This window comes from Arminella tubonensis, assembly GCF_003240585.1.
In the GTDB taxonomy this organism is placed as follows: Bacteria; Pseudomonadota; Alphaproteobacteria; order Rhizobiales; family Rhizobiaceae; genus Rhizobium; species Rhizobium tubonense.
In genome coordinates, this window is the sequence record NZ_PCDP01000069.1 from 56,647 (window position 1) to 143,837 (window position 87,191).

Annotated in this window: 76 protein-coding genes and 2 pseudogenes (1 of these 78 running past the window's edge); 42 read left to right on the forward strand and 36 right to left on the reverse strand. The window is 59.6% G+C overall.

Annotated features, from left to right (window positions below; all coding sequences use genetic code 11):
* The 7 genes from CPY51_RS28830 to CPY51_RS28860 all read left to right on the forward strand — a co-directional run.
* On the forward strand, window positions 1-542 hold the final stretch of the coding sequence (locus tag CPY51_RS28830) for a mandelate racemase/muconate lactonizing enzyme family protein (RefSeq protein ID WP_111163660.1). It extends 571 nt beyond the left edge of the window; 542 of the gene's 1,113 nt are visible here — the last part of the coding sequence; its start codon lies beyond the left edge, outside the window; it ends in the stop codon at window positions 540-542.
* A gap of 11 nt (window positions 543-553) precedes the next feature.
* Window positions 554-883: an L-rhamnose mutarotase gene (locus CPY51_RS28835; RefSeq protein WP_111163661.1), complete on the forward strand. Its 330-nt coding sequence runs from the start codon at window positions 554-556 to the stop codon at window positions 881-883.
* A gap of 138 nt (window positions 884-1,021) precedes the next feature.
* A complete protein-coding gene (locus CPY51_RS28840; protein WP_111163663.1) occupies window positions 1,022-2,095 on the forward strand; it encodes a Gfo/Idh/MocA family protein in 1,074 nt (357 codons plus the stop codon).
* Window positions 2,096-2,098: 3 nt separating this feature from the next.
* The gene (locus CPY51_RS28845) at window positions 2,099-2,557 is read left to right on the forward strand and encodes a MaoC/PaaZ C-terminal domain-containing protein (protein ID WP_111163665.1); all 459 of its coding nucleotides are present in this window, start codon (window positions 2,099-2,101) and stop codon (window positions 2,555-2,557) included.
* Between the two features lie 10 nt (window positions 2,558-2,567).
* On the forward strand, window positions 2,568-3,698 hold the full coding sequence (locus tag CPY51_RS28850; RefSeq protein ID WP_111163667.1) for an extracellular solute-binding protein: 1,131 nt from the start codon (window positions 2,568-2,570) through the stop codon (window positions 3,696-3,698).
* A gap of 67 nt (window positions 3,699-3,765) precedes the next feature.
* Window positions 3,766-4,497, forward strand: coding sequence for an SDR family oxidoreductase (locus CPY51_RS28855; protein ID WP_111163669.1), 732 nt, complete (start codon window positions 3,766-3,768; stop codon window positions 4,495-4,497).
* Window positions 4,498-4,624: 127 nt separating this feature from the next.
* Window positions 4,625-5,305 carry a DUF1345 domain-containing protein gene (locus tag CPY51_RS28860; protein ID WP_111163671.1) on the forward strand — a complete coding sequence of 227 codons (681 nt, stop codon included), beginning with the start codon at window positions 4,625-4,627 and terminating at the stop codon, window positions 5,303-5,305.
* Between the two features lie 122 nt (window positions 5,306-5,427).
* Here the strand turns inward: CPY51_RS28860 and CPY51_RS28865 are convergent, their stop codons facing one another.
* The 7 genes from CPY51_RS28865 to CPY51_RS28895 all read right to left on the reverse strand — a co-directional run bounded on the left by CPY51_RS28865 (window position 5,428) and on the right by CPY51_RS28895 (window position 12,281).
* Window positions 5,428-5,601 carry a DUF1328 domain-containing protein gene (locus CPY51_RS28865; protein WP_111163802.1) on the reverse strand — a complete coding sequence of 58 codons (174 nt, stop codon included), beginning with the start codon at window positions 5,599-5,601 and terminating at the stop codon, window positions 5,428-5,430.
* A gap of 124 nt (window positions 5,602-5,725) precedes the next feature.
* Entirely contained in the window at window positions 5,726-7,153 is a 1,428-nt protein-coding gene (locus CPY51_RS28870) for a gamma-aminobutyraldehyde dehydrogenase (protein ID WP_111163673.1), read from the reverse strand.
* Between the two features lie 18 nt (window positions 7,154-7,171).
* Window positions 7,172-7,987 (reverse strand): ABC transporter permease, encoded by an 816-nt coding sequence (locus tag CPY51_RS28875; protein WP_111163675.1) that lies wholly within the window; start codon window positions 7,985-7,987, stop codon window positions 7,172-7,174.
* A complete protein-coding gene (locus CPY51_RS28880; protein ID WP_111163804.1) occupies window positions 7,977-8,945 on the reverse strand; it encodes an ABC transporter permease in 969 nt (322 codons plus the stop codon). Before CPY51_RS28880 ends, CPY51_RS28875 begins: the two co-directional genes overlap by 11 nt.
* On the reverse strand, window positions 8,945-9,934 hold the full coding sequence (locus CPY51_RS28885; RefSeq protein WP_111163677.1) for an ABC transporter ATP-binding protein: 990 nt from the start codon (window positions 9,932-9,934) through the stop codon (window positions 8,945-8,947). Before CPY51_RS28885 ends, CPY51_RS28880 begins: the two co-directional genes overlap by 1 nt.
* A 157-nt stretch (window positions 9,935-10,091) precedes the next feature.
* Window positions 10,092-11,252 carry an ABC transporter substrate-binding protein gene (locus CPY51_RS28890; protein WP_111163679.1) on the reverse strand — a complete coding sequence of 387 codons (1,161 nt, stop codon included), beginning with the start codon at window positions 11,250-11,252 and terminating at the stop codon, window positions 10,092-10,094.
* Window positions 11,253-11,372: 120 nt separating this feature from the next.
* A complete protein-coding gene (locus CPY51_RS28895; protein ID WP_111163681.1) occupies window positions 11,373-12,281 on the reverse strand; it encodes a LysR family transcriptional regulator in 909 nt (302 codons plus the stop codon).
* Between the two features lie 353 nt (window positions 12,282-12,634).
* Here CPY51_RS28895 and CPY51_RS28900 point away from each other — a divergent pair, with 353 nt between their 5' ends.
* Window positions 12,635-13,357 carry a hypothetical protein gene (locus tag CPY51_RS28900; protein WP_244598816.1) on the forward strand — a complete coding sequence of 241 codons (723 nt, stop codon included), beginning with the start codon at window positions 12,635-12,637 and terminating at the stop codon, window positions 13,355-13,357.
* A gap of 221 nt (window positions 13,358-13,578) precedes the next feature.
* Here CPY51_RS28900 and CPY51_RS28905 read toward each other — a convergent pair whose 3' ends face one another.
* The 5 genes from CPY51_RS28905 to CPY51_RS28925 all read right to left on the reverse strand — a co-directional run bounded on the left by CPY51_RS28905 (window position 13,579) and on the right by CPY51_RS28925 (window position 20,154).
* Window positions 13,579-14,640: a porin gene (locus CPY51_RS28905; RefSeq protein WP_111163683.1), complete on the reverse strand. Its 1,062-nt coding sequence runs from the start codon at window positions 14,638-14,640 to the stop codon at window positions 13,579-13,581.
* Window positions 14,641-15,300: 660 nt separating this feature from the next.
* Complete coding sequence (gene lysS / locus CPY51_RS28910; protein WP_111163684.1) at window positions 15,301-16,797, reverse strand: lysine--tRNA ligase; 1,497 nt, start codon at window positions 16,795-16,797, stop codon at window positions 15,301-15,303.
* 16 nt (window positions 16,798-16,813) lie between these two features.
* A complete protein-coding gene (gltX, locus tag CPY51_RS28915; protein WP_111163686.1) occupies window positions 16,814-18,271 on the reverse strand; it encodes a glutamate--tRNA ligase in 1,458 nt (485 codons plus the stop codon).
* Between the two features lie 292 nt (window positions 18,272-18,563).
* Window positions 18,564-19,316, reverse strand: coding sequence for a TerC family protein (locus CPY51_RS28920; RefSeq protein ID WP_111163688.1), 753 nt, complete (start codon window positions 19,314-19,316; stop codon window positions 18,564-18,566).
* Window positions 19,317-19,452: 136 nt separating this feature from the next.
* Window positions 19,453-20,154, reverse strand: a complete 702-nt coding sequence (locus tag CPY51_RS28925; RefSeq protein ID WP_420820758.1) for a TetR/AcrR family transcriptional regulator — start codon at window positions 20,152-20,154, stop codon at window positions 19,453-19,455.
* 140 nt (window positions 20,155-20,294) lie between these two features.
* Between CPY51_RS28925 and CPY51_RS28930 the strand changes: the two genes are divergently transcribed.
* The 5 genes from CPY51_RS28930 to xylA all read left to right on the forward strand — a co-directional run bounded on the left by CPY51_RS28930 (window position 20,295) and on the right by xylA (window position 27,293).
* A complete protein-coding gene (locus tag CPY51_RS28930; protein WP_111163690.1) occupies window positions 20,295-21,536 on the forward strand; it encodes an HlyD family secretion protein in 1,242 nt (413 codons plus the stop codon).
* 14 nt (window positions 21,537-21,550) lie between these two features.
* Window positions 21,551-23,155, forward strand: a complete 1,605-nt coding sequence (locus CPY51_RS28935; protein ID WP_111163692.1) for a DHA2 family efflux MFS transporter permease subunit — start codon at window positions 21,551-21,553, stop codon at window positions 23,153-23,155.
* 146 nt (window positions 23,156-23,301) lie between these two features.
* Window positions 23,302-24,327, forward strand: coding sequence for a LacI family DNA-binding transcriptional regulator (locus CPY51_RS28940; protein WP_111163694.1), 1,026 nt, complete (start codon window positions 23,302-23,304; stop codon window positions 24,325-24,327).
* A 27-nt stretch (window positions 24,328-24,354) separates the two neighbouring features.
* Complete coding sequence (gene xylB / locus CPY51_RS28945) at window positions 24,355-25,812, forward strand: xylulokinase (RefSeq protein ID WP_111163696.1); 1,458 nt, start codon at window positions 24,355-24,357, stop codon at window positions 25,810-25,812.
* Window positions 25,813-25,982: 170 nt separating this feature from the next.
* Window positions 25,983-27,293, forward strand: coding sequence for a xylose isomerase (xylA, locus tag CPY51_RS28950; protein WP_111163698.1), 1,311 nt, complete (start codon window positions 25,983-25,985; stop codon window positions 27,291-27,293).
* A gap of 49 nt (window positions 27,294-27,342) precedes the next feature.
* On the opposite strand, the gene CPY51_RS28955 is transcribed toward xylA, so the two are convergent.
* Both CPY51_RS28955 and CPY51_RS28960 read right to left on the reverse strand, forming a co-directional pair.
* Complete coding sequence (locus tag CPY51_RS28955) at window positions 27,343-27,633, reverse strand: addiction module antidote protein (protein ID WP_111163700.1); 291 nt, start codon at window positions 27,631-27,633, stop codon at window positions 27,343-27,345.
* Window positions 27,626-27,931: a type II toxin-antitoxin system RelE/ParE family toxin gene (locus CPY51_RS28960; RefSeq protein ID WP_111163702.1), complete on the reverse strand. Its 306-nt coding sequence runs from the start codon at window positions 27,929-27,931 to the stop codon at window positions 27,626-27,628. Before CPY51_RS28960 ends, CPY51_RS28955 begins: the two co-directional genes overlap by 8 nt.
* Window positions 27,932-28,197: 266 nt before the next feature.
* Between CPY51_RS28960 and CPY51_RS28965 the strand changes: the two genes are divergently transcribed.
* The 8 genes from CPY51_RS28965 (at window position 28,198) to CPY51_RS29005 (ending at window position 38,903) form a co-directional block, all read left to right on the forward strand.
* Window positions 28,198-29,727: a sugar ABC transporter ATP-binding protein gene (locus CPY51_RS28965; protein WP_111163808.1), complete on the forward strand. Its 1,530-nt coding sequence runs from the start codon at window positions 28,198-28,200 to the stop codon at window positions 29,725-29,727.
* Between the two features lie 10 nt (window positions 29,728-29,737).
* Window positions 29,738-30,742, forward strand: coding sequence for an ABC transporter permease (locus CPY51_RS28970; RefSeq protein WP_111163704.1), 1,005 nt, complete (start codon window positions 29,738-29,740; stop codon window positions 30,740-30,742).
* A 71-nt stretch (window positions 30,743-30,813) separates the two neighbouring features.
* Entirely contained in the window at window positions 30,814-31,761 is a 948-nt protein-coding gene (locus CPY51_RS28975; protein ID WP_111163706.1) for a substrate-binding domain-containing protein, read from the forward strand.
* 247 nt (window positions 31,762-32,008) lie between these two features.
* Window positions 32,009-33,061 (forward strand): sugar phosphate isomerase/epimerase family protein, encoded by a 1,053-nt coding sequence (locus tag CPY51_RS28980; RefSeq protein WP_111163708.1) that lies wholly within the window; start codon window positions 32,009-32,011, stop codon window positions 33,059-33,061.
* Window positions 33,062-33,271: 210 nt separating this feature from the next.
* Window positions 33,272-34,459, forward strand: a complete 1,188-nt coding sequence (locus tag CPY51_RS28990) for a Gfo/Idh/MocA family protein (RefSeq protein WP_111163710.1) — start codon at window positions 33,272-33,274, stop codon at window positions 34,457-34,459.
* Window positions 34,460-34,617: 158 nt separating this feature from the next.
* Window positions 34,618-35,988, forward strand: coding sequence for a GH1 family beta-glucosidase (locus CPY51_RS28995; RefSeq protein ID WP_111163811.1), 1,371 nt, complete (start codon window positions 34,618-34,620; stop codon window positions 35,986-35,988).
* A gap of 40 nt (window positions 35,989-36,028) precedes the next feature.
* Complete coding sequence (locus CPY51_RS29000) at window positions 36,029-36,574, forward strand: NADPH-dependent FMN reductase (RefSeq protein ID WP_111163711.1); 546 nt, start codon at window positions 36,029-36,031, stop codon at window positions 36,572-36,574.
* Window positions 36,575-36,758: 184 nt separating this feature from the next.
* Window positions 36,759-38,903 (forward strand): bifunctional diguanylate cyclase/phosphodiesterase, encoded by a 2,145-nt coding sequence (locus CPY51_RS29005; RefSeq protein ID WP_111163713.1) that lies wholly within the window; start codon window positions 36,759-36,761, stop codon window positions 38,901-38,903.
* Between the two features lie 4 nt (window positions 38,904-38,907).
* On the opposite strand, the gene trhO is transcribed toward CPY51_RS29005, so the two are convergent.
* The 3 genes from trhO to CPY51_RS29020 form a co-directional block, all read right to left on the reverse strand.
* Complete coding sequence (gene trhO / locus CPY51_RS29010) at window positions 38,908-39,852, reverse strand: oxygen-dependent tRNA uridine(34) hydroxylase TrhO (protein WP_111163715.1); 945 nt, start codon at window positions 39,850-39,852, stop codon at window positions 38,908-38,910.
* A 63-nt stretch (window positions 39,853-39,915) separates the two neighbouring features.
* On the reverse strand, window positions 39,916-40,824 hold the full coding sequence (locus CPY51_RS29015) for a CHAD domain-containing protein (RefSeq protein WP_111163717.1): 909 nt from the start codon (window positions 40,822-40,824) through the stop codon (window positions 39,916-39,918).
* A complete protein-coding gene (locus CPY51_RS29020) occupies window positions 40,814-41,287 on the reverse strand; it encodes a CYTH domain-containing protein (RefSeq protein ID WP_111163813.1) in 474 nt (157 codons plus the stop codon). The genes CPY51_RS29015 and CPY51_RS29020 overlap by 11 nt, the downstream gene beginning before the upstream one ends.
* Before the next feature lie 164 nt (window positions 41,288-41,451).
* Between CPY51_RS29020 and CPY51_RS29025 the strand changes: the two genes are divergently transcribed.
* From CPY51_RS29025 to CPY51_RS29045, 5 genes are all read left to right on the forward strand, one after another.
* The gene (locus tag CPY51_RS29025; RefSeq protein WP_111163719.1) at window positions 41,452-42,090 is read left to right on the forward strand and encodes a 2-dehydro-3-deoxy-phosphogluconate aldolase; all 639 of its coding nucleotides are present in this window, start codon (window positions 41,452-41,454) and stop codon (window positions 42,088-42,090) included.
* Window positions 42,091-42,220: 130 nt separating this feature from the next.
* Window positions 42,221-42,916 (forward strand): tellurite resistance TerB family protein, encoded by a 696-nt coding sequence (locus tag CPY51_RS29030; protein WP_111163721.1) that lies wholly within the window; start codon window positions 42,221-42,223, stop codon window positions 42,914-42,916.
* Window positions 42,917-42,994: 78 nt separating this feature from the next.
* Entirely contained in the window at window positions 42,995-43,687 is a 693-nt protein-coding gene (locus tag CPY51_RS29035; protein WP_111163723.1) for a GNAT family N-acetyltransferase, read from the forward strand.
* Window positions 43,684-43,899 (forward strand): hypothetical protein, encoded by a 216-nt coding sequence (locus tag CPY51_RS29040; RefSeq protein WP_111163725.1) that lies wholly within the window; start codon window positions 43,684-43,686, stop codon window positions 43,897-43,899. The genes CPY51_RS29035 and CPY51_RS29040 overlap by 4 nt, the downstream gene beginning before the upstream one ends.
* 256 nt (window positions 43,900-44,155) lie before the next feature.
* Window positions 44,156-44,731 carry an acyltransferase gene (locus CPY51_RS29045; protein WP_111163727.1) on the forward strand — a complete coding sequence of 192 codons (576 nt, stop codon included), beginning with the start codon at window positions 44,156-44,158 and terminating at the stop codon, window positions 44,729-44,731.
* 22 nt (window positions 44,732-44,753) lie between these two features.
* On the opposite strand, the gene CPY51_RS29050 is transcribed toward CPY51_RS29045, so the two are convergent.
* From CPY51_RS29050 to CPY51_RS29060, 3 genes are all read right to left on the reverse strand, one after another.
* Window positions 44,754-45,854, reverse strand: a complete 1,101-nt coding sequence (locus tag CPY51_RS29050; RefSeq protein WP_111163729.1) for a nickel/cobalt transporter — start codon at window positions 45,852-45,854, stop codon at window positions 44,754-44,756.
* Window positions 45,848-46,492, reverse strand: a complete 645-nt coding sequence (locus CPY51_RS29055; protein WP_111163731.1) for a DUF1007 family protein — start codon at window positions 46,490-46,492, stop codon at window positions 45,848-45,850. The genes CPY51_RS29050 and CPY51_RS29055 overlap by 7 nt, the downstream gene beginning before the upstream one ends.
* 88 nt (window positions 46,493-46,580) lie before the next feature.
* Window positions 46,581-47,474 carry a LysR family transcriptional regulator gene (locus CPY51_RS29060; RefSeq protein ID WP_111163733.1) on the reverse strand — a complete coding sequence of 298 codons (894 nt, stop codon included), beginning with the start codon at window positions 47,472-47,474 and terminating at the stop codon, window positions 46,581-46,583.
* Window positions 47,475-48,003: 529 nt separating this feature from the next.
* On the opposite strand from CPY51_RS29060, the gene odc2 reads away from it, so the two are divergent.
* Window positions 48,004-49,137 (forward strand): ornithine/lysine decarboxylase, encoded by a 1,134-nt coding sequence (gene odc2, locus CPY51_RS29065; RefSeq protein WP_111163735.1) that lies wholly within the window; start codon window positions 48,004-48,006, stop codon window positions 49,135-49,137.
* 88 nt (window positions 49,138-49,225) lie between these two features.
* The gene (locus CPY51_RS29070) at window positions 49,226-49,816 is read left to right on the forward strand and encodes a GNAT family N-acetyltransferase (RefSeq protein ID WP_111163736.1); all 591 of its coding nucleotides are present in this window, start codon (window positions 49,226-49,228) and stop codon (window positions 49,814-49,816) included.
* Between the two features lie 58 nt (window positions 49,817-49,874).
* Here the strand turns inward: CPY51_RS29070 and CPY51_RS29075 are convergent, their stop codons facing one another.
* From CPY51_RS29075 to CPY51_RS29085, 3 genes are all read right to left on the reverse strand, one after another.
* A complete protein-coding gene (locus CPY51_RS29075; RefSeq protein WP_111163738.1) occupies window positions 49,875-50,864 on the reverse strand; it encodes a WD40 repeat domain-containing protein in 990 nt (329 codons plus the stop codon).
* Window positions 50,864-51,958: a CobW family GTP-binding protein gene (locus CPY51_RS29080; RefSeq protein ID WP_111163740.1), complete on the reverse strand. Its 1,095-nt coding sequence runs from the start codon at window positions 51,956-51,958 to the stop codon at window positions 50,864-50,866. The genes CPY51_RS29075 and CPY51_RS29080 overlap by 1 nt, the downstream gene beginning before the upstream one ends.
* A 138-nt stretch (window positions 51,959-52,096) precedes the next feature.
* Entirely contained in the window at window positions 52,097-52,888 is a 792-nt protein-coding gene (locus tag CPY51_RS29085; RefSeq protein ID WP_111163742.1) for a creatininase family protein, read from the reverse strand.
* Window positions 52,889-52,973: 85 nt separating this feature from the next.
* Between CPY51_RS29085 and CPY51_RS29090 the strand changes: the two genes are divergently transcribed.
* The 3 genes from CPY51_RS29090 to CPY51_RS29100 all read left to right on the forward strand — a co-directional run bounded on the left by CPY51_RS29090 (window position 52,974) and on the right by CPY51_RS29100 (window position 55,633).
* Window positions 52,974-53,483, forward strand: a complete 510-nt coding sequence (locus tag CPY51_RS29090) for a MarR family winged helix-turn-helix transcriptional regulator (protein WP_111163744.1) — start codon at window positions 52,974-52,976, stop codon at window positions 53,481-53,483.
* Window positions 53,484-53,616: 133 nt separating this feature from the next.
* Window positions 53,617-54,639 carry a LacI family DNA-binding transcriptional regulator gene (locus CPY51_RS29095; RefSeq protein ID WP_111163746.1) on the forward strand — a complete coding sequence of 341 codons (1,023 nt, stop codon included), beginning with the start codon at window positions 53,617-53,619 and terminating at the stop codon, window positions 54,637-54,639.
* A gap of 25 nt (window positions 54,640-54,664) precedes the next feature.
* Window positions 54,665-55,633 carry a 2-hydroxyacid dehydrogenase gene (locus CPY51_RS29100; protein ID WP_111163748.1) on the forward strand — a complete coding sequence of 323 codons (969 nt, stop codon included), beginning with the start codon at window positions 54,665-54,667 and terminating at the stop codon, window positions 55,631-55,633.
* Here CPY51_RS29100 and CPY51_RS29105 read toward each other — a convergent pair.
* Window positions 55,622-56,410 carry a gamma-glutamyl-gamma-aminobutyrate hydrolase family protein gene (locus CPY51_RS29105; RefSeq protein WP_111163750.1) on the reverse strand — a complete coding sequence of 263 codons (789 nt, stop codon included), beginning with the start codon at window positions 56,408-56,410 and terminating at the stop codon, window positions 55,622-55,624. The two genes, CPY51_RS29100 and CPY51_RS29105, sit on opposite strands and share 12 nt — an antisense overlap.
* A 307-nt stretch (window positions 56,411-56,717) precedes the next feature.
* Between CPY51_RS29105 and CPY51_RS29110 the strand changes: the two genes are divergently transcribed.
* The 7 genes from CPY51_RS29110 to CPY51_RS29140 all read left to right on the forward strand — a co-directional run bounded on the left by CPY51_RS29110 (window position 56,718) and on the right by CPY51_RS29140 (window position 64,838).
* Window positions 56,718-57,827: a TRAP transporter substrate-binding protein gene (locus CPY51_RS29110; protein ID WP_111163752.1), complete on the forward strand. Its 1,110-nt coding sequence runs from the start codon at window positions 56,718-56,720 to the stop codon at window positions 57,825-57,827.
* 286 nt (window positions 57,828-58,113) lie between these two features.
* Window positions 58,114-60,417 (forward strand): putative bifunctional diguanylate cyclase/phosphodiesterase, encoded by a 2,304-nt coding sequence (locus tag CPY51_RS29115; RefSeq protein WP_111163754.1) that lies wholly within the window; start codon window positions 58,114-58,116, stop codon window positions 60,415-60,417.
* A gap of 185 nt (window positions 60,418-60,602) precedes the next feature.
* A complete protein-coding gene (locus CPY51_RS29120) occupies window positions 60,603-61,358 on the forward strand; it encodes an N-acyl amino acid synthase FeeM domain-containing protein (protein WP_111163756.1) in 756 nt (251 codons plus the stop codon).
* A 191-nt stretch (window positions 61,359-61,549) separates the two neighbouring features.
* Complete coding sequence (locus tag CPY51_RS29125) at window positions 61,550-61,774, forward strand: aa3-type cytochrome c oxidase subunit IV (protein WP_111163758.1); 225 nt, start codon at window positions 61,550-61,552, stop codon at window positions 61,772-61,774.
* Between the two features lie 97 nt (window positions 61,775-61,871).
* Window positions 61,872-63,035 carry a Re/Si-specific NAD(P)(+) transhydrogenase subunit alpha gene (locus CPY51_RS29130; RefSeq protein ID WP_111163760.1) on the forward strand — a complete coding sequence of 388 codons (1,164 nt, stop codon included), beginning with the start codon at window positions 61,872-61,874 and terminating at the stop codon, window positions 63,033-63,035.
* On the forward strand, window positions 63,035-63,433 hold the full coding sequence (locus CPY51_RS29135; protein WP_111163762.1) for a proton-translocating transhydrogenase family protein: 399 nt from the start codon (window positions 63,035-63,037) through the stop codon (window positions 63,431-63,433). Before CPY51_RS29130 ends, CPY51_RS29135 begins: the two co-directional genes overlap by 1 nt.
* Window positions 63,434-63,443: 10 nt before the next feature.
* Window positions 63,444-64,838 (forward strand): NAD(P)(+) transhydrogenase (Re/Si-specific) subunit beta, encoded by a 1,395-nt coding sequence (locus CPY51_RS29140; RefSeq protein WP_111163815.1) that lies wholly within the window; start codon window positions 63,444-63,446, stop codon window positions 64,836-64,838.
* A 128-nt stretch (window positions 64,839-64,966) separates the two neighbouring features.
* Here CPY51_RS29140 and CPY51_RS29145 read toward each other — a convergent pair.
* The 4 genes and pseudogenes from CPY51_RS29145 to rpsU all read right to left on the reverse strand — a co-directional run bounded on the left by CPY51_RS29145 (window position 64,967) and on the right by rpsU (window position 69,321).
* Window positions 64,967-66,666, reverse strand: a pseudogene (locus tag CPY51_RS29145) (sensor histidine kinase).
* 232 nt (window positions 66,667-66,898) lie between these two features.
* A complete protein-coding gene (locus CPY51_RS29150) occupies window positions 66,899-67,987 on the reverse strand; it encodes an NAD(P)/FAD-dependent oxidoreductase (protein ID WP_111163764.1) in 1,089 nt (362 codons plus the stop codon).
* Between the two features lie 115 nt (window positions 67,988-68,102).
* Entirely contained in the window at window positions 68,103-68,978 is an 876-nt protein-coding gene (locus CPY51_RS29155; protein ID WP_111163766.1) for a tetratricopeptide repeat protein, read from the reverse strand.
* 130 nt (window positions 68,979-69,108) lie between these two features.
* Entirely contained in the window at window positions 69,109-69,321 is a 213-nt protein-coding gene (gene rpsU, locus CPY51_RS29160; RefSeq protein ID WP_111163767.1) for a 30S ribosomal protein S21, read from the reverse strand.
* 301 nt (window positions 69,322-69,622) lie between these two features.
* Between rpsU and CPY51_RS29165 the strand changes: the two genes are divergently transcribed.
* The 4 genes from CPY51_RS29165 to CPY51_RS29180 are packed head-to-tail and all read left to right on the forward strand — an operon-like array spanning window position 69,623 to window position 74,777.
* Window positions 69,623-70,876 (forward strand): sarcosine oxidase subunit beta family protein, encoded by a 1,254-nt coding sequence (locus CPY51_RS29165; protein ID WP_111163769.1) that lies wholly within the window; start codon window positions 69,623-69,625, stop codon window positions 70,874-70,876.
* Between the two features lie 28 nt (window positions 70,877-70,904).
* Window positions 70,905-71,246: a sarcosine oxidase subunit delta gene (locus CPY51_RS29170; RefSeq protein ID WP_111163771.1), complete on the forward strand. Its 342-nt coding sequence runs from the start codon at window positions 70,905-70,907 to the stop codon at window positions 71,244-71,246.
* Window positions 71,243-74,236 carry a sarcosine oxidase subunit alpha gene (locus tag CPY51_RS29175; RefSeq protein ID WP_111163773.1) on the forward strand — a complete coding sequence of 998 codons (2,994 nt, stop codon included), beginning with the start codon at window positions 71,243-71,245 and terminating at the stop codon, window positions 74,234-74,236. The genes CPY51_RS29170 and CPY51_RS29175 overlap by 4 nt, the downstream gene beginning before the upstream one ends.
* Window positions 74,229-74,777 (forward strand): sarcosine oxidase subunit gamma, encoded by a 549-nt coding sequence (locus CPY51_RS29180; protein ID WP_111163775.1) that lies wholly within the window; start codon window positions 74,229-74,231, stop codon window positions 74,775-74,777. The genes CPY51_RS29175 and CPY51_RS29180 overlap by 8 nt, the downstream gene beginning before the upstream one ends.
* Before the next feature lie 16 nt (window positions 74,778-74,793).
* Here the strand turns inward: CPY51_RS29180 and CPY51_RS29185 are convergent, their stop codons facing one another.
* The 8 genes and pseudogenes from CPY51_RS29185 to CPY51_RS29225 form a co-directional block, all read right to left on the reverse strand.
* Window positions 74,794-75,279, reverse strand: coding sequence for a MaoC family dehydratase (locus CPY51_RS29185; protein ID WP_111163777.1), 486 nt, complete (start codon window positions 75,277-75,279; stop codon window positions 74,794-74,796).
* Window positions 75,280-75,365: 86 nt separating this feature from the next.
* Window positions 75,366-77,333, reverse strand: coding sequence for a glycogen debranching protein GlgX (gene glgX / locus CPY51_RS29190; RefSeq protein ID WP_111163779.1), 1,968 nt, complete (start codon window positions 77,331-77,333; stop codon window positions 75,366-75,368).
* Between the two features lie 10 nt (window positions 77,334-77,343).
* The gene (locus tag CPY51_RS29195; RefSeq protein ID WP_111163781.1) at window positions 77,344-78,972 is read right to left on the reverse strand and encodes an alpha-D-glucose phosphate-specific phosphoglucomutase; all 1,629 of its coding nucleotides are present in this window, start codon (window positions 78,970-78,972) and stop codon (window positions 77,344-77,346) included.
* Window positions 78,973-78,976: 4 nt separating this feature from the next.
* On the reverse strand, window positions 78,977-80,419 hold the full coding sequence (glgA, locus tag CPY51_RS29200; RefSeq protein WP_111163782.1) for a glycogen synthase GlgA: 1,443 nt from the start codon (window positions 80,417-80,419) through the stop codon (window positions 78,977-78,979).
* 3 nt (window positions 80,420-80,422) lie between these two features.
* Window positions 80,423-81,685 (reverse strand): glucose-1-phosphate adenylyltransferase, encoded by a 1,263-nt coding sequence (gene glgC / locus CPY51_RS29205; RefSeq protein ID WP_111163784.1) that lies wholly within the window; start codon window positions 81,683-81,685, stop codon window positions 80,423-80,425.
* Between the two features lie 19 nt (window positions 81,686-81,704).
* Window positions 81,705-83,912 (reverse strand): 1,4-alpha-glucan branching protein GlgB, encoded by a 2,208-nt coding sequence (gene glgB, locus CPY51_RS29210; RefSeq protein ID WP_111163786.1) that lies wholly within the window; start codon window positions 83,910-83,912, stop codon window positions 81,705-81,707.
* Window positions 83,909-86,371: a glycogen/starch/alpha-glucan phosphorylase gene (locus tag CPY51_RS29215; protein ID WP_111163788.1), complete on the reverse strand. Its 2,463-nt coding sequence runs from the start codon at window positions 86,369-86,371 to the stop codon at window positions 83,909-83,911. Before CPY51_RS29215 ends, glgB begins: the two co-directional genes overlap by 4 nt.
* A gap of 691 nt (window positions 86,372-87,062) precedes the next feature.
* Window positions 87,063-87,191 (reverse strand): annotated as a pseudogene (locus CPY51_RS29225) (IS630 family transposase); the annotation flags it as partial.

An 87,191-nucleotide genomic window follows, 5' to 3' on the forward strand; every position in this document is an offset into this window, starting at 1 on the left:
GCTTCGAGATCATGACCGACTGCAACCAGGGTTTCACCGTCGACGAGGCGATCCGCCGGGCTTCCCGGTTGAAGGAACTCGACCTCGCCTGGATCGAGGAACCGCTGCCCGCCGACGATCTCGACGGTCACATCCGCCTGACGCGCTCGACGCCGACACCGATCGCGGTTGGGGAATCGATGTATTCTATCCGGCATTTCCGCGAATATATGCAGAAGGGCGCCTGCTCGATCGTGCAGGTCGACGTCGCCCGCATCGGCGGCATCACGCCTTGGCTGAAGGTCGCGCATGCGGCGGAAGCATTCGATATTCCAGTCTGCCCGCATTTCCTGATGGAGCTGCATGTCAGCCTTGTCTGCGCCGTTCCGAATGGCAAATATGTCGAATATATCCCGCAGCTCGACGACCTGACGACCAAGGGAATGGAAATCCGAGACGGGCGAGCCTTGGCTCCGTCGGAACCGGGGATCGGCATCGCCTGGGACTGGGAAGCGGTGAAGGCGCGGTCCGTTGCCGAGTTCACGACTGAGTTCCACGGTTAAGGAGAGTTGCCATGCAACGAATGGGAATGGTGATCGGTCTCGAGCCCTCGAAGGTTACCGAGTACAAGGAGTTGCATGCGGCCGTATGGCCGGAAATCCTTGAGCTGATCTCGTCGTGCAACATCACCAATTATTCGATTTTTCTCAAGGAGCCGGAGAACCTTCTGTTCGGGTATTGGGAATATGTGGGCACCGACTTCGATGCCGACATGGCGAAGATGGCGGCAAGCCCGAAAAACCAGGAATGGTGGTCGGTCTGCATTCCCTGCCAGAAACCGTTCGAGACCCGGAAAGAGGGCGAGTGGTGGGCGATGATGGGGGAGGTCTTTCATCTTGACTAGGTGGCCGGGGTTCTACCTCCCCCTTGATGGGGGAGGTCGCGCGGAACGCGCGGGTGGGGGTGATCCTTGGGTGTCTGTGGCGGTCACCCCACCCCGGAGCTTCGCTCCGACCCTCCCCCTCAAGGGGAGGGTGGTGCTATGACCTTTGATCCCTCGACCCTCCGCCAATGGTGGGCCAAACCCGTTCAGCCGCGTCCAATCGTCATTTTCGGTGCCGGCAGTATCGTCGGCGACGCACATCTGCCGGCCTACAGGAAAGCCGGGTTCCCTGTGGCGGGACTGTTCGATCCGAACCGCGAAAAGGCCGAGGCACTGGCAAGCCAGTGGGGCATCCGCGCTTTTGCGACGCGGCAGCAGGCGCTGGCTGTCGAAGGCGCGATCTTCGATCTGGCGACGCCGCCTGCCGCACATGCGAGGCTGCTGAGCGTTATGCCGCGCGGGTCGTTTGCACTTATCCAGAAGCCGTTGGGCGGCGACCTCGTGCAGGCGACCGAGATATTGAAGGTCTGCCGCGAACGGGACATCCAGGCGGCGGTCAATTTCCAGCTCCGTTTCGCCCCGATGATGTTGGCGCTCTACGACGCGGTTAGGAGTGGCTATCTCGGCGAGATCGTCGACTTCGATGCCCTGCTGGCGCTGGCGACGCCATGGGGACTATGGCCCTTCCTCAAAGGGCTGCCGCGTATCGAGATCGCCATGCATTCGATCCACTATTTCGATTTCATTCGCGGGCTGCTCGGAAATCCCCTTGGCGTGCATGCGAAGACGATTGGCCATCCGAACCACGACGTGGCGCAGACCAGGACGGCGGCGATTCTCGATTACGGCGACAAGGTACGGTGCGTGCTGTCGGTGAACCATGACCATGATTTCGGTCGCAAGTTCCAGGCCTGCGAATTTCGTATCTGCGGGACCGAGGGTGCCGCCTATATCAAGCTCGGCGTCAATCTCGATTATCCCCGCGGCGAGCCGGACGAACTGTGGATCCGTCCCGCCGGTGGCGACCAATGGGTCGAGGTGAAGCTCGAGGGTGCGTGGTTTCCCGATGCCTTCGTCAATCGCATGGCCAATCTGCAGCGTTTTGCTTCGGGCGAAGACAAGGTGCTCCTCGGCTCCGTCGAGGACGCCTGGCAAACCATGGCACTCGTCGAGGCCGCCTATCAATCGAGTGCGCAGCCGGCAACGCCGATCGCCGCTCTTCCGAAAGCCTGAGGCATGTCAGAACAGACGATCTATTTCGAGGACTACGCGCTGAATGCGGTGCGGCTGACCAATGGCCGGACGATCACCGAGACCGATTTCGTCGTCCACGCTGGGCATACTGGCGATTTCTTTCCGCATCATATGGATGCGGAGTTTGCCAAGACGCTGCCGGGCGGCCAGCGCATTGCGCACGGGACGATGATTTTTGCAATCGGCGTCGGACTGACAGCATCGCTGATCAATCCGGTTGCCTTTTCCTACGGTTATGATCGGCTCCGGTTCATTCGCCCGGTTCATATCGGTGACACTATCCGGACGCGCGTGACCATCGCCGCCAAGGAAGACGATCCGAAGCGGCCCGGTTCCGGCCGTGTCGTGGAGCGTTGCGAAGTTCTCAACCAGCGCGACGAAGTGGTGCTGGCGGCGGACCATATCCTGCTCGTCGAACGCAAGTCGACCAAGGCGAATTGAGAGAAGACCGATGGTGAAGCTCAAAGGAATGACCTGGTCGCATCCGCGCGGCTACGACCCGATGGTGGCCTGCTCGGCGATCTGGCAGGAGAAGACAGGCGTCGAAATCGCCTGGGAAAAGCGTTCGTTGCAGGATTTCGAATCCTTCCCGGTCGATGAGCTTGCGGCCGCCTATGACCTGATTGTCATCGACCATCCGCATGTGGGACAGATTACTCGCGAGAATTGCCTGTTGCCGCTCGATAATCCGGAGTTCGGCTCCGAGTTGGCAGAGATTGCCGCCGGCACCGTCGGTCGGTCGTATCCGAGCTACAACTGGCAAGGCCGGCAGTGGGCTTTTCCGATCGATGCGGCGACACAGGTGCAGGCTTACCGCCCGGACCGAATAGGCGGCCCGGTCACCGACCTGGAGGAAATCGTTTCGCTTGCGGCTAGCGGCAAGGCGATCCTTCCGATGCGTCCGCCGCATTCGTTGATGACCTTCTATACGCTTTGCGCCCATCTCGGCTTTCCCTGCAATGTCGAGGGGCCGGAATTGATTGGCATAGCAGACGGGGCGGCGGTGCTGGATTGGATGGCGCGGTTGATCGGCCACATGGATGCCTCCTGCGACGCCATGGATCCGATCGCGGTGCTTGATCAGATGGGCGAGGTTGATTGCCGCTATCATGTCTCGCCGTTCATCTACGGCTATGTCAGCTATTCCGTTGCGGGCTTCCGCCCAGTGCGCGTCGCCTTCGCCGATATCCCCGTGATCGCGGGCGGCGCTCCTGATGGCTCAGCGCTCGGGGGAACGGGCATCGCCGTCTCTGCGAAGACGCGAGCACCGGATGAAGCAAAAGCATTCGCGAGGTGGATAGCCAGCGGCCCGGTTCAGGCCGGACCCTATGCCGGATCGAATGGCCAGCCGGGCCACTCCGACGCCTGGACCAGCCGCGACGTCAATGCTCGTACGCTCGACTTCTACCGCAGCACGCGCGCCACGCTGGAAGGTGCATTCGTGCGCCCACGGCATGACGGCTATATGGCATTCCAGCAGCGGGCCTCCGAACTGATTACCAGTGGACTACGCGAGGGCACTCGTCATACAACTCTGGTCGATCGGCTGAACCAGCTCTTTGCCGCTTCACTTCAAGCGTGATTGGCGCTTCTCGCCTGATGCGCGGTATTTCGTAACAAGACCCAGAGATAGAGATAGGGATTTAGACATGGGACACGGACTGGAAGGCAAGGCTGTCTTGATCACGGCCGCCGGACAAGGGATTGGCCGCGCGACGGCGGAACGCTTCATCTCGCTCGGCGCGCGCGTCATCGCCACCGACATCAATGAGGCGGCACTTTCCACGCTCGAGGGCGCTGAAACCCATGTCCTCAACGTGCTCGACAGCGACGGCGTCAAGGCCTTTGGCGAGAAGATCGGGGTCATCGACGTCCTCTTCAACTGCGCCGGCTTCGTCCACAACGGAACAATCCTCGACTGCGAAGAGAAGGATTGGGACTTCTCCTTCAACCTTAATGCCAAGGCGATGTACGTGACCTGCAGGACGTTCCTGCCGGGCATGCTGGCAAAGGGCAAGGGCTCGATCGTCAACATGTCGTCCGTTGCCTCCAGCGTGAAGGGCGTTCCCAACCGTTTTGCCTATTGTGCCTCAAAGGCTGCGGTCATCGGCCTCACAAAGTCGATCGCCGCCGATTTCGTTGCCAAGGGCATCCGTGCAAATGCGATTTGCCCGGGCACGGTCGACAGCCCGTCGCTGCATGACCGCCTCAGGGCGACCGGCGACTACGACAAGGCGATGAAGGATTTCATCGGGCGTCAGCCGATGGGCCGCATCGCCGATCCGAAGGAGGTTGCGGCGCTCGTCACATATCTCGCCGGCGACGAGGCGGGCTTCACGACCGGCCAGATCCACGTCATCGACGGCGGCTGGACGGCCTGAGGTCACCAAAGCGCCGCGTACTTCAAAAGGCCTCGACCGGTTCGGGGCCTTTCGTTTGGGCGGCTTCTTGCTCGGCGTACCGTGAAGCGTATATCAAGGTGCTAACCACTGAGATCGGAGCGTCGGCATGCAGCTGGATGAAAAGCAACCACCGGCGCGTTCCCCGGTGATCAGGCTGTTCTTAAAACATCAGAGCGTCATCCTTGCAGCGGTTGCCAGTTTCGCAGTCTTCATCCTGTTGACGCCGGGCCAGTTCACCGCCAGCAACTTTCTCACGAGCTGGAATTGTGGCGCCGTCCTCTATATCGGGCTTACCTGGTATCGGATGCTGAGGTCGAACGTCCACCTTATCCGCAAGCGCTCCGCCGACCTCGATTTCTCTGAATTCGTCGTGCTTTTCCTGGCGATCGCGGCAGCTCTAGCCAGCATCGGCGGGATCGCTCTCGAGCTCGGCGGCATCAAGGACGTCGCGCCGGAGGTTGCCGCTGCGCGTGCCGGGGTAGCTATCATCACCATCCTGATTTCCTGGGTATTCCTGCACACATTATTCACGACCCACTACGCGCACCGCTTTTATGCGGACCCCGGCGAGCGGCCGGCCCTTCGCTTCGCGGACAACATCGAAGAGCCTGATTATTGGGACTTTCTCTATTTTTCCTTCACGATCGGCGTCGCGGCCCAGACGGCTGACGTTGCGATCGCCACGCCGCTGATGCGGCGGCTGGCCTTGTTGCACAGCGTGCTGTCATTCCTCTTCAACACGACGATATTGGCGCTGGCGATCAATGTCGGCGCAAGCCTGCTTTGACGCGAACAGGTCTCGAGCGGAGAGGCCTGTAAACCATCCAGTGGCGGTTCAGTTCTCTTCTTCGTTCACCTTTAACTTTTAAAGGTTGGTTCACTTTTCGAATGCTGACGCCCTGACGCTCGTCAGAGGACGGCGTTGCCGGCCATCAGCGCGAGCACCAGGAAAATCAGGAAGATGATCAACGCGATGCCGAACAGCACGCGGGCAATTGTGGCTGTCGCGGCGGATACGCCGGAGAAGCCGAGGAAGCCGGCGATCAGTGAAATAACGAAAAATATAAGAGCCCATTTCAGCATAGCATTGTCCTCTGTGTCGCTCGAAACAGAGACGCGGGAACGGGCGAATTGTTCCACGGCTATCAACATTTAGAGGCTCGGGCCTCCCTTCGAGGAGGCCCGATTATTCGGTCGGACGCGTGGCTCAACCGTGATTGATCATCACGTGGCGCACGGCAGTGTAGTCCTCCAGCGCATAGACCGACATGTCCTTGCCATAGCCGGACTGCTTGAGGCCTCCATGCGGCATTTCGTTGACCAGCATGAAGTGAGTGTTGATCCAGGTGCAGCCATATTGCAGGCGTGCCGCGGTCTGCATGCCGCGGCTGATGTCCTTGGTCCAGACGGAGGATGCAAGGCCGTAGTCGCTGTCGTTCGCCCAGGTCACCGCGTCGTCGACGTCGGTGAAGCGGGTGACGGAGACGACCGGGCCGAAAACCTCGCGCCGTACGATCTCGTCGTCCTGCGTGGCTCCGGCAATCACCGTCGGGGCGAAGAAGAAGCCCTTGTCGCCCGAGGTCTTGCCGCCCGCAGTGATCTCCATGTGCTTATGCTCGGCAGCTCGGGCGACGAAACTCTCGACGCGGTCGCGCTGGCGCTTGGAGATCAGGGGTCCGATTTCGTTTTCGGTATCGTCGGCGAGGTTGTACTTGATGCTGGAAACGGCGGAGGACAGGTCGGCGACGAACCTGTCGTAGACCTTGGCGTCGGCATAGATGCGGCAGGCGGCGGTGCAGTCCTGGCCGGCGTTGTAATAGCCGAAGGTGCGGATGCCGGCGACGACAGCGTCGATGTCGGCGTCGTCGAAGATGATGACCGGCGCTTTGCCGCCGAGTTCAAGATGCGTACGCTTGACCGTCTTGGCTGCAGCCTGCAGCACCTTCTTGCCGGTCGCCACGTCGCCGGTGATCGACAGCATGCTGATCTTCGGATGATTGATAAGCGCGTTGCCGACGGTCTCGCCGCGGCCGAGAATGACGTTGACGACGCCTTCAGGCAGGATCTCCGCCAAGAGCTTTGCCATTTTCAGGGCTGAGAGGGGCGTCTGCTCGGACGGCTTGAAGACGACAGTGTTGCCGCCGGCAATGGCGGGAGCAAGTTTCCACGCCATCATCATCAGTGGGTAGTTCCAGGGCGCGATCGAGCCGATGATGCCGATCGGGTCGCGACGGATCATCGAAGTGTGGCCGGGCAGATATTCGCCGGCGACCGGTCCGTGCAGGTTGCGCACGGCGCCCGCGAAGAAGCGGTAGCAGTCGACGATCGCGGGGATTTCGTCGTTGAGCACGGCGTTGATCGGCTTGCCGCAGTTGAGCGCTTCGAGCGCCGCGAAAGCTTCCGCGTCTTTCTCGATCGCGTCGGCGATCTTCAGCAGGTAGGCCGAGCGCTGGCTCGGAGTCGTCTGCGCCCAGCTTTTGAAGGCCTTTTCGGCGGCGTCGACAGCGCTGTCGATCTGACCGAGCGAGGCCTCGGGCAGCTTCAGCACGGTTTCGCCGGTCTTCGGGTTGAGGATGTTCTCTTCGGTCTCCGTACCGGCCTCGAAGCGGGCGCCGATCAGCATTGCGGTGTCCATGACATTCTCCTCGTTGATTTATTTGCCGCCGCCGGCGATCTGGTCGCCGTCGCGGGTGAGATAGTAGGCTGCCAGGATCGGCAGGAAGGTGACGAGCACCACGACCATGGCGACGACGTTGGTGACGGGGCGCTGGCGCGGCCGGATCAGCTCCTCGAGCATCCAGATCGGCAAGGTCATCTGCTGGCCACCGGTGAAGGTGGTGACGATGACCTCGTCGAAGGACAGCGCGAAGGCGAGCATGCCGCCGGCCAGCAAGGCGGTGCCGATATTCGGCAGGATGACGTGCCGGAACGTCTGGAAGCCATCAGCCCCAAGATCCATCGAGGCCTCTATCAGCGAGCCGGAGGTTCGGCGGAAGCGGGCGACGGCGTTGTTGTAGACAACGACGACGCAGAAGGTGGCGTGGCCGAGCACGATGGTCCAGACCGAGAACGGGATGTCGAACAGGCTGAAGGCGGAGCGCAGCGCGATACCGGTGACGATGCCGGGAAGGGCGATCGGCAGGATCACCAGCAGCGAGATGCCCTCGCGGCCAAAGAACTTCGTCTGGCTGACGGCGGCAGCGCAAAGCGTGCCGAGCACCAGCGCGATCGCTGTCGCGATGACGGCGACCTGGACTGAGAGGGCCAGCGCGGTCCAGACGTCTGGCCGGTTCCAGGCAATGCCGAACCATTGCAGGGTCAGACCCGGCGGCGGCCACTGATAGCTCTTTTCCTCTGTCGTGAAGGCGTAGACGAAGATCAAGAGGATCGGCAGATGGAGGAAGAGCAGGCCGCAGGCAGCGCCGATCTTCAAGGGGAGCGGGGAGCGTTGGTTGCGATCAGAGCGCATCGAAAGCTCCCTGTCTCTTGGCGATCCAGAGGTAGATCGCCATGATGACGATCGGCACGACGGAGAAAGCGGCGGCAAGAGGGACGTTCCCTGCAGTTCCCTGCTGGGCGTAGACGGCCTGGCCGATGAAAAGCCGCGAGGAGCCGATGATCTGCGGGATGATGTAGTCGCCGAGGGTCAGCGAGAAGGTGAAGATCGAGCCGGCGACGATGCCGGGCAATGCCAGGGGCAGCAGGACGGTTCGGAAGGTCTGGCCCGGGGTAGCTCCGAGGTCGGACGATGCCTCGATCAGATTGCCGGGGACGCGCTCGAGCGCTGCCTGGGTCGGCAGGATCATGTAGGGCAGCCAGACATAGACGAAGACCAGGAAGGTGCCGATATAGCTGACCGAGAGCGAATTGCCGCCGATCACGGGCAGGCGCAGGATGCCATCAAGCAGCCAGCTGAGGCCGATCTTGGCGAAAATCCAGGTCAGGATGCCTTCCTTGGCGAGGATCAATTTCCAGGCGTAGACCTTGACGAGATAGCTGGACCAGAGAGGCAGCATCACTCCGAGATAAAACAGCGCCTTCCATTTTCCCTTGGCGTAGCGCGCGGCATAATAAGCGATCGGAAAAGCGACGAAGGCGGAGGCGATCGTCACCATGGCGGCCATGATGACCGTGCGGAGAATAATATCGAAATTCGACGGGTTCAGCAGCTGCGCATATGTCGACAGCGTGAATTCGTAGCTGATCAGGCCGGAGAAATCGTCGATCGAGAAAAAGCTCTGAAGCAGCAGCGTCAGCAGCGAGCCGATGTAGATGATCCCGAGCCAGAGAAGCGGCGGCGTCAGCATCAGGAAGAGCAGCAGCTTCGGCCGCCGCCAGAACAGGTCGGAGAGCCGTCCGAAGAGGCCGCCGCGTCCCGGTAGGATCGATGTGGCCGGCGCGGTGCCGATGGTTGCGAGAGCGGCCATCATGCGGCGTCATCCATGTAGTGCACGTCGGTCGGCAGCCACGAAAGCTTAACGGAGGTGCCGGTCTCGGGGATCGGCAGGCCGGCGGGAACAGTCACGTGCAGCCGCGTGCCATTGGCTTCCACGGCGAGACGCGTGGCGGCGCCGAGGAAATTCGTCGCCTGTACAGTTGCCGCAACGCCATCCTTGCCGGCGAGCCGGATCGCTTCCGGTCGCAGGCTCGCCCAGCGTCGCTCGCCGCCGAGCGACGACATGGTCTCGGGCGAAATGATGTTCGACGATCCGACGAAATCAGCGACGAAACGGGTTCTCGGCTGCTGGTAGATCTCCTGCGGAGTGCCTTCCTGCACGATGCCGCCGTTATTGAAGACGGCGACCCGATCGGCCATGGAAAGGGCTTCGCCCTGGTCGTGGGTGACGAAGATGAAGGTGATCCCCAGTGCCCGCTGCAGGCTTTTCAGCTCCTCCTGCATCTGCTCGCGCAGCTTGAGATCAAGCGCACCGAGCGGTTCGTCAAGCAGCAGAACTTTGGGCTTGTTGACAAGGGCTCTGGCGAGCGCCACGCGCTGTCGCTGGCCGCCGGAGAGCTGTCCAGGTTTGCGGGTGCCGTATCCCGGCAGCTTGACCAGCTCAAGCGCCTGCTCGGCTCCCCGCGTTCGCTCTGCCTTGCCGACCCCCTTGACCATCAGCCCGTAGGCAACGTTGTCGAGGATGTTCAGGTGCGGGAAGAGGGCATAGTCCTGGAAGACGGTATTGACGTTGCGCCTATAGGACGGAACGCCTTCGGCGGTCTCGCCGAAGATCTTGATGTGGCCGGATGTCGGCTGCTCGAAGCCGGCGATCAGGCGGAGGCAGGTTGTCTTGCCGGAGCCGGAAGGGCCGAGCATGGCGAAGAACTCGCCCGGCGCGATCTCCAGGTCGACGCCGTCGACGGCGCGGACCTGGCCGAAATGGCGGGACACCTTCTGGAAACGTACGGCGGCTGTCATGTGATGCTCCGGATCAACGGCTGGGTCAATCTCCCCCCTTGTGGGGGAGATGTCGGCAACGCCGACAGAGGGGGGTGAGCCACGAGCTCGGGGCCACCCCCCTCTGTCACTTCGTGACATCTCCCCCACAAGGGGGGAGATTAGCTCCGGGACCCGATCACCGCCCGCCGATCACGCCGATGTAGTCCGATACCCAGCGATGGTAAGGCACGCATTCGGTTTGGCTGGTGCACTTCGCCGTCGGGGTTTTCCAGAAGCTGATCTTGTCGAAGTGATCGTAGCCGTTGGTGGCGCAACCGGTGTCGGTCATCAGTTCATTGCCCTTGCAGGCAGCGGGAACGGAGGGCAGTGCGCCGAACCAGGCGGCGGCATCGCCCTGGACCTTGGACTGCAGCGAATGTTCCATCCACATGTAGGCGCAGTTCGGATGTTCGCTGTCGACGTGCAGCATTGTCGTGTCGGCCCAACCGGTCGCCCCCTCATCGGGGAAGGTCGAGGCGATCTTCTGCTTGTCGGCCTGCAACAGGTTGACCTGGAACGGCCACGAGCCGGATGCTACGACGCCCTCGTTCTTGAAGTCGTCGGTCTGGATCATCGCATCGTGCCAGTAACGGCTGACGAGCTTGCGCTGCCCGCGAAGCAGGTCGAGGGCTGCCTTGTACTGGTCCTCGTTCAGTTCATAAGGGTTCTTGATCCCGAGTTCCGGCTTGTGCGCCATCAGATAGAGGGCGGCATCGGCGATGTAGATGGGGCCGTCATAGGCCTGGACGCGACCCTTGTTGGACTTGCCGTCCGGGAGCGTCATTTCCTCGAAAACGACTTTCCAGCTTTTCGGCGCCTGGTCCTTGAAGGCATCGGTATTGTACATCAGGACATTCGGCCCCCAAAGGTAGGGTACGCCATAATGGACGCCGTTGACGGTATGCCAGGGAGCGTTCTTCAGCCGGTCGTCGAGCGTCTTCCAGCTCGGGATGAGATCGACGTTGATCGGCTGGACGCGCTTGCCGGCGACGAGGCGGAGCGATGCGTCTCCCGATGCGGTGACGAGGTCGAAGCCGCCTTCGTTCATCAGCGCGACCATTTCGTCCGAGGTCGCTGCAGTCTTGACCGAGACCTTGCAGCCGGTTTCCTTTTCGAAGCCGGTGACCCAGTCATAGGCCTTGTCGCTCTCGCCCCGCTCGATGTAGCCGGCCCAGGCGACGATGCTGACGGCACCTTCACCCTTGCCCAGCGTCTTCAGCGGTTCGGCGGCAACGACTTGAGTGGCGAAGCTTAGCGCTGCCAGCGCAGCCGTGCATGAGTTCAGCAGATGCTTCATCGCAGTCTCCCGGTTTGGGCCACTTTTGTGGCGTTCTGTTCCCGGAAAGAAGATTGACGCGATTTCGCCGCATTCGCAAATTCATTTATCAGAACGACGTTATCGGAATTTCCGATAACGTCAACGCTGGCGGCCGGACCGCATGGTTTCGGCGATGCCGACGAAATCGCGGGCGGCCTGCGGCAGGTTGGAGCCTTTGCGCCAGACCATGCCGACCTGAACGACCGGCAGCGAACCCGATACGTCGCGGCTTTCGATGCGGTCGCCTTCGAGCGACCATGGGCGATACACCAGATCCGGTAGCAGCGCGACGCCGGCTCCGGTGGCGACGAGGCTGCGGACCGCTTCTACCGACCGGGTTCGAAATGCGACATGCGGCCTGGCGCCAAGCGCGCTCAGCAGCTTGCCGGTATTCTCCTCGATCTCGTCGATCGTCAGCATGATCAGCGGTTCGCGGGTGATGTCGGCAACGCTGATGATATCGGCCGAGACAAGCGGATGGCCGAGCGGCAACCAGAGGCGATAGGGTGAGGTCTCGAGGATTTCCGCCTGCAGCGCCATGCGGTCGCGCAAGTTGGAGATGACCATAACGGCGACATCGAGCTCGCCTCCGACCAGCAGATGCTCCAGATATCCGCCGTTGTCCTCTATGGCGGTCACTTCGACGCCCGGGCAGGCGCGGCGGTAGCGGGCCAACAGGTCCGACAGGACATAGCCGGCGACCAGCGATGTGACGCCGATATTGAGCGTGCCGCCCGGCTCATTCGTTTGCCCGGAAAAGCTGGTTCGGGCGTCTGAGACGGTTGACAGGATCTTGGTCGCGTGGCGGAGAAACTGATGGCCGTTGTGGGTGATGGAGAGGCCGCGCGGATGGCGATCGAAGAGTTCGACGCCGAGGTCGTTCTCCAGTTCCTTCAAGGCCTCGGTGACCGACGACTGCGAGATCGACAGGTTCTGTGCCGCACGGGTTACCGAGCCCTGTTCCGCCACGGCGACGAAATATTGAAGCTGTCTCAGCGTGAATGCCATGGCCGGTTAGACCATGCCGGCAAGGCGGATGGCAAGCGTCAGGAACCGCCCAAGCAGCGTTGCCGAAGCTGAAGATTCCGAAGCAAAAGAAAGGTGTTGAATTCACCGCGGATCTTTTGCGCTCAAAAAAACATAGCCGGCGATAGAGTAAGGCGCAATTCAACGCCATTGCCATGCGGAAGTCTGCAAAATCAATGCTGTAGTCCAACGGAAACAGTTGGACCTTTTTTGGTAGCTGAAGCATTTCTGCGCCCGGTGGCACCTCCCCTTTAAGTATTCTGAAACAGGATGTCTTTAGCGTCGAGGTTGATTAAGGTTGTAGTGTTGGAGTGCTTTATGGCGGAGCAGTTGGCTTGAAGGCCCTACTGCACATTTTCCGGCTCTCCCGGAAGCTTGTACTGATTGTCGGCGGAGTGGCCTTGTTGATGGGCTCCTCCGGCGCATTCGCACTTTATATCGGCAGTGACAGGCTGCTTGGGCCATCGTCCTCGTCCACCAACGGTCTGGTCTGCACTGACGTCAACCTGGTGACAATTCGCAAGCAGAACCGCGTCTGGATCCGCAAATATATAACCACAGACACCACCGATGGCCTGACGCGGGTCAAAACGGCGCTGCGGGTAGCGAGAGCGGTGTACGAGGCCCAGAAGCCGGATCTTGTCCAGGTCGTCGTGCTCGACAAGCACGGCCCGACGTTGCGCTCGGATATCCGTGGTCGGGCATTGGGCGCCGACGTCGTCTATGTGCCGGACCCGACGAAGGTCGAGGATGGGGCGGTCGATGCGCCATACACCGCGCGGTACTATGACGGCACCGCCAGTGATGAGGGTCTGTTTTACGGCGAACGGGTCGAGATGCCACTCAAGGACATCGACGGCGTGATCGCTTCGCTCAAGGATCACAGCGACTGCGAGAACCCCGTCGCCGCCGATGCGACGAAAAGCGAAGACGGCGCGAAGGGCAAGAAGAAAGTCGAAAAAGCAGATTCCGGGGAAAAGATTGATCACGGCACGACCGGTAGCATAGCGCTGCCGGCGAACGGCGAAACAAATCTGCCGGCAACGGTCGCGAACTAAAGCGCATCGCGTCAAAACGCGGCCAGGCGACCCCTCAAGTCTTTGTCCTATGCATGTCGTCGTCCCAAAACCGCTATGCGCTTTTGGGCGGCTTGCATTTGTCCGATCCGATTGCTTCCCAACAACTTGAAAACAAAAGAAAGGCCCGGTGGGAATACCGGGCCTTTCCGCTCTCTGATCGGAGGTCAAGCCAAATCAGATAGTCTCGTTATGAGATTGTATTAGAAGCTGCGCTGGAAGCGAAGGATACCAGCCCACTGATCTTCGTTGATCGAATCCCAGTTGGTGTAGGAAACTTCTGGCTCGACGAGCAGGTCCTTGACCGGATGGAACTGAAGGTTCGCAGTAGCAGCGAAGATCTTCGAGTCGGTGTAAGCGAGCTGACCAGCAACCTTGAACTTGTCGTTGATCGGAGCGCTGACGCCACCCCAAACTGCCCAATCACCCCAGCCGATACCGGAAGCGTCGCCGCCACCGTTTGCGCCGGCGTACTTGTTCAGCTTGTCGCCGTCCGTGTTCCAGCCGCCCATCAAGAATGCGCTGAAGCCGCCGAAGTCAGCGTCTACACGAGCCTTGATAGCACCTTCTTCGACGATCGAGTCGTAACCGCCAACAACCTTGAAGGACCAAGCGCCGGCCTTGTAGCCGAGACCGAGGACGCCATCAGGAGCATAATGGTCGGAGCTGTCTTCGCCGTTCGAACCAGTTGCACCAGTACCAGAATTGGTGTCTTCGATCGAGATCACAGCCGTGAAGCCGTTGCCGGCATCATAGTTGTAGGTCAGCTGGTTGAGTTCGTACGGGCCGTCATAGACCACGTCGTCGTTGATGACGTCGCCGGCATAACCGGTGAAGACGTTGAACTGCGAGTCTTCCTTACCAACGGTGAAGCCACCGAGGCTGATGCTTGCATGCAGAAGGTTGGTGCCGGTGGAACCACCTTCCTGCCAATCCCAACGGATTTCAGTGTTGGTCTTCAGGGCGCCGTATTCGCTATCAGTTGCAGTCTGCAACTGCAGTTCAGCGCGGGTATGCCAAAGCGTGCCGCGAACGTCGTTCGGGTTGTAGGCGTTGTACCATTCACCTTCAGTACGAACCTTGCCGCCGATCTTCAGGCAGGTTTCCGTGCCTGGGATGTAGAAGTAGCCTTTGCCGTATGCATCGCAGATGCGAACGTATTCGAGTGGTTCCGGCTCGGCGGCAACGATAGCGTCAGCCGCGTGAGCGCCGGATACTGTTGCCAGGGCAGCAGCGGAGCCGAGAAGTAGGCTCTTAATGTTCATTGTATCTCCATTCGATTTGAACTTGTGTGATTATCGAGCCGACAAGGCCCGCCCGACAGTCAGTCCGTTTCCCCAATGCGAAGCTTCAAGCTTCATTCCATCAACCTGCATTTGCGATCACTAATTTGCAAGCGCCTAAAGCACCGGCTTTCACAAAACTGTGATATATGTTGCTGAAATAACGCACAGTAAGGCATGCTTAGGAAGTTCAAATTAGTAAGCTTTGCTTCCAATATAATCGATACTAAGGTTTACTTATGAAATAATTATCGGGAAGTATCGCGCATAATATTCAAATAGTCGTCGACTACTTATGAAAATAACCTCAAGAAACGAAATTTATTCCGCGTAATACGATCGTATAAAGTGAATTTGTACTAAAGAATACATAGTAACGCTAAAAATACGGATTTCTCTCCTCATAAGGCCCCATTTTCAGGTGCAGGCAATCAAGGGATGAATCATAATATTAATCGCGTTTAGCATGTAATTTTTTTCGGATGGAACCATTGCCGATTTATCGGAGGCAGCTACGCAGGCTATCTAGCAGTCCACACCTGGGGAATGCCGGAATTGCCTCCAGGTCGCCGGCGAAAAGCAAAAAGGCCCATCGCGTCGATGGGCCCTTTCGTTCAGATGAGTCGCGTGAGGTTGATCTTGTCAGTCCGCCTTGTTGCGGCGGGCCGGGAACAGGATGATATCGCGGATCGACGGAGCGTTCGTGAGAAGCATGATCAGGCGATCGACGCCGATGCCGAGACCGCCGGCGGGCGGCATGCCCTGATCGATGGCGTCGAGAAATTCGTCGTCCAGCTGTTTGGCGGTTTCGCCGCGTGCATGGGCTTGTTCCAGCTGCTCGACCATGCGCTTGCGCTGTTCTTCCGGGTCGTTGAGTTCCGAGAAAGCGTTGCCGAGTTCCCACGCGTTACAATAGGTTTCGAAGCGTTCGACAAGACGCGGCTCGCCGGGCACTTCCTTGGCGAAGGGTGAGATGTCCTTTGGAAAATGCGTGACGTGCGACGGCTGGATGAGCGTGCCTTCGACCTTCTCCTCGAAGATGTGTGCAAGGCACTCGCCCCAGGTCGAATCCTTCTCGACTTCGAAACCGGCGGCCTTGGCCGCGGCGCGGGCTTCTTCGTCGGTCTTCATTGCCAGGAAGTCGATGCCGGTGGCTTCCTTGACGGCATCCGGCATCGGCACGCGCTTGAACGGGCCCTTGAAGGATATCTGTTTGTCGCCGAAGGCAAATTCGGTGGTGCCGTGAATGGTCATGGCCAGCTCGCTGAACATCCGTTCGACGAGGTCCATGATGTCCTCGTAGTCAGCGTAAGCCCAGTAGCACTCCATCATCGTAAATTCGGGGTTATGCCGGGTGGAGACGCCTTCATTGCGGAAGTTGCGGTTAATCTCGAAGACCTTGTCCGTCAGGCCGGAGACCAGCGTACGCTTGAGAAACAGCTCGGGCGCGATGCGCAGGTACATGTCGAGCTTCAACGTGTTGTGGTGGGTCTTGAACGGCTCGGCGGTGGCGCCGCCATAGACCGAGTGCAGCATCGGCGTTTCGACTTCCATGAAGCCGTCGTTTTCCATGAATCGGCGAATGCCGGAGACGATCCTACTGCGCTGCTGGAAACGGAGCTTCGATTCCTCGTTGGTCATGATATCGAGGTGGCGCTTGCGGTAGCGCTGCTCGATGTCCGAAAGGCCATGCCACTTTTCGGGCATCGGAAGAAGCGACTTCGTCAGCATTGTGATTTCGCGAGCGTTGATCGTCAGCTCGCCACGCTTGGTGCGGCGGACGATGCCGGTAACGCCGATGATGTCGCCGATGTCGATCATCGGCAGGAGCGCACGCGCTTCCTCCGGTGTGGTGTCCTTGTGGCTGAAGATCTGGATCTTGCCGCCTGCATCACGGATGTCCATGAACATGCCGGAGTTGCGGGAAGAGTAGACGCGGCCGGCAACCGTCACGAGGTCGGTGGTTTCGGTATCAAGCTCGAGGCCGGCATATTTCTCGGCGAGCTCGGCATTGGTGATCGTCCGGTGGAAATGCGCCGGGTAGACATCGCCGATCTGCTCGCGGAGCATTTTCAGCTTCTGGGCGCGGACTTCTGTCACGTCGGAGGAGAGGGCCGTGGTTTCTGTCTTTTCGGTCATTGTTCTTGCGTCCGGTTCAGTTCTTCGGGCCGACGAGCGTTGCTACGGTCTGGGCGGCAAGTTTCAGTCGCTGGCGGACAACGGCGCGGCCGAGGATCGCCATACTGTCAAACAGCGGCAGCGAGCGCGATGAACCCGACACAGCAACGAACAGCGGCGCGACGACAACTTTCAGCTTCTTGCCCATGCGGTCGGCAATGGCGCGAAGCTCGGCTTCGACCGATTCGACATTCCATTCTAGAATCTTTTCGAGATCGGGCTGGACGGTGTTGAGGATTTCCAGCAGCTCTTCCGGTGTCGACTTGATCTTCGCGAAGGCCGCGGGATCGAGATGGAGGTCCGACTTCAACAGGAAGCCCATCAGATCAGGCAGTTCGCCGAGCTTGGAGATCCGCGACTGGGACAGCTTCAGTCCTTCGCGAAGGCGATCGTTTTCCAAGGCCCACTGAAGGACGCGGTGCTGGAAGTCCTCTTCCGAGAGCTTCTCGCGCAGCCAGCGGCCGTTGACCCAATCGAGCTTCTGGATATCGAAGATCGCTCCGGCCTTGGACAGGTTTTCAGGGTCGAACTGGGTGGCCAGCTCGTCGATGGTCAGAATCTCCTCGCCTTCGGCAATCTGTATAAAGAAAAGGCCAAGGAAATTCATCAGCGCTTCCGGCAGGTAGCCCAGCGCCGAGTAATAGGAGATCGAGGTCGGGTTCTTGCGCTTGGACAGCTTTGACTTATCGGCGTTACGCATCAGGGACAGATGCATGAACACCGGTGGTTCGAGGCCGAGATACTGGTAGATGAGGATATGCTTCGGCACCGACGCCAACCACTCTTCGCCGCGCGCGACGTGGGTAATCTTCATCAGGTGGTCGTCGACGACGTTTGCCATGTGATAGGTCGGCATGCCATCGGCCTTGAGTAGCACCTGCATGTCGACCGCATCCCACGGAATTTCGACGGGGCCGTAGACACCGTCGACAAACTTGCACGAGCCTTCAGTCGGGATCTTCATTCTGACGACGTTCGGTTCGCCCGATGCGATGCGCGTTGTAACTTCCTCGGCGGAAAGGTTGAGACAGTGGCCGTCGTATTTCGGCTGCTTGCCGGCAGCGCGCTGGGCTGCGCGCATTTCTTCCAGCCGCTCGGGCGTGCAGAAGCAATGAAAGCCGTGGCCGTTGGCAACGATCTTGTCGACGAAAGGCTTGTAGAGATCCTTGCGGTCGCTCTGCCGATAGGGGCCGTAGGGGCCGCCGACATCGGGACCTTCCGACCATTTCAGGCCGCACCACTTCAGCGCATCCAGGACCTTCTGCTCGAATTCGGGTGTCGAGCGGGTCGCGTCGGTGTCTTCGATGCGCAGGATGAATTCGCCGCCGTGTTTCTTGGCAAACAAATAGTTGAACAGCGCGACATAGGCTGTGCCGACATGGGGCTCGCCGGTCGGGGAGGGTGCGATGCGGACGCGAACGCCTGATGTGGTCATGATATCTGTCCGTGATTACGTGCGGGAGATCCTTGACGGGGCACAAGGCCAAGCCGCAGGGATCGGAGCTCCTTGGATCGGCAAATCAACTGGAAATGCCACCGTCGGCGCTGCATATCCGGCAATCTTCCGTTTGGCTGGCCTTAGGCCATATTCAACCGGGAACGTCAAGGAAAACCGCGAAACGCCACCTCCCACTTGATGGGGGAGGTCGCGCGGAACGTGCGGGTGGGGGTGACTGTTGGATGTCGCAAGGATCACCCCACCCCGGCACGCCGTGCCGACCCCCTCATCAAGGGGAGGGTGAAGTCTTGCCTCTTGTCCGCCTGTTGCGGGCGACCATGTTGAGAAATTCGACGAGGGCCGAGAAGGCCATGGCGGCGTAGACGTAGCCCTTCGGAACGTGGAAGCCCATGCCGTCGGCGATCAGCGTCGTGCCGATCATCAAGAGGAAGGCCAGTGCCAGCATGACAATCGTCGGGTTCTTCTCGATGAAATTGGCAAGCGGCGTGGCGGCGACCAGCATGACAGTAACGGCTGCGATGACAGCGACGAACATGATCGGCAGGTGCGGCGTCATGCCGACAGCGGTGATGATGCTGTCGACGGAGAAGACGAGGTCGAGCAGCAGGATCTGGCCGATCGCGGCCGCAAAGCCTGTCGTGGTGGATTTGGCGATGAAGTCGCCATCCTGATCGGCGGGGTCGACATGGTGATGAATTTCCTTGGTCGCTTTCCAGACCAGGAACAGTCCGCCGGCGATAAGGATAATGTCCTTCCAGGAAAACCCTTGGCCGAACAGCTCGAAAAGCGGCTCGGTCAGCTGGACGATCCAGGCGATGGTGCCGAGGAGGGCGAGCCGCATGACCAGTGCCAGGCCGATGCCAACTTTCCGCGCCTTTTCACGATTTTCAGGCGGAAGCTTGTTGGTAAGGATCGAGATGAAAATGAGATTGTCGATGCCGAGCACGACCTCCATCACCACCAGAGTGACCAGCGCCACCCAGGCGCCGGGATCCTGTACCAGCGACAGAATATCCTGCATCAATTATATCCCCACCTGAACACCCGGCTGAATGCCGACCGCCAATGTAGGGGCTGAAATCTGCGGGACAAGCGTGTCGCTTGTGATTTTTCCATTTTTGAGAGAGATCACCATCCTTGAGTGGATCAGGGGCGTCTCAAGCGAGCTTTTTCTGCTTTGCCCCATAGGCTGCCATGAAGACCCTGATGGCGCCGCGGATGGTATAGTCTATGTCTTCCCGGGGGGGTGCGACCTCCATGTCGCCAAACAGCCGAAGCTTGAAGAAGCTGCTGCTCGACAGGTCGAGGAAGTGACGCGCCGCCATGTCGAGATCGTCGATCTCCAGATTGCCGGCTACCACCTCGCGTGCCAGGAAATCCTTAAGGACGGTGCGCACATTCTCCGGGCCGGAAAAGAACCGGCGACAGAGCGAGGGCATCCGGTCGCGAACGCCGATGACGGTGCGCATGGCCGCGATCACCTTCTCATCGGTCAAATGGGTGACGAAGACCATGCCGAACTGATAGAGGCTGTCTTGGAGATTGTCGTGTTCGGCAAGTGCGGTGCGGATCATCGCGACAAACCGGTCGCGCTGGTCTTCCATCATCGCCGTGAACAAGTCTTCCTTATTGGCAAAATATACGTAGAGCGTGCCCTTGGAAACGCCGGCCTCGCGCGTTACGTCATTCATGCTTGCGGCGTCGAAGCCCATTTTCATGAAAACATATCGGGCGCCGTCGAGGATTTGCTGTCGCTTTGCCGGGTCTTCACCCGCAGCCCATCGCCCGCCCGCGGAAGGCTGATTGTCTTCCACTACGCTCACAAGTTTCTCTGCTGCCATCTTACTCAGGGTCGTCATCACTTTTTTCGAATAATCTTTAACCAAATCGAACCGATTGGTTCGCTATGACTTGATATGAAGTGAAAAACGATTTATGTCAACTGAACCGAACCGTTCGGTTCGACTATTTTTACCGCAAACGTCTTGGTGCTAGCTCTATGTCGTCCATTCAGAAGAACAATGTCGCACGCATTGTCAACGAGCCTGCCGATGCTGAAAATGCAGGGCCGGATGCCGTTGCATCGGTCGACGCGCCAGCTGCGGATGCCCGTAGCAACCCAGCGCCCGCCGTTTCGGCGCCGGCGCCCGGTGCCGTGCCCGCCGCTGCTCCCAAGGATGAAAAGAAGCGTCGTAGTTTGGTGTTCCCTGTCATCATGGGGCTCGCGCTGATCGGCGGCGGTTGGTACGGATATAATTGGTGGACCAACGGCCGCTTCATGGTGTCCACGGACGACGCATATATCGGCGGCGACATTGCAATCATGCAGCCGAAAGTGACCGGCTATGTCGCAAAGGTGAACGTTGTTGCCAATCAGCTGGTCAAGGCCGGCGATGTTCTCGCCACGCTCGATGATGGCGACTACCAGAACGCGCTTGCGCAGGCTCAGGCGCAGATCGTCACCGAGCAGCTCTCCCTGCAGCGTATCGACGCGCAGATCGACGGGGCCAAGGCCAGCCTCGCGCAGGCGCAGGCACAGAAGGTCGCATTGGAAGCCACGGTTCGTGGGGCGCAGATCAACCAGACCCGCGCCAGCCAATTGCAGTCCAAGGCGGTGGGTACCGCTGCCAACGTCGACAGCGCCAACATCGCGCTTGACCAGGCAAATGCCAATCTCGTCGGCGGCGATGCCAACATCAAGGCGGCCGAGGCCAACATCTCCCTCATAGAGGCGCAGCGCAAGGAAGCCGAAGGCTCGGTGCGCACGCTTGAGATCGCGAGAGACAAGGCCGCGCGCGACCTCAGCTTCACGATCCTGAAGGCTCCATTTGACGGTGTCATCGGCAACCGCTCGATCCAGGAAGGCGATCTGGTTTCTCCCGGCCAGCGGCTTATGGCGCTCGTTCCGGTGCGGCAGCTCTACATCGACGCGAACTTCAAGGAGACGCAGATCCAGCATCTGGTTCCCGGCTCGAAGGTCAACGTCCACGTGGACGCCTATGGCGACAATCCGATTGTTGGGACGGTGGAATCGATCGCGCCGGCCTCGGGCTCGGTGTTCTCGTTGCTGCCGCCGGAAAACGCGACGGGCAACTTTACCAAGGTGATCCAGCGCGTCCCGGTTCGCATCGCGCTTCCACAGGATGCGCTCGACAGCGGACGCCTGCGCGCCGGCCTCAGCGTCGTCGTCGATGTTGATACCCGCACCGCGCCGACGAACAGCGCGTCCGCGAGCAAGTAGGTTCGGAGAACCCCATGGCGTCCGCCACTGTTGCTGCCCCTGCAGGATCGGTATCAGGTCCGGCCGCCCCGGCGTCCGAGCATATGGATCCGCGCAAGCTTATCGCGTTCTTCGCGATGGTGCTCGGCATGTTCATGTCGATCCTCGACATCCAGGTCGTTTCCGCGTCATTGGCGGAAATCCAGGCCGGTCTCAGTGCCGGTTCGGACGAGATCCCGTGGGTCCAGACGGCCTATCTGATAGCGGAAGTCATCATGATCCCGCTGTCCGGAACGCTGGCGCGGATTATCTCCACGCGCTATCTTTTTGCTATTTCGGCGTTCGGTTTCACCGTTGCCAGCGGGCTCTGCGCCACGGCGACGAATATCGACCAGATGATCGTCTATCGCGCCATCCAGGGCTTCATCGGCGGCGGTATGATTCCGTCGGTCTTTGCGGCTGCGTTTACGATCTTCCCGCCATCGAAGCGTAACATCGTATCGCCGATCATCGGCCTTATCGCCACGCTGGCGCCGACCATCGGCCCGACGGTCGGCGGCTATCTCAGCCATGCTTTCTCGTGGCACTGGCTGTTCCTCGTCAATATCATCCCCGGTATCATCGTCACGATCGTCACCTGGAACTTCATCGATTTCGACAAGCCCGAGCTGTCGCTGATGAAGCGGTTCGACTGGTGGGGTCTGCTGGCGATGGCAGTGTTTCTTGGTGCGCTTGAATACGTGCTCGAAGAGGGCAACACCAACGATTGGTTCAACGACAATCGGATCGTCTTTGCGGCAGTCGCGTCGGCGATCGGTGCGATCGTATTCTTCTATCGAGCCTTCACGGTGGAGTTTCCGATCGTCGATCTCAAGGCGTTTGCCAACAGGAATTTCTCGTTTGGCTCGGTGTTCTCGTTCGTCATGGGCATCGGCCTTTATGGTCTCACCTATATCTACCCGGTCTATCTCGGTCGCATTCGCGGTTACGATTCGCTGATGATCGGCGAGACGATGTTCGTGTCCGGTCTTGCGATGTTCTTCACGGCACCGCTCGCGGGTTTTCTGTCCGGCAAGCTCGACCTCAGGCTGCTGATGGCCATCGGTTTCGTCTGCTTTGCCAGCGGCACCTGGATCATGACTGAAATCACGGCCGACTGGGACTTCTGGGAATTGTTGATTCCGCAGATCCTTCGCGGTGTCGGGCTGATGCTCTGCATGGTGCCGATCAACAATATCGCCCTTGGAACCATGCCGCCGGCGCGCATGCGCGGAGCGTCCGGCCTTTTCAACCTGACGCGAAACCTTGGTGGTGCCGTGGGCCTCGCGATCATCAACACGGTTCTCACCAATCGCCAGGACCTTCACTACATGCGAATGCGTGAAAGCGTGCATTGGGGAAATCCGCTGGCGGTCGATCAGCTGAATAGCATGGCCGGCAACTATACTTCCCACGGGATGGATGGCTCGACGGTCGCGGTCCGAGCCCTTGTCAACATGACCGAGAAACAAGCCATGGTCATGTCATTTAGCGACGTGTTCCTGATGCTGACCATCCTCTTCCTGGCGATGATCTTCGGCGTCATGATGATCAGCAAGCCAAAGCCGCCTCCAGCGAGCGCCGGCGGTGGCGGGCACTAATATCTCAGCTATTGCGTCTGCAAGGGGCTTCTCGAAACCGAGGAGCCCTTTTGCTTTTTGACCATGGCCGGTCTTAAAACGGTGTTGTGAAGAATTTTTGATTTACGTACGTCAGAATGTGGACTAATGGTCTCTCAGGAGGAGTGATGAGGCCTACCGTTCACGATATCGCCGCTGTGGCGGGCGTTAGTCTTGCGACCGTCGACCGGGTGCTGAACCAGCGTCCGGGCGTGCGCGGCGTCACACGTCAGCGCGTCGAGGAGGCGATCCGGGAGATAGGCTATGTCCGCGACGTCGCTGCAGCCAATCTCGCCAAGGGCCGCCTCTATCCGCTGGTCTTCATCCTGCCGGCGAGCGACAATTCTTTCATGCATGGCCTTCATGCCGAGGTGCGACAAGCGATCGGCCGGGCAAGTTCGGAACGCACGGATATCCGAATCATAGAGGTTCCGGCCTTCGTGCCCGCCGCTCTCGTTGCGGCTCTCGATTCTCTTGCCGTCGGCGCGACTGCGGGCGTAGCGCTTGTCGCGATCGACGCGCCGGAGGTGCGCAGCGCCGTGGATCGTCTCGTTGCGGCCGGCGTCCCCGTCGTGACGCTGGTCTCGGATCTCACCGGGACGTCGCGGCATCACTATGCCGGCGTCGACAATATTGCGGCCGGGCGAACGGCCGCGCGGTTGCTCGGGCGTTTTCTGGGCGGGCTGGAGGGTGACGTCTTGACGCTGGCCGGCTCGATGCTGGTGCGGGACCACCGCGAACGACTCGAGGGCTTTTCAGCACTGATGGCGGAGGAGTTTCCGCGACTGTCGCTATTGCCGGTTCTCGAAGGGCGCGACGATCCGGAAACGGCGAACAGGCTGATCTCGGACGCGCTTTCCAACAATGGCCGCATCATCGGCATATACAGTCTCGGCGCCGGCAATCGCGGGCTGATCAAGGCGTTGAAGGAGCGAGGGGCGCAGCGCGAGCTGACCGTCGTCGCGCATGAACTGACGGAGCATACCCGCGCGGCACTAAAGGACGGTGTCATCGACGCCGTTCTCAACCAGGATGCGGGGCATGAAGTGCGTAGCGCCATCCGGGTATTGAAAGCCCATGCGGATGGGCTCGGCCTGATCGCCGCGCAGGAGCGCATCCGCCTCGATATTTTCTTGAAGGACAATCTGCCCTGAGCGGCAGGACAAAGGGAGTAACACCATATGTATCTGGGTCTTGATCTCGGAACGTCCGGCGTCAAAGCCATGTTGATCGACGGTGATCAGAAGATCGTCGGTTCGGCCAACGGCGCGCTTGATGTCTCGCGTCCGCATCCCGGCTGGTCCGAGCAGGATCCTGCGCATTGGATCCGCGCGACGGAAGAGGCGATTGCCGGCCTGAAGGCATCGCATCCGAAGGAGCTGGCTGCCGTGCGTGGTATCGGCCTGTCCGGGCAGATGCATGGTGCGACGCTGCTCGACGCCGATGATAAAGTGCTGCGCCCCTGCATCCTCTGGAACGACACGCGCAGCTATGTCGAAGCAGCGGCGCTCGATTCCGATCCTCGTTTTCGGGCGCTCACCGGCAATATCGTCTTCCCCGGCTTTACCGCGCCGAAGCTTGCCTGGGTCGCCAAGCATGAGCCTGAGATATTCGGCAAGGTTCGCTGGGTGCTGCTGCCGAAGGACTATCTGCGCCTCTGGCTCACCGGCGAGCACATATCCGAAATGTCGGATTCCGCCGGCACGTCCTGGCTCGACACCGGCAAACGCAAATGGTCGTCGGAACTGCTTGCAGCGACCAAGCTCGATGAACGACAGATGCCGACGCTGGTCGAAGGCACCGAAGTTGCCGGCAAGCTGCGCGGCGAATTGGCCTCCAGGTGGGGGATCGCAGGCGACGCGGTTGTCGCCGGCGGGGCAGGGGACAACGCGGCCTCCGCCTGCGGCATGGGAACGGTCAGCCATGGTGCGGCCTTCGTTTCACTGGGCACGTCGGGTGTGCTTTTTGCCGCCAACGGCGCTTATCTGCCGAAGCCGGAAAGTGCTGTGCATGCATTCTGCCATGCGCTGCCTAACACCTGGCACCAGATGGGTGTCATCCTGTCCGCAACCGATGCGCTTAACTGGCATTCCGAAGTCACCGGAAAGTCGCCGTCGGAACTGACGGGCGAGCTTGGCGAGGCTTTGAAGGCGCCGTCGAGCGTTACTTTCCTTCCTTACCTGTCCGGCGAGCGTACGCCTTACAACGATGCGGCCATTCGCGGGGCCTTCATCGGCCTTGGCCATGAAAGCAGCCGTGCCGTGCTGACGCAGGCGGTGCTCGAAGGGGTCAGCTTCGCCATCCGCGACAATCTCGAAGCACTGCGTTCGGCTGGAACCGACATCGCCCGCGTCACGGCTATCGGCGGCGGATCGCGTTCGCGCTACTGGCTGGAGTCGATCGCAACGGCACTTGGCGTTCCGGTCGATTTGCCGGCTGATGGTGATTTCGGTGCTGCTTTCGGCGCTGCGCGTCTCGGGCTGATCGCTGCCACGGGTGCCGATCCGGTTGCGGTCTGCACGCCACCGGCGACGGCGGGGACTATCGAACCGGATGCGGCGCTAACGTCGGCTTATGACGGCGCTTACCAGCGCTATCGTGCGCTTTATCCGGCGATCAAGCCGTTGTCGACTTATTGACCGGGGCGCCCCTCATCCGGCCTGTCGGCCACCTTCTCCCCGTTAAGACGGGGAGAAGGACAAGCGGCAGATGCGGTCGTCCCCTCTCCCCGCCTGCGGGGAGAGGGCTAGGGTGAGGGGCATGCGCCATAACACGAACTAACCCAAACACATCCCAAGGAGGAAATGACATGAGCACCGGATTTTTTGGCGACATACAGAAGGTGAAATACGAGGGGCCGGATAGCACCAATCCGCTGGCCTTTCGCCACTACAACAAGGACGAGGTCGTTGCCGGCAAGCGGATGGAAGACCATCTGCGTTTTGCCGTTGCCTATTGGCACACGTTCACATGGCCGGGCGGTGATCCCTTCGGCGGGCAAACCTTCCTGCGTCCATGGTTCAACGACACGATGGAAGCAGCCAAGCTCAAGGCAGACGTCGCTTTCGAGTTTTTCACGCTGCTTGGTTCGCCCTATTATTGCTTCCATGACGCCGACGTGCGGCCCGAAGGCAAGAATTTTGCCGAGAACACCAGGAACCTGAACGAGATCGTCGACTACTTCGCCAAGAAGCAGTCCGACACCGGCGTCAAGCTGCTTTGGGGAACGGCGAACCTTTTCTCCAACCGCCGCTTCATGAGCGGTGCAGCGACCAATCCGGATCCTGATGTCTTCGCCTTCTCTGCCGCGACCGTGAAGACCTGCATGGACGCGACCATGAAGCTCGGCGGTGAGAACTACGTTCTCTGGGGCGGACGCGAAGGCTACGAGACGCTGCTCAACACCGACCTGAAGCGCGAGCTTGACCAGATGGGCCGCTTCCTCAACCTGGTCGTCGAATACAAACACAAGATCGGCTACAAGGGCACGATCCTGATCGAGCCGAAGCCGCAGGAGCCAACCAAGCACCAGTACGACTACGATGTCGCGACGGTCTACGGCTTCTTGAAGAAGAATGGCCTCGAGAATGAGGTGAAGGTCAATATCGAGCAGGGCCACGCGATCCTCGCCGGGCACTCCTTCGAGCATGAACTGGCGCTCGCCAATGCGCTCGGGATCTTCGGCTCGATCGACATGAACCGCAACGACTACCAGTCCGGCTGGGATACCGACCAGTTCCCGAACAACGTGCCGGAAATGTCGCTGGCCTACTACCAGGTTCTCGCCGGCGGCGGCTTCAAGTCCGGAGGCACCAACTTCGACAGCAAGCTGCGTCGCCAGTCGCTCGACCCGGAAGACCTGTTGATCGGCCACATCGGCGGTATGGATTGCTGCGCCCGCGGCCTCAAGGCGGCGGTCAAGATGATCGAGGACAAGGCACTCTCGAAGCCGCTGGCGGATCGTTACGCTGGATGGGATTCTGCTGAATCACAGAAGCTTCTCCGCGGCGAATACTCGCTCGACGACATCGCCAAGTGGGTAGAGACCAAGGACATCAACCCGCAGCCGAAGTCCGGCAAGCAGGAGCTGCTGGAAAACATCGTCAACCGCTACGTCTGATGACAAAGGCCTTCTCTCTGCCATGGCGGGGGGAAGGCTCTTTTATCTGTTACGCGGTATGCGCTTTCGCTGTCAGTTCGACGCCGAGTGCCTTCATTACCGCAATCGTTGTTTTAAGTGTTGGATTTCCGCTTTCACTGAACGAGCGATATAGCTGTTCACGGGACAGTCCGGTTTCATTGGCGATCTGTGTCATGCCCTTGGCGCGGGCAACGACCCCAAGCGCATGGGCGATGTAGCTTACGTCTTCGGTTTCAAATGCTTCAGCCATGAACGTTGCTACCGCCGCATCTGATTTCAGATCTTCCGCCGGATCATAGGTTGTAAGCCTTTCAGTCATTTTCCCTGCTCCATTCGCTTAAAATGCGCTTGGCTAATTTGATGTCCCTGACCTGCGTGCTTTTATCGCCGCCGCAAAGTAGCATTATCAGCGTTGCGCCTTGCTGGACGAAGTAGACACGATAGCTTGGGCCATAGTGGATTCGAAGCTCCCGGATCCCATCTCCAACTGCCTCTGCGTCCCCAGAATGTCCAAAGGCGAGCCTATCGAGACGTGATGCGATAATTGCTTTCGCGCGCTCATCTTTGAGACGGCTTCTCCATTTGCGAAACGTCTCAGTTTGCTTAAGCTCAAGCATAAGCCGGAAAGTAGTTTTTAAATTACAGGCTGTCAAGCTATGAACGGTAGCCTCTCAACCAACTGTTTGTAATCGATAAAAAACAGGCCGCAACTGCTTTACGTACCTCATAAATTACGCTAGCCTAATTGTCGGAGGAGTAATGGGGTGGATTCAACGGTTCATAAGGACGCTGGCCTGAGCCCGGCTGCCCTGAATTGGGCGGTACGCGTTGGATTTGTCGATGGCGGCGTATTTCCCGATATGCCGGGCCAAAGACAATGAGCATGCCCGTTTCCTCCGATGCCTCTCATGTTGCGACGCCACTTCTACAGGCGGTCGGCCTCTCCAAATCCTTTGGCATCGTCGAAGTGTTGAGAGATATCAATCTCGCCGTCAATCCCGGCGAAGTTCACGCCATTATCGGCGAGAACGGCGCCGGAAAATCGACCCTGATGCGGTTGCTGGCCGGCCATTTGCAGCCGACGCGCGGCGAAATTCGGATCGACGGAGATGCTGTCGTCCTGCATGGTCCTGTCGATGCGGAGCAGCGCGGCATCGTCTTGGTGCATCAGGAAATCCTGCTGGCGCCGGACCTGACGGTCGCACAGAATCTCTATCTCGGCCGTGAACTGCACAAGGGAATGATCGTCGACGATCGCGCCATGAACGAAGGTGCACGTCGAGCGATACGGGATCTTGGTGCCGATATCGATCCCAACATGGTCGTCAGGCGTCTTTCGATCGCGCAGCGGCAACTTGTGCAGATCGCGCGTGTGCTTCTCGTCCCGCACCGGGTCGTGATCTTCGATGAGCCGACCGCTTCGCTGACGCCAACCGAAACCGGTGCGTTGCTCAAGGTCATCAACGATATCCGCGCTCGGGGCGCGGCCGTCCTCTATATTTCCCATCGTCTGCCCGAGGTGAAGGAGATCGCCGACAGGGTGACGATCCTGCGCGACGGGCGGCTCGTCGCCACGCATCCGGCAAGCGATCTCGAAGCCGGCGACATGGCGCGGCTGATGGTCGGCCGCGACGTTGCCAAGCTTTATCCGGACCGCCACTCGGCGACAGTTCGCGAGGCGGTTCTGGAGGTCGAGGATTTCTCGGTTCCCGGATACGCACAGCATGCCTCTTTCCAGCTGCGAAAGGGCGAGATTCTCGGATTTGCTGGCTTGGTCGGGGCCGGGCGCACCGAGCTGATGGAGGGTGTGGTCGGACTTCGGACGGCTCGGGGCACCATCCGGCTCAACGGCAAGCCTGCGCATTTTCCGGATGTTCACGGCAGTTTGAAAGCCGGGATCGTCTATCTCAGCGAAGACCGCAAGGGCAAGGGCCTGCTGCTGACCAAGGATCTCCGCGTCAACCTGACGCTTGCCTCGCTCGGCAAGTTCGTCCGTTGGCTGCAGATCGACCGCGCGAAAGAGCGCGACGCGCTCGACGGCGCCATCAGGGAATTCGACATTCGCACCGGTCGCAAGGATTTGCTGGCCGGCCAGCTCTCAGGCGGAAACCAGCAGAAATTGCTGCTGGCCAAGATGATGATGCTCAATCCGGAGATCGTCATCATCGACGAGCCGACGCGCGGCATCGACATCGGTACCAAGGAACAGATCTACAAGTTCATCGCGTCACTCGCAGAGGAGGGGCGGTCCGTCATCGTCGTCTCGTCGGAAATGCCTGAACTGATCGGCATCTGCGACCGCATCCTGGTCATGCGAAGCGGGCATATTGTCGGCGAGCTGGCCGGCGAGCACATGACCGAGAACGAAATCGTTGTCCTGGCGACCGGTGTCAAAACCGGGGAGGCCGCATAGCGGAGTATCAATGACCAACCTCGCAGTAGACACTACTAAAGCGCAGAGATCCTGGAAGGACATAGACCTCAGGGCTGTGGCGCCGTTCGTGGCGCTGGCGCTGCTTCTGGTGCTTGGATCCTTTGCCAACCCCAATTTTCTCAGCATCGACAACTTGCTGAACGTCATCACCCGCAGCGCCTTCATCGCCATCATCGCGATCGGCGCGACTTTCGTCATTTCGGCAGGTGGGCTCGATCTGTCGGTGGGGGCGATGGTCGCTTTCGTCGCCAGCCTGATGATCATGTTCATCAACAGCGGCGCTATCGCCGATCCGGCCATGATGCTCGTTGCCGCGATGGTCCTGGCGGTCGCCATCGGTGCCACCTGCGGCCTTGCCAACGGATTGATCACCACGGTCGGCCGGATCGAACCGTTCATCGCAACCCTCGGTACGATGGGCATCTTTCGCGGGCTGACGACCTGGCTGTCGCAGGGCGGGGCGATCACCTTGCGCGATCCCAATATCATGAAGCTCTATCGGCCGGCCTATTTCGGCTCGGTGCTTGGCGCGCCGGTGCCGATCATCGTGATTTTCGCGATGGCCGCTATCGGCGCCTTCATTCTCTATCGCACCCGCTACGGCCGGCACGTGGTTGCCGTCGGGTCGAACGAGGACGTGGCGCGCTATTCCGGCATCTCGGTCAACCGGGTGCGAACGGCAACCTATGTCATCCAGGGGCTCTGCGTCGCCGTGGCGGTGCTGCTCTACGTGCCGCGACTCGGCTCGACGTCGGCAACGACAGGCATTCTCTGGGAACTGCAGGCGATCACCGCCGTTGTCGTCGGTGGCACTGCGCTGCGCGGCGGTGTCGGGCGCGTATGGGGCACGATCTGCGGAGCTTTCATCCTTGAGATCGTCGGCAACATCATGCTGCTGTCGAACTTCGTCAGCGAATATCTGATCGGCGCCATCCAAGGGGCGATCATCATCATCGCGATGCTCGTACAGCGCTCGCTGGTGCGGAAAACGTGAATTGGCCGGGTTGAAAGGGTCGCCCGGTCCCTGACCGAAAAGGCCCTGAATATCTCTGGGAGGAGAAAATCATGCGTAAAGCAATGTTGGGTCTGGCCTTTGCCGCGGCGGTTTTCGCCGGGGCAGTCCATGCCGAAGACAAGAAGGTGACGATCGGCGTGTCCATTCCCGCCGCCGACCATGGCTGGACCTCGGGCGTGGTGTTCCATGCCAACCGCGTGGCCAAGCTGCTGATGGCGCAACATCCGGGTCTCAACGTCATCGTCAAGACGTCTCCCGATGCGGCAAGCCAGGCGAATGCGGTACAGGATCTCGAGACTCAAGGGATCGACGCGCTGGTCATCCTGCCTTCGGATCCGGATCCGCTGGTCAACGCCATCAAAGAAGTCAAGGACAAGGGCAAGTTCGTCGCGATCGTCGACCGTGCGCCTAGCACCAACGACAGCACGATCCGCGATCTCTATGTTGCCGGCAACAACCCGGCGCTTGGCCAGACGGCCGGCGAATACATCAAGGCCAACACGCCGGATGCGCAAGTCGTCGTCATTCGCGGCCTGCCGATCCCGATCGACCAGCAGCGCCAGGATGGTTTTGACAAGGGCATCGCCGGCTCGAACGTCAAGGTTCTCGATCGCCAGTTCGGCAACTGGAACCGCGACGACGCCTTCAAGGTCATGCAGGACTATCTGACGAAGTATCCGAAGATCGATGTTGTCTGGTGCCAGGACGATGACATGGCCGTCGGCGTGCTGCAGGCGATCGATCAGGCGAAGCGCACCGATATCAAGTATGTCATCGCCGGCGCCGGCTCGAAGGACATGGTCAAGAAGGTCATGGACGGCGACAAGCTGATCCCGGTCGACGTGCTTTATCCGCCGGCAATGGTTGGAACCGCACTGGAACTGACGGCTGCCAATTTCTACGGCCAGGTTCCTGTCCGCGGCACCTACCTCGTCGATGCGACGCTGGTGACCAAGGACAATGCAAAGGATTTCTACTTCCCGGATTCACCGTTCTGATCACGCGATTTCGATGCGCCCATCCACAAGGGGTGGGCGCATTTTCCTGTTATTCCGTTGAAGCATCCGGCGAGGTGGACGCATGTTCTTGCGGTCGTTCGGACCGCGTGCTTAGGTCGCCGCCGGGTTGACTTTCGGCGTCTGCGCTAAATCTATCTCAATGGCACAAAGGTGCCTTGCCCTCGCAAAATTGCGTGTTAAAACATACCATAAACGTTTACGGTCGACGTTCAGGGAGGAATTCGACATGAAGACCATCAAAGGCCCAGCTTTGTTTCTTGGGCAGTTCGCTGGTGATGCGGCGCCATTCAATTCCTGGGATGCCATCACCAAATGGGCCGCGGACACGGGCTATCTGGGCGTGCAGGTGCCGACATGGGCGAGCCAGCTGATCGACCTCAAGAAGGCCGCCACTTCCAAGGACTATTGCGACGAATTTGCCGGCAAGGCGCGCGAGAACGGCGTCGAAGTCACCGAGCTTTCGACCCATCTTCAGGGCCAGCTGGTCGCCGTGCATCCGGCCTATGACGAGGCCTTTGATGGGTTCGCGGCGCCGGAAGTGCGTGGCAATCCGAAGGCACGGCAGGAATGGGCCGTCGAGCAGGTGAAGATGGCGCTTACGGCCTCGAAGCATCTAGGCATCAAGGCGCATGCGACTTTCTCCGGCGCGCTTGCCTGGCCGTTCATGTATCCTTGGCCCCAGCGCCCGGCTGGTCTCGTCGAGACCGCCTTCGAGGAGCTCGCACGTCGCTGGAAGCCGATCCTCGATCATGCGGACGCCCAGGGCGTGGACGTCTGCTACGAAATTCATCCGGGCGAGGACCTCCACGACGGCATCACCTTCGAAATGTTTCTGGAGCGCGTCGGCAATCATCCGCGCGCCAACATGCTCTACGATCCTTCGCACTACATCCTGCAGTGCCTCGACTATCTCGACAATATCGACATCTACAAAGACCGTATCAAGATGTTCCACGTCAAGGATGCCGAGTTCAATCCGACCGGGCGCCAGGGCGTCTATGGCGGTTACCAGGGCTGGGTGGAACGGGCCGGTCGCTTCCGCTCGCTCGGAGACGGCCAGGTCGATTTCGGCGCCGTCTTTTCGAAGATGACGGCCAATAATTTCGACGGCTGGGCCGTGGTCGAATGGGAATGTGCGCTTAAGCATCCGGAAGACGGCGCGCGCGAAGGCGCCGAGTTCGTCAAGGCGCATATTATTCGCGTCACGGAGAAAGCCTTCGACGATTTTGCCGGGAGTGGAACGGATCAGGCGGCTAATAAGAGGATGTTGGGGCTTTAGGGCTGTTCCGAAGTCGTGGCGGCACCCCCCTCTGTCGGCGACGCCGACATCTCCCCCACAAGGGGGGAGATTGACCGCAACGTCTCTGCGCCCCTGACCGCTGCGGAATGCGCGTGGGAAAGAACAATCTCCCCCCTTGTGGGGGAGATGTCACGGAGTGACAGAGGGGGGTTACCCTCCGCAAGAAATTCAAATTTCCAGGAGAAACAAATGGCTATCGAAGGTTCATCGGAAGAAGCGCGCGAGCCGCGTATTCGTCTTGGCATGGTCGGCGGTGGGGCGGGTGCTTTCATCGGCGCGGTGCACCGGATTGCGGCCCGGATTGACGACCAGTTCGATCTCGTCGCCGGCGCGCTTTCGGCCTCGCCAGAGAAAGCTCAGGCGTCCGGCCGCGATCTCGGCCTAGACCCGTCGCGCACCTATTCCAGCTATCGCGAGATGGCGATCCGCGAGGCGAAGCTGAAGAACGGCATCGAGGCGGTTTCGATCGTCACGCCGAACCATGTTCACTACGATGCGGCCAAGGAGTTTCTCAGGCGCGGCATCCATGTCATCTGCGACAAGCCGCTGACATCGAACCTCGCCGATGCCAAGAAGCTGAAGAAGATCGCCGACGAGAGCGGCGCGCTATTCGTATTGACCCACAATTACACCGGCTATCCCATGGTCCGTCAGGCACGCGAAATGGTGGCGAACGGCGAGCTCGGCGACATCCGGATCGTCCAGGCGGAATATCCGCAGGATTGGCTGACGGAGGCGATCGAGCAATCGGGCCAGAAGCAGGCCGCGTGGCGCACGGACCCGGCTCAATCAGGCGTCGGCGGCTCGACCGGCGATATCGGTACCCATGCCTATAATCTTGCTGCCTTCATCACCGGGCTGGAGCTGGATAGCCTGGCTGCCGACCTCGACAGCTTCGTCGAAGGACGGCGCCTGGACGACAATGCTCACGTCATGTTGCGCTTCAAGGCAAAGGGCGCCGAGAAGCCGGCCAAGGGCATGCTCTGGTGCAGCCAGGTCGCCCCGGGCCACGAGAACGGCCTGATGGTTCGCGTCTATGGCACCAAGGGCGGCCTCGAGTGGACGCAGAAGGACCCGAACTATCTCTGGTACACGCCGTTCGGCGAGCAGAAGCGTCTGATCACCCGCAACGGTGCCGGATCCGGTCCTGCGGCCGCCCGTGTGTCCCGTGTGCCATCGGGCCATCCGGAAGGCTATCTCGAAGCATTCGCAACGATCTATGCCGAGGCTGCCCGCGCCATCAACGCGGTCAAGAAGGGCAAGGCGGTCGATCCGGCCGTCGTCTACCCAACCGTTGACGACGGGGTGAAGGGTGTCGCCTTCGTCGAGGCCTGTGTTGCCTCCTCGAAGCGCAATGGTGCCTGGATCAAGCTCTAGGGAATATCGAGACAGCGGCTGGTTCTCCGGCCGCTGTTTGCTCGTTTTTCGGCTGTAACGTTGCAGTCTTGTTATTTCGGGGCTGTACAAGGCTATTTGGCCTGGTCTAAACCGCTTCAGCGATTGGCGGCAGGTTTGGGAGAAACAAATTGTCCAAGATTGATCCGAAGAAATTTGCCGAACGCTTTCCGGGCGATTTCACGTTTGGCGTGGCGACCGCCGCCTTCCAGATCGAAGGCGCGACAAAGGCCGACGGTCGTAAGCCATCCATCTGGGATGCCTTTTCGAACATGCCGGGGCGCGTCTACCATCGCGACAACGGCGACGTGGCGTGCGACCACTACAACAGGTTGGATCAGGACCTCGATCTCATCAAGGAGATGGGTGTCGACGCCTATCGTTTCTCGATCGCCTGGCCGCGGATCATTCCCGAAGGAACAGGCCCGATCAACGAGGCAGGCCTCGATTTCTACGACCGCCTGATCGATGGCTGCAAGGCGCGGGGCATCAAGACCTTCGCGACGCTCTATCATTGGGACCTGCCTCTGGCGCTGATGGGCGAGGGCGGATGGACCGCACGCTCGACTGCCTATGCCTACCAGCGCTATACCAAGACAGTGATGGCCCGCCTCGGCGACCGTCTGGATTCGGTTGCGACCTTCAATGAGCCCTGGTGCATCGTCTGGCTCAGCCACCTTTACGGTATCCACGCGCCGGGCGAACGCAATATGGAAGCGGCTCTTGCCGCCATGCATCATATCAACCTGGCGCACGGCCTTGGCGTCGAAGCGATCAGGGCGGAAGCGCCGAAGGTGCCGGTTGGCCTGGTTTTGAATGCTGCCTCGATCATTCCGGGGTCAGAAAGCGATGCCGACAAGGGAGCTGTCGAGCGGGCGCACCAGTTCCACAACGGTGCCTTTTTTGATCCGGTCTTCAAGGGTGCGTATCCGAAGGAGTTCCTCGAGGCGCTCGGGGATCGCATGCCGACCGTCGAGGAAGGCGATCTCAAGCTGATCAATCAGAAACTCGACTGGTGGGGGCTGAACTACTACAAGCCCGATCGCGTGTTCGACGATGCGACGAAGGCTGGCGACTTTCCGTGGACGACCGAAGCGCCGCCGATCAGCGACAAAAAAACCGACATCGGCTGGGAGATCTATGCGCCGGGCCTGAAGCTGCTCGTCGAGGACCTCAACAGGCGCTATGATCTGCCGGAATGCTACATTACCGAGAATGGTGCCGCCTATAACATGGGCGTGGTCAACGGCGAGGTCGATGACCAGCCGCGGCTCGACTATTACATCGAGCATCTCGGTGTCGCTGCCGATCTGATCAAGGACGGTTATCCGATGCGCGGCTATTTTGCCTGGAGCCTGATGGATAATTTCGAATGGGCTGAAGGTTACCGCATGCGTTTCGGTCTCGTTCATGTCGATTACGAGACGCAGGTACGAACCGTCAAGAAGAGCGGTAAGTGGTACAGCGAGCTGGCCAGGCTGTTTCCGAAGGGAAATCACAAGACGGTGTGAGACGGTAGTCCGAATCGTCGTTTCGCTGTAATTCAGGCGGATGATCGAAAAGCAGTCGAGATTCTACGCACTCTGCGGCAGCCAGCGACGGGCTTCCACGAATCGGGCGTTGCTCGAGGCTCTCAGTGCGGCAGCTCCGGACTATATCGCAATCGAAATATGCGAGTTGATCGGCGACCTGCCGATCTTCAATCCTGACCGCGAGGGCGAATTCACGCCTGAGATCGTCGAGGCGTTCGCAGCCAAGATCCGCGCCGCAGACGGGCTGATTGTCGCCTGTCCCGAATATGCGCACGGAATTCCGGGCGGCCTCAAGAACGCACTCGACTGGCTCGTTTCCCGCGACGAGGTGCCGTTCAAGCCTGTTATGATCGCCCATTCGTCCCATCGGGGTCAGCTGGTGTTGTCACAGCTTAGGGATATCCTGACGACCATGTCGCTGCTGATTGTGGAGGACGCGTTCCTGCAATTGGCCTTGGTCGGCAAATCCCAAGAGGCGCAGCGTGCGCTTTTAGCCGAGGCAAAGTCGGAGGGGCTGCTGGACGCAAGCCTTCGAGAGTTTGTCGAATTCATCGCTCGCCTTTAGGTCGCGGCTGCCAGCACCACCTCGAATGTTGAACGATGCAGCGCGTGCTGTCGATATTGCGACGCACCCTTAACCGTTTTTGAAGAATAGACGGGCACACTCCGGCCATTAGAGGGTGAGTATATTGTTGAAATTTTTCAAATTACTAAAGGGTAATACATCGCCCGGCGGGCACTCCATTGTAATGGCCGTTCTGTTTTCTTTTGCCCTTGTAGTAACAATCGTTACGATCATGGTGCTGACAGCGGTCGGCCGAGTCGCGGATTATTCCAATCGTCTTGACGACGCCAGGTCCAGCGAAACCATCTCAGGGGCACTGAAGACACTACAATCACAGCTTGTGGCCACACTTGATGATTATACCGCATGGGACGATGCCGCGCTGCATGTCTACACCCCGGATGGGCAAAGCTGGGTGATCAGAAATTATGGCGAAGCGTCGGCCAACAGTTTGCTGTACGACATGTCGGTCGTGGTCGACGAGGACGGGAACACGATCATGGCCTATCACAACGGCAAGCCTTTCAACGGCACGATCGATGAATTCTTCGGACCGCCGTTGAAGACGCTGGTCGATCAGATCAAAGGAATGAGCGCGACAGGTAAGCCCGAGATCGGCGGCTTCATACGTACGCAGGTCGGGCTGGCGGTGGTCGGCGTTTCGCTTGTGCGCGAAAAATCCGGTGCACTTCCCGTCCCGAACAGCCAGCGGCGTTATCTTATCTTGTCCCGCCCGCTCGATGCAGCAAAAATACAGCGCCTCGGAGAGACCTACGTCATCGCTGGTCTTCGCCTTGTCCCTCCCAGTTTCAACGCAGCATATTCCGTGCTTCTCACGGATCCACTCGGATCGTCGATCGGACGGATGGTCTGGACGTCGCGAGCACCGGGTGACCTCAGCTATGCGCAAGCGCAGCCGTTGGTCATCAAGGCGCTGGGCCTTGTCGGGATGTTCTTCGTTGTCTTGCTGATCATCGGCTCGCTCGCCGGTCGTCGTCTTCGGGCGGGTGAGGCAGCGTCGCGGGACGCCGCGTTGCGCGATCGATTGAGCGGGCTGCTCAATCGGGAGGGCATGCGACTTGGCTTCGAGCAGTTGGTCGAGACCGCCCGGGCCGAGGGCAGCAACGTGCTGTTTCTCTATCTCGACCTGGATGGGTTCAAGGAGGTCAACGATTCCTACGGGCATGGGACGGGCGATCAGCTGATCCGGGCTGTCGCGGCCGGTCTGACGGTGCTGGCTCCTGACGAGGCGGTCCTTGCGCGTCTCGGCGGAGATGAATTTGCCATCGCTTTCGCTGCGACTGAGCTCAATCACGGTCCGGCACTCAGTCTCGCCGAGCGGGTGCTCGATTTCCTCGCTGAGCCGCTGCAGATCGGGCAGCGCGTTATCGTCATTGGGGCCAGTATCGGTATAGCCTCTTCGCCGGAAGGTCGTGTCTGCCACGAGGAGGTGGTACGGCGCGCCGATCTTGCCATGTACAAGGCGAAGGAATCGGGTCGAGCCTGCATGGCTTGCTACGACACTGCATTGGATATCGATCGTGAGGAGCGAAACGCGCTTGAGCTTGATTTGCGTGATGCCATCGAAGACGAAAGGCTAACCGTCGTCTACCAGCCTCTCGTCGACGCGGATACACATGAGATGCTCGGGGTGGAGGCTCTGGTGCGTTGGGACCGCCCGGGGCATGGCCCTGTTTCTCCGGAAGTCTTTATTCCGGTGGCGGAAACCAGCGGTCTCATCGAAGCGCTTGGCTTGTTCGTCCTGCGTCGAGCCTGCGAAGCGACAATGGGCTGGCCAGGCCTCAGAGTGTCGGTAAACGTCTCGCCAGGTCAGTTCCGCAATCCGGCCTTCGCGGACTATGTCCGCAACGTGCTGAAGGAGACAGGGATCGCTGCGGAACGAGTGACGCTCGAAATTACCGAAGGTTACATCATCCAAAATCCGCAGCGGACGCTCAAGTCCATCGAACGGTTGAAGGCGCTCGGCGTCAAGATCGCGCTCGACGATTTTGGATCGGGCTTCTCGTCGATCGGCTATCTAAGGCAGTTTGGCTTCGATCGCATCAAGATCGACAAATCGTTGACCATGGGCGTGCTCGAAGGCAACAGCGCCAGAGACATGCTGCAGGCGACGGTCGCCCTGGCACGATCGCTCGATATACCGGTGACTGCAGAGGGCATAGAGACGGAGGGGCAGGGGATCGCCGTGCGGCTCTTCGGCTGCCGCCAGCTACAAGGCTATTTCTTTGGCAGGCCCATGGCGGATGTCGAGATCGGCAGGCGGCTTGCGGCGCAAAGAGCGAGCGAGGACGATCAGGTCGCTGCCTGAATCTTCAGCCGCCGATGTGCTCGTGACCACGCTTCCTTGCTAGTGCGATCTGGCGTTGACGCTCACGGTAGCGCTCGCGATCTTCCTCGGTTCGGCTGCTGTAGCAATTGCTGCAGGAGACGCCCGCCTCATAGAACGACGACACGACCTCCTCTGCGGTGATCGGCGTCCGGCAGGCATGGCATAATTTGTGCGAGCCTTCCTTCAATCCATGTTCGACGGAGACCCGCTCGTCGAAGACGAAGCAGGCGCCTTCCCAAAGGCTTTCTTCGGCCGGGATGTCTTCCAGATATTTCAGGATGCCACCTTTGAGGTGGTAGACTTCGTCGAAGCCCTGTTCCTTCATGTAGGCAGTTGCCTTTTCGCAGCGAATGCCGCCGGTGCAGTACATCGCGATCTTCGGCTTGTCGTGCAGGCTGCCGTTGTTTTTCACCCATTCCGGAAACTCGCGGAAGGTCTTCGTCTTCGGGTCGAGCGCCCCGCGGAAGACCCCGATTGCGGTTTCGTAGTCGTTGCGGGTGTCGATGACGATGGTGTCGGGGTCGGAGATCAGCGCGTTCCAGTCCTTCGGCGCCACGTAGGTGCCGACGATATGGGTCGGGTCGATATTCTCAACGCCCATGGTGACGATCTCTTTCTTGAGCTTCACCTTCATGCGCACGAAGGGCATCTTCGACGCGCGGCTTTCCTTGTGCTCCAGGGTCGCAAATTCAGGCTGGGCGCGGAGGAAAGCCAGGACGGCGCCGATGGCGGCATCCGTACCGGCGATCGTGCCATTGATGCCCTCGCGAGCAAGAAGAAGCGTTCCCTTGACGCCATTCTGGTCGCACATCGCCTGCAGCGGCTCGCGGAATGCTTCGAACTGGGAAAACGCGACGAAATGATAGAGCGCGGCAACAAGGAATGTGCCGTCAGCTTTCGGATGCTGGGTGAAGAGGTCGTCTGTCATGCGCCGGAAATACAGGGTCGGAGGCCGTCAGGCAATCATGATTTGCGTTTGGGGCCAAGCTGGTTATCGGCCTGCCTGTCGCCATAGATGTTCTATCATCTTCGCTTCGCGGTCGGGATCGTCTGAAAACACATGGGCGGCTTTTTCGAGCGAGACGCTCCGGGCGGATTGCTGCCGGGAGATAATGGCTTCCAGCAGCCGTGCCTGGTCGTCGCTTTGCGTGAAGAGATCGGTCTCCTGATTGACGACTTCGGAAAGGGCCGCGAGGTCGTGGTAGCGGCCGAGAACGTCCACCAGCGCCTTGGCTTCCATCTCTTTGGCGTACATGGCGGCAGGCCAGAGATCGCGCAACAATGCGTGATACATCCAATAGTTCTGGCTCTGTTTGCGCAATTCGTGGAACTGGTCGGTGTGGGCTTCCGTTCGACATCCCGTCAGCGCCTCTGCGGCCCTCCGGCAGGTCTTCCTCCAGCTCTTTTTCAGCAGGCTGGCGACGTCGTGCTTGTTGTTCTTGAACGAGACATCGTCGAGCGCGGTCATTGCATTTCGGCAAATTTCGATTGCCTCGGCGGTCCTTGTCTCGATGTCGGTTTCGCCGCGCACCAGCCAATCGCGTCGCGCGATCAACGTGTCGGCTATTCGCGACAGCGCCGCCGCTTCATCTTCCGACGTCGCGGTCTCATGCAGGTATTTGCCGATCTCGACGAGGGCGGTCGCCTCGCGAAAGACGGCGAGCGATTTCGCGGCGTCCCGAAGGCGTTGATTTTCATGCTCGTAAAATTCCGGCAGATGTCTGACTGCCAGCCTGTAAAGCCCTCGGGTTCGCTTCAGATGTTTCCGGGCGGCGTGAATGCCGTCGTGCAGGCCGTCCGGTCGTTCCCGCAGAACTGCCATGGCCTTCTCAAGTTGCCCACCAGCGGCCGCACGGACTTCGTCGTCGAACGGCTTACTCGGCCGAATTCTATAGCCCATTGTACTCCTGCTCGAATTGCAGAGCGAGCGCCTGATTAGAATAGCGGTACTGGCCGGTCACCTCGTCACCTACCCAGTCGGGGAGTTCGGGATTATCGCTCTCATCACCCATTTCGACCTCGGCGATGACCAGACCCTCATGGGCACCCTCGAAAACGTCGACCTCCCACACAAAGCCCTTGAAAGGCACGTTGTGACGCGTTTTCCTGATCACCAGGCCGATCGCGGTCCCGATCAGTTCTTCTGCGTCCGCAACGGGGATCGCATATTCGAACTCGTCCCGGGTCATGGTGCGGCCGATCTTGACGGTGAGCGTCGCGATGTGGCCGTTCTCCAGTCTTACCCGCACCGAGCGATCCTCCATCGAGGAAATATAGGCTTGCCGGAGCGACCGCGTGTTGGAAACGAAATTTCGCCAACCGTCGCTTCGAACCAAGAATTTCCGCTCGATCTCTTTCGCCATATGCCCGACATGCTCCGTCCGCATTGTGCCGCATCGACGCTAGCGGAAGTTTGAGGCATTTCCTACCCACGGCGTGTCATTGCCTGCTTTTGTCTCGACAAGAAGATCGGGGAGGGCTATTCGAAACCTCGGATTTTCAATCGTTTTAAGGGAGCACGCCACACATGGGCGAGAAAACCGAAAAGCTTCTTTCCATCCTGAAACTGCAGCCCGTCGTTCCGGTCCTGATCGTGGAAGATGCCAAATCCGCAGTGCCGCTGGCGCGCGCGCTGGTTGCCGGCGGATTGAGGGCCATCGAGATAACGCTCCGGACCGCCGGCGCGCTTGATGCCATTCGTGCGGTGGCCGAAGAGGTCGAAGGTGCCGAAGTCGGGGCAGGTACGATCCTCAACGTTGCGCATTGGGAGGCGGCGGTCGAGGCCGGGTCGAAGTTCATCGTCAGCCCCGGCACGACTCAAGAGCTTCTCGACGTTGCACGCCAGTCGGATGTGCCGTTCCTTCCGGGGGCTGCGACCGCCAGCGAAGTCATGGCGCTACGCGAAGAGGGCTACAAGATCCTGAAGTTCTTTCCGGCCGAGCAGGCCGGTGGCGCCGCCTATCTGAAATCGCTGTCGTCTCCGCTTGCCGGCACGCTGTTCTGCCCGACCGGCGGCATCTCGTTGAAGAACGCGCATGACTACCTGTCACTGCCGAATGTGATCTGCATCGGCGGATCCTGGGTGGCGCCGAAGGAACTTGTCGCCGCTGGCGATTGGGCTGGCATCACCAAGCTCGCGGCCGAGGCGTTTGCCCTGACCGCCTGACGACAAATCAGGTTTTTCGATCGTCGATAAGGCGCCTCGCTCGTGGGGCGCCTTTTCTGTTTCAAGGGATTTGCAATTCGCGGTTTCATTCCTATCTCCCTTTCACCATCATGAAGACGGAGACGACGCTATGATCGATGCCAGAAAACTTCTCGACCAATTCCTCGGTTCGCAGGTGCCGGGAGTGCAGGGGACCGTCAAGGACAGAGCCACTGAAGTGATCAATCTCGCTCGGGACAATCCAATGGCCACGAGCGCAATCACCGGGCTGCTTCTTGCAACTGGAACCGGCCGGAAGATAACTGGAAATGTCCTGTCGCTCGGAGGTCTTGCCGCTATCGCCGGGCTTGGCTACCAGGCCTACAAGAATTATCAGGCCGGACAGGCGCCCGAGCCTCAACCGCAGAGCCAGCCGCAATTTCTGCCGCCGCCCGCAGATTCGGGATTCAGCACGGCACCGGCGGTTGCCAGCAACGACTTTGCCCTTGCCCTTGTCCGCGCCATGATCGCGGCGGCGCGGGCCGACGGACATATCGACGACGTGGAGCGCCAGCGCATTCTCGGCAAGTTCCAGGAAGCGGGAATTAGCGGCGAAGCCGAGGCATTTCTGCAGAGGGAGCTTGCCAATCCCGTCGATCTCGACGGCCTCGTTGCGTCGGCAAAGACGGAGGAGCAGCGGGTCCAGCTCTACACCGCGTCCCACCTTGCCATCGACCCGGGGACGCGCGCCGAGCGCGGTTACCTCGACCTGCTCGCAGGAAGGCTTGGCCTTGCCGATGCGCTGGTCGACCACATAGAGGCGACAGTTTCAACAGCGAGGGTCTGATTGTCTCGGTGACAGCCTGGCCGGTTGCCTTTCCCGGGCGGCTGGCCTAAGCCATCTCCTGCTATCGAGGAGGGCTTTATGCGCGATCTGTCGAATTTCAAAGGCTGCCCGGCCCCGAAGCCAGTGACGCTGAAGGGTCGCTTTGTTACCGTCGAGCCATATGAGCGCGACAGGCACATGCAGGCCTTGTGGGACGGTCTCGGAGGTATGGGCATCAACCCGCTGCTCAAATATTTTGCATCAGACGATTTCGCAGGCATCGAGGATTTCGACAACTGGCTCAATGGCCTCAAGTCCATCGGCTGGGTCACGCATGTCTTTCGCGACAATGCTTCGGGCAAGGTCGTCGGCATGGCGAACTATATGCGCGCCGACCCGGCGAACGGCGTCGTCGAAATCGGCGGCGTGGCACATGGCCCCGATATGGCCCGCTCGCCGCTCTCGACCGAAGTCCACTATCTGATGGCGAAACACGTGTTCGAGGACCTCGGATACCGTCGCTACGAGTGGAAGTGCAACAACGAGAACAAGGCCAGCAAGACGACCGCCGAACGCTACGGCTTCACGTTCGAAGGTATCTTCCGCCAGCACATGCTGTCGAAGCACCAGAACCGGGACACTGCCTGGTACTCGATGATCGACGGCGAATGGCCGCTCATCAACGCTGCCTTCGAGGCTTGGCTCGCACCTGCCAATTTCGATCAAAAAGGCAACCAACTGCGCCGCCTTCAGGACATCCGTGCCGACCTTGCAAAGGAGCAGGCGTCTTGACGCCCAAGAAATCTGACAGCCGGTCGTCGGCAATCGCCGCGGCAGTCATCCTGCTGGCCGCGGGCGTGGTGATCTATTTCATGCCAATGATCATCATATATCTGAGTGCGTTTTCGCCCTTCCTCGCGACCGCCGTCGGCGCCGGTCTGGTGCTTTCGTTCTTCTTGGTCTTTTGGTTGCGGGCGCGTTACCAGCGGCGCAATGGGCTGTAAATCAGCGAAGACGGACCGATCTGTCACGTCAGTTTGACATATTCAGTGCATAAGAAGGCGAAGGCACGCGGCAACGAACATCCGTGGCGGATTGGCAAACGTTGAATGGGCTTCCTATCTATAGCTCCAGGCAATTGGAGGCGGGTCAGCACATCGGCGACACCGCTGGCGAATTGACATTGTTCAGACGTGGAGCGGCTTCTTGGATCGGCAAGCGGCACGCTCTCGACGCCTGCGGCCGAAAGAATTTGGTTTCATGACGAATTTCAGTCCGCTCTATCGCCTGAAGGCTCTTCTGTCGCGGGGAGCCCTGAGGTTTGGGCGCAGGCCCAAGATTTATTATTTGACCCGGTTCCGCTGGGGGACGGGCTCGATCTCGATCGGTGACAAGCTGTCGTTGCAATCCGGTGTGGTCATCGATGCGCAAAGCGGCCGGATAGAGATCGGCGATCATGTGTCCCTGAACGATCACGCCGTCCTTCTGGGGCACGGCGGCATCACCATCGGAAACGACGTCAGGATTGCTGCCAACGTCGTCGTTGCCTCGTTCGATCATAACTTCGACGATGTTTCCACACCGATCAGACTTCAGGGCGTGACGGGGAAGCCTATCGTCATTGAAGAGGATGTCTGGATCGGTGCCGGCGCCAAGATTCTCGGGGGGTCGCATATCGGCAAGGGCTGCGTCATCGGAGCAAACGCTGTCGTGAAGGGGCCGACCATACCGTTCGGCATCTATGTGGGAAACCCCGCCTACCTTCTCAAAATGCGCGGTGAAGCCTCGCGACCGAGATCCAGCTTTCCATTCGATATGAAGGCAATGCGAGGCTGAAAAGCCGGCTGCCGGCGCCATGTCAGGCCTGCAACGAGGCTCCGAGCAGGAGGACGCCAGTGCAGATGACAAACAGCGCGCCGAGGATCTCTATAGAGTTGCCGACCCAGGCGGCGGTCGCCGAGCCTTTTCCAGCCAGGCGCATGGCGGCACCCTTCATGGTGACTGCCAGTATCGCAAGCAGCGAAACAGTCAGCGCAGTGCCGACCGACATGGCGATGACAGAGAGTACGCCGCCTAAAAGAAGTCCGTTCAGCATCGAGAACGTCATCACCAGCAGCGCGCCCGAGCAGGGGCGGAGCCCGACCGCAACGATTGCCGACCAAGCCTCGCGGACACTGAAGTTTTCGGCGGCAAGCAGCGCGGGGTCAGGCAGATGCGAGCGGCCGCAATCCTCGCAAACCATGCCGTTTTTCAGGTCATAGCTCGGCGCGTCGCAATTGTACTGATTCGAAGAGGCGTTCAGTCGAGAGGTTCGACCCCGGGATGAATCTCCTGGCGTCTCATCGAACAGCGCCATGCTGATCGGTCCCGCTGATGTTGCAAACCGGACGCGCTGGCGCCTCGGCATTTCACGGATCATTGCGCGGATCTTGCGAAACAGCAGCCAGCCGCCGAAGAGGATGACCATGATGAAGCTGACGATCTCCATCGTATTGGTGGCCTGCGTCATCGTTATGCCGCTGCCGCGCAGCACGAAATAAGCTGCCGCGACGACCAGGACGGCAACAAGGCCCTGGATGAACGCCGATATAAAGGAGATGACGATGCCGCGCTTCAATTCGATTTCATTGGCGACCATGTAGGACGAGATGACGGCCTTGCCGTGGCCAGGCCCCGCCGCATGGAAGATGCCATAGGCGAACGACAGGCCCACCAGGGTCCAGAGTTGCCTTGGATCCTGCCGCATAGCCTCGATCGACTTGGTCAGAGCCCGGTAGAATGCCTGCTGCTCATAATTCACGTAGAGAAAGATCGGCGCGAGCGGGCCGCCGATCGGCTGGAAGCTCGGCTCCGCCGTGCCGATGCCGAGTGGCGATCCGGTGGCGTGTGCCATGCAGGCGACGGCCAGGAAAGCAAAAGCAGCTACAGGCAGAAGTGCCAGATGACGATCTTTCAGCATTGTGAATCAATCCGCGTTGCGAAGAGCTTCGACATGGTCGTTCCGGTTGGGTCGTTGAAGAAGGCAGACGTCAGCGAAGCCTTGTTCTCGGCGATGACTTCGTCGGCATCAGGGCGAACCACCTGGTTCTTGCAGGTTTTGAAGGCATCGCCCATCGTCACCATGTCGGCATCGGTCGGAAAATCAATCGAGGTATAGAGCGTGGGGTCGTAAATCCCGAAAGACAACTTGTTGCCTTTCATCGGCATCGGCTCCGACGGCGTCACGGCAAAGAACATCAGGAGCTGACCGTCCTTGTAGTCGACGTTGATGACGTCGGGCTTGTTCACCTTGATGGTTTTGCCGTTGAGCGTCATGTTGACGTAGTAATCATAGTCGACCAGCGAATCGCGGACCGTCTTGCCGACTTCCTTCAGCTCGTCGGAATCAAGCTTCAGGTTGGTGTTCTTGTCGAAGTCCATCAGCACCGAAGATGAGAAGACCTCGTCGAAGCGCCAGATGTTGTGCAATTCCTGAACGTTGCCATCCGCCCCCGCAACGACTTCCAGCCGTGCTTCCACGAAGATATGCGGATGTGCGAATGCTGCTACGGGCGAAAGGCAGAGCAGGCCGGCCAGGATGACGGTGAATTTATTCATGGGCCCTGTCTGAATCGCCGTAATTCTCTTGTCTTGCTTCTGGGTAAAAATTGAGACGGAATTGGGACTTCTGGCGTGGCCGATTGCCTCATCCGTTCTTGCGGAACCAGTTGTGCAGGTAATCGACAAAGATGCGGACCTTTGCCGGCAGGTAGCGGCGGTGCGGATATACGGCATAGATGCCGCGGTCGGTGGGCACATAATCGTTGAACAGCGTCAGCAGTTCGCCACTCTCGATGCTCTTGCGGGCAATGAAGTCGGGAACGACGGCGACGCCGATACCGGAGAGCGCACCGCGCAGCGTCGCGTGTGGGCTGTTGACCTCCATCGGGCCGTTCATCGCGACATTGAACGTCGTGCCGTCGGGATTATAGAATTTGATGCTGTTCTGCGACCGGTTGTTGGTGTCGACGATGAACGGAACACGCGCGAGGTCAGTCGGATGATCGAGCGGCTGGTGGTTGTCGATAAATTCCTGCGTTGCGCAGATATGTACTCGGAAATCCGAGATCTTGCGGGCGATCATGCCGCTATCCTCGAGCTTGGTGACCCGCACGGCGACATCGAAGCCTTCCTCGATCAGGTCCACGAACCGATCCTCCGCGGCGATCTCCAGCGAGAGGTTTGGATTTTCCTTGGCGAAATCGATCAGCGACTGCCCGACATCGGCATCAACAAAGGTTCGCGGGACCGAGATGCGTAAGCGCCCCTTGAGCTGCTGATTGTTCTCGCGCACCAGGTCGGCGAGATTGTCGATTTCCTTTAGGATATCAGAGGCAGTTCGGAAATATGTGTGGCCGGCCTCGGTCATCGAGAACTGTCGCGTCGTGCGGTTGAGAAGCAGGGCGCCGAGCTCATCCTCCAGTTCCCGGACGTATTTCGACAGCAGCGCCTTCGAACGGCCGGTCTTGCGTGCCGCGGCGGAAAAGCCCTCCGCTTCCACGACGTCGATGAAAGCGCGTATGCGTGTCAGCGTATCCATGGCGAACCCTCCCGCAGTCGTTCCCATATATTGAACGAAACGCGCCTGATTGTTCAATAATTTTTTTAGGACCGAGGGCAAGAAATTTCTTGATTATGACGACGAATATTCTTATCTCCCTCTCAGCCCAAAGTCGCACGTGCCCGTGGGTGTCCGCCGATCCTCGATGTGGTGAGGAAATCGGTAAGGTACCTGGAATTAACCCCTCCAGTCGCTATTCCGGCCATCCGGGAAATGCGAGGACATCTGAAGCAACGACGGTGCGGGCCTTTTTGTTCTCTCCCGGCTTTCCATCAGCCGGGGTTACTGAAGAGGCACACCATCATTGCCGGAAGTGCGGTTGGGAATTTCCCTCCAATCCATGGCAGACAAAGCCGAACTTATGCCGACTATTGGCGTTGGTTCACGAATTGCGCGTCGAGCGTTTGCTAGGGATCCGGGGTCTCCACCGGCTGGTTCCTGAGCGGATTCTCGTATGCCCTTTGTCCTCCGGCCTTGCCGGAGCTCTGGAATGTAAGAGGGAATACACATGACCACCCAGCGCATCCGCGACTTCCTCGCAACCCGACGTCCTGACGGTCCCTGCCTTGTGGTCGACCTCGACGTTGTCCGCGACAATTTTCATGCTTTCCGCCACGCAATGCCGGACAGCGCCATCTACTATGCCGTCAAGGCGAACCCGGCTCCTGAAGTGCTGAAGCTTTTGGCTGGTCTCGGTTCCAATTTCGATTGCGCGTCCGTCGCGGAAGTCGAAATGGCGCTCGATGCCGGCGCGACGCCTGCTCGCATTTCTTTCGGCAACACGATCAAGAAAGAACGCGATGTCGCTCGTGCGCATGCACTTGGGATCAGCCTCTATGCGGTGGACAGCCATGAAGAAGTCGAGAAGATTTCCCGTGCAGCTCCCGGCGCTCGCGTATTCTGCCGTGTCCTGACGGATGGCGAAGGCGCTGAATGGCCGCTGTCTCGCAAGTTCGGCTGCGTGCCGCAGATGGCCGTCGACGTTCTCGTCTATGCGCATCAGCTCGGTCTCGAGTCCTACGGCGTGTCGTTCCACGTCGGCTCGCAGATGACCAAGGTCGATGCATGGGATGCAGCTCTTGCTGATGCCAAGCGCGTGTTCGTCTCGCTTGCCAAGCAGGGCATCCACCTGAAGATGGTCAACATGGGCGGTGGTTTCCCGACCAAGTACCTTCGTGACGTTCCGTCCGCCGAAGCCTATGGCAAGTCGATCAACCAGAGCCTGCGCGCCCATTTCGGCAATCAGATTCCGCTGACGATCATCGAGCCTGGCCGCGGCATGGTCGGCAATGCCGGCGTGATCAAGACGGAAGTGGTCCTGATCTCGAAGAAGTCGGACAATGACACGGCTCGCTGGGTCTTCCTCGACATCGGCAAGTTCGGCGGTCTCGCTGAAACGATGGACGAGGCTATCCGTTACCCGATCCGCACGGAGCGCGACGGTGACGAGATGGAGCCTTGCATCATTGCCGGCCCGACCTGCGATTCAGCCGATGTGCTTTACGAAAAGAACCTCTATCCGCTGCCGGTGTCTCTCACCATTGGCGATGAGGTCCTGATCGAAGGCACTGGGGCGTACACGACCACCTATTGCGCGGTCGCGTTCAATGGCTTCGAGCCACTGAAGGCCTACGTCATCTAAAGGGTTTGCTCCGGCTCACCAGCCGGAGCAGCCAATTCACAATTCCTTCTAGCACCGCTCATCACGGTATTGGGTACGGGAGGCCAAAATGGCCGCTGTTCTTGATTCTGTACGCGCATTCTTTGCGCCGTCCACATTCACTATCGACCTCGAAAATGCCGGCGACGTCGTTGCCCGGGAAAACCTGCTCGACCGCGCCATGGGCGCAGGCCGCACCAAGAAGTCATCGGAAAAGCTTCGGCGCGGTCGTGTTCCGGCCGAAGGACTGGCGCTTGTCGCCCGCGATCGCAGCGGCCATGTCATCGGTACGGTTCGTCTCTGGAACATCGAGGCTGGTGTCGATCGCGAGACCCATCCGGTCGACGCTCTGTTGCTCGGACCGCTTGCCGTCGATCCGGCCCATGAGGGCAAGGGTATCGGCTCCGCACTGATGCGCGCTGCCATCATGGAAGCAAAGAAGCTCGGCCACGGCGCAATCCTGCTTGTCGGCGACGCGTCCTATTACGAGCGCTTTGGCTTCTTTGCCGAGAAGGCTCGTCACCTTGTCATGCCCGGTCCGTTCGAACGTCGCCGGTTCCTTGCGCTTGAGCTCAAGGATGGCTGGCTCGAGGGGGCGGTCGGCCTGCTTGTTGCCAGCGGTCGCCAATTGACACGGCCTCCGGTTCGCCGCGCCGCCTAAGGGCGCGGTCGCATCCGCGGCCCCGCCTTTCGGTGACGGCCGCGGCTCTGTATTGGTTTTACGCCGAGATGTCGACCACACCGCAATCGCCGGCTTCCGATGCGAAGGCCATCAGCTTGCCAGATTTGCTCCAGCTCATCGAGGTGATTGCGCCCTTGCCGGGCCTGCGAAGCAAGGCCTCCTTGTTGTCGCTGATGCGGACAGCAAGGATCATTCCGTCGATAAAGCCGATGGCGAGGATGTCTTCGAGCGGGTGAAAGCGGACGCAGGTCGCCATGATGTTGGCGCGGGTACCGAGTTCCAAGGGCGCTTTGCCCATCGGGCCGTCCTTGCCCTGAAAGGGCCAGACGATGGCAGCAGGAGCGCCCGAAGAGGCTAGCCATTTTCCCTTGGCCGACCATGAAAGCGACTTCACCTTCGCGGGATAGCCGGTCATGCGCATATGGCGCGCTTCCGCGCCTGATTTGACGTCCATCTTCCAGCCGTGGAGGGCGTTTTCCTGCATCGTCGTGACGACGAACTGGCCATCGGGCGAAAAGACGACGCCCGTGTGCGCGCCCTTCCATTCGAGGATCGTGGGCTGGGCGGTCATGCCGACCCAGTGCAACGAAACGCCGTTGTAGCGGGCGACCGCAACGCGCAGGCCCTTCGGAGCGAAGGCGATGCCCTCGACCGTACGTTCCTCGGTAAATTCCTTTGTGGTGCCGTCGGCCAGACGGACGAACGTGCTCTTGCCATAGGCGTAGGCAATCGCCTCCTGCGGACCGGCTGCCAGTTGTGTGATCCACTTGCGGGGCGCGTGAGCAAGTTCGGTGACTTCGCCGCTAGCCGATATGCGCTGAACCTTTCCATCTTCGCCGCCGGCGACAAGGCTGTCGCTGTAGGGATCGCGGATGACCGTCAGCAGGCCCTGTCCGGCTTCGGAGACCTTCTCGCCACCTTCCAGCCGATGGACGGCGCCGGCGGCGCTGACGAAGAACGGGGTATCCCTCAAAAATTCGACGGCCAGAACGTGGCCGTCGATATCAAGCGGCGCGACTGTCGGCATCAGGCAGCGGCCTCGCAGGCCTTGAAGCTCTTTTCCAGCTTTTCGCGGTCGAGCTCGCGGCCGATGAAGACGAGACGGCTCTCATGCTTCTCGGCCTCTTTCCATGCGCGCTGGTGGTCACCTTCGATGATCATGTGCACGCCCTGGACGACATAGCGCTCCGGGTCGTCCTTGAATGCGATGATACCCTTCAGGCGGAGGATATTGGGACCGTCCGTCTGGGTGATCTTCTGGATCCACGGGAAGAATCGATCCGCGATCATCTCGCCGCCACGCAGCGACACGGACTGGACTGTGACGTCATGAATGGCGGATGGGCCATGATTGTGATGCGAATGATCGTGATCATGGTGGTGATGGTCGTGATCGTGGTCATGATGGTGATGATCATGGTCGTGATCGCAATCGGGACCGCAGCCGTGATCGTCGTGGCCGTTCTCCAGAAAATGCGGATCGTTTTCCAGCGCGCGTTCGAGGTTGAAGGCGCCCTGGTTCAGTACGTGGGCAAGGTCGACGCCCGAGCGGGTCGCCTTGTAGACCCGGGCGGCCGGGTTGATGGCGTGGACGACGTCCTCGACGCGTGCAAGTTCTTCCGGCGTGACGAGGTCGGTCTTGTTGATGATGACGACATCGGCAAATGCGATCTGGTCTTCGGCTTCGCGGCTGTCCTTCAAGCGCAGCGGGAGGTGCTTGGCGTCGACAAGAGCGACGACCGCATCGAGCTCGGTCTTGGCACGAACATCGTCATCCATGAAAAACGTCTGCGCTACGGGAACCGGGTCGGCCAGCCCCGTGGTTTCGACGATGATGCCGTCGAAGCGGCCGGGACGGCGCATCAATCCTTCGACGACGCGGATCAGGTCGCCGCGCACCGTGCAGCAGACACAGCCGTTGTTCATTTCGTAGATTTCTTCGTCCGACTCGACGATCAGGTCGTTGTCAATGCCGATCTCACCAAACTCGTTGACGATGACCGCATATTTCTTGCCATGGTTTTCAGAGAGGATGCGGTTCAGAAGCGTCGTCTTGCCGGCGCCGAGATAGCCGGTCAGCACGGTCACGGGAATGGGCTTGATTGCAGCGGCTTCGGTCATGGGGAACCTCGAGATATGGATTGTTGCCCTGGAGGGGCCGGAAGTCATTCGGTCTCCATATAAGGGTTCGATTTCGGCAGTTCAAAGGGTTTTTATGTTATAAGATCACATTAGGTTTTGAGGCGCGCATTGGTGTTTTCACTGCAGCGTCCCGACATCAAACCCGTCGACATCCAGCAGAAGCTCGATCAGGCCCTTCACCGCATGCGCTATCAGTCTTTCGCCTTTTTCCGCTGATGCGGCCGAGGCGTTTCCGGCGACGCCGTCAGGGTTGAGGTCGGACATCTTCCAGCCGAAGGCGTGGGGGCCGTAGGCGCGGAGGTGGTGGAACCTTCTGGCGTAGTCGGATTGCCGGGAGGGGAAATCGGCTGCCCTCGCCATGTCGACCTTGTCGGGATGAAGTGCAAGCATCACCGATGTCTCCATATCTCCGCCATGGATATCGATCGCCTTGTTTTCAGGCGTTATCACGCCGCCCGGGACGCCGAAGCGGGTCCAGCTGGTCGCGACTGCAAGCATGTCGAAGCGGATGCGGGCTTCAGTAGCGACGATGGTCATCAGCGGTGAATTGCCGCCATGGGCGTTCAGCATCACGAATTTGCGGATGCCTTGCCGATGCAAATCCTCGGCAATCCCCAGCCACCGATGCGCGGCGTCCTCGAACGAGAGGCTTTTCGTGCCGGCGACGTCGATATGCTCCACGGAGTAACCGACGGGCTCGACCGGCAGGAATGTCGCCGGTAACTCCTTTGGCAACTGCTGCCTAAGCCGCTCGATGATGCCGGCGACGATGAGCGTGTCGGTCTCGAAGGGTAAATGCGGGCCGTGCTGCTCGTGGGCGCCGAGCGGCAGCACTGCGATCCAGTTGGAGCGGTCCTGCGGCTGCAAATGTGGATCATTGTCTTCGTAATGAAACGAAGGTTGTGCCATCTGGAGTGGGCCTCTTGTTTATGTCAACGTACTGCGCAATGTCATAGCGCGGTGATGCGGCCGCCGAAAGACCAATGGAAACAAGATGGGCAAGAAGAACAAAGACGGCAAGAAGTCTAAGTCGGGTAAGAAGAAGGATCACGGCGAATATTCGCTTGCCGATCTCTCGCCGGCCCTGACCCAGGCGGCGCGCTCGATGCGAACCGCACTCTCCCGCAACCTGACCGAAAGCGGGTTGTATGCCGGCCAGGACGGCGTCATCCTCGCGCTTGCCAATGAAGATGGTTTGCCAGCGGGCGCACTTGCGCAAAAGCTCGGCGTCAAGGCGCCGACCATGACCCGTACGATCGGCCGCATGGAAGCGCAGGGCTTTGTCGAGCGCCGGGCGGATGCCGAGGATGCGCGCCTGACGAAGGTCTATCTCACAGAGACGGGACGCAACAGCGTCGCGCAGATCGAAGCCTCGGCTGCCGCCTGCGACGCACTCGCCACCAAAGGCTTTTCCGACAAGGATATCCGCTCGCTCGTCAAGCTGCTCAGGGCAATCGACGGCAACCTGCTGGGGGTGGAATTGACCGAAGAAGACGAAAGCTGAGATTTCAAATTCGTGTCGGTTTCAAAATTTGTATTTGCACCATCTAAAAATTTTAATTAAACATTTTAAATCCCGGATCGCTGGGGGATACCGGGCCGATAATATCGGCTGAGTTGCACGAAAGGGGGAGCGCGTGGCTCAAAAGATTAAGCTTTCGACCATAGCGGAAACGCTTGGCATTTCAACGGCTACCGTATCGCTTGCCTTACGCGACAGTCCGTTGGTCGCAACGACCACCCGGGACCGCATCAAGGATCAGGCAAGGGCGCTCGGCTATATCTACAATCGCCGTGCCGCGAGCCTCAGAACATCACGATCCGGCATCATCGGCGTCGTGGTGCACGACATCATGAACCCTTTCTACGGCGAGATCCTGAAGGCGATCGAAACCGAACTCGATCGCAGCCGGCACACCTTCATCCTTTCCAATCACTATGATTCGGTCAACAAGCAGCGGAACTTTCTGGAGACCTTGCTGCAGCTTGGGGCCGATGGGGTCATCATGTCGCCGGCGATCGGCACTCCGTCGGAGGATATGCTGCTGACCGAGGAGAACGGCATGCCGGCCATCCTCGTGGCGCGCTCGATGGACGTGGTTGATTTCCCGACCTATCGCGGAGACGACAGCTACGGCATTTCTCTGGCGACCAACCATCTGATCAGTCTCGGCCACCGGTCGATAGCGATGATCGGCGGGACCGACCAGACGTCGACGGGGCGTGACCGCTATCAGGGCTACGTCAACGCGCTTCGCAAGGCCGAAATCGAAGTCGACCCGGATCTCCGTATTCCCGGGCCGCGCTCCAAGCAGGGCGGCTTCGAGGCGGCAGTGCATTTCCTGTCGTTGCCGCAGAAGCCGACCGCTGCAGTCTGCTGGAACGACCTTGTCGCCATCGGCCTGATGAACGGTATCGCCCGGGCCGGCCTCGTTCCGGGTAAGGATATCTCGGTCACCGGCTATGACGATCTCGAGGAAGCGTCGATTGCCACGCCCGCGTTGACCACCGTGTGGAACGGCCAGGCGGAGGTCGGGAGACTTGCGGCGCGCGCGCTGTTGGATAGACTTGCCGGAAGCCACGAGCCAGACGGCATCCATCTCATCAAACCGGAGATGCGGATACGCCAGTCGACGGAGCCCTATCGGCCGCGGCAATAGGCAAGCAGTCATACAAGGAACGATCATGCCACAATCCCGCATTGCAATCCTCGTCCCGGGGAAGATCCACCCGCGTGTTATCGAGAGGCTCGGCGAGCGTTTCGATATTGTCGCGGCTGAACGGGCCGACAGCCCTTCGATCGATACGGAAACGGCGAAGCGCATACGCGGTGTCGCGTCTGCCGGAGGGTTCAATGCTGCATGGATCGACGCCTTGCCCAATCTCGAGGTGATTGCCAATTTCGGGGTGGGTTATGACGGGATCGCCGTTGCCCATGCGGCGTCCAAGGGCATCGTCGTCACCAATACGCCCGACGTGCTCAACGACGAGGTTGCGGATACTGCGATCGGTCTGCTGTTGAACACGTTGCGGCAGATGCCGCGAGCCGAAAACTGGTTGCGAGCCGGCAATTGGAAATCAGGCCAGTCGTTTCCGCTTTCACCTTTCTCGATGAAGGGGCGGCATGTCGGGCTATTCGGTCTCGGTCGTATCGGGCATGAAATTGCCAAGCGGCTGGAGCCATTCAAGGTCAAGATCAGCTATCATACGCGGTCGCATCACGAGGGCGTTGCCTATGACTATTTTTCGACCTTGAAGCAGATGGCTGCGGCGGTCGATACCATCATCGCCATCGTGCCGAAAACCGCCGAGACGCATAAGGTAATCGACGCCGAAGTTCTGGGGCTGCTCGGGCCAAACGGCGTGCTGATCAATGTCGGGCGCGGCTGGTCGGTCGACGAGGATGCGCTGATCGCAGCGTTGCGCGACGGCAAGCTCGGGGCGGCGGGCCTCGACGTCTTCTACGACGAGCCGATTGTGCCGGCAGAACTGCTTTCGCTGCCGAATGCAACGCTGTTGCCGCATATTGCCTCGGCCTCCGTGCCGACCCGCAACGCTATGGCTGATCTCGTTGCCGAGAACATTATCCAATGGTTCGAGACGGGCGTGCCCGCAACGCCGGTGCCCGAAACCCCGCCGAAATCAAAGGGCTGATTGCTTCAGCGGCGCCCGTGTCGCCGCTGCCTTGCCTGCCGCGTAATCACGGACGGCATCGCCAAAAGCCTCGAACAGCCTCCGTGACGGCAGGTCGGTCTCCGCCCAATATTCCGGGTGCCACTGCACGCCGACGGCGAAGGCCTTTGCGTCGATGACGGAGACCGCCTCGATGGTTCCGTCCTCGGCCGTTGCTTCGACCTGCAGGCGCGGCGCAGTCGTGGCGATTGCCTGGCGATGAAGCGAGTTCACCTGTACCTCGCCAGGCCCGATATATCGGGCAATACAGGAACCTTCCTTCACGAAGACGCTCTGGCGAATCACATACATCGCATCGCGCTCCGGCGTTGTCGGCTTACGATGGTCCCAGATGCCGGGCTGTTCCTGGATTTCGCTAGCAAGCGAACCGCCCAGCGCGACGTTCAGCTCCTGTATGCCGCGGCAGATCGCCAGCAGCGGGATAGCGCGGTCGATGGCGCGGCGGATCAGGGGCAGGGACGTCGCGTCGCGCGCCGGGTCGAACGGGCCGTCCGCCTCGGTTGCTTCCTTTCCGTAGAGCGACGGGTGCACGTTGCTGGCAGAGCCTGAAACAAGCACACCGTCAACACGGTCGAGGATTGCATCGAGATCATAGGCGTCGCCCATGGCGGGAACGATCATCACCATCAGGCCGGCGACGTTGGAGGCTGCCTGGATATATTGCTGTTGTGCCGCGTGCCACGTCGCCCCGTCCAGGACGCGAATGTCGGCAGGTATGGCGATGATTGGCTTCGTCATCGAAAGCTCCGGTAAAAATGCCCGATTTCCTTGTTTGTTGAGAGCGCAGAACATGACTGAAGTCAACGGTTCTGCACGCAGGGAACGGTTAAATCAATGGAATTTCGCCAACTTGATAGCGCGCAAAAGTAGTGTCCTCGACGTTCAGATCACTCCTGCGATACGCTCTTTGACGACGCCGACGCGGCAAAAAGATTAGTGAATGCAAGACTTGAAAGAGGATGTGCGACATGATTAGCTCCAGCCGCTGCTGCAAGATCGGGACAGCCGATATTTTCCTCAGTGCTATCTATCCGGGAGGCTTTTGATGGATCGCCGTTCGTTCATCAGAAAGGCGGGCGCGATCGGTGCCGGTGCTGCAGCATCCTCGACACTGGCGGCGCCTGCGATCGCGCAGGAAAATCCGAAGATTACCTGGCGGATGACGTCGTCCTTCCCGAAGACCCTGGATACGATCTATGGCGGCGCCGATGACATCGCGAGCCATGTCTCGAGCGCGACTGGCGGCAATTTCACCATCCAGACCTTTGAGGCCGGCGAAATCATACCGGGACTTCAGGCAGCCGATGCGGTCAGTGCGGGTACGGTCGAGGCGGCGCATACCTGCTCTTACTATTTCTGGAACAAGGACCCGACCTACGCAATCGGAACGACTATCCCTTTCGGTTTGAATGCCCGGCTGTCGAACGCCTGGTTCTATCAAGGCGATGGTAATACGCTGATGAACGAATTCTATGCCACCCAGGGTCTCTATGGTCTCCCTGCAGGGAATACCGGCGTGCAGATGGGTGGATGGTTCCGCAAGGAAATCAATACGCTCGATGATCTGAAGGGGCTGAAGATGCGCATTTCCGGCTTGGCCGGCAGCGTTATCGCCAAGATCGGCGTAGTGCCGCAGCAGGACATTGCCACCGCCGATCTCTATTCCGCGCTTGACAAGGGCGTGATCGACGCCTGCGAATGGGTGGGGCCGTACGATGATCTTAAACTGGGATTCCAGAAGGTTGCCAAGTTCTACTATTATCCAGGCTGGTGGGAAGGCGGCACGGTCATTCACGCCTTTTTCAATCTCGACAAGTGGAACGGCCTGCCGAAGAATTACCAGGCAGCCCTGACCGACGCCTGCGCCTTTGCCAATACCAACATGCTGGCAAAATACGACGTCAAGAACCCGCAGGCCCTGAAGGAGATCGTTGCCGATGGGGCGACCTTGCGTCCGTTCAGCCAGGAGATCATGGAAGCCTGCTTTCAAGCGGCGACCGGGATTTATGCCGATATTTCCAAATCGAACGCATCCTTCAAGAAGATCTACGACAATCAGGTAGCGTACAAAAAGGACGCATATTTGTGGATGCAGCTTTCGGAATACACGTTCGACACGTTCATGATGATACAACAGCGGGCCGGAAAACTTTGATGTGAGTGATCGGTCGCGGAGCACGTCGGCCTCGACCAAGGCCAGCTTCGCGCCAATCCGTCGCCAGTAGCTATGTTGTTTATTTTTTCTTATGCAATTTTCGATAGAAATACTATTCTGAAGTAGAGTAATTTTGACAATCATGCACGACAAAGATGCAAAATATCACTCATATTGCCATAAAATACGCCTAAAATTTAGAAAAATTGACCAAATCCGTCTAAATCGGGCAATCAATTTTTAAATGGTTTTGATTACAGTGCCAGCCGCACCAGGGGGACTCTGTATGAAGCCTCAAAGCCCGAACGTCGTTCCGACAGATGTTTATCTGTCGTTCGTAAGTTCGCTCTTTGGAAATAGAAAGACGCTGTTTACGGGCATGATCGTTCAGATCTTGACCTACGTTGCCGTTTATTCGAAATCCGGTGCCCATTTCTATATCTACCTGTCAGCCGTCTTCGTGATCGTCTGCGGCTACCGCATCTATTGGTTTCAGCGTTTCGACGCGGCCGACAAGGAGGCGATGAGCCGCGAAGATATCGCGCGCTGGGAACGTCGCTACCTGTACGGCGGCGTCTCGACGACAACCCTTCTTGGCATTGGCAGCGGTTTTGCGGTGCTCGTCCTCCAGGATTTCTTCGCGGAGATCGCCTGTGTCGCCGTGACGCTTGCCTCGATGGTTTCGGTCGTGGGCCGAAACTACGGGTCGCCAAAGGCTGTCAACCTTCAGACGATTTCGGCGTCGCTGCCCATCAGTCTCGGATTCCTGCTGCTCCGGGACCCCTACATGGTCCTGTTGTCGTTCACGCTCATCCCGTTCGTTCTGACGACCCGTTCGATGGCAAACGGCGTTCGTGAATTTCTTTACAAGAACGTGATCGCGTCGCGTGAAATATCGCTGATTGCAGATCGCTTCGACACCGCCCTGAACAACATGACGCATGGCCTGTTCATGCTGGACGGCAACAATCGCATCCTGGTGGTCAACCGCAAAGCCTGCGAACTCCTGCATCTGACCAATCAGGATCAATTGAAGGATTGTGAACTCGACGTCGTGCTGCGATACGGCGTCCGTAATGCGTTTATTGATGGCTCACTGCCAAGCCTGATCCAACGGCAGCTTGCTCAGCTCGTCGATGGCTCGCTTTCGCGCACGCTCATCCAGTTCAACGAGGATCTTTTCCTGGAGTTTTCGGCCAACCGACGTCCGGATGGGCTCGTGGTTCTGATCTTCGAGGATGTGACATCGCGCATTCGCGCCGAGCGCAAGATATTGCACATGGTGCGCTTCGATCCCCTGACCGGACTACCCAACAGGGAATATTTCGTCGATCTGGTGAAGGAAAATCTTGCCGCGCGCCGCCTGCCCGGCACGATCGCCATCATGGTCATCGACGTCGACGACTTCAAGCATGTCAACGACACCAAGGGCCACATTTCGGGTGACCGGATGCTGGTGAAGATCGCTGCGCGCCTCAAGGAGCAGGCGGGCGGCACCGCGCTCGTCGCACGATTGATGGGCGATCAGTTTGTTCTGTTTTTCCCGAACGACGACAATGCGCCGGATCTCGATACGCGCATCCGTTCGCTTCATGGCGCAATCGCGGGCAACTACGAGGTCGACGGCAACACGTTCCGCATTTCCGTCAGCGGCGGTTATGTGACCATCGAAAGTCAGGAATTCCGGCCGGAGGAATGGCAGATCAAAGCCGACCTGGCATTGTTCGAGACGAAATCACGCTTCAAGGGCGGTTGCTCCGCCTTTGAAGAGGAGATGGACGCCCGCTACATAGAGCGACAGAAGCTTAAGGATGATTTGCGCGAGGCGATAGAAAACGGCGGCCTGCACGCCGCGTATCAGCCGATGTTCAAGCCTGACGGTAGCCGGATCGAGTGCTGCGAAGCTTTGTCGCGCTGGGTGCATCCGGAGAAAGGCTCCGTGCCGCCGACCGTCTTCGTGCAGATTGCAGAGGAAATGGGCATCGTTTCGGGCATCACCAAGTTCATGCTCGACCAGGCGTGCAAAGACTGCGCCACATGGCCAGAGCCGATTTCCGTTTCGGTCAATCTCTCCGTGCAGGACCTTCGCAGCAATGATGTCGTCGCTATGGTGATGGATGCTCTCAAGACGTCCGGCCTGGCGCCGTCACGGTTGCATCTTGAGGTGACGGAAAGCTGCCTGATGGACGAGCTTGCCACCGTCCGCGCCATTCTGACGGAATTGAGGGCGAAAGGCATCACCATCGCCATCGACGATTTCGGTACCGGCTTCTCAAGCCTCAGCTATCTCGACAGCCTGCCGATCGACATCGTCAAGATTGACCGGTCTTTCGTTCGCAACATTACCGAGGACGCGCGGCGCCTGAAACTGTTGCGCGGCACGGTCAATCTCTCGCGCGAACTTGGCCTTCAGATCGTTGTCGAAGGCGTCGAGACGCAGGATCAATTGACCCTGATCAACAAGTATCAATGTGCCGACTTCGTGCAGGGATACGTATTTTCGACCCCTGTTCCCACAGAGCGCATCATTGCCATGGTTGAAAGCCTTGCCAAGAAGCAGGTCGTTCGCCGTCGCAAGAAGGTCGCCTAAGCTCTCCCGTCGCTAATCTCCGAAATTGAGATATTTTGAGCTATCGCAGGCTGCTCATTGATTTCGTGAGCAAATCGCGCACTGCGTTAACCTTAATGAAAGGCTTTCTCGTCAAAATTTATTCAAATGTTGCGCGTTGGTTAACCCTGAAGCATTAATTATTCGTTAACCTTCAGGATGTGAACATGGTGCCTTCAGACGTCGGACAAAATAGTTTTTCAAAGAAGTTGTTAGAAGTTCTCGACCATGTGGAGTATCGCCGCGTCGAGACCCATGAGGACATGGAGGAGGTCGCGCGGATCAGGTATCGGGCGTACAAGCTCGCCAACATCCTGACCTTGAGCGGCGCCAAATTAATCGATGATGTCGATTTTGACGATCACGCCTATGTCTTCGGCGTCTATTATGACGAGCGCCTGATCAGTACGGTCCGCATCCATCACGTTACGCCCGATCACCGGGTCAGCACGACGCGGGAAATGTATGCTACCGAGATCGACAAGTTTCTTGACGCAGGCATGACGCTGATCGATCCGGTCCGGTTTGCGGCGGATCCCGACATTATCGGTGAAATGCCGGCTCTTCCCTACCTGACACTCAGAATTGCCTCGATGGCAGCCGACTATTTCGACGCTGATCGCGTGCTGCAGTTGGTCAGCCCGCAGCATGCGCCATTCTACCGACGCGTTTTTTATGCTGACACGGTGGTGCCTTCGCAGAAGAATGTCGGCAAGTACAATATCGAACTGACGCTGATGGCAACTCGAACACGGGACGTGCGCGTCGGCCTCTACAAGCGGTTTCCATTTTTTGTGTCGGAACCTTATGAACGACGGATGATGTTCCAGCGTTCGCCCGACATGGGCGTGACGCCGCTGACCGTCCTGCCGACGGCCCGGCTTGCGACGATCGGGCGCCTTGCGACACAGCAGGCAAGCTGAGGAACGTGACCATCGGATGGCGCCGCTGCGGCATTGTCGTGCATTGCATTTTCCCCCACATTGTGTAAGGCCTCGATAGAGGGGAATGCTGCTGGTGCACCGACTGCGCCGGGCATTCCAGGGGTTTCGAGGCTAGGCTCCCATCGATCGGTTCATGCTGGTCTCGGAGCCATATCAGGGGAGACTATTGAATGGCTGAACATCACACCGGACCTGCGGAAACGGGTGCTCCGATGGATTATCGCGAGCACGAAAAGACCTACGACATGTTCGTCGCCGGAGCCAAATATGGGTCCGCGCTGATTGCTGTTCTTCTGATTGCGATGGCGGCCGGTTTTTTCGGCCATGCCGGCCTGCTCGGCGGCATTCTCATTTTTATCATTCTCGCGGTTGTCGGCATCTTTCTGGTGCGCTGATCGGCCATTAGCCGGTCGTTTTCCGACGTCTCTGAAATTTTCGGCCGTTGCAGGATCTCATCTTGCAGCGGCTTCGCTTGACACTGGGGAGGTGTAGTTGGGCAATCTTGTCTTTGTCGCGAAGGAGATCGCGGCAGATGAAACACGGGTAGCGGCTTCCGTCGAGACGGTAAAGAAGCTGATTTCCCTTGGCTTCGATGTCGTGGTCGAGGCCGGCGCTGGCGCTCTGTCGCGCATTCCGGATGCCGACTACAACGCAATCGGTGCGCATATCGGTTCCTTCGCGGACGCGGCCAAGGCCGATGTCGTGCTGAAAGTGCGCCGACCGGCGTCCGCCGAGATCGCTGGCTATCAGCATGGCGCCATCGTCATCGCAATCATGGATCCGCACGGCAACGAGGACGCGCTTGCAGAAATGGCGCGGGCAGGGCTCACGAGCTTTGCCATGGAACTGATGCCGCGCATCACGCGTGCGCAGTCGATGGACGTGTTGTCGTCGCAGGCGAACCTTGCCGGCTATCAGGCGGTGGTAGAGGCGGCTGCAACCTACGACCGGGCGATGCCGATGATGATGACGGCGGCAGGCACGGTGCCGGCTGCAAAGGTCTTCGTCATGGGTGCAGGCGTTGCCGGACTGCAGGCGATTGCGACTGCCCGGCGTCTCGGTGCGGTCGTATCGGCCACCGACGTTCGCCCCGCCTCCAAGGAGCAGGTGGCATCGCTTGGTGCCAAGTTCATTGCCGTCGAGGACGAGGAATTCAAGGCGGCCGAGACATCAGCCGGTTATGCCAAGGAAATGTCCAAGGAGTATCAGGCAAAACAGGCAGCCCTGGTCGCGGATCATATTTCCAAGCAGGACATCGTCATCACCACGGCCTTGATCCCCGGTCGTCCTGCCCCACGTCTCGTCAGCCGCGCGATGCTGGCGTCGATGAAGCCAGGTGCAGTGGCCGTGGATCTGGCAGTCGAGCGCGGCGGCAATATCGAAGGCTCTACCTCAGGCGGAATAGCCGAGGTCGAGGGTGTTCGAGTCATCGGGTTTGCCAACATGGCGGGCCGGATCAGCGCCAGCGCTTCGCTTCTCTATGCCAAGAACCTCGTCAATTTCCTCGAGACCATGGTCAACAAGGATACCAAGACGCTCGGCCTCAATCTCGATGACGAATTGATCAGGGCGACAATGCTCACCCATAGCGGTGTTGTCGTTCATCCGAATTTCAGCGATCCCGATCAGGCGATCGTCAAGAAGGGAGAAGTCTGATGGCCAGCCAAGCAATGGACCAGGCTTTGCAGCAGTTGGACAATGCGGTTACCGCAGTGATGACCGCCGCCGCGCAGGCCCCGGATGCCGTCAGCGCCGTATCGGGCGCGGCGATCGATCCTTTCGTGTTTCAGCTGGCGATCTTCGTGCTGTCGATCTTCGTCGGATACTACGTTGTCTGGTCGGTGACGCCGGCGCTGCATACACCGTTGATGGCCGTGACCAATGCCATTTCGTCCGTCATCGTCGTCGGTGCCCTGCTTGCCGTCGGCATTTCCACCAGCGGCCTTGCGACCGGTTTCGGCTTCGTGGCGCTGGTTCTCGTTTCCGTCAACATCTTCGGCGGCTTCCTCGTCACGCAAAGGATGCTGGCGATGTACAAGAAAAAAGAGAAGTGAGGCCGGCATGCTGAGCAATATCGCGGCCTTCCTCTATCTGGTTTCCGGTGTCCTCTTCGTGCTGGCGCTGCGCGGCCTGTCGCACCCGGCGAGCAGCCGCAAGGGCAATCTCTACGGCATGGTCGGCATGGCAATCGCCATCGTGACGACGCTGGTGTTGGCGACGCCGTCTTTCGGCGGTCTGGTGCTGATTATCCTCGGTCTTGCCATCGGCGGCGGGGCCGGCGCCTATATCGCCCGTGTCATCCCGATGACCTCAATGCCGCAGCTCGTTGCCGCATTCCATTCGCTGGTCGGTCTCGCGGCTGTCCTGGTTGCCGCCGCCGCGCTCTACACGCCCTCGTCCTTCGGCATCGGGGCCATCGGCTTCATCCGTCACGAGGCACTTGTCGAGATGGCGATCGGCGTCGCAATCGGCGCACTGACCTTTACAGGGTCGATCATTGCCTTCCTGAAACTCGACGGCCGGATGTCCGGCAAACCGATCATGCTGCCATACCGCCACGCGATCAACGGTGCGCTGCTGGCTCTTATCATCTTCTTCGTCATCGGCCTTGCCGTCACCGAAAGTCATTTCGACTTCTGGGCAATCGTGGCGCTGGCCTTGGCACTTGGCGTGCTGCTGATCGTCCCGATCGGCGGGGCGGACATGCCGGTCGTGGTGTCTATGCTGAATTCCTATTCCGGCTGGGCTGCAGCCGGTATCGGCTTCACGCTTGGCAATCTCGCACTCATCATCACAGGCGCGCTCGTCGGCTCGTCCGGTGCGATTCTCTCCTACATCATGTGCAAAGGCATGAACCGCTCCTTCGTCTCGGTCATTCTCGGCGGGTTCGGCGGGGAGGCGACAAGCGGTGCCGTTGACGATATCGACCGGTCCGTCAAGCTGGGTTCGGCAGAAGACGCCGCCTACCTGATGGCAAACGCATCGAAGGTCATCATCGTGCCCGGCTATGGCATGGCGGTGGCGCAGGCACAGCATGCGCTGCGCGAGATGGGTGACAGGCTGAAGGCTCACGGGGTCGAGGTCAAATACGCCATACATCCGGTGGCCGGCCGCATGCCGGGCCACATGAACGTGCTGCTGGCGGAGGCTAATGTTCCCTACGACGACGTGTTCGAACTCGAGGACATCAATTCGGAGTTTGCGCAGGCCGACGTTGCCTATGTCATCGGTGCCAACGATGTGACCAATCCGGCTGCGCGCGACGACAAGACCTCACCGATCTACGGCATGCCGATCCTCGACGTCGACCGCGCCAAGACCTGCCTTTTCGTCAAGCGCTCGCTTGGCTCCGGCTATGCCGGCATCGACAACACGTTGTTCTACAAGGATGGGACGATGATGTTGCTCGGCGACGCCAAGAAGATGACCGAGGACATCGTCAAGGCGCTCAACGATTGAGCTCATTTCAAAGGATGCCCGTCAGCCCGGCGGGCATTTCCTTGGGCGCATCGCACAATGCCGTGACTGCCCAACTGGCTGCGACGCGTTGCGATACTGGAAATGCGCTGCAAGCCGCCCGACCCTTGCTAATTCGTCGGCGATGAGCGGGAGAAAAGCTCAGAATCTGATTTCTGCTTTCGTTCCAATGCTTTGCGCGGTGCCGTCAGGGTCCAGCGTAGACCCCCCGGCAGGAAATCTACCTGCACCAAGCCGCCGAATGCCGCTGCTGCATGGGTCTTGATGACGGTCGTGCCGAAGCCGGTGCGCGAGGGGGCCTTGACCGGCGGGCCGTTCGTTTCCGTCCAGGTCAACGTTATCATGCGGCCGTCGTCCTCGGCCGCGTCGGTCCATGCAAAGATCACCTTGCCGTCCGGAACGGAGAGCGCTCCATATTTCATCGAATTGGTTGCCAACTCGTGCAGCGCGAGCCCCAGGTTCTGCACCGCCTCAGGCGTCAACAGAAAGTCCTCGCCGTTGACTTCCAATTGCTGCGGGTTCTGCAGGAAGTTGGCAAGGTGGGTGTCGATGACCCGGTGCAGAAATACCCCTGACCATTGCTCGCTCGCCAGCACCTCGATCGAACGTGCAAGGCCTTCCAGCCGACCGGCGATTGCCTTCTGGAAATCATCGATGCTATCAGCCCGCTTGGCGAGCTGGCGGGTCATCGCCTGGGCAAGCGCCAGCAGGTTCTTGGTGCGGTGGACCAATTCATGCATGACGAAATGAAGCCGGTCTTCGGTCTGGCTGCGGTCGAAGGACGCGTTTGAGAGAGCGATAGCGACCTGGTTGGCCTCGATGACGCTGGTCTCTATCGGCGACACGATTTCGCCTCGACCCATGCGGTCCGCCATTTCAGCGATGTCCTTTATCGTAACGCGCACGCGGCGACTGACGACATAGACGAGGACCAAGGCAATCGCCAGCAACGCAATGCCGCCGTAGAACAGGAACCGCCAGGTCGTCACGAAGGAGACGTGGGTTGAGGCGATAGGGCCCCAGACGACGACCTTCCAGGACCATCCAGGAATTTGGGCGTATCCAAAGAGTTCGCTTGGACGCACACTGTCGTCTTCGAAGACCCCGCGCGACGCGGTAGCGTCGGACGAATCCTCTCATTGAACAAGGTACCTGTGTTGAGGTTCGCCGCGCCGCCCGTCGATACGACATGCCCGGAGCTATCAAGAACCGCGGCCGACCATTCAGGCGGAAGCCCGTCCGCCGAAACCAGACGGGAAAGGTCCCCTGCGTTCTGCGTAATGATCAAGGCTGCGCCTGCGGATGATCCATCGAGCGGCTTGATGACGTTGAAGACGGCCTCGCCGCTCGTCGCTCCGATGAAAACATCCGATACCTCGATTTTCTTCGCATCGAGGGCGCGCTGGAGTACTTGTTGGTCCGATAGCCTATTCAGCGCGCTGCCAAAAGGTGTTCGCGTATTGAGGAGTTGCTGACCTTCAGCGTCGACCAGGGTCACGAACAGCGACTGGGATGCAAGGGCGCCGTGCGTGCGGTCATGAAATGCCGCAAGATCGTTTTTTTCCAGTTCCGGCGAGGTGGATAGCAGGCGCAACGTCGTTGCCATATCCTGCAGTTGCCGGTCAACACTGCCGGCAAGCGCCAGGGCATCCTGGATCGCGTCCTTTTCCAGGCCATGCCGTTCATTGTTTTCAAGCTGCACTAGCAGAAGTGCTACGAAGGCAAGGATGGGCAATGCGATCGCCAAGACGATCGCAAACAGATAGACGCCAATCGAGGCTTTGGGAAAAACTCGAAATCTTGTTTTCATTAGCGGAATCAGCCGTCCAGCCTGACACTGCCGGTACGCGGGTTGTCACGAAGATCGGTAACCGCATTCATGTCGAGCGCCTCGCGCATTAAACAAAAATATGCTCTCGTAGATTGCATTTTATAACTAGCAAAGCGGCAAGGCAACATCCGCGTGAAAGGAATTTTCACATGGAGATATTTCGGCAGCTATCCGTGCCTTTCCGGTCTTACGTGTTCCAGATGTGCGACATCTAGCCGAAACGCGCCAGTCGGAAGGGTGCCAAGGAGGGGTCGTCTATGCCGTCGACGATCTCGGCAGACGCCAACAAGCCAATAAGCGGAGCGAGCGTCACGCCGGAATGCGTGACGGCGAGGTAGAGGCCCGGTGCGCTGTCAACTCGGCCGATGATCGGGAAGCCATCCTTGGGTGTCGGGCGATAGCCGATCGTGAAAAAGTCGAGTTCGAGATCGCCGGCGTCGCGCAGCATTGCTTTCACCTTTGCGAACAATTCCTCGGCCGCGCGCTGCGGATTGTTTCCCGGGTCGGTGCCACCAAAATCGGAGCCGGCGATGATCCGCCCCTCGGCGGTTTGTCTCATATGGAGTTCTGGTGCGAGAACAAGGCCGTTGAGCAACGGGCGACAGGGCCTGGAATGGACGATCAGTCCTGGAGGCGCCTCGACGGGGATGTCGACACCTGCGGAAGCAGCCAAGGCCATGGTGCCGGCACCGGCGGCAAGTACGACCCGGTCGGCAGTCAAGATGCCACTGTCTGTTTCAACGCCGACGACATTGCCGTTCTTGATGGCTAGGCGGAGTATTTCGACGTCGGACAAAAACGCTGCACCGTGGCGAAAAGCGTCAGCCAGCAGAATATTGGCAGCGGTAGCCGGTTCCACTGCTCCTTCCTCGGCAATGTGAAGAGCAGAAGGCGGCTGCTCGGCGAGACCGGGTTCGATGGCATGAATTTCTGTCGGTCCGACGCGCTTTATTCCGTAGCCCCATGCGCCGTGCTCGGCCGCGTAGCTTTCAAGTTCATCCTGCGGCAAATCCCAGCAAAGACCTCCGCACCATCGTAGCGGCAACGACGGCAAGTCCTCTGCCAGACGTTTCCACTCCGCCATCGCGCGGCGGCGGAAGTGGAAATAGAATTCCGGATTTCCCCAGCTCGCATTGATCCAGGCAAAGGAATTCGGCGTCGCTGTGCCGCCGGGTTTGGTCGCGACGACCGTTACCGACACGCCTCTTCGGGCAAGATTCCAGGCGATCGAAGCGCCAATGATGCCGGCGCCGACGACAATGATGTGTTGGGGGGAGGAGCTGTTTTCAGAGGATGGCATGCTGCTTTCCAATTCCGCTTGGCAAGGTCAGGAAAAGCTGGAGAACAGGCCACAGGTGTTGAAGCCCGGCAGATGATTTGCCGCCCGTCTTATGATCGCCGGGCGGCGTTGTCGCTTAGCTGCCGGTATGGACGCGTGCCAGGCCATCCTTGGCCGGCTGATACCGGGGGTCGAGATTGATTGCATGCTGATAGGAGCGCGCTGCCTTTGCCTTGTCCCCGCGACGCTCGTAGACGAGCGCCTGGTTGGCCCAGGATTCGGCGACCTTGTTGTCCAGATCGATCGCATGATTGAAATCGGCAAAGGCGTTATCGTCGTCATTGCGAGCGATATAGGACGTGCCGCGGCCGTTGTAAGGCTCCGGCGAATTTGGCGCGAGCGAGATCGCCTTGCTGAAATCGTCGATCGCCTTATCCTGCTGGTTGCGCTTCTGATAGATCAGGCCCCGGCCGTGATAGGCGCGGCCGTCGGTCGTCCCCAGTTCGATCGCCTTGGAGAAGTCCTTGAAAGCGTCGTCGTCGCGACCTGCGAGGCGATAGATATTGCCGCGGCCGATATAGGCTACGTCATAGCTCGGGTTGATCTGAAGAGAGGCATTGTAGTCGGCCACTGCCTCGGCCTGCTTGCCCATGTTTCGGTAAACCAGCGCGCGGTTGGCGTAGGCCTGGTAGAATTTCGGGTTGAGCTGGATGGCCTGATTGAAGTCTGCCAGCGAACGGCTGAATTCGCCTGCACGGCCATAGGCTGAACCGCGGACGTTGTAGCCCTCTGGATCCTGGGGATTGGCATTGATGACGGAGGTCAAGGACGCGATGTTCTGCTGCGAGCCCTGCGCCTTGTCGATACGAATGACCGTATCGGTGGAGGAGGTCTGGCAACCGGCGAGGCCGATCGCGGCGAGCAGGGCCAAAACCGGCAATGCGGATCGGCTTGTCTTCAGAGCAGCAGATGATTTCAAAGTGCGGGACGCCTTTAACGTAGTGAATGCCATTATCGGGTTCGCTTTCCCCATGCGTCATATCAGGATTTCCTGATATCTCTGGTCAGAGGCAAATCAAAAAAGGCGGCGCGAACCATTCGCCCCGCCAGAAATGCATCTGAAAACGTCGAAATAACGACGATTAACGTGCAACCGCGCCTTCGCGCTGGGCCTGCTTGCGAGCCAGCTTGCGAACACGACGAACAGCCTCGGCCTTTTCGCGGGCGCGCTTCTCCGAAGGTTTTTCGTAGTAGTCGCGCATCTTCATTTCGCGGAAAATTCCTTCGCGCTGCATCTTCTTCTTGAGCGCGCGTAGGGCTTGATCGACATTGTTATCGCGGACGAGTACCTGCACGAAAACCCCGCTCCTTTGGCTTTTGAGTTGCTTACCATCGAAAATTCGGCGATTTCCGGGGCAAAGAAATATCGTTCGCTCGGCGCAGGGCCTCGCGATTGGTAGTGCGAAATATCAGATCAGGTTGTAGAAGTCCATATGGGGCGTCGTATTCCGTCCACAAATTTCCGCCAGACATGACTTTCTGGCCCGTGTCGATAGCGGGGCTTGAATGCGTCGCAAAAGAACCGTTGTGTCGGTTTTCGATTTGCGATCTGTATGGCCGATCGGAAGAGCTCTTCTTTCAAGGAGTTGAGAGCGAATGCGCAAATACTCGGTTTTTGCCGTGGCAAGAGAGGCATTACGTGGCCACAAGGGCTGGGACGCCCAGTGGACCTCGCCGGAGCCGCGCAAGGAGTATGATGTCATCATCATCGGTGCCGGCGGCCATGGCCTGGGCGCGGCTTACTATCTCGCCAAAGAGCACGGCATCACCAATGTCGCGGTCATCGAGAAGGGCTGGCTCGGCGGCGGTAACACCGGCCGCAACACGACCATCATCCGCTCGAACTATCTCTACGAAGAGAGCATGCACATCTATGAGCACTCGTTGAAGCTCTGGGAGAACCTGTCGCAGGAGCTCAATTACAATGTGATGTATTCGCCGCGCGGCGTGATGATGCTGTCGCACAGCACGCACGACCAGCAGTCGTTCAAGCGTCACATCCATGCAAATCGTCTCTATGGCATCGACAATGAATGGATGACACCGGAGCAGGCAAAGGCCTATTGCCCGCCGCTGGATATTTCCAAGACAGCTCGCTACCCGATCAACGGCGCCGCCCTGCAGCGTCGAGGCGGTACTGCCCGTCATGACGCGGTTGCCTGGGGCTATGCCCGTGCGGCGTCCGATCGCGGTGTCCACATCATCCAGAATTGCGAAGTCACCGGCATCCGCCGGGGACCGGACGGTCGGGTTACCGGCGTCGATACCTCACGCGGCTTCATCGGCGCCAAGAAGATCGGCGTTTCGGCCGCCGGCCATACGACGACCGTGATGAAGATGGCCGACGTTCGCGTGCCGCTGCAATCGAGCCCTTTGCAGGCGCTTGTCTCCGAGCCCTTGAAGCCGATCTTCCCCTGCGTGGTCATGTCGAACACCGTTCACGCCTATATCTCGCAGTCCGACAAGGGCGAGCTGGTCATCGGCGCCGGTACTGACCAGTACAATTCCTACTCGCAGACCGGCGGTCTGCAGATTATAACCCATACGCTCGATGCGATCTGCGAGCTTTTCCCGATGTTCCGACGGGTGAAGATGATGCGATCCTGGGGCGGGATCGTCGACAATACGCCGGATCGTTCGGCGATCCAGTCGAAGACGCCGGTTCCGGGGCTGTATGTCAATTGCGGCTGGGGCACGGGCGGTTTCAAGGCGACGCCGGGGTCGGCAAATCTTTTCGCTCACCTAATCGCACGCGACGAGCCGCACAAGTTCAGTGCCGGCCTGACGCTCGACCGATTCCGCAGCGGACGTCTCATCGACGAAGCTGCCGCTGCTGCTGTCGCGCACTGACCAGGCCTTCCATGACAAGGGAATATCCATGCTGCTGATCTACTGCCCATACTGTCAGGAAGAGCGTTCCGAGCTCGAATTCCGCAATGCCGGCGACGCGCATATCGCTCGGCCGGAAAACATCGCGGCGATTTCGGACGAGGAATTCGAGAGCTATTTCTTCATGCGCGAAAACCCGAAGGGGCTGATCTTCGAGCGCTGGCGCCACATGCATGGCTGCGGCCGCTTCTTCAATGCGGCGCGCGATACCGTCAGCGACAAGTTCCTGACGACTTACATGGCAGGCGAACCGAAGCCGGATCTCGATGCAACGCCTGCGACGAGCGCCACCGTCGAGACCTATGAAGCGACGGAAGGAGAGGCCCGATGAGCGGTGCAAATCGTATCGCAGGTGCCGGTCGCCTGACGCCTGCCAGGACCGCGCGCTTCACCTTCGACGGAAAGAGCTACACGGCGCTAGAAGGCGACAGCGTCGCCTCGGCGCTGCTGGCCAACGGCGTGCATCTGGTCGGCCGCTCGTTCAAATATCACCGGCCGCGCGGTATTCTTTCGGCCGGCGCCGAGGAGCCGAATGCGTTGCTCGACATTTCGCGGGATGCGGCCCGCAAGCAGCCGAACGTGCGCGCCAGCGTCCAGGAGGTCTTCGACGGGATGATCGCCCAGTCGCAGAACCGCTGGCCGTCGCTCGCTTTCGATATCGGCGGCATCAACAATCTGTTCTCGTCGTTCTTTGCTGCCGGCTTCTACTACAAGACCTTCATGTGGCCGAAGGCTGCCTGGAAGCACATCTATGAGCCGCTCATTCGGCGGGCCGCCGGCCTCGGCGTTGCGCCGACGGAAGAGGATCCGGACCACTATGCCGGCCGTTTCGCCCATTGCGATGTACTGGTCGTCGGTGGTGGAATTTCCGGTCTCTCGGCGGCTTTGGCTGCTGCTGAGACGGGTGCCAAGGTCATTCTCTGCGATGAGCAGCCCGAAGCGGGTGGCGCGTTGCGCTTCGATACCAGCGTGAAGATCGATGGTGTCGAGGGTTTCACCTGGGCGCAGAATGTCGTCTCCCACCTGAAGTCGATGCCGAATGTCGAGGTGCTGACCCGCACCACTGCGTTTGGCTACTACAACCACAATTTTATCGGCTTGGCCGAGCGCGTCACCGATCATCTGGCGCGGCCTGGCCGCGACCTGCCGCGTGAACGGCTCTGGCAGGTGAGGGCGAAGCGCGTCATCCTCGCGGCCGGCGCCATCGAGCGGCACATGGTGTTCCCGAACAACGACCGTCCGGGGATCATGCTTGCTTCGGCGGCGCGCACCTACCTCAATCACTACGGCGTTGCGGTCGGTGCCCAGATCGGCGTCTATACGTCGCATGACTCTGCCTACGAAGCGGCTTTCGACCTGAAGAAGGCGGGCATCTCGATCACCGCCATTGTCGACTGCAGGCCCCGTCCAGGCGAGGCCGTGGTCGCCCAGGCGAAGGCGCTCGGCATCGAGGTTCTTGCCGGTCATTCGGTGATCGACACAGCGGGAAAGCTGCGCATTTCGTCGATGACGGTCGCCCGCAACGGCGGGGGATCACCCCGCAAGATCGCCGTCGACGCGCTGCTGGTTTCCGCCGGTTGGACACCATCGGTGCACCTGTTCTCGCAATCGCGCGGCAAGGTGAAGTTCGATCCGGATCGGCAGCGGTTCCTGCCTGGAACCTATGTGCAGGATTGTCTTTCGGTCGGCGCCTGCAACGGCACGGACGGACTGCAGGAGGCAATTGAAGAATCGCTTGCGGCCGGTGAGCTGGTGGCGCGTGCCGCTGGTGCTGCTGGCGGCGGCAAGATCGCCCTTACCGGCGAACAGGCTTTCGAATGGACTGGCGGCATGGTCGGCAGCGCCGAGGGTGCAGGACCGGATACCAATGCCAAGGCGTTCGTCGATTTCCAGCATGATGTCTGCGCGAAGGACATCCGGCTTGCGGTTCGCGAAGGCATGCACTCGATCGAGCATATCAAGCGCTTCACGACGAATGGCATGGCCTCGGACCAGGGCAAGCTTTCCAACATGCATGGTTTGGCGATCGCCGCGGAAATGCTCGGCAAGGACATTCCGCAGGTGGGTCTCACCACGTTCCGCGCGCCATACACGCCGGTCACCTACGGCACGCTGATCAACCATTCGCGCGGCGGCCTGTTCGACCCGGCGCGCAAGACGGCGATCCACCCTTGGGAAGAAGCGCAAGGTGCGGTCTTCGAGGATGTCGGGAACTGGAAACGTGCGTGGTTCTATCCGAGGGCCGGCGAGACCATGCACCAGGCGGTCAATCGCGAATGCACGACCGTCCGCAATGTTGCCGGCGTGTTCGATGCGTCGACGCTCGGCAAGATCGAGGTCGTCGGGCCTGATGCAGCCGAGTTTCTCAACCTGATCTACACCAACGCCTGGGATACGTTGAAGCCCGGCCGTTGCCGCTATGGCATCATGCTGCGCGAGGATGGCTTCGTTTACGACGACGGCGTCGTCGGGCGGCTGGCTGAAGATCGTTTCCATGTGACGACGACGACAGGCGGCGCGCCGCGCGTGCTGCACCATATGGAAGATTATCTGCAGACCGAGTTCCCGCATCTGAAGGTCTGGCTGACATCGACCACCGAACAGTGGGCAGTCATCGCCGTGCAGGGACCGAAGGCACGCGAAATCATCGAGCCGCTGATCGAGGGCATCGACCTTTCGAACGAAGCCTTTCCGCATATGAGCGTTAAGGAAGGCAAGATCTGCGGCGTGCCGACCAGGCTTTTCCGTGTCTCGTTCACCGGCGACGTCGGCTTCGAGATCAATGTGCCTGCGGACTATGGCCAGTCGATCTGGGAAGCCGTCTGGGCACGGGCCGAACCGCTTGGCGCTTGCGCCTATGGAACGGAAACAATGCATGTGCTGCGTGCCGAAAAGGGCTACATCATCGTCGGTCAGGATACCGACGGCACTGTCACGCCTGACGATGCTGGCCTTTCTTGGGCGGTCTCGAAGAAGAAGACCGACTTTGTCGGCATCCGCGGACTGATGCGTCCTGATCTGGTGAAGCAGGGGCGCAAGCAGCTTGTCGGCCTGATCACCAAGGATCCGAAAGCCGTTCTGGAGGAAGGCGCGCAGATCGTCGCCGATCCGAACGAGCCGAAGCCGATGACGATGCTTGGGCATGTCACGTCATCGTACTGGTCGGAAAATCTCGGCCGCTCGATTGCATTCGCTTTGGTTGCCGGGGGCCGCGAGCGCATGGGCAAGACGCTATACGTGCCGATGCCCGACAAGACCATTGCCGTCGAGGTGACGGACATAGTGTTCTTTGACAAGGAAGGAGGCCGGATCAATGGTTGACCAGGCTATTCGCAAGCTGCCTCTCGCAGGTCGTCATGGTGGCTCGGCTGCCGTACGCCTGACGCCCGCAGCTCCAGCGTCCCGCATTGCGCTGCGTGCGCCTGCCGGTTCTGTTGCGGCCCTTTCCGCGGCACTGGGGCTGGATATCCCGACCAAACCAAAGACGTCGGGTCGCTCCGGCGGACGCTCGGCCCTCTGGCTTGGGCCTGACGAATGGCTCGTTATCGACGAGACGGGTGCCGATCTGATGGCTTCTGCAGCCGCTGCCTCGGCGCTGCATTCGGCCACCGACGTCTCTCACCGCAACACGGCGATTATCGTATCCGGCCCAGGCGCGGAGGCGACGCTATCGGCCGGTTGCCCACAGGATCTGTCACTTGAGGTCTTTCCTGTCGGCGCCTGCTCGAGGACGCTGTTCGGCAAGGTCGAGATCGTGCTTTGCCGCGTGGAAGAAGACACGTTCCGCGCCGAGGTGTGGCGTTCGTTTTCCGACTACGCCTTCGGCCTACTTGCCGAAGCCGCGGCTGACACGACGTTGTAAACCTCTAATCCTGCGATCAGGCGTCTTCCGGGCGGTCCTTTGGGTCGAACTGGGAGATGGTGATCCAGGTGGCGGTGAGGGCGGCCTTCCGCTCGTTCTCGATTTCGACGCTGACCTCATAGGTCAGCATGATCATGCCGGCGCCGCGGAAGCGGCTGTCGGCGAGCATGAAATGGCCGCGGATACGGCTGCCGGATTTGACCGGCGCCATGAAGCGCACCTTCTCGAAACCATAATTGATGCCGAGCGTCTGTTCGCGGATCTTGGGCAGGCAATTGTAGTTCATCGCCGAAAGCAGCGACAAGGTCAGGAAGCCATGCGCGATCGTGCCGCCGAAGGGGGTCGCCTTGGCCCGTTCCGGGTCGACGTGAATGAATTGATGATCGTTCGTGGCGTCGGCGAAAGCGTTGATCATCGTCTGGTCGACCATGATCCAGTCGGATAGGCCGACTTCCGTTCCCACGATATCCCGGACTTCAGACAGCGAAATTTCGCGTGGCATGGTCTTCCCTTCGACAGCTCCTGGCCTCCTGAAACCCAATTATGTCTGGGCCTGAGACACGAATCATAAATCGCCGCGCCGTTCAGTCAGCTTGCCAAGACTACACGAACCGAGCGGGCTGGAACTACGAGTTTGTCGCCAGCATCGGCTGTTTTTTCGGGCGCCATCAACTGCCACCGTATCGCACCGGCGTAGGGCAGGGCGAATGTCTGCTCAGCCTGCGCGCGGTTGATCAAAATGGCAATACGCGAGTTTTTTCCGTTGCTATTGTCGAGCGTTTTCAAGACCATCACCAGCGCTGAAAAATTTGGTGTCTGCCACTGGCCGACCGTCATCGGCGTGCCATCAGGCGACAACCATTCCACATCGTCATCGGTCAGGAACGTCATTTCAGAGAAAACTGCAAAGCGTTTGCGAAGCGCCGACACGAAGGCGGTATGGCTGACCAACGTGTCGTCCAGCTTTGCCCAGTCCAGCCAGGTGATTTCGTTGTCCTGGCAATAGGCGTTGTTGTTGCCTTGTTGAGACCGGCCGCCTTCGTCGCCCGCCGAAATCATGATTGTGCCCCTGGCGGCGAACAGGGTCGACAACAACGCCATGATGTCGTCTTGCCGTCTTTTCCGTATCGCAGCGTCGTCGGTCGCACCCTCGACGCCATTGTTCCACGACAGGTTTTCGTTATGGCCATCGCGATTGTGTTCGCCATTGGCATCGTTGTGCTTGGCCACATTCGAGACGAGATCCATCAGTGTGAAGCCGTCATGCGCTGCGAGGAAATTGACGCTGCGCGTCTGCGTCCGGCCATCGCGGCCGAAGACTGGAGACGAGCCGGCAAGGGCCGTTGCGAGGTCGCCGGTCATGTTGTCGTCGCCGCGCCAATAGCGGCGAAGATCGTCGCGAGCGCGGTCGTTCCATTCGAGGAAGGGTGCCGGGAAATTGCCGAGCTGGTAGCCGCCCGGACCGATATCCCAGGGTTCGGCGATCATGATGCGGTCGGCAAGCACATCGTCGGTCAGCATCTCGCGAAGCGTCAGGCTGTTGGCGTCGAAGCCGGAGGCCGTTCGGCCAAGGACCGGCGCGAGGTCGAAGCGGAAGCCATCGACGGCGGCGTTCAGGACAAAATAGCGAAGGCTGTCGAGGATCAGGCGCCTGACGTAGGGGTGGTCGCAGGCGACGGTGTTGCCGGTGCCGGTATCGTTGACCAGCTCGCCCGGACGATCGGGAAGGTGGCGATAAAAAGAGAGATTGTCGAGGCCGCGTAGGGATAGCGTCGTGCCGAAGCGGTCGCTTTCGCCGGTATGGTTGAAGACAAGATCCAGGATGACGGCGATGCCTTCGGCGTGAAGCGCAGCAACCGTCTCGCGTAGCTCGGCCATGCCACCTGGCACGATCCGCGGATCGAGCGCCATGAAGGTCACCGGATTGTAACCCCAGCCATTGGCCAAACCCAGAGGCGGCAGGTGGCGTTCGTCGATCCAGGCGGTAATCGGCATCAGCTCGACAGCGTCGACGCCTATGCGCTTGAGATGCGCAATGACGGCGGGATGGGCGAGGGCCGCCACTGTTCCGCGCTGGCCCTCCGGCACATCGGGGTGAAGGATGGTGAAGGGCTTGACGGCAATTTCGTAGATCAGTCCGCCGGCCTTGAAGAGTGGCTTTCGCCTCTGAGCCTCGATATCGCGGACGATGATTGCCTTCGGCATCAGGTCCTGCGTTTCCTCACCTACGATGCCGAGGCGCGGGTCGTGGTGGAATGGTCGATCGAATTGCTTTGCATAGGGGTCGGCGAGCAATTTCGATGGATCGAACCAGAGGCCTTGGTCTGGATCGTATGTGCCGTGCGCCCGATACCCGTAGCGGGTGCCGGGTCCGACGCCGTCCACGGAGACGCGATGGACATCGCCATCGCGTTCCATCGCCAACCGGGCGGTTTCCTTGCCGCCGCCGGCATCGAACAGGCAGAGCTCGATCCTTGCGGCGTTCCTGGACCAGACCGCAAAATCGGCGCCCTGAGGGGTGAGGACCAATCCACCCTGTTGCGGCTTGCCTTCCATGGTGGCGAAATCAGGTAATGACGGTCGGGGCGTCGCGTCCGGTACGGCCGCGGATATCGGCGACGGACTGGGCAGCGACGATCAGATCGGCAAGAGCCTCCTGGGTTTCAATGTTGTGGCGGGTGGAATCAGCCTCGTAGCGCTCGATATAGACGCGCAGCGTGGCGCCCGTGGTTCCTGTTCCCGACAGGCGGAACACGACGCGCGAGCCACCCTCGAACAGGATACGAATGCCCTGGTTGTTGCTGACCGATTTGTCGACCGGATCGTGATAGGAGAAATCATCGGCTGCAGAGACGGTCAGGTCGCCGAACTTCGTGCCCGGCAGCGTCGGCAGCTTGTCGCGAAGGCTGGCGATCAGGCCATTGGCCGCATCGGTGTCGACGCCCTCGTAGTCATGGCGGGAATAGTAATTGCGGCCGTAAGCCGCCCAATGCTGGCCGACGATATCCGCGACGCTTTCGCCGCGGACCGCCAGGATGTTCAGCCATAGAAGGACCGCCCAGAGACCGTCCTTTTCACGCACGTGGCTGGAGCCGGTGCCCGAGCTTTCCTCGCCGCAGATGGTTGCAAGGCCTGCGTCCAGAAGGTTGCCGAAGAATTTCCAGCCGGTCGGCGTTTCATAGATGCCGATGCCGCGCTTTTCAGCGACACGGTCGGCGGCGCCGCTCGTTGGCATAGACCGGGCGATGCCGGCGATGCCATGCGAGTAGCCGGGCGCCAGATTGGCGTTGGCGGCCAGGATCGCCAGGCTGTCGGACGGGGTGACGTAGATGCCCTTGCCGATAATGAGATTGCGGTCGCCGTCGCCGTCAGAAGCGGCACCGAAATCGGGAGCGTCATCGCTCATCATCTCTTCGTAGAGCTCGTGGCAATTGACGAGGTTCGGGTCGGGATGGTGGCCGCCGAAATCGGGAAGCGGCATGAAATTCCTGACGGAGCCGGTTGGAGCACCGAGGCGGTTTTCGAGAATATCCTTGGCGTAAGGGCCGGTGACCGCGCTCATCGCATCGAAGCAGAGGCGGAAGCCGAGGCTGATCAGATTGCGGATCGCGCCGAAATCGAACAGCTCTTCCATCAACGCGGCATAGTCTTCGACCGGGTCGATGACGGAAACGATCATGCCGCCGACATCGTCACGGCCGATGCGGTCGAGATTGACGTCGGGAAAGTCGGCGATCTTGTAATGGTCGATGATGGTCGTGCGGGCATAGATCGCGTCGGTGATCTTTTCGGGGGCAGGACCGCCGTTGCCGATGTTGTACTTGATGCCGAAGTCTTCGGTCGGGCCGCCGGGGTTATGGCTGGCGGAGAGCACGATGCCGCCGAAGGCCTTGTATTTGCGGATGACATGCGAGGCGGCGGGGGTCGACAGGATGCCACCCTTGCCGACCATCACCTTGCCGAAGCCGTTGGCGGCGGCCATCTTGATGGCCTTCTGGATGACGTCGCGATTGTAATAACGGCCGTCGCCGCCGATGACGAGGCACTTGCCCTGAAACCCTTCCAGCGAATCGAAGATCGACTGGATGAAGTTCTCGGCATAATTCGGCTGCTGAAAGACGGGAACTTTCTTTCTGAGGCCGGAGGTGCCCGGTTTCTGATCCTTGAAGGGTGTTGTCGGAACCGTTTTGATCATCGGGTTACATGCCTTTCGAGACGAGGCTGGAATAAAGGGCGGCGTAGCGCTCGGCGCTCTTTCCCCAGGATACGTCGGATTTCATGCCCTGCTTTTGCATCTGCGTCCAGAGTTTTCGGTCCCGGAAAAGCTGCATGGTGTGCCGGATGGCATGCAGGAGGCCCTCGGATGTCACGTGAGCGAACTGCACACCGGTCGCAACCTTTGCCGCGACGGCAGCGTGGTTGGCGTCAATGATGGTATCGTTGAGACCGCCGGTTCGGGCGACGACGGGGATGCAGCCGTAACGCAGGCCATAGAGTTGCGTCAGGCCGCAGGGCTCGAAGCGCGAGGGGATTATGATTGCGTCGCAGCCGGCCTGCATCAGGTGCGACATCGGCTCGTTGTAGCCGACCGCCATACCGACGCGGCCGTGATTATTGGCGGCCGCCGAAAGCAATGCGCCTTCGAGCGCTGCGTCACCCGCGCCAAGGATCACGAGTTTTGCGCCCATGGCGACGATCTCCTCGATCGTGCTTGCCAAGAGATCCATACCCTTCTGCCAGGTCAGGCGGCTGACCACGCAGAAGATCGGGCCGTTATCATCATCGAGGCCGAAATGCTCGATGATCGCCTTTCGGTTTTCAATCCGGTTTTTCATCGTGTTCGGGCCGAAATTCCGCGCGATCATCGGATCGGTCTCGGGGTTCCAGACGTCGGGGTCGATACCGTTGACGATGCCGTGCAGGCTGTCGATGCGGCTGGCAATCAGGCCCTCCAGCCCCATGCCAAACTCCGGCAGAAGTATCTCCTCGGCATAGGACGGGCTGACAGTGGTGATCGCATGGGCAGTCTGCAGGCCGCCCTTCAGGAAGCCGATGTCGCCGTAATATTCGAGGCCTTCGATAGAAAAGGCATGTGCGGGAAGGCGCAGAAGGGGGAAGACATCGGCCCCGAACTGGCCTTGAAACGCGATATTGTGGATAGTCAGCACGCTCGGTAGCTCGGGTGTCGGATAGTAGCGCATGTAGACCGAGACCAACGCCGATTGCCAGTCATGGGCGTGGACGAGGTCGGGACGCCAGCCCGGCATGATGCCGGCAGCGATTTCAGCACCGGCCAGCGACAGGGCTGCAAACCGGCGCCAATTGTCGGGGTAGTCCTTGCCGGCCGCGTCGACGTAAGGACCGCCCTTGCGATTGTAAAAAGCCGGCGCATCGAGGACCAGGATCGAGACGCCGTCGTGGTCGACCTCAAGTATCGTCGCCTCTTCGCCGAGAAGATCGTCGAACTGCAGGCGGACGACCGGATTTCGGATCGCCTTCATGACGATTGGATAGCCCGGAACAAGGGTCTTGGTATCGACCCCTAGTGGCTTTAGAGCCACCGGCAGGGCGCCGACCACATCGGCCAGGCCCCCTGTCTTTATCAAAGGGAAGATTTCGGACGCGACCGAAAGAACTTTCATATTTCAAATATCCAGCTTGTCGATCATCGTCTGAGTGATCAGGCAAATGCCGCTTTCGGTGCGACGAAACCGTTTGGCGTCCAGTTCGAAATCTTCTCCGACCACAAGCCCTTCGGGGATCGTTACGCCGTGGTCGATCACGACATTCTTCAGCTGCGCGCGCCGGCCGATCTTGACGCTCGGCAGAACCACGGCGCCTTCCAGCCTCGAATAAGAGTTGGCCCGGACACCGGTGAACAGCAGGCTGTTCGACAATGTCGCACCGGAGATGATGCAATCGCCGGCGACGAGCGAAGACACTGCCGACCCGCGGCGATCTTCGTCATCATGGACGAACTTTGCCGGCGGATTGATCTCGGCATAGGTCCAGATCGGCCAGGCTTTGTCGTAGATATCGAGTTCGGGGACGATCGCCGTCAGGTCGACGTTCGCCTGCCAGTAGGCGTCGATCGTACCGACATCGCGCCAGTAGGGCTCGCGCTCGAAGTCGGAGCGGACGCAGGACTGCGCAAAGCGATGGGCGACTGCTTTGCCGTTCCTGACGATATAGGGGATGATGTCCTTGCCGAAGTCGCGGCTGGAGTTCGGATCGGCGGCGTCGCGGCGCAGTTCCTCGATCAGGAACTTGGTGTGGAAGACATAGATGCCCATCGAGGCGAACGAGCTGTCCGGCTTGCCGGGGATGGCCGGCGGGTCAGCGGGCTTTTCGACGAAGTCGATGATGCGGTCGTTCTCGTCGACATGGACCACCCCGAAGCCGACGGCTTCCATGCGCGGCACTTCGAGGCAGCCGATGGTGACGTCGGCGCCGCTGTCGACGTGCTGCTGCAGCATATATTCGTAGTCCATCTTGTAGACGTGGTCGCCTGCCAGGATGACCATGTATTCGACGCCATAATCCTGGATGATGTCGATGTTCTGGAAAACGGCGTCGGCGGTGCCCTCGTACCACTGCGTTTCAGAGACGCGCTGCGAGGCCGGGAGGATGTCGAAGCTCTCGTTGCGTTCCGGACGAAAGAAGTTCCAGCCGCGCTGCATGTGGCGTATCAGCGAGTGCGCCTTGTATTGCGTCGCCACGCCGATGCGGCGAATACCCGAATTCAGCGCGTTCGACAGCGCGAAATCAATGATGCGGGCCTTGCCTCCGAAATAGACCGCGGGTTTCGCGCGCCGGTCGGTCAGTTCCTTCAGGCGGCTTCCTCTTCCGCCGGCAAGAACATAAGCCATGGCATCACGGGCAAGCGGTTGAACACGTTTCTCTACCATTTAATCCTCCCCTTAACGATCAGAATTCCGGTTCCAGCATGATGGTTGCAAGAGGCGGTAGCGTTATCGTCGCCATGATGGTTCCGCCTGCACTAACGGCTTGCACCCGTCCGCCGTTCCCTTTGCCGCTGCCGCCATAAATGTCGGCGTCGGTATTCAGTATCTCGCGCCACCGGCCTTCGGCAGGCAGGCGCAAGGCATAGTTCTCCCGATAGACGGGGGTAAAGTTGGTGATGACCGCGACGGGCTTTTCGCCGGGTGCCTTGCGCAACCAGGCGAAGACGGAATTAGCGTCGTCATCGACGACCAGCCACTCGAAGCCTTCTCCCTCGCAGTCGCGGGCATGAAGGGACGGCTTGCTGCGATAGGTGAAGTTGAGGTCGCGGACCAGGCGGCTCATGCCTTCATGCATCCGGTATTGCAGCAGGTTCCAGTCGAGCGCGCGCTCCTCGCTCCATTCGCTCCACTGGGCAAATTCCTGACCCATGAACAGCAGCTTCTTGCCGGGATAGCCCCACATGAAGCCGTAATAGGCGCGGAGATTAGCGAACTTCTGCCAGTCGTCGCCGGCCATCTTGGCGATCATCGAACCCTTGCCGTGCACCACCTCATCGTGGGAAATCGGTAGGACGAAATTTTCCGAGAAGGCGTAGATCAGGCCGAACGTCAGCTCGCTGTGATGATGCCGGCGGTGCACCGGATCGCGCATGACGTAGCTCAGCGTGTCATGCATGAAGCCCATGTTCCACTTGAAGCCGAAGCCGAGGCCGCCTTCGTGCACGGGTGCCGATACCTTCGGCCAGGAGGTGGATTCCTCGGCGATCGACATGACGCCGGGATGGCTGCCGTAAAGGCGCTTGTTCATTTCCTGCACGAAGCGGACGGCTGCAAGGTTTTCGTTGCCACCATATTCGTTCGGCACCCATTCGCCGTGCTTGCGCGAATAGTCGAGGTAGAGCATCGAGGCGACCGCATCGACGCGCAGGCCGTCGAGATGGAATTTCTCTGCCCAGTAGACCGCGTTATTCAGCAGGTAGGATACGACCTCGGTGCGGCCGAAATTGTAGATCGCCGTATTCCAGTCGGGGTGAAAGCCCTGCCGCGGGTCCGCATGCTCATAGAGAGCGGTGCCGTCGAACCACCGCAGGCCGTGGGCATCTGTCGGGAAATGGGCGGGAACCCAGTCGAGGATGACGCTGACGCCGACCTTGTGGCAGCCGTTGACGAAGCGGGCAAAACCTTCCGGCTCGCCGAAGCGGGCCGTCGGCGCGTAGAGGCCTGTCGTCTGGTAGCCCCAGGACGGATCATAGGGGTGTTCGGTGATCGGCAGGAACTCGATGTGGGTAAAGCCCATGTCGACGCAATAGGGGATCAGCCGCGAGGCAAGCTCGTCCCACGAGAGCATCGATCCATCTTCGCGACGCTGCCAGGAGCCGGCATGCACCTCGTAGATCGAGATCGGCTGGCGCCGCTGGTCGACTTCCGACCAGTGCTTGCGGTGGGCGGCGTCCTCCCATTCCTGGACGAGCTCCAGGGCGGTGACGGAGGCGTTTTTCGGCCGCAGCTCGCTGCGTCTGGCGAAAGGATCGGCCTTCAGCGGCAAAAGTATGCCGTCCTTGCCGATGACCTCGAATTTGTAGATGACGCCGGCCGATACATCAGGGGCGAAGATTTCCCAGATGCCTGAATCCGAGCGCATGCGCATGACGTGCCGGCGGCCGTCCCAGCCGTTGAAATCGCCGACCACCGAGACGCGTTGCGCGTTCGGTGCCCAGACGGCGAAATGGAAACCCTGTACGCCTTCGTGCTTCAGCGGATGAGCGCCCATCTTGTCGAACAGACGGAGGTCCGATCCCTCGCGGGCATAGTAGTCGTCCATCGGTCCGAGAACAGGACCAAAGCTGTAGGGGTCGGTTACCGCCCATTCCGCATCGCCACGCCGGGCGCGGTAGCGCACCGGCTGAAGCTTGGAAACGGCAACCTTGCCCGAGAAGAAACCTGCAGGGTCAAGGCAATCCATCTCTCCGAGCACCGTGCCGTCGAGCGCCATGGCGCTGACTGCTTCAGCCCCTGGAATAAAACAGCGCGCGACATAGCCGCCGTCCGCCTGATGCAGGCCAAGTATGGAAAAGGGATCGGAATGCGTCCCGTTGAGGATCGCAGCAATCTCATTTGCCGAAATTTCCCTTGAGGCGATGCCTTCAGTGGCGGGTTTCGGCTTCTTCATCCAGCTCTCCAAATTTCCTTGGCATATTGGCGGATCGTCCGGTCGGACGAGAACCATCCCATGCGTGCAGTATTAAAGATCGTCTTGGCCTGCCATTCCGATGGCGTGGCCCAGACCTTGTCGACGAGGCGTTGCTCGTCGGCATATGCGTCGAAATCGGCAGCGACCATGAACCAGTCGTGCGCGTAGATACCCTCGATCAGCGCCGTATAGCGCGTGCGATCATCCGGTGAGAAAACCCCCGAGGAAATCGCGGCAAGTGCCTGGGCCAGTTCGCGCGATCCTTCGATGAGGGCACGCGGGTTGTGACCGTCGTTGCGCTTGTTGGCGACCTCCTCCGCGGTCAATCCGAATATGAAGATATTGTCAGCGCCGACATTGTCCAGCATTTCGACGTTCGCGCCGTCGAGCGTGCCGATGGTAAGCGCTCCGTTCAGGCCGAATTTCATGTTGCCGGTGCCGGAAGCTTCCATGCCGGCGGTCGAGATCTGCTCCGACAGGTCGGCGGCGGGAACCATGACCTCGGCGAGCGAGACGTTGTAGTTCGGCACGAAGACGACCTTCAGCAGACCGCGGACCGAGGGGTCGTTGTTGATGACGCGCGATACGTCGTTGATGAGTTTGATGATGAGCTTGGCATTGTGGTAGCTCGGGGCCGCCTTGCCCGCGAACAGCTTGACGCGAGGCTGCCAGTCCAGTTCGGGATGCGAACGGATCTGGTCGTAAAGCGCCACGGTCTCGATGATATTCAGAAGCTGGCGTTTGTATTCGTGGATACGCTTGATCTGGATGTCGAACATCGCGTTTGGATCAAGCTTGATGCCCATGCGCTGCGCCACGAGATTGGAGAGCGCGATCTTGTTGGTGCGCTTTACAGCCGCGAACTTCTGCTGGAAGGCGCTGTCATGGGCGAATGCTTCGAGGGGCTTCAGCTTCTCCGCGTCGTCCATGAAGTCGTCGCCGATCGCTTCGCGGATGAGGGAGGTCAGGCCAGGATTGCACTGCATCAGCCAGCGGCGCGGCGTAATGCCGTTGGTCTTGTTGTTGATGCGATTGGGGTAAAGCTTGTGAAGGTCGGCAAAGACGGTGGTCTTCATCAGGTCCGTATGCAGCGCCGAAACACCATTGATGCTGTGGGAGCCGATGAAGGCGAGGTTGCCCATTCGCAGACGGCGATCGCCGGTCTCGTCGATCATCGAGATGCTGCGGATTTCCACATCGCTGAAATCCCGTTCCTTGCGGGCCTCGATCAGCACCTTGGTGTTGATTGCATAGACGATCTGCATGTGGCGCGGCAGCAGGCGTTCGAACAGCGGCACGGGCCAGCTTTCCAGCGCCTCAGGCAGCAGGGTGTGGTTGGTGTAGGAGAAAGTCTTGCGCGTGATGTCCCAGGCGGTGTCGAATTCGAAGCCGTGAACATCGCAGAGAAGGCGCATCAGTTCGGCGACCGAGACTGACGGGTGGGTGTCGTTCAGCTGGATTGCGACCTTGTCCGGCAGCGAAGTCAGGTCGTCATACTGCTGCAGGTGGCGGCGGATGATGTCCTGGAGCGAGGCCGACGAGAAGAAGAACTCCTGGCGCAGGCGCAATTCCTGGCCGGCGGGCGTGCCGTCGGCCGGGTAGAGAACGCGCGTCAGGCTTTCGGCCTTGTTGCTCTCGCGCAGCGCGCCGATGTGGTCGCCGGCGTTGAAGGCATCAAGCAGGATCGGATCGATCGGCTGGGCGGCCCAGAGCCGCAGGGTGTTGACACGCTTGCCGCGCCAGCCGACGACAGGGGTGTCGAATGCGGCGGCGATGACGCGCTCGGCGGGCTTCCAGACATAGCGCGGTGTGTCGTCATGCCCGGCAACGAACTCGACCGAGCCGCCGAAGCCGATTTCATAGGCGCTCTCGCGGCGTTCGAACTCCCAGGGATTGCCGTGTGCGAGCCAGGTTTCAGGCAGTTCGACCTGCCACCCGTCAGCCATCTGCTGGCGGAAGAGGCCATGGACATAACGAATGCCGTAACCATAGGCCGGCACGTCGACCGTCGCCATCGACTCCATGAAACAGGCAGCGAGGCGGCCGAGACCGCCGTTGCCGAGAGCGGCATCCGCCTCAAGGCCGGCGATTACGTTGATGTCGACACCGAGCGAGGTCAGAGCACTGGTGATCTCTTCCATCAGGCCGAGATTGGAGACGGCGTCGCGCATGAGGCGACCGATGAGGAATTCGAGCGACAGGTAGTAAACGCGCTTGGCGCCGGTCGCATAGGTCTTGCGCGTCGACTCCATCCATTTGTCGATGATGCGGTCGCGAATGACGAGGATCGTCGCCGTCAACCAGTCATGCGGTTTCGCGACCTTGGCATCCTTGCCGATGCGGTAGGTCAAGCGCTCGATGATTTCTTCCGCCAGAATTTCCGGGCGCGAACTGCGGGGGGCGGGAGTGGGAAGAGAGGCCTTCGAAAGATTATTCATAATGGGGTCTCGCCAATTGTGATTTGTTTACAGAGCGTTATGTCTGATTAAATCTATTTTCCATTCGCGTCTCACCTCCCAGTTTATGCACCGTTACATAGCAGTTGCAACAAGGGATTGGGGCAAATGAAAAAATAGGCGACCTCGGCCTCCCAACGCTGAAAAATGCTTGATTTCAGTTACTTCTACCGTTCTTATTCGCAGATCGAAATATAACGAAAAGCCGCTCGGGATTGTTCCGGAGCGGCTTTTTGTTTGGGAAGATGGTTTGGATTAAACAGACAATGTCGATTGGACCATTAATACGTAACGCGAGTGGAAGACACCGTGCCTGACGCAATTTTGCCAATCGTTTCGAAAGCTAACGTTAATCCTTTGAAAGTCCTAGTTTCGAACGTCGTTTGCACTGACGTTGCGCAGTAAGCCAGCAGCTTTATCCCGGCAGGCGGTGCGAAGGCTGCAATCGTGTAAACCGTTATCCCGGCAGTCCTTGCTTTGTCGCAAGAAGCTTTAGTGTCGTCGTTACTCTGCGCAGTGTTGTTGGCACCATCAGTCAAAAAGACGATGGCTTTTTTCGGCTCCTTTGCTGCGATCAGAGCAGCAAGCGCCGTCGCGAATGCACCGCTAGAGTCTGTGGCCCCATCGGCCACCATTGCCTGGATGTATGTCGTTGCGGCACTCGTTCCAGCAGCTAGTCGATTGATTCCAACACTTGGTGCCCACGTCTGACGGCTGCGATGATGTCGTCAGGGTCTGCTTTCCAGATGAACGGCTTCGGCTCTTCATTGTGCTCTTTGATAAAGCGGTTGATGGCTGCCTG

Coding starts and splice junctions, on each gene's coding strand:
- CPY51_RS29075 (WP_111163738.1), bottom strand. CDS start 50,864: ATGCCGACAGTCGCGCCGCTTGATATCGACGGCCACGTTCTGGCCGTC.
- CPY51_RS29045 (WP_111163727.1), top strand. CDS start 44,156: ATGACGAATTTCAGTCCGCTCTATCGCCTGAAGGCTCTTCTGTCGCGG.
- CPY51_RS29110 (WP_111163752.1), top strand. CDS start 56,718: ATGGATCGCCGTTCGTTCATCAGAAAGGCGGGCGCGATCGGTGCCGGT.
- CPY51_RS28880 (WP_111163804.1), bottom strand. CDS start 8,945: ATGGCCGCTCTCGCAACCATCGGCACCGCGCCGGCCACATCGATCCTA.
- CPY51_RS29025 (WP_111163719.1), top strand. CDS start 41,452: ATGGGCGAGAAAACCGAAAAGCTTCTTTCCATCCTGAAACTGCAGCCC.
- CPY51_RS28970 (WP_111163704.1), top strand. CDS start 29,738: ATGACCAACCTCGCAGTAGACACTACTAAAGCGCAGAGATCCTGGAAG.
- glgB (WP_111163786.1), bottom strand. CDS start 83,912: ATGAAGAAGCCGAAACCCGCCACTGAAGGCATCGCCTCAAGGGAAATT.
- lysS (WP_111163684.1), bottom strand. CDS start 16,797: ATGACCGAAAAGACAGAAACCACGGCCCTCTCCTCCGACGTGACAGAA.
- glgC (WP_111163784.1), bottom strand. CDS start 81,685: ATGGTAGAGAAACGTGTTCAACCGCTTGCCCGTGATGCCATGGCTTAT.
- odc2 (WP_111163735.1), top strand. CDS start 48,004: ATGACCACCCAGCGCATCCGCGACTTCCTCGCAACCCGACGTCCTGAC.
- CPY51_RS28840 (WP_111163663.1), top strand. CDS start 1,022: ATGACCTTTGATCCCTCGACCCTCCGCCAATGGTGGGCCAAACCCGTT.
- CPY51_RS29080 (WP_111163740.1), bottom strand. CDS start 51,958: ATGACCGAAGCCGCTGCAATCAAGCCCATTCCCGTGACCGTGCTGACC.
- CPY51_RS29215 (WP_111163788.1), bottom strand. CDS start 86,371: ATGAATAATCTTTCGAAGGCCTCTCTTCCCACTCCCGCCCCCCGCAGT.
- CPY51_RS29150 (WP_111163764.1), bottom strand. CDS start 67,987: ATGCCATCCTCTGAAAACAGCTCCTCCCCCCAACACATCATTGTCGTC.
- CPY51_RS29015 (WP_111163717.1), bottom strand. CDS start 40,824: ATGGGCTATAGAATTCGGCCGAGTAAGCCGTTCGACGACGAAGTCCGT.
- CPY51_RS28845 (WP_111163665.1), top strand. CDS start 2,099: ATGTCAGAACAGACGATCTATTTCGAGGACTACGCGCTGAATGCGGTG.
- CPY51_RS29135 (WP_111163762.1), top strand. CDS start 63,035: ATGGCCAGCCAAGCAATGGACCAGGCTTTGCAGCAGTTGGACAATGCG.
- CPY51_RS29090 (WP_111163744.1), top strand. CDS start 52,974: ATGGGCAAGAAGAACAAAGACGGCAAGAAGTCTAAGTCGGGTAAGAAG.
- CPY51_RS29175 (WP_111163773.1), top strand. CDS start 71,243: ATGAGCGGTGCAAATCGTATCGCAGGTGCCGGTCGCCTGACGCCTGCC.
- CPY51_RS29180 (WP_111163775.1), top strand. CDS start 74,229: ATGGTTGACCAGGCTATTCGCAAGCTGCCTCTCGCAGGTCGTCATGGT.
- CPY51_RS28940 (WP_111163694.1), top strand. CDS start 23,302: ATGAGGCCTACCGTTCACGATATCGCCGCTGTGGCGGGCGTTAGTCTT.
- CPY51_RS29115 (WP_111163754.1), top strand. CDS start 58,114: ATGAAGCCTCAAAGCCCGAACGTCGTTCCGACAGATGTTTATCTGTCG.
- CPY51_RS28955 (WP_111163700.1), bottom strand. CDS start 27,633: ATGACTGAAAGGCTTACAACCTATGATCCGGCGGAAGATCTGAAATCA.
- CPY51_RS29125 (WP_111163758.1), top strand. CDS start 61,550: ATGGCTGAACATCACACCGGACCTGCGGAAACGGGTGCTCCGATGGAT.
- CPY51_RS28935 (WP_111163692.1), top strand. CDS start 21,551: ATGGCGTCCGCCACTGTTGCTGCCCCTGCAGGATCGGTATCAGGTCCG.
- CPY51_RS28860 (WP_111163671.1), top strand. CDS start 4,625: ATGCAGCTGGATGAAAAGCAACCACCGGCGCGTTCCCCGGTGATCAGG.
- CPY51_RS29170 (WP_111163771.1), top strand. CDS start 70,905: ATGCTGCTGATCTACTGCCCATACTGTCAGGAAGAGCGTTCCGAGCTC.
- CPY51_RS28925 (WP_420820758.1), bottom strand. CDS start 20,154: ATGACGACCCTGAGTAAGATGGCAGCAGAGAAACTTGTGAGCGTAGTG.
- CPY51_RS29005 (WP_111163713.1), top strand. CDS start 36,759: ATGGCCGTTCTGTTTTCTTTTGCCCTTGTAGTAACAATCGTTACGATC.
- CPY51_RS29100 (WP_111163748.1), top strand. CDS start 54,665: ATGCCACAATCCCGCATTGCAATCCTCGTCCCGGGGAAGATCCACCCG.
- CPY51_RS28920 (WP_111163688.1), bottom strand. CDS start 19,316: ATGCAGGATATTCTGTCGCTGGTACAGGATCCCGGCGCCTGGGTGGCG.
- gltX (WP_111163686.1), bottom strand. CDS start 18,271: ATGACCACATCAGGCGTTCGCGTCCGCATCGCACCCTCCCCGACCGGC.
- CPY51_RS28980 (WP_111163708.1), top strand. CDS start 32,009: ATGAAGACCATCAAAGGCCCAGCTTTGTTTCTTGGGCAGTTCGCTGGT.
- CPY51_RS29035 (WP_111163723.1), top strand. CDS start 42,995: ATGCGCGATCTGTCGAATTTCAAAGGCTGCCCGGCCCCGAAGCCAGTG.
- xylB (WP_111163696.1), top strand. CDS start 24,355: ATGTATCTGGGTCTTGATCTCGGAACGTCCGGCGTCAAAGCCATGTTG.
- CPY51_RS29085 (WP_111163742.1), bottom strand. CDS start 52,888: ATGGCACAACCTTCGTTTCATTACGAAGACAATGATCCACATTTGCAG.
- CPY51_RS28875 (WP_111163675.1), bottom strand. CDS start 7,987: ATGCGCTCTGATCGCAACCAACGCTCCCCGCTCCCCTTGAAGATCGGC.
- CPY51_RS29155 (WP_111163766.1), bottom strand. CDS start 68,978: ATGGCATTCACTACGTTAAAGGCGTCCCGCACTTTGAAATCATCTGCT.
- CPY51_RS29000 (WP_111163711.1), top strand. CDS start 36,029: ATGATCGAAAAGCAGTCGAGATTCTACGCACTCTGCGGCAGCCAGCGA.
- CPY51_RS28930 (WP_111163690.1), top strand. CDS start 20,295: ATGTCGTCCATTCAGAAGAACAATGTCGCACGCATTGTCAACGAGCCT.
- glgA (WP_111163782.1), bottom strand. CDS start 80,419: ATGAAAGTTCTTTCGGTCGCGTCCGAAATCTTCCCTTTGATAAAGACA.
- CPY51_RS28960 (WP_111163702.1), bottom strand. CDS start 27,931: ATGCTTGAGCTTAAGCAAACTGAGACGTTTCGCAAATGGAGAAGCCGT.
- CPY51_RS28905 (WP_111163683.1), bottom strand. CDS start 14,640: ATGAACATTAAGAGCCTACTTCTCGGCTCCGCTGCTGCCCTGGCAACA.
- CPY51_RS29070 (WP_111163736.1), top strand. CDS start 49,226: ATGGCCGCTGTTCTTGATTCTGTACGCGCATTCTTTGCGCCGTCCACA.
- CPY51_RS28865 (WP_111163802.1), bottom strand. CDS start 5,601: ATGCTGAAATGGGCTCTTATATTTTTCGTTATTTCACTGATCGCCGGC.
- xylA (WP_111163698.1), top strand. CDS start 25,983: ATGAGCACCGGATTTTTTGGCGACATACAGAAGGTGAAATACGAGGGG.
- CPY51_RS28855 (WP_111163669.1), top strand. CDS start 3,766: ATGGGACACGGACTGGAAGGCAAGGCTGTCTTGATCACGGCCGCCGGA.
- CPY51_RS29060 (WP_111163733.1), bottom strand. CDS start 47,474: ATGGATACGCTGACACGCATACGCGCTTTCATCGACGTCGTGGAAGCG.
- CPY51_RS28965 (WP_111163808.1), top strand. CDS start 28,198: ATGCCCGTTTCCTCCGATGCCTCTCATGTTGCGACGCCACTTCTACAG.
- CPY51_RS29055 (WP_111163731.1), bottom strand. CDS start 46,492: ATGAATAAATTCACCGTCATCCTGGCCGGCCTGCTCTGCCTTTCGCCC.
- CPY51_RS29185 (WP_111163777.1), bottom strand. CDS start 75,279: ATGCCACGCGAAATTTCGCTGTCTGAAGTCCGGGATATCGTGGGAACG.
- CPY51_RS28870 (WP_111163673.1), bottom strand. CDS start 7,153: ATGGACACCGCAATGCTGATCGGCGCCCGCTTCGAGGCCGGTACGGAG.
- CPY51_RS28895 (WP_111163681.1), bottom strand. CDS start 12,281: ATGGCATTCACGCTGAGACAGCTTCAATATTTCGTCGCCGTGGCGGAA.
- CPY51_RS29195 (WP_111163781.1), bottom strand. CDS start 78,972: ATGATCAAAACGGTTCCGACAACACCCTTCAAGGATCAGAAACCGGGC.
- glgX (WP_111163779.1), bottom strand. CDS start 77,333: ATGGAAGGCAAGCCGCAACAGGGTGGATTGGTCCTCACCCCTCAGGGC.
- CPY51_RS28990 (WP_111163710.1), top strand. CDS start 33,272: ATGGCTATCGAAGGTTCATCGGAAGAAGCGCGCGAGCCGCGTATTCGT.
- CPY51_RS28835 (WP_111163661.1), top strand. CDS start 554: ATGCAACGAATGGGAATGGTGATCGGTCTCGAGCCCTCGAAGGTTACC.
- CPY51_RS29120 (WP_111163756.1), top strand. CDS start 60,603: ATGGTGCCTTCAGACGTCGGACAAAATAGTTTTTCAAAGAAGTTGTTA.
- CPY51_RS29020 (WP_111163813.1), bottom strand. CDS start 41,287: ATGGCGAAAGAGATCGAGCGGAAATTCTTGGTTCGAAGCGACGGTTGG.
- CPY51_RS29030 (WP_111163721.1), top strand. CDS start 42,221: ATGATCGATGCCAGAAAACTTCTCGACCAATTCCTCGGTTCGCAGGTG.
- CPY51_RS29050 (WP_111163729.1), bottom strand. CDS start 45,854: ATGCTGAAAGATCGTCATCTGGCACTTCTGCCTGTAGCTGCTTTTGCT.
- CPY51_RS29165 (WP_111163769.1), top strand. CDS start 69,623: ATGCGCAAATACTCGGTTTTTGCCGTGGCAAGAGAGGCATTACGTGGC.
- trhO (WP_111163715.1), bottom strand. CDS start 39,852: ATGACAGACGACCTCTTCACCCAGCATCCGAAAGCTGACGGCACATTC.
- CPY51_RS28890 (WP_111163679.1), bottom strand. CDS start 11,252: ATGAAGCATCTGCTGAACTCATGCACGGCTGCGCTGGCAGCGCTAAGC.
- CPY51_RS29105 (WP_111163750.1), bottom strand. CDS start 56,410: ATGACGAAGCCAATCATCGCCATACCTGCCGACATTCGCGTCCTGGAC.
- CPY51_RS28850 (WP_111163667.1), top strand. CDS start 2,568: ATGGTGAAGCTCAAAGGAATGACCTGGTCGCATCCGCGCGGCTACGAC.
- CPY51_RS28885 (WP_111163677.1), bottom strand. CDS start 9,934: ATGACAGCCGCCGTACGTTTCCAGAAGGTGTCCCGCCATTTCGGCCAG.
- CPY51_RS28975 (WP_111163706.1), top strand. CDS start 30,814: ATGCGTAAAGCAATGTTGGGTCTGGCCTTTGCCGCGGCGGTTTTCGCC.